This is a genomic window from Aquamicrobium sp. LC103 (assembly GCF_001014615.2).
In the GTDB taxonomy this organism is placed as follows: domain Bacteria; phylum Pseudomonadota; class Alphaproteobacteria; order Rhizobiales; family Rhizobiaceae; genus LBCQ02.
In genome coordinates this window covers 1-113452 of the sequence record NZ_LBCQ02000004.1, presented here as the reverse complement: position 1 = coordinate 113452, position 113452 = coordinate 1, and the positions used below count along the sequence as shown (strand labels likewise).

The window sequence follows — 113452 nt, the reverse complement described above, 5'->3', positions numbered from 1 at the left end:
GGCGGTGTTCTCGCTGCTGACGATGCGCGAGGGCGTCATTCCGCCGACCATCAACTACGACAATCCGGACCCCGCTATCGAGCTGGACGTGGTGCCGAACGTGAAGCGCGAGGCGCGGGTCTCGACCACCCTTTCCAACTCCTTCGGCTTCGGCGGACAGAACACCTGCCTTGTCATGGCGCGGGAACCGGTTTAGTAGCGGCCATCGACCTCTTTCGGCATTTCGTGCGTCCTTCGAGGCTCGCTCCGCTCGCACCTCAGGATGAGGAAGGCGAGCGCCAGGAACTGAAGGAGCGGGCGCTCTCGCTCCATGGGAGGGAAGTGCCCTTCGCTCCTCATCCTGGAGAGGGAAGGTAGCGCCTTTCGTTCCCCTGGGAGGGAAGTAGCGCCTTTCATTCCTCATCCTGGGAGGAGAGTAGCGTTTTTCGTTCCTCATCCTGGGAGGGAGTAGCGCCTTTCGTTCCTCATCCTGAGGTGCGAGCGGAGCGAGCCTCGAAGGACGCACTTGCTCTCTTTTGAACTCGACAGGATCCCCATGCGCGCACTCCAACTCATCGAAGACCGCCGCCTCGAATCCGTCGACCTGCCGCCTCCACCGCCGCCGGCCCATGGCGAGGTCACGGTGCGGATCAAGGCGGTCGCCCTCAACCATATCGACGTCTGGGGCTGGCGCGGCATGGCCTTCGCCAAGCGCAAGATGCCGCTGGTCGTCGGCGCGGAAGCCTCGGGCGTGGTCGAGGAACTCGGCGCGGGCGTCTCCGGCCTCGCCGTCGGCGAGCTGGTCTCCATCTACGGCGCGCGCACCTGCGGCCGCTGCCGCGCCTGCCGGGAGAAGCGCGACAATCTCTGCGAGCACGTCTCCGGCGTTCACGGTTTCCATCTCGACGGTTTCGCGCAGGAGAAGGTCAACCTCCCGGCGCGCCTGCTGGTGCCGGCCCCGCCCGGCGTCGACGATATCGGGGCCGCGGTCGCGCCGGTCACCTTCGGCACGGTCGAGCACATGCTCTTCGACAATGCCAGGCTGGAGCCGGGCGAGACGATCCTCGTCCACGCCGGCGGCTCGGGCATCGGCTCGGCCGCGATCCAGCTCGCCAAGCGCATGGGCTGCACCGTGATCACCACCGTCGGCTCCAACGACAAGATCGACAAGGCGAAGGCGCTCGGCGCCGACCACGTCATCAACTATCGCGAGGACCGCTTCGAGGGCGTGGTGCGCAAGATCACCAGGAAGAAGGGCGTCGACGTCGTGTTCGAGCATGTCGGCGCGGACACCTGGGCCGGCTCCATGCTCTGCATGAAGCGCGGCGCGCGCCTCGTCACCTGCGGCTCCACCTCGGGCGTGTCGACCTCGATGAACCTGATGCAGCTCTTCCAGCAGCAGTTGAAGATCTTCGGCTCCTTCGGCTGCCGCATGGAGAACATGACCGACGCCATGCAGAAGATGGCCGCCGGCATCGTCCATCCCGTCGTCGACACCGAAGTCGGCTTCGACGATATCGGCCGCGCCCTCGAGCGCATGGAAGGCCGCGACGTCTTCGGCAAGATCATCCTTCGGGTCGGCTGATGGCCAGGGGGCGCGAGCCTTTCCTGCGGCCGCTCGTCTACCGCACGGCGCGCTGGCTGAAGAACGCCGAATATTGGCTGATCGCCCAGGCGGCCATGGGCGCGCTGTCGATCCTGCGCCGCCTGCCGCCCGACAAGGCGCTGAACTTCGCCGACAAGGCCGCCCGCAAGGTCGGCCCCCTGGTCGGCCGGCACCGCGTCGCGCTCGACAATCTCCGCCAGGCCTATCCGGAGAAATCGCAAGCCGAGATCGCGGAAATCGCGTCCGACATGTGGGGCAACATGGCGCGGCTCGCCACCGAGTACATCTTCCTCGACCAGCTCTTCGACTTCGACCCCCATGCCGACGCGCCGGGCCGCGTCGAGGTGATCGGCAAGGACATTTTCATCCGCCTGCGCGAGGAGAAGAGGCCGCACATCTTCTTTACCGCGCATCTCGGCAATTTCGAGCTCCTGCCGGTCGCCGCCGCGACCTTCGAATTGCCGGTGACCGCGCTCTTCCGCGCACCCAACAATCCCTATCTCGCCGAGTACATCTTCACCACCCGCGCCGCTTCCATGGGCGAGTTGCTGGCGTCGCGGGCCGGTGCCGCCTTCGGTCTCGCCCGCATCCTGGAGCGCGGCGGCAATATCGGCGCGCTCGTCGACCAGAAGTTCCAGAACGGCGTGCGCACCACCTTCTTCGACCGGCCCTGCAACACCAGCCCGCTGGTCGCCAAGCTGGCGCGGCAATATGATTGCGACGTCTATCCGGCGCGCTCGATCCGGCTGCCGGGAAACCGCTACCGGCTGGAGGTGATGGACAGGATCGAGCTGCCGCGCAACAAGAAGGGTGCGGTCGACGTTCAGGCGACCTGCCAGATGCTCAACGACACCGTCGAGGGCTGGGTGCGCGAGGCGCCGGGCCAGTGGATGTGGTTCCACAAGCGCTGGTCGATCTGAAGGCCGATCCGATCAGCCGCCGTAATAGTTCATGACGGCGTGCCGGGCCTCGGCGAAGAACAGCCAGCGCTCCACCAGGACCCCGAGGAAATGCGCGGCCACGGCCGCCGCCGCGAGCGCGACCGCGAGCCAGCCCGAGGCGGCCGGCATCGCCACCAGCAGCAGCGCCGGCATCATGCCTCCGAGAAGAACCGCGAGGCGCCACAGTTTCTCCGCGTGCTTGCGCGCGACCTTGAAGCCCATCTCGCGGGTCAGGTAGTTCTCGTTGACATGCGGGCGCTCGAAGAGCTTCACCTGGCCGATATGGCCGAGGCCGGTGGCGCTTTCGGGCGTCGAAAGCGGCCGCATCGCGAGCATCTCCCGCCGCCAGCGGAACTTCGCCGCCCATGCGGCGGCAAGCAGCAGCAGCGCCAGCATCTGCATGAGCGCGCCGCCCGCCCCGGCGATCGCGGCGAAGAACACGCCGAGCAGCAGCCCGCCGGCTGCCGAAAAAAGCAGGTAGCAGGCGGGCGTCCACGGCGTGTGCCATGCCTGGACGGATTTCAGCGAGGCATAGATCATCGAGGTGCAGTAGACGGTGACGGCCGCGCAGGCCGCGCCGATCAGGCCGGAAACCACGAGATGGCGGCTCTCGAAGATCGCCGCATAGGCGCCCATGCAGAGCGGCACGAAGGTGACGATCGCCATCACGCCCTCGCGCGACAGCCAGCTCGACCGCCATTGCGAGAACGCCCGCCACGCGCGCTGCGGATTGCCCAGATGCAGCGTCGAGAAAAGCAGCCCGCCCGAGATCAGGGCGAGAGCGGCGAAATGCGCGACCTTCGTCGGCACCGCCGTCGGATCGAGCATGCCGAGGCCGAGCACGGCCGCAAGCCCGTAGCCGAGCCCCGAAATCGTCGTGAAGAGGATGATCGACAGCGCGGGGTGCATGGGCTTATGCCGCCCTCGCGGGCAAAATCTTTGGGCGATCGAACATTCAAATCCTGTCCAGCATGCCGTCGAGCCAGGCGAAGAAGCCCTTCGCTCCGTCCGTCTCCTCGGCGAGCGGTATACCCGGAGCGCTCGCCGCCAACGGCCTGCGGGCGCGCGGCGGCAGATATTTGTTGACCGGTCGCGTTCCCTGCTCCGGCATCAGGTCCATGCCGCCGCGCTCGGCCACCATCCTGGACACATCCGAGCCCGGGTCGGCCAGATCTCCGAAATGGCGCGCATTCGCCGGGCAGGTGCGCACGCAGGACGGCACGCGGTCGACCTCCTCGATCGTCTCGTTGTGGATGCGGTCGATGCAGAGCGTGCATTTCTTCATCACGCCGGCGGCAAGGTCCATCTCGCGCGCGCCGTAGGGGCAGGCCCAGGCGCACAGGCCGCAGCCGATGCACATGGATTCGTCCACCAGCACGATGCCGTCGTCGGCGCGCTTGTACGAGGCCCCGGTCGGGCAGACGGTGACGCAGGGCGCGTCCTCGCAGTGCAGGCAGGATTTCGGGAAATGCACGATGCGCGCCTCGCCCGACTCGCCGACGATCTCGCCGCCGTCAGGAACCACCTCGTAGGAATGCACGCGATTGAGCCATGCGCCGGAAACGTTCGGCCCGTACGGGTCCTGGTCCGAAAGCGCCGCGCCATAACCGCCGGTGTTCCATTCCTTGCACGAGACGACACAGGCATGGCATCCCACGCAGACATCGAGGTCGATGACGAGGCCGAGTTGCTTCGGGGTGGGCGCGGGCGGAAGCGAGGTCACGGGCGTCTCCGCATCATTTGCTCCACTCCTGCCCGTAGCGCAGCTCGGCCGGAACCTCCTCGCCCCGCCGCAACCCGGCCATGTCGGAAAAATGCGGCTCGCTCGTCTCGCCGGGTTCCGCCTTTTCGATGCGCACGCGCAAATCGTACCATGCCGCCTGCCCCGTCACCGGGTCGGAGTTCGACCAGCGCATGCCGTCGCCCTTCGGCGGCAGAAGCTCGTGGATCAGGTGGTTCATCAGAAAACCCTTCTCGGCCTCCGGCGATTTCGGATCGAGCGCCCAGGCGCCGCCGCGCTTGCCGATCGCGTTCCATGTCCACATGGTACGCGAATTGACCGCGTCCGAATGCGCGATCTCCACCTTGATGCGGCCGTGATGCGAGATGACCCAGATCCAGTCGCCATCCTTCAGGCCGTGCGCGTCGCAGATCGCGCCCGGCACGTAGAGCGGGTTCTTGGTGTGGATCTGCCGCAGCCAAGCATTCATCGAGCCCCAGGAATGATACATCGCCATCGGGCGCTGGGTGATCGCGTGATAGGGAAACGCCTCCTCGTCCAGCGCCGCCTCCTCCAGCGGCTGGTACCAGGCCGGCAGCGGCGTGAACGCGGAAAGAATGCGGCTGCGGTGGATTTCGGGCGCGACCGGCTCGCGCAGCCCCTCCGCCGACAGCCGGAATTTCTGCAGTACCTCCGAATAGAGCTGGAAGGTCACCGGCTGCAGCTTGTCGAAGAAGCCCATCCTCACCGCGAAGTCCTGATAGGCGGCGTTGGCATGCTTGAAAAACTGCGCCTCGGCCGGAATATGGGCCGAAAAGAACGAGCCGTTCTCGATATAGCGCCGCAACTGGTCGCGGTTGACCGCCCCTCGCCCGACACGGTCGCCCGCAAGCCCGCGGAAGCCTGCCAGCGGGCCGATGCCCGGCCGGCGCTCGTGGCGCACGATATAGTCCGCATAATCCTCGTAGAGCGGCGTGCCGCGATGGTCGACGAAGCCCGGCAGCTTCAGCCGCCCGCCGAGATCGATCAGCACCGACTGGAAGGCGCGCACGTCGCGGTCGGGCTCCACCACCGGCCAGCGGATCGCGTCGTTGACCGCGTCCGGCTCCGAGATCGGCCGGTCGAGCAGCGATATGCAGTCGTGGCGCTCCAGATAGGTCGTGTCGGGCAGGACAAGGTCGGCATAGGCGACCATCTCCGACGAATAGGCGTCCGAATAGATGATCCTCGGAATGCGGTATTCGCCTGTTTCCTCGTCCTTGTCCTCGAGCATGCGGATGACGCCGCCCGTGTTCATCGACGAGTTCCAGGCCATGTTCGCCATATAGAGGAACAGCAGGTCGATCGGGTACGGATCGCCGGCATGCGCGTTGGCGATCACCATGTGCATCAGCCCGTGCGCCGAGATCGGCGCCTCCCAGGAGAACGCCTTGTCGATGCGGGCCGGCCTGCCCTCCTCGTCGACCAGCAGGTCCTCGGGGCCGAGCGGAAAGCCCAGATGCGGTCCGGACAGCGGCTGGTTCGAGCCGAAATGCTCCGCCTTGCCGTGCGGGCGCGGATGCGCCTCCAGCGGCTTGGGATAGGGCGGCTCGAAGCGGAAGCCGCCGGGACAGTCGACCGCCCCGATCAAGACCTGCAGCATGTGCAGCGCGCGCGCCGTCTGGAAGCCGTTGGAATGGGCCGAGATGCCGCGCATCGCGTGGAAGGAGACCGGCCGCCCGACGAAGGACTGGTGGCGCTCGCCGTTCACGTCCGTCCACGGCTCGTAAATCTCGATCGCCTCGTCGAAGGCGACGCGGCCGATCTCGGCGGCCAGCCCGCGGATCGTCGCCGCGTCCACGCCGGTTTTTGAGGCGACGGCCTCGGGCGCGTATTTCGGGTCGAGATATTCTTCCGCCAGGAGCTGGAAGGACGGCACGGCGCTGCGCCCGTCCGGCAGCGTGAACCGGCCGGAAAGTGCTGCCCGCGCGCCTCTGCTGCCGGTCGGCACGGCTTGCTCGGTGACCGTCTCGAAGACGAGCGGCCTGCCCTCCCCGTCGCGCGCGAACAGTCCGTGATCGGCCGTTCCCGGCGCGTCGATCACCAGCCAGGCGGCGTTGGAATAGCGCGCGAGGTAGTCGACGTCGATGCGCCGCGCCTTCAGGAGCTCGTGCACGAGCGCGAGGATGAGCAGCCCGTCCGTCCCCGGCCGGATGCCGATCCAGTTGTCGGCGACGGCCGAATAGCCGGTCCTGACCGGATTGACCGAGACGAAGCGCGCGCCGCGCTGCTTCAGCTTCGAGATGCCGATCTTGATCGGGTTGGAATCGTGGTCCTCGGCGACGCCGAAGAGAACGAAGAGCTTGGTGCGCTCCCAGTCCGGCGCGCCGAACTCCCAGAACGCGCCGCCGATCGTGGTGATGCCCGCCGCCGCCATGTTCACCGAACAGAAGCCGCCATGGGCGGCATAGTTCGGCGTGCCGTATTGCTGCGCCCAGAAGCCGGTCAGCGACTGCGACTGGTCGCGGCCGGTGAAGAAGGCGAGTTTCTTCGGATCGCGCTCGCGCACCTCGCCCATCCACCGGGTGGCGAGGCCAAGCGCCTCGTCCCAGGAGATTTCCTTGAACTCGCCGGAGCCGCGCGGCCCGGTGCGCAGCATCGGCGCCTTCAGCCGCGCCGGCGCATAATGTTGCATGATACCGGCCGATCCCTTGGCGCAGAGCACGCCGCGATTGACCGGGTGGTCGCGATTGCCCTCGATATAGCGGATCTTGCCGTCCTTCAGATGGACGTCGATCCCGCAGCGGCAGGCGCACATATAGCAGGTCGTCTTCCGCACCTCGTCCGAGACCGGTTTCGACAATTCCACCCGCGCATGCGATTTCACCGGCGACACTCCCATGGCGTCAGGCTTACAGAAGAGCGCGTCGGTTTGAAATGCCCCAATTTTCCACAATCGTGGAACATAATCCCGGCATGCGCCGGCAAGGGAGATATTTCATCCCTCCCCGCCGAACCTTCGCCGGCGATGGACGAATGGAGAGCGCCGGGCTGGACCAAGATCGGAAGCTTGCCAATGAAGCCGCGAGCCTGCTCAATACCGCCATGAACGAAGAACTCTACCGCGCCATCGACGGCCGCAGGGAAGACCTTGTGGCGCTCACCGTCGACCTGATCCGCTTCCCCACGGTCAACCCTCCGGGAGAGGCCTACACGCCCTGCGCGGAATACATCGCCCGGCGGCTGAAGGCGCGCGGCTTCGAGACGCAGCTGATTCGCGGCCAGGACACCCCCGGCGACACCGACCGCTATCCGCGCACCAACGTCGTCGCGCGCCGCGAGGGCCGCTCGCCCGGCGCGACCGTCCATTTCAATTCGCATATCGACGTCGTGGAGGCCGGGGAAGGCTGGACCGTCGATCCCTATGCGGGCGTCGTCAGGGACGGCAAAGTCTATGGCCGCGGCGCCTGCGACATGAAGGGCGGGCTGGCGGCCTCGATCATTGCCGCCGAGGCCTTCGTGGACGTCCATCCCGACTTTCCCGGCGTCATCGAGATTTCCGGCACCGTCGACGAGGAATCCGGCGGCTATGGCGGCGTCGCCTATCTGGCGGCGAAGGGCTTCTTCTCGCGCCCGCGCGTCGATCACGTCATCATCCCCGAGCCGCTCAACAAGGACCGCATCTGCCTCGGCCATCGCGGCGTCTGGTGGGCAGAGATCGAGACGAAGGGCTCGATCGCCCACGGCTCGATGCCGTTCCTCGGCGATTCCGCCGTGCGCCACATGGGCGCGGTTCTGCATGCCTTCGAGGAGGAGCTGTTTCCCGCGCTCGACCGCAAGCAGACGCAGATGCCGGTGGTGCCGGAAGGAGCGCGCCGCTCGACCATGAACATCAATTCGATCCATGGCGGCCAGACCGAGGATTTCCGCCCCGGCCTGCCCTCGCCCAACGTGCCGGATTCCTGCCGGCTGGTGATCGACCGCCGCTTCCTGCTGGAGGAGGAGATCGCCGAGGTGAAGGACGAGGTGACCTCCATTCTCGACCGGCTGAAGCGCGACCGCCCGAAATTCGACTATGCGATCCGCGACCTGATGGAGGTGCAGCCGACCATGACCGACCGCTCCTCGCCGGTCGTGACGGCGGTGGCGGAAGGCATCCGCGAAATCTTCGGCAAGGAGCCGGATTACGTAATTTCGCCCGGCACTTACGACCAGAAGCACATAGCCCGCATCGGCCATCTGCACGATTGCATCGCCTATGGTCCCGGCATCCTCGACCTCGCCCATCGCCCCGACGAATGGGTCGGCATAGACGACATGATCGAATCGGCGAAGGTCATGGCGATCGGCCTCGACGCGCTGCTGCGCGGGGCTCGGCATTAGCTATTTCCTTCTGCCGGACGCGATGACCTTCAAGCCAAGGCGCTGCTTCAGAAAGCAAAAGATTTCCCACGACCGGCGCTGCACCGCAATAAACTCGATTTACTCACGGCTAAATTCGCGCTTCTATCGGCGCAATCAAATTTTCGCCCCGTCCGCGAGGGTGAAGGGAACCCGGGAGAGAACAGCATGAAGATTTTGAGCTCCGTTCTGGTGGCGTCGGCGATCGCGCTCGCATCGGGCACGGCGGCATTCGCCGCCCGCACCGATCTTGTCGTGGGCGTGGTGCTCGAACCGCCGCATCTCGACCCGACCGCCGGCGCGGCCGCCGCGATCGACGAGATCGTCTACGCCAACATCTTCGAGGGGCTCACCCGCATCGGGCCCAGCGGCGAGGTGCTTCCCGCGCTCGCCGAAAGCTGGGAAATCTCCGACGACGGCAAGGTTTACACCTTCAAGCTCAGAACCGGCGTCAAGTTTCACGACGGCAGCGGTTTCGATGCCGAGGACGTGAAATTCTCGCTCGACCGCGCCCGTGCCGAGGACTCCACCAACGCCCAGAAGATCCTCTTCGCCGCGATCGACGATGTCGAGGCGGTCGACCCCGCCACGGTCAAGGTGACGCTCAAGCACCCGCAGGGCTCGTTCCTCTACAATATGGGCTGGGGCGACGCCGTCATCGTCGCGCCCGAAAGCGCCGACGGCAACAAGGAAAAGCCGATCGGCACCGGCCCCTTCACGTTCCAGAACTGGGCCAAGGGCTCGTCGGTGACGATGGTCAAGAACCCCGACTACTGGGGCGAGCCGGTCGCGCTCGAAAAAGCCGAGTTCCGCATCGTTCCGGACGCCGCCGCCGCAATTCCCGCGCTTCTGTCGGGCGACGTGCAGGCCTTCCCCAACGCGCCCGTCGGCGACGCCCTGCCCCAGATCCAGTCCGATCCGCGCTTCAAGGTCGTCGTCGGTTCGACCGAAGGCGAGACCGTGCTTTCGATGAACAACGAGAAGCCGCCCTTCGACAATCTCAAGGTGCGCCAGGCGATCTCCTACGCGCTCGACCGCCAGGCGATCATCGACGGCGCCACCGCCGGCCTCGGCACGCCGATCGGCTCGCATTTCTCGCCGGCCAATGCCGCCTATGTCGACCTGACCGCCACCTATCCGCACGATGTCGAGAAGGCCAAGGCACTGTTGAAGGAGGCGGGCCTCGAAAACGGCTTCTCCGCCACGATCAAGCTGCCGCCGCCGCCCTACGCGCGCCAGGGCGGCGAGATCGTCGCCTCCGAGCTTCGCCAGGTCGGCATCAATCTGGAGATCATCCCGCTCGAATGGGCCGACTGGCTGAAGCAGGTCTTCACCGACAAGGACTACGACATGTCGATCGTCTCGCACACCGAGCCGAACGACATCGATATCTATTCGCGCCCCGACTACTACTTCAACTACCAGAATCCCGAGTTCAACAAGGTCATCGAGGAGCTGAACGTCACCTCCGACGAGGCCAAGCGCAAGGAACTCTACGGCCAGGCGCAGAAGATTCTCGCCGCGGACGCGCCGGTCGGCTTCCTGTTTCAGTTGCCGAAGATCGGCGTGTGGGACGCCAAGCTCGAGGGCATGTGGGAAAACGCGCCGATCCAGGCGACCGACCTGACCAAGGTGAAGTGGGCGGAGTGAGGGCGTCGTAGACTAGCCGGCACGACATGCGCTCTACTTTGCCCCTCTCCGGGCCGCCGCCCATCTCCCCTCTCGCCGAGGGCGGGAAGCGGTCCGCGCGGCGCCCGGAGCGAAAGCGAAGGGCTCGCTCCGGCAGGACCGAGAGGGACGCCGTAGAGCACCGCAACCTCCCGATGCCGGTGCCATGACCGCCTTTCTCGCAAAACGCCTGGGCTTCGGTTTCCTCACCCTCGTCGTCGCCTCGGTCGTCGTCTTCGCCGTGATGGAGATCCTGCCCGGCGATCCGGCGCGCGTCATGCTCGGCATGAACGCCACGCCGGAGGCGCTTGAGACGCTGCGCAACCAGATGGGCCTCAACGAGCCGGTGCTTCTGCGCTATCTCAACTGGGCGGGCGGCCTGCTGACCGGCGATTTCGGTCGTTCCTACACCTATTCCTCGCCGGTCGTCGATCTCATCGGCGAGCGTGTGATCGTCTCGCTGCCGCTGGCGATCATTTCGCTCGTCCTTTCCACCGCGATCGCCATTCCCGTCGGCATCTATGCGGCCGCAAGGCGCGGCAGGGCCGGCGACACGGTCTCGATGGGCGCCGCGCAGCTCGGCGTCGCGGTTCCGAACTTCTGGTTCGCGCTGCTCTTGATCTATGTCTTCGCCGTCTGGCTGCGGCTGGTTCCCGCCGGCGGGTTTCCCGGCTGGAGCGGCGGCATCTGGCCCGGCCTCAAGTCGCTGATCCTGCCGGCGATCGCGCTCGCCCTGCCGCAGGCGGCGATCCTTGCCCGCGTCACCCGTTCGGCCATGCTCGAAGTGCTCGGCGAGGACTATATCCGCACCGCCCGCGCCAAGGGCATGCCGCGGCGCTACGTGCTGTGGCGCCACGCGCTGCGCAACGCCATGATACCGGTCCTCACCATTCTCGGCCTGCAATTCGCCTTCCTGCTCGCCGGCACGATCATCATCGAGAACGTCTTCTACCTGCCGGGCCTCGGCAGGCTCGTCTTCCAGGCGATCACCCAGCGCGACCTGATCGTCGTCGAGGGCGTGGTCATGCTGCTGGTCGCCAGCGTCGTCGTCGTGAACATACTCGTCGACATCTGCTACGCGCTGGTCGATCCGCGCCTGAGGGTGCGGGGATGAGCGGTTTCGTCATGTCGTTCGCGACCTTTCCCCCTCGATGGCAGCAACCGCTGCCCCCTCCGCCTCGCTCCGCTCGGCATCTCCCCCGCTTCGCAGGAGAGGATCCAAGGTCGCGGACGACCGCCGGCGCCGGCTCCTCCCCTGCGAAGCGGGGGAGGTGGCCCGAAGGGCCGGAGGGGGCAAAAGCCGGGGAGGCGGAGCGCAGGGGGCACGACCCGTCGCATTCCCGTCGTCCGCTGAAGCAGAGACGGCACCCTCGTCCGCCGCGGAGCGCGCCATGACCGCCGAGCCGCTCCCGACGCGCCCTTCCGAAACCACGCTCCTCCGCGCCGCCTTCGCCAACCGGTCGTTCCTGATCGGCTTCCTGATCACCGCGGCGATCGCCGCGATGGCCGTCCTTTCCTTCTTCTGGACGCCCTACGACGTCACCAACCTGGTCGTCGCCGACCGGATGAAGGGCCTGTCGGCGCAGCATCCCTTCGGCACCGACCATTTCGGCCGCGACATTCTTTCCATGATCATGGTCGGCTCGCGCAACTCGATCGCCGTCGCCGTGGTCGCGGTCGGCATCGGCATGGGGATCGGCGTGCCGCTCGGCTGCTGGGCGGCGGCGCGCGGCGGCATCGTCGACGAGGCGCTGATGCGGCTCAACGACGTCGTCTTCGCCTTCCCCGCTTTGCTCTCGGCCGTCATGATCACGGCGATCTTCGGCCCCGGCGCGGTCAACGCCATCATCGCCATCGGCATCTTCAACATCCCGGTCTTCGCCCGCGTCGCGCGCGCCGGCGCGCTCGCCATCTGGCCGCGCGAATACATCCTCGCCGCGCGCGCCGCCGGCAAGAGCGGGACGCTGATAACCGTCGAGCACATATTGCCCAACATCGCCTCGATCCTGCTCGTCCAGGGCACCATCCAGTTCGCGCTCGGCATCCTCGCCGAGGCGGGCCTCTCCTATCTCGGGCTCGGCGCGCAGCCGCCCATGCCGTCCTGGGGCCGCATGCTGTTCGAGGCGCAGACGCGCATGATGGTCGCGCCGCATCTCGCGATCTTTCCGGGCCTCGCCATCGTCGTCACCGTGCTCGGCCTCAACCTCCTCGGCGACGGCCTGCGCGACGTCCTCGACCCGAAATTGAGGCGCGAGCGATGAGCCTGCTCGAAATCGAAAAGCTGTCGCTCGACATCGCTGGCGTTCCGATCCTGAACGGCGTCGACCTCGCGATCGGGGAGGGCGAGGTGATGGGGCTCGTCGGCGAATCCGGTTCCGGCAAGTCGATGACGGCGCTCGCCGTGATGAGGCTCCTGCCCAACGCGGCGCGCGCCACGGGCCGCGTCGCCTTCGACGGCATCGACGTCCTGGCGGCACCCGAGGCCGCCATGAACCGGCTGCGCGGCGACGACATCGGCATGGTGTTCCAGGAGCCGATGACCGCGCTCAACCCGGTCAAGACGATCGGCGAGCAGGTCGCCGAAGGCATACGCTGGCACACCGGCGCCAGCCGGGCGGACGCGGAGGCGCGCGCGCGCGCCATGCTCGACCGCGTCGGCCTGCCGGAAAGCAAATTTCCGCTGTCGCGCTATCCGCACGAGCTTTCCGGCGGGCAGCGCCAGCGCGTCGTCATCGCGATCGCCTGCGCGCTGAATCCCAAGCTGCTGATCGCCGACGAACCCACCACCGCGCTCGACGTCGTCCTGCAGGCCCAGATCCTCGATCTCCTGCGCGACCTCGTCTCGGAGCGCGGGATGGGCCTGCTGCTCATTTCGCACGACCTCGCCGTCGTCACCGACATGGCCGACCGCATCACCATCATGCGCCATGGCGAGGTGATGGAGGCGGGCGAGACCGCGCCGACGCTGTCGCGCCAGGAGCATCCCTACACCCGCCAGCTCGCCCGCGCCTCCATGCACGTGCCGGACAGGAAGAAGCACGGGCCTGCGGCGGGGGGCAGCAGCCTTGAGGACCTGCCGCCCCTCCTCTCCGTCGAGAACGTCACCAGGGACTATCCGGGCCGGCGTGTCTCCCTCTTCTCGAAGCCGGAGCCGTTCCGCGCCGTCGACGGCGTGTCGTTCACGCTCCAGGCGGGGCAATCGACCGCCCTCGTCGGCCGCTCGGGCTGCGGCAAGTCCACGCTCGCCCGCATGATCCTCGCGCTCGACCGGCCCACCGCCGGCGCCATCCGGCTCAACGGCCAGGAGGTCAGCGCGATGGATGAGGCGGCGCTCCGACCCGCCCGGCGCGACATGCAGGTGGTTTTCCAGGATCCCTACGGCTCGTTCAACCCGCGCCACGAGGTCGAGCGGCTGGTTGCCGAGCCGCTGCATCTTCTCGAGGAGAAGCCGTCACCGGCGCGGCGGCGCGAGATGGTGGCGACGGCCCTGCACGAGGTCGGCCTGTCGGCATCCGACATGGACAAATATCCGCATGAATTCTCCGGCGGCCAGCGCCAGCGGCTGTCGATCGCCCGCGCCATCATCACCCGGCCGAGGCTCGTCGTTGCCGACGAGCCCGTCTCCGCCCTCGACGTGTCGATCCGCGCGCAGGTGCTCGACCTCTTCGCCGACCTCAACCAGCGGCTCGGCATCGCCTATCTCTTCATCACCCACGACCTGACGGTGGCCCGCGCCATCACCGACGAGGTGATGGTCATGCACGAGGGGCGTATCGTCGAACGCGGCCGGACCGGCGAAGTGCTCGACAACCCGCAATCCGACCCCGCCAGGGCGCTGGTGGCGGCCGCGCCCGACCTTCACCGGGCGCTGAAGCGCCGCATGGGCGAACAGGGCGTCGCTTAGGAACCGCATCAAAAACTCCCCTCCTCCTTGTGGGGGCCCGCAGCGGAGGAGGACCACGAAGTGGTGGAGGGGTGTTTCGGTGAAACCTGACCTGCCCTAAGCCCTCACCACGTCCCTCGGCCGCAAGCCGAGCATCTCGAGCGTGCGCGCCAGAAGCTGGACTTCGTGCCGGCTCAGATCGGCGTCGGCCTTGGCTATGTCGGCGAGGTGACGCGCCAGCGCCACGCGCCGCTCGTGCGGCAGTTCCTCGAATATGGCGAGCGCCTGCGTTGTCGAAGTCTCGTAGCCGAAATCCTGCAGGAAGCGCAGCACGTCCTGAAGCTGCCCGCCCTCGATGCCGAAAGCGTCCTGGCAGATGCGCCTCAACGCCTCCATCTCGCCGTCCTTGACCTCGCCATCGGCCAGGATCATGCGGAAGAGCAGCAGCAGTTCCGCCGTCAGCGCCGGATCGTCGGCGACCTTGCGGACGGCGGGGTCGCCGTCGAAAAGCTCCTTCAGTTTCGAAATCAGCCCGAATGCCATGCGCGCCTCCAGAATCTTTCCCCGATGCTAGAGCATCTAACCGAAAACTGGAATCCGGTTTTCGGTCGGTCCGACGCATGGTGACCTGGCCTGAAATCGCGCTTGCGCAAACCGCCCGGCTGTGGTCGAAGCGCTGCCGTCACCTCACAGAGCCTCTCTCCATGTTCTCCGAACTCGCCTGGGAAATCATCCTGCTGCTCGCCGCGGCAGCCTTCTTCGCGGGCTTCATCGATTCGATCGCCGGCGGCGGTGGCCTCATCACCGTCCCGGTGCTGCTGCTCGCCGGCTTCTCCCCGGTGGAAGCGCTCGGCACCAACAAGCTGCAATCGCTGTTCGGCTCGGCATCGGCGACCATGGCCTACGCCTCCAGGGGGCATGTCGACATCAGGCGGCAACTGCCCTTCGCGGCCGCCTCCTTCCTCGGCGCGGTGGCGGGCGCGATGCTCGCGACGATCCTGCCCGGCGGCCTGCTTCAGGCGGTCCTGCCGCCGATGCTGGTGGCGATCGCGCTGTTCTTCGCCGTCAAGCCCAACATGGACGACGTCGACCGCCACCAGCGCGTCGCGCCCTTCCTGTTCGGCGCAACGATCGTCCCCGTGATCGGCTTCTACGACGGCGTCTTCGGTCCCGGCACCGGCTCGTTCTTCATGTTGGCCTTCGTCACGCTCGTCGGCTACGGCGTGCTGAAGGCGACCGCCCACACCAAGTTTCTCAACTTCGCCTCCAATCTCGGCGGCTTCGCTGCCTTCGCCGCCGTCGGCGTCGTTTCCTGGAAGATCGGCCTGATGATGGGCGCCTGCGCGTTTCTCGGCGCGAGGGTCGGCGCCGGCCTCGCCATGAAGAGCGGCGCCAAGCTGATCAAGCCTCTGCTGGTCACCACCTGCATCGTGCTGGCGATCCGGCTCTATTTCTACTAGCTTTGCCGGCGCCGGCGTTTCGCCATATCATCGCCTGCCATGGACCAGCTCACCGCCGCGTCTCACCCAGCTCGCCCGCCCACGACCGTGATCGAGCGCGACGGTTTCGTCATGCACGAGCGCACGTCTCCGCCCGGCATGGCCGGCCTCGTGTCGAGGATCGTGATCTATCGCGAGCGTTCCGGCCTTCGAACCAGCATGACCGAGACCGCTTCGCTCGACATCCCGCTGATCGTCTCCTTCGGCGCCCCGTATGAGATCGCCCTCGGGCGCGCGCCTTCGAGCGACGAGCGGTTTGGAAGCTTCTCGGCCGGGCTCTATGGCGGACCGGTGCATATCCGCTCGCCGGGCACCACCCATTGCCTGCAGGTCAATTTCACGCCGCCCGGCGCGCGGCGCTTCTTCAGATTCCCGCTGTCGGAACTTGCCGACAGGATGGTCCCCCTCGACGACCTCGCGGATCGGGATCTCCTCCGCCTGAGCGACCGGCTCGGAGAGGAGGCCGATTGGGAGACGCGTTTCGACATCGCGGAGGATTTCCTCGAAACCCGCCTGCGTACGGCTCCCCTCGCCTGCGCGGCCACCGGACGGGCCTATGCCAGGATCGTCGCGTCCGGCGGGCGCGTGACGATGGCGCGCATCGCCGAGGAGGCCGGCTGGAGCCGGAAGCATCTTGCCGGGCGTTTCCGCGAGGAGATCGGCTGCGCGCCGAAGGCGGTCGCGCGCATCGTCCGCTTCAACCGCGCGCAGGCGCTGGCGTCGGGCGGGCGCGAAAGGGGCTGGGCCGATATCGCCGCGGCCGCCGGCTATGCCGACCAGGCGCATCTGGTGCGCGAATTCTCCGAGCTTGCCGGGGCGACGCCCGCGGCATGGCTGTCGGCATTCCGCTGAGGTTACATTTCTTCAATAGCGCGGAACCGAAACCTGCCAGTCTGCGTCTTCCTTCAGCATCAAAGGAGACGACGATGCCAGACTTCAAACCGATCGAACCGCCGCGCATCTACGCGACCTTCCGCTTCCGCGACGCCGCCAGGATGATCGACTGGCTCGGCGAGGCCTTCGGCTTCACCGTGCGCGCCAGCTACAAGGACGACAAGGGCACCGTGCAGCATGCCGAGCTCGCCTTTGGCTCCTCGATCATCATGGTGGGCCAGGCGCGCGAGGACGAATATGGCGACATCGTCGGCGGTCCGGCCGCGACCGGCGGCAAATCGCTCTACATCGCCGTCGACGACGCCGACGCGCTCTATCGGCGCGCAAGCGCCGCCGGCGCGACCATCGAGGAGGAGCTCGTCGATCGCGACTATGGCAGCCGCGAGTTCATCTGCCGCGATCCGGAAGGCAATGTCTGGTGCTTCGGCACCTATTGGCCGAAAGCCGACGAGAAGCCCTGACGGCGACGCCGAATCCACTTTGGGAACAGCCGCTTAGGATAGAAACCGGATTCGACTTCTCATCCTATCGGGCGGCAGCGAAAAGCGCCTCGCAATCGACATGGGTTTCCAGATGCGAGGCTATCGCGTCGAGCGCGCGCTCGATCTCGGCGCGATAGTCGACGCCCGCGCCCCTGACACCGAGGCTCTCCAGGAACTGCCTGCGGAAACCGTCGGCGGCGAAGATCCCGTGCAGATAGGTGCCCCAGACCCGCCCGTCCGGCGAGGCGGCGCCGTCGGCAACGCCGTCGATCGTCACCGGCGGGCGCAGGCAATCCGCGCCCGAGGTGCGGCCGAGATGAATTTCGTAGCCGGAAAGCGGCTCGTCGAAGGCCAGCGAATGCGCCGCCACGTTGCGCACCGTCTTTTCCGGCTCCAGCACGGTCTCGACGTCGAGCAGGCCGAGCCCTTCCGCCTCACGGCTCGCGCCTTCTATTCCCTGCGGATCGGTCACGCTTCGCCCCAGCATCTGGTAGCCGCCGCACAGCCCGACGACGTGGCCGCCGCGTCGGCGGTGCGCTGCAAGGTCGGCGTCCCAGCCGTTCTCGCGCAACATCGCCAGGTCGGCGATGGTCGATTTCGAGCCGGGAATGACCACGAGCCCGGCATCGCGCGGCAGCCTCTCGCCCGGCGGCACGAACACCACCTCCACATTCGCCTCGGCCCGAAGGGGATCGAGATCGTCGAAATTGGCGATCCGCGACAGCATCGGCACCGCGATCCGGAACGCCTTCTCCTCGCCGCGGCTCACCCGTTCGAGGATGACGGAATCCTCCGACGGCAGGAGCGCGGCCTCGCGCAGCCACGGCACGACGCCGAAGGAGCGCCAGCCGGTGAAGCGCGTGATCGCCTCGAGCCCGTCATCGAACAGCGTGACGTCGCCGCGGAACTTGTTGATCAGGTAGCCGGCGATCATCGCGCGATCTTCCTCCGGCAGGATGAGATGCGTGCCGGCGATCGCCGCGATCACCCCGCCCCGGTCGATGTCGCCCACCAGCACGACCGGAACGCCGGCCCGCGTCGCGAACCCCATATTGGCGATGTCGCGCGGCCGCAGGTTGATCTCGGCCGGCGAGCCGGCGCCTTCGACGACGACGAGATCGGCATCCTCGCGGAGCCTTTCCCAGGACTGCATGACGGCATCCATCAGCGTCGCCTTGAGACGCTGGTAGTCGCGCGCCCGCGCCTCGCCATGGACCCTGCCCTGCACCACGATCTGCGAGCCGATGTCGGATTGCGGCTTCAGGAGCACCGGGTTCATGTCGACCGTCGGCTCGACCCCGGAGGCGAGAGCCTGCAGCCATTGCGCGCGGCCGATCTCGCCGCCCATCGCGGAGCCCGGTATATCGGCCACGGCGGCGTTGTTCGACATGTTCTGCGGCTTGAACGGCTTCACGCGCAGGCCGCGGTTGCGCGCCAGCCGGCACAGCCCCGCCACCAGCAGCGTCTTGCCGACATCGGAGCCGGTACCCTGCAGCATGATCGCCCGCGCCATCAAATTCCAGCTCTCGACATCTTGCACCTTCCGTTGTCGCATCTCCGCACAACGTCTTTGCGGAGGCGGCGCATTGCACAGCCTGCCCAATGGTCTAAATTGCCGGTCGAGCACAAGCAATACGAGGCTGCGGCCTTGCGGGAGGTTGCCATGGATGCTGCGGCGGACGCCGGCGCGAGCCAGTTCGAGCTCAACCAGGATCAGCGCGCGATACAGGAGATGACGGCGGCCTTCGCCGCCGACCGGGTCGCGCCATACGCGCTCGACTGGGACAAGGAGAAATATTTCCCGGCAAACGTCGTCCGCGAAACCGGAACGCTCGGCTTCGGCGGCATCTATGTGCGCGAGGATGTCGGCGGCTCGGGGCTCGGCCGGCTCGACGCCGTGCTGATCTTCGAGGCGCTGGCCGCCGCCTGCCCGGGCTTCTCCTCCTTCATCTCCATCCACAACATGGCGTCGTGGATGATCGATATATTCGGCGACGAGGAGCAGCGCCGGCGCTTCCTGCCGCGACTGACCTCGATGGAATGGCTGGCGAGCTACTGCCTCACCGAGCCGGGCGCGGGCTCCGACGCCGCCGCGCTGAAGACGCGCGCCGTGCGCTCGGGCGGCGACTACGTGCTCAACGGCACCAAGCAGTTCATTTCGGGCGCCGGCGAATCCGACGTCTACGTCGCCATGGTCCGCACCGGCGAGGAAGGCCCCAAGGGCATCTCCACCATCGTCGTGCCGAAGGACGCGCCCGGCCTCTCCTTCGGTCCTAGCGAGAGCAAGATGGGCTGGCACATCCAACCCACCCGGCAGGTGATCTTCGAGGATTGCAGGGTGCCCGCGGAGAACCTTCTCTCCGGCGAAGGCAAGGGCTTCGGCATCGCCATGGCCGGGCTCGACGGCGGCCGGCTCAACATCGCCGCCTGCTCGCTCGGCGGCGCCCAGGCCGCGCTCGACAAGGCGCTCGCCTATGCCGGCGAGCGCGAGGCGTTCGGCAAGGCGATCGACCAGTTCCAGGCGCTGCAGTTCAAGCTCGCCGACATGGAGACCGAGCTGCAGGCCTCGCGCGTGATGCTCTACACCGCAGCTTCCAAGCTCGACCGCAAGGCGCACGACGCCTCGAAATGGTCGGCGATGGCCAAGCGCTTCGTCACCGACACCTGTTTCGACATCGCCAACGAGGCGCTGCAGATCCACGGCGGCTACGGCTACCTGCACGAATATGGCGTCGAGAAGCTGGTGCGCGACCTGCGCGTCCACCAGATTCTCGAAGGCACCAACGAAATCATGCGCGTCATCATCGCGCGGAATCTGATCGGGAGGTGAGGGATTAAGGGAGTAAGGGAGTATGTTCGGCAGCCCGCACGTTTCCGACAGTTCCCGTCGCCATCCAGGGACGGCTTCCCGACCTCTGCTCCCCTACTCCCTTAATCCCCTACTCCCCTAATCCCCTAATCCCCGGAGGAACCCATGACCACCATCGCATTCATCGGCCTCGGCAACATGGGCAATCCGATGGCCGCCAATCTCGTGAAGGCCGGTCATGCGGTGCAGGGCTTCGACCTCGTGCCCGAAAACCTGACCGTCGCGCGCGAGCACGGCGTAACGGTCATGGCCGATGCCATTGCCGCGCTCGAGGATGCGGAGGTGGTCGTCACCATGCTGCCGGCCGGCAAGCACGTCCTCGCCGTCTATGGCGAGATAATCGGCCAGGCGGCGAAGGGCACGCTCTTCATCGATTCCTCGACGATCGACGTCGATTCCGCGCGCAAGGCCCACGCGATCGCTTCCGAGGCGGGCATGCTCTCCATCGACGCGCCCGTCTCGGGCGGTGTCGGCGGCGCGGAGGCGGGCACCCTCACCTTCATGGCCGGCGGCTCGAAAGACGCCTTCGACAGGGCCGAGCCGATCCTGCAACCGATGGCCGGCCGCATCGTCCATTGCGGCGACGCCGGCGCCGGCCAGGCGGCCAAGATCTGCAACAACATGATCCTCGGCATCTCGATGATCGGAGTCGGCGAGGCCTTCGTGCTCGCGGAAAAGCTCGGCCTGTCGCATCAGGCGCTGTTCGACGTGGCCTCCACCTCGTCCGGCCAGTGCTGGTCGATCAACACCTATTGCCCGGTGCCGGGACCGGTGCCGACCTCGCCCGCCAACCGCGACTACAAGCCGGGCTTCGCCGCCGCGCTGATGCTGAAGGATCTGAAGCTCGCGCAGGAGGCGGCCCAGGGCGCCGGCGCGGTCACGCCGCTGGGTGCCGAAGCCATGCAGCTCTACGCGCTCTTCAACGCGCTCGGCCATGGCGGGACGGATTTTTCCGGCATCATCAAGTTCCTGCGCGGGGATGTCGGATAACGAGCCCTCCGTTAACCCAGAAAAATTAAAAATTTAGATTTGTTTAAGGTCTCGCTAACCACGCGGTAACGATGTCCCTGTAGAACGGACTGCGAGGCGGACGTCGCAAACCGTCTCGCTGCTCCGGAACAGGTATTGCGTACCGGAGCCGTAACCTTCGCAGCGTATAAGGTAGCGAAGCGCCTGCGTGATTTGGCAAAGCCGCGTTTCTCCCCGCCCGGAGAGCGCGGTTTTTGCTGTTTGGTCCGGAGATCGGCGAATGCATCTTGGGAAGAGAAGCTGGATCTATGCCGGCCTGCTGGCTTTCGTCGGCGGCGGCGCGATCATCGACTCGATCTGGCGGACCCATCTCTATTCCTACACCTGGAACGACCTCGTGCAGATGGTCGGGATCATTCTGCTGACCGCGTGGTGGCAGATCGAGGACGCGCGCCTTCGCGATGTCAAGCGCGGCGTCGCTGCGCGGATACTGACCGTGCTGCTCGTGCCGGTCGGCCTCGCCGTCTACCTCTACCAGAGCGGTCGCCCGCCCATGCGCGCGACCCTGGTGCTGGCGGGCTATATCGCAGGCTTCTTTCTCGCCGCCTCGGCGGGACTCCTCGTCGGCGACGAGATCCTGCGGCTATGGCGGCAGGGCTGACCTCGCTCAGCGCGGCGTGAACTGTTCGTCGACCGGCGGACGCAGGCCATTGGCGAGCCGGTTGGTTTCGTTGGCCATGCCCACCACGGCCATCAGTTCCATCAACTGCTCGTTCGACATGCCCTTGGTCCGCGCCGAGGCCGTGTGAGAGTAGGTGCAATATTCGCAGCCATTCGTCGCCGACACGGCGATATAGATCATCTCCTTGGTCAGCGGATCGAGCGCGCCCGGCGCCATTACCTGCTTGATGTCCTCCCAGGTGCGCTTGAGCAGTGCCGGATCGTGCGCCAGCACCTTCCAGAAATTGTTTATCCAGTCGGTGCCGCGCGTCCGCATGATGTCGTCATAGACGGCGCGCACGGGCTCCGGGGCGTTCTCGTATTCGACCAGCGGGACGATCGGGTTGGTGGCCATGAATGTTCTCCTCGACAATTCGGGTTCGCGGCAAAGGCTTACCTTCTTTGCAAAGCGCCGCAAGAGGCGGCGGTGAGGAGCACCCTGCCGGCCGACGTCGATCGCGGGCGGATACGTAGGCACCGCAACCAAATCCCCTCCCCCCTTTGTGGGGAGGGGTTGGGGGTGGGGGTAAATCCGCGCCGGGCAGCCGCTAGGCGCGCAGTTCCCGCTCCGCCAGCTCCAGCGCCTTGGCGATCCGCTCGGCGGCCATGTCGACCGTCTGCCTCGTCCAGATCAACGGCGGCGACAGGATCATCGTGTCGCCGGTGGCGCGCAGCATCATGCCGTTGGCGATCGCATGGTCGCGAACGGCCGCGGCCGCCGCCCCCTCGCCCGGAAAACGCTCGCGCGTCTCCTTGTCCTTGACGATCTCGATCGCGCCCATCAGGCCGAAGGTCCGCACCTCGCCGACGATGCCGCTTGCCGACAGCCGCTCCGTCAGCGCCTTGCGGAAATACGGGCCGGTGTCGTTCTTCACCCGCTCGATCAGGCCCTCCTTCTCGATGATCTCGAGATTGGCGAGCGCCACCGCGCAGGCGACCGGATGCCCCGAATAGGTGTAGCCGTGGTAGAATTCCCCGCCCTTCTCGACGATCGCGGAGGCGATGCGGTCGCCGACGAAGAGCGCCGAAAGCGGCTGGTAGCCGGAGGTGAGCGCCTTGGCCGTCGTCATCGTGTCCGGCTCGATACCCATCGACTGCGCCGCGAACCACTCGCCCGTGCGCCCGTAACCGGTAATCACCTCGTCGAGCATCAGGAGCACGTCGTATTTGCGGCAGATGCGCTGGACTTCCGGCCAGTAGCTCGCCGGCGGTATCTTGACGCCGCCCGCACCCTGGATCGGTTCGCCGATAAAGGCTGCGACCTTGTCGGCGCCGGCTTCCAGGATCGCCGTTTCGACCGCCCTCGCCGCGCGGATGCCGAAATCATGGTCGCTCTCGCCCGGCAGCGCCAGCTCGAACGCATAGGGCATCATGACGTGGACGATGTTGGGCACCGCCCCGCCGAGCTGGCCGTGCATGCCGGCCATGCCGCCGAGCGAGGCGCCGGCGACCGTCGAACCGTGATAGGCCATGTTGCGCGAGATCACGATGTTCTTCTCGGGCCTGCCCTCCAGCGCCCAATAATGCCGGACGAGACGCAGCGCGGTGTCGTTCGCCTCGGAACCGGACGAGCCGTAGAAGACCTGGCTCATGCCGGCGGGCGCGATCTCCGCCAGCTTCTTGGAAAGCAGCACCGGCGTCGGCGTCGAACAGCGGAAGAAGGAATTGTAGTAGGGCAATTCCTTCATCTGCTTGTAGGCGGCCTCGGCAAGCTCGTCGCGGCCATAGCCGACATTGACGCACCATAGGCCGGCCATGCCGTCGAGGATTTCGTTGCCTTCCGAATCGTAGATGAACGGCCCCTCGGCGCGCGTGATGATGCGCGAGCCGGTGTTGCGCAAATCCTTGTGATCGGTGAAGGGATGGAGATGATGCGCGGCGTCGATCGCCTGCAACTGCGAAAGCGAATAGTTCTGATATGTCATCTGGTTATGACCTCCGTTTGAATCGATCTGGCAAAAGCCGAAGCGAATTCAAACGAGAGCGGGTGGCGAATAGCCGATGCGCGCGCATAGCCGCAGCAATTCCGTGTGCCGCGTGCGCGGCGACGGCGTGACGGCCATCTGGCGGCGTCCGGAAAGCTTGCGGCCCATGTTCATGGTGTGAAGTGTAGCCGAGCAGGGAGGGAATGTTCAAGCGGCGGCGCTTCAGCCGAGCAGCCGCCCGATTCCGAAGCGTGAGATGTCGTGCTGCGTCTCGCCCTCTATCGCCAGATCGGCCAGCACCTCGCCGATCACGCTGGCGAACTTGTATCCGTGGCCCGAGCACGGCGAGGCGACCACGATCCGCCGGTCTTGCGGGTGCAGGTCGATGACGAAATCCTCGTCCGGCGTCTTTGTGTAGATGCATGTCTGCATCGCCGCGAGCGCGCCCGCGCCTGCCGGCAGGTAGCTCTCCAGGAAACGCCGCATCCGCGCTTCGTCCGCCGGCCCCGCGTCCTGCCGGGCCTCGTCGGCATGGCTCCAGACACCGCTGTCGTGGTGCGAGGCGCATTTGAGGCCTGCGCCGATATCGGGAAAGCCATAGGCGATGTCCTCCTCACCGTCGACGATGAAAACCGGCAGCGCCCCTAGCTTCACCGCCTCCGGGTCGTGCGCCCGGAACCAGCACAGCACCTGGCGCGTGGTCGTCAGCTTCGGCGCCAGCGCCGGCACCAGGTCGCCGATCCAGGCGCCGGCGGCGATCACCACCGAGGCGGCCTCGAAATCGCCGTCCCTCGTTCGAATTCGGATCGAGGACGGCCCCGGCTCGATTGCCGTCACCTTCGCCCCGAACGCGCTTCTCGCGCCCGCTTCCTCGGCCAGTCTCAGGTGAAGCTCGTTGCCGAGCTCGGGCCGCACGAAGCCGCCGTCCGGCTGCCAGACCGCCGAATAATCCCGCGGAAGCATGAACTGCGGATAGCGCCGGGCGATTTCCGCCGCGTCGAGGACCTCATGCGGCAGTCCGTGCAGCCGGCTTGCCGCGAGCGAGCCCGCGACGATCACGCTGCCGGGCCTTCCGATCTCCAGCACGCCGGTTTTGCTCAAGACGCTGCGACCGGTCAGCCTCTCCAGCTCGTACCAGCGCTCATAGGCAGCGCGCGCCAGCGGCACATAGGAGGGATGCTCGAAATAGCCGAGGCGGATCGCCCGGCTTTCGCCATGCGAGGAGCCGCGCGCATGGCCGCGCTCGAAGCGCTCCAGCCCGAGCACGCGCTTTCCCCGCCTTGCCAGGTCGCAGAGCGCCGCGGCCCCCATCGCACCCAGCCCAACCACCGCAACGTCGTAAACCATGCTCTCCTTCCGGGCATCCGCCCATGTCGCTTCTTTGGCGCTTCTGGTCGCCGCTTCATTAATGGCTGCCGGCACGTCAGTCCATTATGCGGGGCGAAAATGCAGCGATCCTCGGAGGCCGGAATGACGCAATTGACATCGCCGGACGAGATGACGGGCGGTACGGAGCGCAGCAGGCGCGGCGGCCGGGCGGGAAAGCGCGCCGGCGCCGGCGCGGCCTTCGAGCAGCCGCCCTTCCGGCAATTGCGCATTCCCTTCCCGCCGACGCAGATCGTCTCGGTGGACGAGCTGGAGGCGATCCACCTCGCCTCCCTGCGCGTCCTGAAGGAGATCGGCGTCGACGTTCTCCACGCCGACGCCCGGCGCATTATGAAGGAGCACGGCGCCGACGTCCGCGAAGGGTCCGAACGCGTCCGCTTCGATCCTGGCATGATCCTCGAACTGATCGCGCACGCCCCTTCCGAATTCACCGTGCATGCCCGCAATCCGGCGCATGATGTCCGCTTCGGCGGCGACAACATCATCTTCGCCCAGATGGGCTCGGCCCCCAACTGCTCGGATCTCGACGGCGGCAGGCGCCCCGGCAACCAGGCCGACTACCGCAATTTCGTCAAGCTGGCCCAGATGCACAACATCCTGCACACCACCGGCGGCTATCCGGTCGAGCCGATCGACGTCCATCCCTCGATCCGCCACCTCGAATGTATCCGCGACCTCGCCACGCTCACCGACAAGGTCTTCCACATCTATTCGCTGGGCCGCGAGCGCAATGTCGACGGCATCGAGATCGCCCGCATCGCCCGCGGCGTCTCGCGCGAGCAGCTCGTCGACGAGCCCTCCGTCTACACCATCATCAACACCAACTCGCCGCTGAAACTCGATATCCCGATGCTCGAAGGCATCATCCAGATGTCGTCCTTGGGCCAGGTGGTGATCGTCACGCCGTTCACCCTTTCCGGCGCCATGGCGCCCGTCACCATCGCCGGCGCGCTGGTCCAGCAGAACGCCGAGGCGCTTTCCGGCATCGCGTTCACCCAGATGGTGCGCAAGGGCGCGCCGGTCGGCTATGGCGGTTTCACTTCCAATGTCGACATGAAGTCGGGCGCGCCGGCCTTCGGCACGCCGGAATACATGAAGGCGCAGATGGTCGGCGGCCAGCTCGCGCGCCGCTACCGCATCCCCTACCGCACCTCCAACACCTGCGCGGCCAACACGGTCGACGCGCAGGCCGCCTATGAAAGCGTCTTCTCGCTATGGGGCGCGATCCAGGGCGGCGGCAATTTCATGCTGCACGGCGCCGGCTGGCTGGAAGGCGGCCTGCGCTGCTCCTACGAGAAGACGATCCTCGACATCGACCTCCTGCAGATGGTGGCCGAGTTCCTCACGCCGCTCGATCTTTCCGACGACGCGCTCGCCGTCGATGCGATCCGCGAGGTCGGCCCCGGCGGGCATTTCTTCGGCACGCCCCACACCCAGGCCCGCTACAAGAACGCCTTCTATGCGCCGATCCTCTCCGACTGGCGCAATTACGAGACCTGGGCGCAGGCCGGCTCGCCCACCGCGATCGAGCGCGCCAACCGGGTCTGGAAGGAGCGGCTGGCAAGCTACGAGAAGCCGCCCATGGACCCGGCGATCCGTGAAGAGCTCGACGAATTCGTCGAAAAGCGCATCGCCGAGGGCGGCGCGCCGACGGATTTCTGAGGGATCGATGTTTACGCGCCCCCCACGCCGTTTGAGGCAATGCGGATGACCGGACGCCCCCCACGCCGCCTCGCTACCGATGCCGTCGATCTCCGGTTCTCCCCCGCCCGCCTGCAACGGGCCGACCCGCTGAGTAAGAGTCAGCGGCTCGCGATCTCGCCTGAATCAACCTCTCCAGATCGGAGGCCAACCCCATGAAAACCCACGCAAAAGCTGTTGTGATCGGCGGCGGTGTCGTCGGCTGCTCGGTGCTCTACCACCTCGCCCGCGCCGGCTGGACCGAAATCATGCTGATCGAGCGCTCGGAGCTGACCTCCGGTTCGTCCTGGCATGCGGCCGGCGGCTTCCACACGCTCAACGGCGATCCCAACGTCGCCAAGCTGCAGGCCTACACCGTGCAGCTCTACAAGGAGCTGGAGGAACTTTCGGGCCAGTCCTGCTCGCTGCATCTGACCGGCGGCGTCATGCTCGCCGACAGCCCGGAACGCATGGATTTCCTGCGGCTGGCGCATGCCAAGGGGCGCTATCTCGGCATGGACACCGAGCTGATCACGCCGTCCGAGGCCAAGGCGATGTTCCCGCTGATGGACGAGACGAATTTCGTCGGCGCCATGTGGGACCCGGTCGAGGGCCATCTCGACCCTTCCGGCACCACCCACGCCTATGCCAAGGCAGCCAGGAAGCTCGGCGCCGAGATCGTCCTGCGCAACCGCGTCGTCGAGTTGACGCAGGAAGCCGACGGCACCTGGAACGTCGTCACCGAGCAGGGCACGGTGAAGGCCGAGCACGTCGTCAATTGCGGTGGGCTGTGGGCGCGCGAGGTCGGCCGCATGGTGGGTCTCGAGCTTCCGCTGCTGGCCATGGAGCACATGTACCTGCTGACCGAGCCGATGCCGGAGGTCGAGGCCTTCAACGCCGCCACCGGACGCGAGATGGTCGGCGTGCTCGACTTCAAGGGCGAGATCTACACCCGCCAGGAACGCAACGGCATCCTGCTGGGCACCTATGAGAAGGCGTGCAAGCCGTGGTCGCCGGTCGAAACGCCGTGGGATTTCGGCCATGAACTGCTTCAGCCCGACCTCGACCGCATCGCGCCGTCGCTGGAAATCGGCTTCAGGCATTTTCCGGGCATCGCCAATGCCGGCATCAAGCAGATCATCAACGGCCCCTTCACCTTCGCGCCCGACGGCAACCCGCTCGTCGGCCCGGTTCAGGGGTTGACGAATTTCTGGTGCGCCTGCGCGGTGATGGCGGGCTTTTCCCAGGGCGGCGGCGTCGGGCTCGCGCTGTCGAACTGGATGGTCGACGGCGACCCCGGCTTCGACGTCTGGGGCATGGACGTCGCCCGCTTCGGCGAATGGGCGAGCCTGCGCTACACCAACGCCAAGGTCCGCGAGAACTATTCGCGCCGCTTCTCGATCCGCTTCCCCAACGAGGAGCTGCCTGTCGCAAGACCGGCGCAGACGACGCCGCTCTACGACACGATGCTGGCGCAGAACGCCGTCATGGGCGATTCATGGGGCCTGGAGACGCCGCTCTGGTTCGCGCCCGAGGGCACCGGGCCCAGGGACATCGTCTCCTTCCACCGCTCCAACGATTTCGAGCATGTCGGCGCCGAGGTGCGCGCGGTGCGCGAGCGGGTCGGCGTCACCGAGATCGCCAATTTCGCCAAATACGAGGTGTCGGGACCGGGCGCCGAAGCCTTCCTCAACCGGCTGATGACCAACCGGATGCCGAAGAAAGGCCGCATCGTCCTCACCCCGATGCTGAACGAGTTCGGCAAGCTGATCGGCGACTTCACCATTGCCAACGCTTCAGGGCCGGCCGGCGACGAGCGCTTCATGATCTGGGGCTCCTCGGCCGCGCAGAAATACCACATGCGCTGGTTCGAGAAGCACCTGCCCAAGGACGGCTCCGTCCGCATCCATCGCTTCGACCAGACGCTGGTCGGCCTCGCCATCGCCGGCCCGCGGGCACAGGCGCTGCTGCAAAAGCTCGTCGATGAGGACGTTTCGACGAAATCCTTCAAATTCATGGATTTCCGCGAGATCGCGGTCGGCGGGGCGCCCTGCATGGTCAACCGCATCAGCTACACCGGCGATCTCGGCTACGAAATCTGGATGCAGCCGGCCTGGCAGCGCCTCGTCTATGGCGCGCTCAAGCAGGCGGGCGAGGAATTCGGCATCGTCGATTTCGGCATGCGCGCCCTGCTCGCCATGCGGCTCGAAAAGAACTTCCCGACCTGGTTTCGCGAGCTGCGGCCGATCTACGGGCCGTTCGAGGGAACGATGGATCGCTTCATCAGGCTGGAGAAGAATGATTTCATCGGCCGCGAGGCGGCGGCAAGGGAAAAGGCCGAGGGTCCGAAGCTGCGCCGCGTGTCGCTTGTGGTCGACGCGCTCGACGCCGACGTCATGGGCGACGAGCCGATCTGGGCGAAGGTCGGCGCGACCGATTACGGCACGGTCGAGAAGCCGCACGGCTACGGCGCGCCGCGCTTCGACGTCGCGGGCAAGGAGGCGCGCGGCTCCGCCGCCGCTCAGGGTGCTTCCGCCGTGCGCGGCATCGCCGACGGCGAATGGCGCGTGGTGGGCTGGGTGACGTCGGGCGGCTACGGCCACCACGTCAAAAAATCGCTCGCGCAAGGCTATGTCCCGGCAGCGCTTGCCGACGACGAAAGCGAGGGCCTGTTCGAGATCGAGATCCTCGGCCACCGCCGCCCTGCCCGCATCAATATCGAGCCGCTGTTCGATCCGAAGGGCGAGCGGATGCGCGCCTAGCGCGATGCCGGGCGAGATGGAATCGCTTACGCGGAGGAGCGCCCCCTCCAGCGCCTCCAGTGACAACCTGAAACAGCCCGGCACATGAAAAACGGGCGCGGCCTTGCCCGCCGCGCCCCAATCAATTTTCCGGCGTGCTCCGGATGGTCAGCCCGCCTTGCGGGCCGCCGCCGCCGTACCTTCCTCGTCCTGCATGCGCGAGAAATAATTGGCGATGAGCGCGCCGGAGATATTGTGCCAGACGCTGAACACCGCGCTCGGCACCGCCGCCAGCGGCGAGAAATGCGCGTTGGCGAGCGCCGCGCCCAGGCCGCTGTTCTGCATGCCGACCTCGATGCTGATCGCCTTGCGCTTGGCGAGCGACAGGCCGGCGAAACGCGCGGCGAAATAGCCGAGCGCGAGGCCGAAGCCGTTGTGCAGCACCACCACCGCGAAGATCAGCAGGCCCGACTGGGCGATGGCCGCCTTGTTGACTGCCACCACGGCCGCGACGATCAGCACGATGCCGACCACGCTGACCAGCGGAAGCATCGGCACGGCCGCCTTGACCACGTTCGGCATGATCTTCTGAAGCGCGAAGCCGAGCGCCAGCGGCACCAGGATCACCTTGACGATCGACAGGAACATGCTCATCGCGTCGACCGGCAGGTACTGGCTGGCGAAGAGCCAGACGAGGAAGGGCGTGACGACGGGCGCCATCAGCGTGGTGACGCTGGTGCAGGCCACGCTCAGCGCAACGTCGCCCTTCGAGAGATAGGTCATCACGTTGCTCGCCGTGCCGCCCGGGCAGCAGCCGACCAGGATGACGCCCGCCGCCACTTCCGGCGACATCGGAATGACGCGGGTGAGCAGCACCGCCAGAAGCGGCATGATGAGGAATTGCGAGAGCACGCCGATGCCGACGTCGAAGGGCCGGCGGGCCACTTCGCTGAAATCCTTGGCCGAGATGGTCAGGCCCATGCCGAACATGATGATGCCGAGCAGCACCACGATCCACGGCGCGAAGATGCTGAAGGTCGACGGCAGGACGAAGCCCAGCGCGGCGAACACGATCACCCAGACGGCGAAGGTGCGGCCGACGAATTCTGAGAACGCAACGATGCTTTTCACGGGATCCACTTCCTTGAAAAAATGTTGGGGAAGCCGCCCCTGGACGGGACAGAAAGTTGCGCGTTTTTCACGCCAAATTAACGGATTGGCAAGTCCGAAGCGGCCGGAACGACATTTTTTATAGGTGACTTAAGGTAAGCCGCCAAACAAACGGCCGGGCCATCGCCCTCTCCGGGAAGGGCGTGGAAGATTTTCCGTTGGGATCGCTTCGGCAAGGGCCTGGAGCATGTCTTTCGAAAGCGGCATCCGCTTTCGAAAGACATGCGTGAAAACAAGGGCCTGGGCGCGGTCGGGGACCTGAAGGGTCGCGTCGCGCCTTAATGTGTCGGAGCAATCCGCGGAATGTCGTCGAAGGAGAAGCCGTAGACGGCGACCGCCACGTAGAAGGCGCCGAAGATCAGTCCGGAGACGATGGTCGTGCGGATGATCGCCCTCAGCATGTGCGGGCCCTTCGGCGCGCTTGCCGTCGTGCCCAGCGTCACCTCGCCCTCCTCGTCCTGCGTGCGCAGGCCGAATGGCAGCATGGCGAACAGCACCACCCACCAGAAGATGAAATAGATCGCGAAGATCGATATCCAGCTCATCCTAGACCTGCTCCAGCTCGACGAGCGTGCCCATGAAATCCTTCGGATGCAGGAACAGCACCGGCTTGCCGTGGGCGCCGATCTTCGGCTCGTCGTCGCCGAGCACCCTCGCGCCCGCCGCCTTCAGCTGCTCGCGCGCGGCCACAATGTCCTCCACCTCGTAGCATATATGGTGCATGCCGCCCGAGGGGTTCTTCTCCAGGAAGCCGCGGATCGTCGAATTCTCGCCCAGCGGCTCGAGAAGCTCCACCTTGGTGTTGGGAAGCTCCACGAACACCACCGTCACGCCGTGTTCCGGCAGCGCCTGCGGCGCCGACACCCTGGCTCCCAGCGTATCGCGATAAAGCGCGCTCGCCGCCGCGAGGTCTGGCACCACGAGGGCCACATGGTTGAGACGTCCGAGCATGTCCGCGCTCCCGTTTTCCCAAAACCCTACCGCGTGACGAACACCGTCACGATCGGCTTCTTGCCCCAGGCATCGTTCGCGGCCGAGCGTACCGCGCGGCGCACCGATTCCTGGACGAGATCGAGGTCTTTTCGCCGAACCCGGGGGATGCTTTCAACCGCGCCTATCGCCGCATCCAGCATGATCTCCTCCAGCGGCTCGCCGACAGCGTCCTCCTCCGGCAGGCCGATGGCGACGAGGTCGGGATCGCCGGCGATTTCATAGCGGTCGTCGAGCACGACATTGACGGCGACATGACCGGCGAAGGAGAGCTTGCGGCGGTCGCGCACGCCGATCTCCTGGTCGGTGCCGATCAGCTTGCCGTCCTTGAAGATGCGGCCGAACGGCACCTTGTCGACGATCTGCGCGCCGCCGGGCGCAAGGCGCAGCATGTCGCCGTTGCGCACCTGCGCCACTTCCGGAATGCCGGCGCCGGCGCCGAGCGAGCCATGCGCGACGAGATGCGCCGCCTCGCCATGCACGGGAACGAGGATGCGCGGCCGCACCCATTCATACATCCGCTTCAATTCGTTGCGGCGCGGGTGGCCGGAAACGTGCACCAGCGCGTCGGTATCCTCGATGATCTTGATGCCCTGCTCGATCAGCAGGTTCTTGGTCTCCAGGATCGCCTTCTCGTTGCCGGGAATGACGCGCGAGGAATAGACCACCGTGTCGCCGGGCGACAGCGCCACGTGCTTCATCTCGTCGCGCGCGAGCTTGGCGAGCGCCGCGCGCGGCTCGCCCTGGCTGCCGGTGCACAGGATCACCAGGTTCTCGCGCGGAATGAAGCCGTAATCCTCCTCCGAGATGAATTCCGGCAGGCCGTCGAGATAGCCGAGCTCGGTCGCCACGTCGATGACGCGCTTCAGCGAGCGGCCGAGCACCAGCACCTGGCGGCCGGCATCGCGCGCCGCCTCCGCGATCGAGCGGATGCGGCCGACATTGGACGAGAAGGTGGTGACGGCGACGCGGCCGGATGCGGCCTCGATGACGCCGCGCAGCCCCTCGCCCACCGCCTCCTCGGAAGGCGAATCCCCTTCCCGCATCGCATTGGTCGAATCGCAGACCAGCGCCAGCACGCCCTCCTCGCCGAGCGCGCGGAAACGCGTCTCGTCGGTCATCGGGCCGATGGTCGGGGCCGGGTCGATCTTCCAGTCGCCGGTGTGGACCACCGTGCCGAGCGGCGTGCGGATCGCCAGCGAGACCGGCTCGGGTATGGAATGGGTCACCGCGACCGCCTCGATGTCGAAGGGTCCGACGCGGAAACGCTCGCCGGCACGGTAGATCTCGACCGGCACCTTCGCCGAGCCCGGCTCAGACTGGCGCTTGGCCTCCATGAGGCCGGCGGTGAACGGCGTCATCCACACCTTCGCCTTGAGCTTCGGCCAGAGGTCGAGCAGCGCGCCGTAATGGTCCTCGTGGGCATGCGTTATGACGATGCCGCGCAGGCGGTCGAGGCGCTCCTCGATGAAGCGCGCGTCCGGCAGCACGAGGTCGACGCCCGGCAGCGTCAGGTCTGGGAAGGTCACGCCGCAATCGACGACGATCCACTCGCGCGCTTTGGCCGGGCCGAGGCCGTAAAGGGCGAAATTCATGCCGATCTCGCCGACGCCGCCCAGGGGGCAGAAGACCAGTTCCGCGTCCTCGTTCTTCGCCATGCCCTCTCCTTCTCCGATAGATGCTAGCCGCGCGACGAGGCGACCGCCCCGAAATGGACGTCGCCGGCGGCGATGCTTATCCTGTTGCCGTCCTCCTCGCGAATGACGAACCGGCATTCCTCGTCGATCGTCTCGAATACGCCTCTTACCACACGTCCGTCCACTTGCACGGCGACTTCGGAGCCGAGCCCCGCCGCCCGCTCCAGCCAGCGCCGCCTTATCGCGTCGAGACCCCTGCCCTCGTTCCACAGCCGGCTGTTTTCCACCCAGGCGTCGGAGAGCGCCAGGAACAGCGTCTCGGCGTCGCATGTGGCGCCAAGCGCCTGCAGCGAGATCGTCGGATAGGGCGTGCCCTCCGGATGGGCGACGACGTTGACGCCTATGCCGATCGCGAGCGCGTAGCGCTGCTCGCCGAGCATGGCGGATTCGAGCAATATTCCGGAAAGCTTCGCGCCGTCGGCCAGCACGTCGTTCGGCCATTTGAGCTCGAAGCGCCCGCCGCCGAGCGGCGTGCCGCCGTCGACGCCGACCGATATCCGCTTGCCTGGCACCACCGCGTCGAGCGCGTCGGCGAGCGACAGCCCCGCGACGAAACCCAGCGTGGCGGAGGTCTTCAGCTCGAATTCCGGAACGAGCAGCAGCGTGGCGGCAAGATTGCCTTCCGGCGTTTCCCAGGCCCGGCCGCGCCGTCCGCGGCCGCTTTCCTGCCGCTTCGAGACGAGCCAGAGGCGGCCCGGATCGCCGGCCTGCGCCCGCTCCAGCGCGAGCGCGTTCGTGGATCCGACCTTCGCGAACGCCTCGACCCGGTATCCTTCCGCGACTGCCGTCGGCGCGAGCGCGAATCCCATTCCGGCGTCAGAAGAAGCTTTTGGCCGCGGCTTCCGCCATGCGTCCGACCGGCCCGCCGATCAGCACATAGAAGAGCACGAAGGCGCCCGACAGGCCCAGCACCAGCCGGAGCTCGCCGGCCATGGGCTGGAAGCCGCCCACGGGCTCGTCGAACCACATGATCTTGATGATGCGCAGATAGTAGTAGGCGCCGACCACCGAGGCGAGGACGCCGATCACGGCGAGCGTGTAGAGCTCGGCGTTGATCGCCGCCATGAAGACGTACCACTTGGCGAAGAAGCCCGCGAGCGGCGGAATGCCGGCCAGCGAGAACATCAGGATCGTCAGGATCGTCGCCATCATCGGGTTGGTGTTGGAAAGGCCGGCGAGATCGTCGATCTGCTCGATGTTCCCTTCCTTGCGGCGCATGGCGAGGATGAAGGCGAAGGTGCCGAGCGTCATCACCAGGTAGATCAGCATGTAGATCGCGACGCCGCGCACGCCGGCTTCCGTGTTCGCCGCCAGGCCGACGAGCGCATAGCCCATGTGGCCGATCGACGAATAGGCCATCAGCCGCTTGATGTTGCGCTGGCCGATCGCCGCGAAGGCGCCGAGCAGCATGGAGGCGATCGAGATGAAGACCACGATCTGCTGCCAGTCGAGCGCGATCGGCTCGAAGGCGCCCATCGTCACCCGCACCAGCATCGCCATCGCCGCCATCTTCGGGGCAGCGGCCATGAAGGCCGTCACCGGCGTCGGCGCGCCTTCATAGACGTCCGGCGTCCACATATGGAACGGCACGGCCGAGATCTTGAAGGCGAGGCCGGCCAGCACGAAGACCAGGCCGAACACGAGGCCGAGCTGGCGTTCGGCGCCCGAAAGCGCGCCCGCGATCGTTTCGAAGCTGGTGCTGCCGGTATAGCCGTAGACCAGCGAGATGCCGTAGAGCAGCATGCCCGAGGAGAGCGCGCCGAGGACGAAATATTTCAGGCCGGCCTCGGTGGCGCGCAGGCTGTCGCGGTTGATCGCGGCCAGCACGTAGATCGCCAGCGACTGCAGCTCCAGGCCGAGATAGAGCGTCAGCATGTCGTTTGCCGAGATCATCAGCATCATGCCGAGCGTCGACAGGAGGATGAGCACCGGGAATTCGAACTTGTCGAACTTCTCCGCCTTCGCGAAGCCGACCGACATCACCAGCGTGACGACCGAGCCGAGCAGCGACAGGAGCTTCATGAAGCGCGCGAAGGGATCGCTCACGAAGGCGCCGCCGAAGGCCTCGCCATGGCCGGTGAAGAGCAGCATCCAGCCGCCGACGCCGATCAGGATCGCGACCGCGAGCCCGGTCACCGTGGTGTTGGCGCGCTCGCCGGAGAAGACGCCGACCATCAGCAACGCCATCGCGCCAATCGCGAGGATGAGCTCCGGCGTCACAAGGGTCAGGCTGGTGGAGAGATCTGCCGTCATGGTCTGATCCGGGCTTCTTTACTGCGCCGCCGCGGCCTGTGTGGCCTCGATCGACAGGGTGACATTGTTGATGAGCGCGTTCACCGACGCGGTGGTCACGTCGAACACCGGCGACGGGTAGACGCCGAAGAAGATGACGAGCAGCACCAGCGGGTAGATGATCGCCTTCTCGCGCGTCGAAAGGTCGAGCATGCCCTTCAGGCTTTCCTTGGTCAGCGCGCCGAACACCACCCGGCGGTAGAGCCAGAGCGCATAGGCGGCAGACAGGATGACGCCGGTCGCCGCGAACAGCGCGGCCCAGGTGTTGACCTTGAAGACGCCGAGAAGCGTCAGGAACTCGCCGACGAAGCCGCTCGTGCCCGGCAGGCCGACATTGGCCATGGTGAAGATGAGAAACACCACCGCGTATTTCGGCATGTTGTTGACCAGGCCGCCATAGGCGGCGATTTCGCGGGTGTGCATGCGGTCGTAGACCACGCCCACGCAGAGGAACAGCGCGCCCGAGACGAGGCCGTGCGACAGCATCTGGTAGATGCCGCCCTGGATGCCTTCCGCGTTCATCGCGAAGATGCCCATCGTGACGTAGCCCATGTGGGCGACCGACGAATAGGCGATCAGCTTCTTCATGTCGTCCTGCATCAGCGCCACCAGCGAGGTGTAGACGATGGCGATGACGGAGAGCGTGAAGACCAGCGGCTGGAAATAGAGCGAGGCGTCCGGGAACATCGGCAGCGAGAAGCGCAGGAAACCGTAGCCGCCCATCTTCAGGAGGATGCCCGCCAGGATCACCGAGCCTGCCGTCGGCGCCTCGACGTGGGCGTCGGGCAGCCAGGTATGCACCGGCCACATCGGCATCTTCACCGCGAAGGAGGCGAAGAAGGCGAGCCACAGCCACGTCTGCATCGAGACCGGGAAATCGTGCTGCAGCAGGGTCGGGATGTCGGTGGTTCCGGCCTGCCAGAACATCGCCATCACGGCGAGCAGCATGAGGACCGAGCCGAGCAGCGTGTAGAGGAAGAACTTGAAGCTCGCATAGACGCGCCGCTTGCCGCCCCACACGCCGATGATGATGAACATCGGGATGAGGCCCGCCTCGAAGAACACGTAGAAGAGCACGATGTCCAGCGCGCAGAACACGCCGATCATCAGCGTTTCCAGGATCAGGAACGCGATCATGTATTCCTTGACGCGCTTCTCGATCGCCACCCAGCTCGCCAGGATGCAGAGCGGCATCAGGAAGGTCGTCAGGATGACGAACAGCATCGAGATGCCGTCGACGCCCATGTGGTAGGAGATGCCGGAATCCAGCCACTCCATCTTCTCCACCATCTGGAAGCCGGGCTCGGAATTGTCGAAGCCGATCCAGATGAACAGCGAAAGCAGGAAGGTGAACACCGTCGTCAGAAGCGCGACGTTGCGGATGTTTCGGCCCGCGGCTTCGTTGTCGTTCCTGATCAGCAGGATCAGGAACGCGCCGACCAGCGGCAGGAACGTGACGGTCGAGAGAATAGGCCAGTCGGTCATGGTCTAGAACGAACTCCCGAGCATCATCCAGGTGACGAGCGCGGCCACACCGATGAGCATTGCGAAGGCATAGTGATAGAGATAGCCGGTCTGCAGCTTCACGACCCGCTGGGTGACGTCCACCACGCGCGCCGAAATCCCGTCCGGGCCGAGCCCGTCGATGATCGCGCCGTCGCCCTTCTTCCAGAGGAAGCGGCCGAGGCGCATGGCCGGCCGGACGAACAGGAAGTCGTAGAGCTCGTCGAAATACCACTTGTTCAGGAGGAACCGGTAGAGGCCCTCGTGCTGCGCTGCGAGCTGCTTCGGCGTCTCCGGCGAGCGGATGTAGAACTGGTAGGCGACGAAGAAGCCGATCAGCATCGCCAGGAACGGCGCCAGCTTCACCCACATCGGCACGTCGTGGAACTCGTGCAGGATGTGGTTGTCCGGCAGCGTGAAGAGCGCGCCCTTCCAGAACTCGTCATAGTGGTGGCCGATGAACCAGTCGTGGAAGACCAAGCCGGCGAACAGCGCGCCGACCGCCAGGATGAAGAGCGGCACCAGCATCACCGGCGGCGATTCATGCACGTGGTGCATGACGTCGGCCGAGGCGCGCGGCCTGCCGTGGAAGGTCATGAAGATCAGCCGCCACGAATAGAAGCTGGTGAACACCGCCGCGATCGTCAAAAGGATGAACGCGAAGGTCGCCAACGCGTTGTGGCCGACGAAGGCGCCCTCGATGATCGCGTCCTTGGAGAAGAAGCCGGCCGTGCCGATGATCGTCGCCGGAATGCCGACGCCGGTCAGCGCGATCGTGCCGATCACCATCATCCAGTAGGTGGCCGGGATCAGCTTCCTGAGGCCGCCCATCTTGCGCATGTCCTGCTCGTCGGAGACGGCGTGGATGACCGAACCGGAACCGAGGAAGAGCAGCGCCTTGAAAAAGGCATGCGTGAAGAGGTGGAAGATCGCGGCCGAATAGAAGCCGAGGCCGAGCGCCACGAACATGTAGCCGAGCTGCGAGCAGGTCGAATAGGCGATGACGCGCTTGATGTCGTTCTGGACGAGGCCGACGGTCGCCGCGAAGAAGGCGGTGAAGGCGCCGACGAAGGTCACGACCAGCAGCGCGCTGTGCGACAATTCGAAGATCGGCGACAGCCGCGCCAGCATGAACACGCCCGCGGTCACCATCGTCGCCGCGTGGATCAGCGCCGAAACCGGCGTCGGGCCTTCCATCGCGTCCGGCAGCCAGGTGTGCAGCGGCACCTGGGCCGACTTGCCCATGGCGCCCATGAAGAGCAGCAGGCAGATGACGGTCAGCGCCGTCTGGTTGTTGAGCGCGTAGCCGAGGAAGTTGAACACCGCCTCGCTGGAAGCCTCCGCGCCCTCGGCCGGGATCATCGCCGCCGCATTGGCGAAGATCGTGTCGAAATTGACCGACCCGAACAGAACGAAGACGCCGAACAGGCCGAGCAGGAAGCCGAAATCGCCGACGCGGTTGACCACGAAGGCCTTGATCGCCGCCGCGTTCGCCGACGGCTTCTTGTACCAGAAGCCGATCAGCAGGTAGGAGGCGAGGCCCACGCCCTCCCAGCCGAAGAACATCTGGACGAGGTTGTCGGACGTCACCAGCATCAGCATGGCGAAGGTGAACAGCGACAGATAGGCGAAGAAGCGCGGCCGATGCGGGTCGTGATGCATGTAGCCGATCGAATAGATGTGGACGAGCGCCGAGACCGTGTTCACCACGACCAGCATCACCGCCGTCAGCGTGTCGATCCTCAGCGCCCAGGAGACGTCGAGCCCGCCCGCCTGGATGAAGCGCAGCACCGGCACGGTGAAGGCCTCGGTCTCGCCGAGCGCCACAGTGAAGAAGGCGACCCAGGAGAGGATGGCCGAGATGACCAGAAAGCCGGAGGTGACATATTCCGACGCCTTCGCCCCGATCGCACGGCCGAACAGGCCGGCGATCAGGAAGCCGAGAAGCGGAAGGAAGACGATGGCGTGATACATGATCCGCTCAGCCCTTCATCATATTGACGTCGTCGACCGCGATCGACCCGCGGTTGCGGAAGAAGACGACGAGTATTGCAAGACCGATCGCCGCCTCTGCGGCCGCCACGGTCAGAACGAACAGCGCGAAGACCTGGCCGACCAGATCCCCCAGCGCGGCCGAGAAGGCCACGAAATTGATGTTGACGGCGAGCAGCAGCAGCTCGATCGACATCAGGATGACGATGACGTTCTTCCTGTTCAGGAAGATGCCGAACACGCCGAGCGTGAACAGGATCGCCGACAGGGTGAGATAGTGCGCGATGCCAACTTCCATCGTCAGATGCCCTTGCCCGTTTCGACTTTCTTGACCTCGATCGCCGTCTCGGGCGTCCGCCGCACCTGGGCGGAGATGTCCTGCCGCTTGACGTTCGGCTTGTGGCGCAGCGTCAGCACGATCGCGCCGATCATGGCGACGAGCAGGATCAGGCCGGCGATCTGGAAGAAGAAGACGTAGTCCGTGTAGAGAATGTCGCCGAGAGCGGCGGTGTTGTGCCGTTCGGCGATCGGCGGGATCGGCTGCGCGATGTCGCTGGCGAGCTGCGGCGCGAATGTGTAGCCGCCCAGCACCACGATCAGCTCCGCCGCGAGGATCAGGCCGACCAGCGCGCCGATCGGCGCATATTGCAGCGCGCCGTGCTTCAATTCCGCGAAATCGACGTCGAGCATCATCACGACGAAAAGGAACAGCACCGCCACGGCGCCGACATAAACGACCAGCAGGATCATCGCCAGGAATTCGGCGCCGGTCAGCAGGAAGAGCGCGGCCGCGTTGAAGAAGGTGAGGATCAGAAACAGCACGGAATGCACGGGATTGCGCGCCGAGATGACCATGAAGGCCGATCCGACCGCGATGAAGGCGAACAGATAGAAGAATATCGCCTCGAGTCCTGTCAGCATGGGTTCACCCGATCTCTCCTGGGAAGCGGACGCCCGCCCTGTCCCCAATTCGACGAAGCGACCGCCTCCGGTCGCCGCGCCGTGTGTCTCTTAGACGAGCGTTTCCGGCCCGTCCACTCTTGCCCGGCTCACCGATAAGGCGCGTCCAGGGCGATGTTGCGCGCGATCTCGCGTTCCCAGCGGTCGCCATTGGCGAGAAGCTTTTCCTTGTCGTAGTAGAGCTCCTCGCGGGTCTCCGTCGAGAATTCGAAATTCGGCCCCTCCACGATCGCATCGACCGGACAGGCTTCCTGGCAGAAGCCGCAATAGATGCACTTCACCATGTCGATGTCGTAGCGCACCGTGCGCCGCGTGCCGTCGTTGCGGCGCGGGCCGGCCTCGATGGTGATCGCCTGCGCCGGGCAGATCGCCTCGCACAGCTTGCAGGCGATGCAGCGCTCCTCGCCGTTGGGATAGCGCCGCAGCGCGTGCTCGCCACGGAAGCGCGGCGAAAGCGGCCCCTTCTCGTGCGGGTAGTTCAGCGTGCCCTTGGGCGCGAAGAACTGGCGCATGGAGAGGAGGAACGCGCCGACGAACTCCGAAAGGAGCAGGGATTTTGCGGCTTGCGCGAGAGCTGACATCGTCATTCTCCGGTGAAATACGGGGCTACGAAGTAGCCGATGGCCGGCAGCAGCACGAACTGGCTCAGCCCGGTTATGTGGAGGACCCGCTTGGTCTCGGGCAGATCGACGCGCGAGGCGAGCAGGCGCAGCAGCAGGAAATCCGCCGCCGCGACCACCAGTCCCACGATTGCGCCGATCAGGTTCGCGCTCATGCCTATGCGAGCTCCCACAGCTTCAGGAAGGCCGCGGTGGCGACGACCATGAACAGGGAAATAGGCAGGAAGACCTTCCAGCCAAGGCGCATGAGCTGGTCGTAGCGGTAGCGCGGCACGAACGCCTTCACCATGGCGAACATGAAGAACATCATGCACACCTTCAGCACGAACCAGATCACGCCCGGCACCCAGGTGAACGGCGCGAAGTCGAAGGGCGGCAGCCAGCCGCCGAGGAACAGGATCGTGGCGAGCGCGCACATCAGCACGATCGCGACATATTCGCCGAGGAAGAACAGCAGGAACGGCGTCGACGAGTATTCGATCATGTGACCGGCGACCAGCTCCGACTCGGCTTCCACCAGGTCGAAGGGCGGGCGGTTCGTCTCGGCCAGCGCCGAGATGAAGAAGATGACGAACATCGGGAACAGCGCCAGCCAGTGCCAGTCGAGGAACGAGTTGGGCAGGCCGAGCGTGGTGCCGAGGCCGTCGCGCTGCGCCAGCACGATGTCGATCAGGCTCAGCGAGCCGACGCACAGAAGCACGGTGACGATGACGAAGCCGATCGAGACCTCGTAGGACACCATCTGCGCGGCGGAGCGCAGCGCGCCGAGGAACGGATATTTCGAGTTCGACGCCCAGCCGCCCATGATCACGCCATAGACCTCGAGCGAGGAGATGGCGAAGACGTAGAGGATGCCGACATTGATCGTGGCGATCGCCCATCCCTCGCTGACCGGAATGACGGCCCAGGCCGAGATGGCCAGCACCGCCGAGACCAGCGGCGCGAGCAGGAACACGCCCTTGTTGGCGCCGGACGGGATCACCGGCTCCTTGAAGACGAACTTGAGGAGATCGGCGAAGGCCTGCAGCAGGCCCCAGGGGCCGACCACGTTCGGGCCGCGGCGAAGCTGCACGGCGGCCCAGATCTTGCGGTCGGCATAGAGCAGATAGGCGACCAGGATCAAAAGGACGACGATCAGCAGGACCGACTTCAAGAGGATGATAAGCGCCGGCCAGACGTAAAATGCGAAAAAGGATTCCATCAGCCCCGCCCCTACTCGGCTGCCTGCTTGAAGCCGCCCTTCGCCAGGGCCGAGCATTCGGCCATGACGGCGGAGGCCCGCGCGATCGGGTTCGTCAGATAGAAGTCTTTGACCGGCGATGCAAACGGTGCCTTGTCCAGCTTGCCCGGTTTTTTCACAAGCGCGGCGATATCGCCGGCTTCGCCGGGCTTGATGTGGTCCACGGCCGCGAGATGCGGGTGGTCCGCGTGGAGCTTGGCGCGCAGTTGCGGCAGCGAATCGAACGGCAGCCTGTGGCCGAGCACGTCTGAAAGCGCGCGTAGGATCGCCCAGTCCTCCTTCGCCTCGCCCGGCGCGAAGCCGGCGCGATTCGCCATCTGCACCCGTCCTTCCGTGTTGACGTAGGTGCCCGACTTCTCGGTGTAGGTCGCGCCCGGCAGGATCACGTCGGCGCGGTGCGCGCCGGCGTCGCCATGGCTGCCGATATAGACCGTGAAGGCCTGGCCGATCTTCGACATCTCGAATTCGTCGGCGCCGAGCAGGAAGAGCACGTCGAGCGCACCCATCATGCCGGCCGCGTCCTTGCCGCCCTCGCCCGGCACGAAGCCGACGTCGAGGCCGCCGACGCGCGCCGCCGCCGTGTGCAGCACGGCGAAACCGTTCCAGTCGGCCGAGACAGCGCCGACGCCGTCGGCGATCTTGGCGGCCAGCGCCAGCACCGCCTTGCCGTCCCTGCGGGCGAGCGCGCCCTGGCCGACGATGATCATCGGCCGCTTCGCTTTCTTCAGCGCGGAGAAGAACCTGCCTTCGCCGTCGGCGAGCTGCTGCAGCGTGTCGGTGCCCGCACCCAGCATCTCATGGTCGTAGCGCAGGTCGCCCATGTCGCCGATCACGCCGATCGGGAAATTGCCCGCCCGCCAGCGCTTGCGGATGCGTGCGTTGAGCACCGAGGCCTCGAAGCGCGGATTGGCGCCGACGATCAGCAGCGCGTCGGCGTCCTCGATGCCGTCGATCGTCGGATTGAAGATGTAGCTCGCGCGGCCCGCCGCCGGATCGAGCGCCGCGCCATCCTGGCGGCAGTCGATATTGGCCGAGCCGAGCGACTGCATGAGGGCCTTCAGCGCGTACATTTCCTCGACGGTCGCGAGATCGCCGGCGATCGCGCCGACGCGATCGCCCGTCGTGCCGGAGACGGCGCTCTTGATCGCGGCGAAGGCTTCCTGCCAGCTCGCCGGCGCCAGACGCCCGTCCTTGCGGATATAGGGCCGGTCAAGGCGCTGCGAGCGCAGGCCGTCCCAGATGAAGCGGGTCTTGTCGGAGATCCACTCCTCGTTCACCTCGTCATTGACGCGCGGCATGATGCGCATGACCTCGCGGCCGCGCGAATCGACGCGGATCGCCGAGCCGACCGCGTCCATCACGTCGATCGATTCCGTCTTCGTCAGCTCCCAGGGGCGCGCCTGGAAGGCATAGGGCTTGGAGGTGAGAGCGCCGACCGGGCACAGGTCGATCACGTTGCCCTGCAGCTCCGACGTCATCGCCTGCTCGAGATAGGTGGTGATCTCGGCATCCTCGCCGCGGCCGATCAGCCCGAGCTCGGAAATGCCAGCCACCTCGGTGGTGAAGCGGACGCAACGCGTGCAGTGGATGCAGCGCGTCATGATCGTCTTGACCAGCGGACCGATATACTTGTCTTCCACCGCGCGCTTGTTCTCGTGATAGCGCGAGGCGTCGACGCCGAACGCCATCGCCTGATCCTGCAGGTCGCATTCGCCGCCCTGATCGCAGATCGGGCAGTCGAGCGGATGGTTGATCAGCAGGAACTCCATCACGCCCTCGCGGGCCTTCTTGACCATCGGCGTGTTGGTGAACACCTCCGGCGGCTCGCCGTTCGGGCCGGGGCGCAGGTCGCGCACGCCCATGGCGCAGGACGCGGCCGGCTTGGGCGGTCCGCCCTTCACCTCGACCAGGCACATGCGGCAATTGCCGGCGATCGACAGCCGCTCGTGGAAGCAGAAGCGCGGCACTTCCGCGCCCGCCTCCTCCGCCGCCTGCAGCAGCGTGTAGTGATCGGGAACCTCGATCTCTTTGCCGTCTACCTTCAGTATAGCCATCATTCGCCCCCGGCGGGCTTGGCCGCCTCATATGCAGCAAACAGGTCGTTCACGCCGACGCCGTTGATTGTCATTCCGGCGATCTGCGCATTCACTATCTTCACATTGCTCATGTTCACGTCCGAAAACAGCGCGCCCGAGAGATTGACGTCCACCAGGCGCGCATTGCTCAGCAGAACCTTCTCGAACGCACTCGCCGAAAGATTCACGTTGCGGAAATGCGTGTTCGACAGGTTGACGTCGTCGAAGCGCGAATTGGCCACGGTGGCGTCGCGCACGTCGAGCACATCGCGTGTCTCGTGGATTTCCATCACCGTCACTTCCCTTCCGCCCGGCCGCGTGCCAGCATCGCCGCCTGCCCGGTCCAGTCGTCGCGCTCGATGCGGCCCGAAAAACCGAGATGCTCGTCCAGCCACGCCTTCTCGCCCGCCGAAAGGCCGGCGATCTGCGCATGGCTCCAGATGCCGAGGCCGTTCAGCACCTTTTCGAGCTTCGGGCCGATGCCGGAAATCGCCTTCAGGTCGTCGGGCGCGGCCGGCTTGTCGATCGCCTTGGGCCTGGCTGGCCCGCTCTGCCTGGAAGCCTGCGCCTTGCGCGCGGGCTTCGGGGCCGGCTTCTCGACGGCCTTCACCGCCCGGGAACCCGCGGCCTTCCTCGCCGCGGCGCCGGACCGCACGGGGCTGGCCTTCTCCGGCATCTCGCGCGAAGAAACGAGCTTCAGTCGCGGCATGGCCTTCCCGCCGCGCTCCGCCTCGCCGTGGGAGAGATCGGAAAGCATCCTGCGGGACGTTTCGGCGGCTCCCGCCATCGTTCCCAGCCAGAGACCGAAGGCGTGGCTCGCAATGCCGAGGCCGAGCGCGCCGAACGCGGCCGCGCCCGCGAGCGGATGCGCGAGCAGGTTCGCCGCGGAGGCGACCTCCTGCGGCATCAGGCCCCGATAGGCTTTGGCGATCTCTTCGTACTCTTTCATCTCTGGCATCTTTCCGTCGGGGCCGAAGCCCCTGCGTCAGGCCGTTTCCTTCAGGCGCATGCGCCTTCTCGTGCTTCTATTCCGCCGCCACCAGCGCCGGCTCGGCGCGGTGCGCGTTGCGGCTGAATTCGTCGATGCGGCGCTCGATCTCCGGGCGGAAGTTGCGGATGAGGCCCTGGATCGGCCAGGCCGCCGCGTCGCCCAGCGCGCAGATCGTGTGGCCCTCGACCTGCTTGGTGACGTCGAGCAGCATGTCGATCTCGCGCTTCTGCGCCTCGCCGCGCACCAGCCTTTCCATCACGCGCCACATCCAGCCCGTGCCCTCGCGGCACGGCGTGCACTGGCCGCAGCTCTCGTGCTTGAAGAAGTAGGACAGCCGCGCGATCGCTTTCACGATGTCGGTCGACTTGTCCATGATGATCACCGCGGCCGTGCCGAAGGAGGACTTCACCTCGCGCAGCCCGTCGAAATCCATCGGGCAGTCGATGATGTCCTCGGCCTTCACCACCGGGCACGACGCGCCGCCGGGAATGACCGCCAGCAGATTGTCCCAGCCGCCGCGCACGCCGCCGCCATGCTTCTCCACCAGCTCGCGGAAGGTGATGCCCATCTCCTCCTCGACCGTGCACGGCGTGTTGACGTGGCCGACCAGCATGAACAGCTTGGTGCCGACATTGTTCGGACGTCCGAAGGACGAGAACCAGGCGGCCCCGCGGCGCAGGATGGTCGGTGCCACCGCGATCGACTCGACGTTGTTGACCGTCGTCGGGCAGCCATAGAGGCCGACATTGGCCGGGAACGGCGGCTTCAGGCGCGGCTGGCCCTTCTTGCCCTCGAGGCTTTCCAGAAGCGCGGTTTCCTCGCCGCAGATATAGGCGCCGGCGCCATGGTGAACGAAAACGTCGAAATCCCAGCCGTTCTTGTTGTTCTTGCCCAGCAATCCGGCGTCATAGGCCTCGTCGATGGCGCGCTGCAGCGCCTCGCGCTCGCGGACGAACTCGCCGCGGACATAGATATAGGCCGTATGCGCGCCCATGGCGAAGCCGGCGAGCAGGCAGCCCTCGACCAGCGTATGCGGATCATGGCGCAGGATCTCGCGGTCCTTGCAGGTGCCGGGTTCCGATTCGTCAGCATTGACGACGAGGTAGTGCGGACGCCCGTCGCTCTCCTTCGGCATGAACGACCATTTCAGGCCGGTCGGGAAGCCGGCGCCGCCGCGCCCGCGCAGGCCCGACGCCTTCATCTCGTTGATGATCCAGTCGCGGCCCTTGGCGATGATGCCGGCCGTGCCGTCCCACGAGCCGCGCGCCATCGCGCCTTTCAGCGACTTGTCGAAGCGGCCGTAGATATTGGTGAAGATGCGGTCTTTGTCCTGAAGCATTCAAAGACTCCTCAACGCGGCGTCTTGCCGAAGACGCGGATGTATTCGGCCTCGCCGCCCTTGGCGAGCGCCTTGGCCTGCTTGATCCAGTCCTCACGCTCGATGCGGCCGTGGAAACGCAGATACCCGTCGACCCACTCGCGCTCGGCCTTCTTCCAGGAAGCGACCTGCGCGTAGGTGTAGATGCCGAGCGAATGCAGGATGCCCTCGATCTTCGGGCCGACGCCCGAGATCAGCTTGAGGTCGTCGACCGCGGCCGGCTTCTCGATGCCCGAAGGCCGGTTCTTGTCGGAAAGCAGCGGCTGCGCCTTGTCGCCGCCCGCCTTCGCCTTGCCGGAGAGCCGCTTGCGGTCGGCGCCGATCGGCTCGCCATGCAGCGTCTCCGGCGCATGGAAAGCCGACTTCGCTTCCTTGGGCTTGCCCGAATGCTTGCGCTGCCTGTCGGCCTTTTCGACCGTCGGCTCTGCCTTGTCTGCCGCGACGCCGTTTTCCCTGGGCGCCTTCACGCTCGCGGCCGCTTCCTTCGCCGGACTGACCTTCGCCCTGGAAGGCGACTTGATCGCCGGGTTCGTCTCCGGCGCGTCCGTCTTCGGCTTGGCCGATTTCGACGGCGCGACCGGACCTTCCTTCGCCTTGGCCGAGGCCTTGGCGTCGTTGCGACCCGATTTCAGCACCGACTTCTCGTCGACGAGCGCCGTGAACCCGGTCATCGGCGCGGAAAAGAAGCGATCGACCTGCGGCCCCGGCTCGACGGCGTCGACGCCGCCGGCCTCGAACGCGTCGATCATCTCCTCGAAGCGCTCCGGCGTCAGGTCCTCATAGGTATCCTTGAACACCATGATCATCGGCGCGTTCACGCAGGCGCCGAGGCACTCGACCTCTTCCCAGGAAAGCGTGCCGGCTTCGTTGACGTGGAACTGCTCGGGATGGATCTTGCGCTTGCAGACATCCATCAGCGCCTCGGAGCCGCGCAGCATGCAGGGCGTGGTTCCGCAGACCTGGATGTGCGCCCGGGTGCCGACCGGCTTCAACTGGAACTGCGTGTAGAAGGTCGCGACTTCCAGCACGCGGATATAGGGCATTTCGAGCATGTCGGCGACATGCTCGATCGCGGCCTTGGTCACCCAGCCGTCCTGCTCCTGCGCGCGCATGAGCAGCGGGATCACGGCCGATTGCTCGCGCCCCTTCGGATATTTCTTGATGGTCTGCTTGGCCCAGGCCTCATTCGCCCTGTTGAAGGCGAAGCTGGCTGGCTGGACGCTGGCTTCTGCGAGACGGCGGACTGACATTTAGCGGTCGACCTCACCAAACACGATATCGAGGGAGCCGAGAACGGCCGTGACGTCGGCCAGCATGTGGCCGCGGCAAAGGAAGTCCATCGCCTGCAGATGCGCGAAGCCGGGCGCGCGCAGCTTGCAGCGATAGGGCTTGTTGGTGCCGTCCGACACCAGGTAGACGCCGAACTCGCCCTTGGGCGCTTCCACCGCGGCATAGACCTCGCCGGCCGGCACGCGATAGCCTTCGGTGTAGAGCTTGAAGTGATGGATCAGCGCTTCCATCGAGCGCTTCATCGCGGCGCGCTTCGGCGGCACGACCTTGCCGTCGACGGTCGAGACGGGGCCCGCCTTCTCCTTGCCGAGCAGGAGGTCGACGCATTGCCGCATGATCCGCGCGGACTGGCGCATCTCCTCCATGCGGATCAGGTAGCGGTCGTAGCAATCGCCGTTCTTGCCGATCGGAATGTCGAATTCCAGCTCCGAATAGCACTCGTAGGGCTGCGACTTGCGCAGGTCCCAGGCAGCGCCCGAGCCGCGCACCATCACGCCCGAGAAGCCCCACGCCCAGGCGTCCTCGAGGCTGACGACGCCGATGTCGGCGTTGCGCTGCTTGAAGATGCGGTTGGGGGTGAGCAGGTCGTCGAGATCGTCGAGCGCCTTCAGGAACGGGTCGATCCACCTGCCGATGTCCTCGATCAGCTTCTCCGGCAGGTCCTGGTGGACGCCGCCGGGGCGGAAATAGGCCGCGTGCATGCGCGAACCGGACGCACGCTCGTAGAACACCATCAGCTTCTCGCGCTCGTCGAAGCCCCACAGCGGCGGGGTGAGCGCGCCGACGTCCATGGCCTGCGTCGTCACGTTGAGGATGTGGCTCATGATGCGGCCGATCTCGGAATAGAGCACCCGGATCAGCTGGCCGCGCTTCGGCACCTCGATGTCGAGCAGCCGCTCGACCGCAAGCGCGAAGGCATGCTCCTGGTTCATCGGCGCGCAATAGTCGAGCCGGTCGAGATAGGGCACGGCCTGCAGGTAGGTCTTGTTCTCCATCAGCTTCTCGGTGCCGCGGTGCAGCAGGCCGATATGTGGGTCGACGCGGTCGACCACCTCGCCGTCCAGCTCCAGCACGAGGCGCAAAACGCCATGCGCGGCCGGGTGTTGCGGGCCGAAGTTGATGTTGAAGTTGCGGACGGAGGTTTCAGCCATGGGAAATGCCTTCGGCATCGTGCGAGTAGCGAATAGCCAGTAGCGAATAGGGACGATTTAGGATCGGTGCCATCATGTCTTCTGTTGCAAGCTTCGAACCAGGGATCGGAGCATCTTCCCGATCTCTTCGGTTTGGCCCAAAAGCTGCGACACTTTTGCGTCATTCAGCAGACCAACCCGTCCAGCCAGGATCAAATGCGTCTCCAACTCCTTCAATGATCCCTGCGCCACCCGAAGAAACTGAATGAAGGCACCCGTACTCTCTCTGCCGTGTCCCTCCGCGATATTCGCAGGGATCGAAGCGGCAGACCGTCGTATCTGTGCGGTCATTCCGAAGACTTCGGTGTTTGGAAAGAGTTTTGTAACGTCGTAGCACGCGACTGCGATTTCCATTGCAGCCTTCCAAACGATCAGGTCTCGGTATGAACTGATTGGCGTCTTGCTAACTCCTCTTCTCTATTCGCTATTCGCTACTTCCTATTCACTGCTTCGCTTTTTCATCCCCCGGCAGCACGTAGTCCGTGCCTTCCCAGGGCGAAAGGAAATCGAAATTGCGGAACTCCTGCTTCAGTTCCACGGGTTCGTAGATGACGCGCTTCACCTCGTCGTCGTAGCGCACCTCGAAGAAACCGGTGAGCGGGAAGTCCTTGCGCAGCGGATGCCCCTCGAAACCGTAGTCGGTGAGGATGCGGCGCAGGTCCGGATGCCCGGTGAAGAGGACGCCGTAGAGGTCGTAGGTCTCGCGCTCGAACCAGTCCGCGCCAGGATAGACCGGCGTCGCGGACGGTATCAGCGTCTCCTCGTCGGCCTGGACCTTGATCCGGATGCGCAGGTTCTGGCGCGGCGACAGAAGGTGGTAGACCACGTCGAAGCGCTTCTCTCGCATCGGATAGTCGGCGCCGCAGATGTCGATGATCGAGACGAACTGACACTGCACGTCGTTCTTCAGGAAGGTGAGCACGTCGACGATGTCGCCGGGCTCGACCTGGAGCGTCAGCTCGCCGAACGCGATCGCCGCGTCCTGCACCTTCGCTCCGAGCCGTTCCCTGACGTAGCTCGAAAGATCCCTGAGGGCTTCGCTCATTATGGTTCCCCTGCCCTAGCGCTCGATGGTGCCTGTCCGGCGGATCTTCTTCTGCAGCAGAAGAATTCCGTAGAGCAGCGCTTCGGCCGAGGGCGGACAGCCCGGCACGTAGATGTCGACCGGCACGATGCGGTCGCAGCCGCGCACCACCGAATAGGAATAGTGGTAGTAGCCGCCGCCATTGGCGCACGAGCCCATCGAGATCACGTAGCGCGGCTCCGGCATCTGGTCGTAGACCTTGCGCAGCGCCGGCGCCATCTTGTTGGTGAGCGTGCCCGCGACGATCATCACGTCCGACTGGCGCGGAGAGGCGCGCGGCGCGATGCCGAAGCGCTCGCTGTCGTAGCGCGGCATGGCCGAGTGGATCATCTCGACCGCGCAGCAGGCGAGGCCGAAGGTCATGTACATGAGCGAGCCGGTGCGCGCCCAGGTGATCAGCGCCTCCGACGAGGTGACGAGAAAGCCCTTGTCGGAAAGCTCGCTGTTGATATCGCTGAAGAAGGGATCGTTGGCGCCCACGGGTTTGCCCGTGTTCGGATCGATGATCCCCTTCGGCTTCGGAGCGATAAGGGTGGAGGAGCCGTCGTTCAATCCCATTCCAGCGCTCCCTTCTTCCATTCATAGATGAAACCGATGGTCAGCACGCCGAGGAAGATCATCATCGACCAGAAGCCGAACCAGCCGATATCGCCGAAGGACACCGCCCACGGGAACAGGAAGGCCACCTCGAGGTCGAAGATGATGAAGAGGATGGAGACCAGGTAGAAGCGGATGTCGAACTTCATTCGAGCATCGTCGAACGCGTTGAAGCCGCACTCATAGGCTGAAAGCTTCTCGGGGTCGGGGTTGCGGTAGGCCACCAGGAACGGGGCGACCAGCAAGGCCAGTCCGACCACCAGCGCGACGCCGATGAAGATTACGATAGGCAAATAGGAGCTGAGAAGTTCGCTCATGTTCCACTTTCCGTTGGCTGCCGCTCAACCCTGGTTATAGCACCGAACCGTGAAGAGAAACCGCGACAGTTTATCCGGCGGAGGCGCCGTGCGCCAAAGGTCATGTTGCAACGCGGCGAGGGTTAGCGCAGGCAATCCGCAGACGCAAGTCAAACCTTGGCTGGTCCAACCCGTTTGCTACCGCATTCCCGGCAAGCGCACCGCTTTCACCGAAGAAGGCTAACGAAATTCAACTTCGATACTGGCCCAACATGAGCCGGAACGGCGTGCCCTCGAACGCGTCCGCCCCCCGGCCGATCGCCTCGACGGCTGAAATCATGCGCCCCTCGCGCCGCAGATGCCCGTCGGCGAGTCGGACCAGCAGGCTGTTCGGCGTCGCCGACGGCGAAAGCCGGCGCAGTTCGCGCGCAAGCTCCGCCTCGTCCCGCTCCGGCTCCAGCGCGGCGGCGACGATCAGCGCCGCGGCCGTCGACCGGCTGATGCCCGCGAAGCAATGGATGATAAGGGGACGGCGGCGATCCCAGGCCCGCGCGAAATCGACCAGCGCCTCGACATGGGCAAGCGACGGCGTGACCATCTCCGGCTGCTCGTTCACGATATCGTGCATGGCAAGGCTCAGGTGATTCCCGGCCTCGATCGCGGCCGGCCGCTCGAACGGCGTGCCCTCGGTCAGGAGCGTGACGAGATGGCCGGCATTGGTCGATTCGACCGTCGCCGCCACCTGTGAGAGTGGACACACATGGATCATCGCACGCACATCTCCGTTCCGGTCATTCTTTTTCGCGCCATTGCGTCAGCGCATCCTCGAGCCGGGCCCGCTCCGCTTCGCCGGCGGGCAGGCCGAATCTCAGCCGGTCGGCGAGATTCGCGAAGCGGCGCACCAATATGCCCCGCCTTCCCAGCCGCTCAAACAGGCTTTGTGCATCGGCGCTCCGCGCCAGCCGGAAAAGGCTCGTGCCGCCGGCGATCTCCAGCCCATGGGCGGACAGAAGCACGTCGAGCGCCGACGCTTCGCGCGCGAGCCTTTCCCTCATATCCGCCTGCCACGCCGGATCGGCGAGCGCGCCAAGCCCGATCTCCAATGCCGGACCGGACACCACCCAGGGACCGAGTTCGGCGCGCAACCGCCGCACGACGACTTCGTTGGCGAGCGCGAAGCCGAGACGCACTCCGGCAAGGCCGAAGAACTTTCCGAACGAACGCAGCACGACCAGGCCGCCCTCCCCGACATGTCCGGCGAGACTGTCGTCCGCCGGGCCGACATCCATGAACGCCTCGTCGACCACCAGGATCCCGCCCCTGCGGCGCATCGTGCCCGCCAGTTCGAGCAGGTCCTTTCGGCGCGCCACGCGGCCGTCCGGATTGTTCGGATTGACGAGGATCGCGAGATCGGCGCCTTCGAGGTCGCCGAGGCTTGCCGCCTCCTCGACCGCGTGGCCGGCAAGCGCCGCGCAGCGCGCGTGCTCGGCATAGGTCGGCGCCAGCACGCGCGCCCTGCCCGGTGCCACGAGCCGCGCGACCAGCGGCATCAATATCTGCGTTCCGGGCGCGGCGACGACGTGTCTTCCCGACGGCGCGCCATAGGCGGCGGCGGCCGCCGCCTGCAACTCCAACGCCCGTGACGGCTCCGGCAACCGCGCAAAGACGCTGGCGGGCATGTCTGAAACCGGATAGGAGTGCGGATTGATGCCGGTGGAGAGATCGACCCAGGGCTTCGGGGCATCGGGAAAGAGCGTCAAAGCGGCGCCCAAATTCCCGCCATGATCCGTCACCTCCTCGATTCCGTTTACTGCTTGCGCCATGTCAGTTCTTCTCGCCTTCCTGTCGCTGCTGATCGAAAGAGCCGTCGGCTATCCCGACGTCGTCTTTCGCGCCATCGGCCATCCGGTGGTCTGGATCGGCAGGCTCGTCTCCGCGCTCGACACGCGCTGGAACCGCGACGACGCCGAGCCCGAAGCGAGAAGACAGGCCGGCATTCGCGCGCTCGTCGTCCTCCTCGCCGTTTCGGGCATCGCCGGCCTCGTCCTCCAGTTGGCGCTGGGCGCGAGCGCGATCGGCCTCGTCCTCGTCGCCCTCCTCGCCAGCAGCCTGATCGCGCAGAGAAGCCTCGCCTCGCACGTCCGCGCGGTTGCCGACGCGCTCGACGCGGGCGGCCTGCCCGCCGGCCGCAGCGCCGTCTCGATGATCGTCGGCCGCGACCCCGACAGGCTCGACGAGGCCGGCGTCTCGCGCGCGGCGATCGAGAGCCTGGCGGAAAACTTTTCCGATGGCGTCGTCGCTCCGGCGTTCTGGCTGGCGGTCGGCGGGCTGCCCGGCATCGCCGTCTACAAGGCGGCGAACACCGCCGACAGCATGATCGGTCACCGCACGCCGCGCCACGAGGCCTTCGGCCGCGCCGCCGCGCGCTTCGACGACATCATAAACCTGCCCGCCTCGCGGCTCACCGCACTGCTTCTGGTGGCCGCAGCCTTCTTCGTCCGCGGCGCCTCGCCGCAAAACGCCTGGCGCGCGGTTCGCCACGATGCCGGAAAGCACCGCTCGCCGAACGCCGGCTGGCCGGAGGCGGCGATGGCCGGCGCGCTCGGTCTCGCCCTTGCCGGCCCGCGTCACTACGGCGGCGAACTGGTCGACGACGCGACGATGGGCGAAGGCGGCAGGCGCGAAGCGGGTGCGAGCGACATTCGCCGCGCGCTGCGCCTCTTTTACATGGCCGACAATCTGCTGATCGCGCTCGCCGGTCTCGTTGCGTCGCTCGTCATGGCGCTCTAGCCGGTCCGCTGCCCGCCGACCGGGTCTCACGGCTGCCTCGCGCCGCTCATATGATCAGCCCCGCCAGCGTCTCGTTCTCGGTTATGTCCTGATGCGCCCAGCCGCCTTCGGCGAAGCGCTTGCGCAGGGTCTCGAAATTCCGCGCATCCTTCGTCTCGATGCCGATCAGCACCGAGCCGAAATTGCGCGCCGACTTCTTCAGATACTCGAAGCGCACGATGTCGTCATCGGGGCCGAGCAGCGTCAGGAAATCGCGCAGCGCGCCCGGCCGCTGCGGAAAACGGAAGACGAAATACTTCTTCAGCCCCTCGAAGCGCAGCGCCCTCTCCTTCACGTCCGGCAGCCGCTCGAAGTCGAAATTGCCGCCCGAGACGACGAGCACCACCGTCTTTCCCTTCAGCTCCTTGCGCGGAAAATCCTTGAGCGCGTCGATCGCCAGCGCGCCGGCCGGCTCCAGCACCACCCCTTCCACGTTGAGCATTTCGACCATCGTCGCGCACAGCCGGTTTTCCGGCACCAGCCGGACGCTGTCCTCGCCGAACTCCTTCAGCAGCCGGAAATTCTCGCGGCCGATCTCGCCGACCGCCGCGCCGTCGACGAAATTGTCGAGGCTGGCGAGCCGCACGCGCTTGCCCTGCGCCAGGCTCTGCTTCAGGCTTGGCGCCCCGGCCGGCTCGGCGAAGACGAAGCGCGGCGCCTCGCCCTGCTCGCCCAGATAGCGCGTCACACCGGCCGCGAGCCCGCCGCCGCCGACCGGCAGCACCACGATATCGGCATCCTCGCCCGCGAGCTGCGCTGAAATCTCATGCGCGACGGTCGCCTGGCCCTCGATGATGTCCCGATGGTCGAAAGGCGGCACCATCAGCCCGCCGCTCTCCTCGGCGAAGGCGAGCGCGGCCGCATAGCAGTCGTCGAAGAAGTCGCCGACGAGCCTGATCTCGACATGGCTGGCGCCGAACATGCGCGTCTTGTCGATCTTCTGCTGCGGCGTCGTCACCGGCATGAAGACCACGCCCTTCTTGCCGAAATGCCGGCACACGAAGGCGAAGCCCTGGGCGTGGTTGCCGGCCGAGGCGCAGACGAAGGTCTCCAGTCCCGCATCCGCCGCCAGCGCCTTGCGGAAGAAGTTGAAGGCGCCCCGTATCTTGTAGGAGCGGACGGGCGTAAGGTCCTCGCGCTTCAGGAAAATCCGCGCGCCGGTCTTGGCCGAGAGATAATCGTTCCTCTGCAGCGGCGTTTCCGGAAACAGGCCGCGCATGGCTTCCGCCGCCCTGACCACGCCTTCGGGAAAGCCGCTCATTATCTTGCTCCGTATTCACTGCGCGGCGGCCCGCGATTTCTGTTGGCCGCATTTCGGCCCTATTGCATATTCGGGTCGCGGAAGCCACTCTCCGGCCCGGCGTACGGCACCACCCCCGTCCGCCGGTCGAAAATCGGGGTCAGGTTTCCTTGCAGTCTCTCGCCATCAGGGCCGCCATCCACGTCGCCGCGGTTTTCGCCATCTATCTGTCGGCGGCCATGCTGCTGCCGGCCCTGGTCGACCTCTATTACGGCCATGAGGACTGGACCGTCTTCGCCTTCTCCGGCCTGTTCACCGGCGGCCTGGCGCTCGCGGTCGCCATGGCTACGCACGGCAGGCCGGCGCCGCCCAACACGCGCTTCGGCTTCCTGCTCGTCAACCTGCTGTGGCTGACCACGGCGCTCGCCGGCGCCGTGCCCTTCATGGCCTCGTCGCTGGAGCTGAGCTTCACCGACGCCTTCTTCGAATCCGTCTCCGGCATCACCACCACCGGCTCCACCGTCATCTCCGGCCTCGACGAGGCGCCGCCCGGCCTGCTCTTGTGGCGCTCGCTGCTCAACTATATGGGCGGGCTCGGCGTCATCGCCTTCGGCCTGTTCCTGCTGCCGCTGCTCAACATCGGCGGCTTCAGCTATTTCAAGATCGAATCCTCCGACATCGAGGACCGCCCCTTCGAGCGCTTCGCCACCTTCACGATCAGCCTCGTCGCCATCTACACGGCCTTCGTCGCGCTGTGCGCGATCTGCTACGCGATGGCCGGCATGACCGGCTTCAACGCGATCAACCACGCCATGTCGACGATCGCCACCGGCGGCTTCTCCACGCATGACGCGTCATACGCGGAGTATTCGGACCGGCCCGCCATCCTCTGGATAGGCTCCGTCTTCATGTTCATCGGCGCGCTGCCCTTCTCCATCGTCATGCTGTTCGCCGTGCGCGGCCGGCTCGACGCGCTGCGCGATCCGCAGATCCGCGTCTTCGCGGGCTACACGCTCGTCTTCTCGCTCGCGGTCGCGATCTATCTGCGCGCCAGCCAGGACATGCCCTTCCTCGACGCGCTCACCCATTCGGTGTTCAACTTCGTCTCGATCATCACCACGACCGGTTTCGCCAGCGACGACTACACGCTGTGGGGGCCCTTCGCGGTCGCCTGCATATTCGTCGCGACCTTCCTCGGCGGCTGCTCGGGCTCCACCAGCGGCGGCATCAAGGCCTACCGCTTCCTCATCCTGTTCGAGCTGATGGCGAACGGCCTGAAGCGCCTGGTCTATCCCAACACCGTCCTGACCGTGCGCTATGGCGACCGCATCGTCGACGAGAGCATGCAGCGGGCCGTGGTGCTCTTCATCTCGTCCTTCCTCGTCATCTGGCTGATCGCCACGATCCTGCTCGCGGCCACCGGCGTCGACTTCGTCAGCGCCATGAGCGGCTCGCTCACCGCGCTCACCAATGTCGGCCCCGGCCTCGGCGAGACGATCGGACCCGTCGGCAATTTCTCGTCGCTTCCCGACACCGCGAAATGGGTGCTCTCGCTCGCCATGCTGCTCGGGCGTCTCGAAATCCTCGCCGTCCTCGTCGTCTTCAGCCCGGTCTTCTGGAACCGATAGTAAGGAAGCTATGGACCGCGCGCGTTTCAGACAGTATTGCGGAATGGCACTATCTTGCGGCGAGTTTGGAGCGGTGCGTGATTGAGGCGGTTGCATGGCTGTTGTGGAGGTTTCGCGCGCTGACGCTGGTCGTCGTGCTCGCCGGCTGCGGGGGCAACCAGGCGCATGACCTGATCTCGCCGGGCGTGGTCGAGCCCGGCACCATTGCCGGAAAGCACAGCATCTTCGCGGTGACGACCCGCGAGCGCGCCGAGGATCCGCGGCAGGTCTTCGACGGCAGGCGCGCCGAGAACCTCAGCTTCGCCCGCGTCGACATCACCATTCCGCGCGACCACCAGACCGGCCGCATCGAGTCCCCCCGCCGCGGACCGCGCGACCCGGCCAAGCATTTCTTCGCCTCCGAAGTGGCGATCATGCGCTCCGAAGCCGATTTCGCGCAAAAGCTCCGCGGCGAGATCGCGGCACGCAACGGACGCGCGCTCGTCTTCATCCACGGCTACCGCACGCTCTTCGACGGCGCGGTCTACCGCATGGCGCAGATCGTCCACGATTCAGGCTATACCGGCGTGCCCGTGCTCTTCTCCTGGGCGTCGGCGGGGCGCACCGTCGACTATATCTACGACAACAATTCCGCCACCATCGGCCGCGACGGGCTGGAGGAGACGCTGCGCCTGCTCGCCGCCAACGGCGCGACCCGCATCGACATCGTCGCCCATTCCATGGGCAACTGGGCCACGATGGAGGCGCTGCGCCAGATCGCCATCTCCGACGACCGGGAGGTCACCCGCCGGCTGGGCGACATCATGCTCGCTTCGCCCGACATCGACGTCGACGTCTTCAAGAGCCAGTTGAAGCGCATCGGCAAGCTCGACAGGCCGATCGCGGTCATGCTGTCGGACGACGACCGCGCCCTGCAGCTTTCCTCGCTTCTCGCCGGCAACCGGCCGCGCGTCGGCGACTATGCCAAGGCGGAGGACCTTGCCAGCCTCGGCGTCGTCGTCGTCAACGTCTCGAACCTGCAGGCTGGAGACAGGCTGAACCATGCGAAATTCGCCGACAATCCGCTGCTCGTGCGGCTCTTGGGCGAGCATCTGCAGGCCGACAGCCAGTTGGGCACCGGCGACCGCCAGGAGATCAGCTCGCGCATCGGCAGGCTGGCGCAAGGCCTCGGCCAGACCATCGGCACGGCGGCCGAGATCGTCATCACCACGCCGCTCGAGGTCATCAACGTCGCCGTCGGCGGCGCGGGAGGGTGAGCCAGCCCCTCGCCGCCGCATCTTCCTCTCCCCACGGGGAGAGACTGGCGCGGGCAAAGCCCGCGACGGATGAGGAGGAAATTGCAACCGGCCCCGTTCAGACGAAAAGATCGACCTTCTCGAACTTCGTCACGTCGATGATGCCGACGTCCGAGATCCTCAGCTCCGGAATCACCACGAGCGCCAGCAGCGAGTGCTGCATATAGGCGTTGTTGAGCGTGCAGCCGGCGGCCCGCATCGCTTCCGTCAGCTTCGCCGCCTTCGCCGCCACCACCTCGGCGCGCTCGTCCGACATCAGCCCGGCGATCGGCATCTCCACCAGCGCGATCTCCTTGCCCTGCGAATAGAGCACCACCCCGCCGCCGACCTCGCCGAGCCGGTTCGCCGCCTTCGCCATGTCCTGCTTGCTGGTGCCCACGACGATCATGTGGTGCGAATCATGCGCCACCGTCGAGGCCAGCGCGCAATCGGCCATGTAGCCGAAGCCGGAGACGAAGCCGTTGGTGACGCCGCCCGTCCCGCGGTGCCGCTCCACCAGTGCGATCTGGCAGACGTCGTTGCGCCGGTCCATCCGCACGATGCCCTGCTCGACCGGCAGATCGGCCTCCAGCGCCCGCGTCGGCGCCTGGTTCTCGATCACGCCGATCACCCGCGCCCGCACCTCGTTGGCCCCTTCCGGGGCCTCGACGTCGAAATCGGCCGCCTTCAGCTTGCGGCCGAGCTTCACCGTCTTCTTGGCGCTCGCCAGATAGTCGTAGGGGGGAATGTCGGCCTCGAGCCTGCCGCCCTTGGCGAGCCTCACGCCGCGCGCATAAACCTCGTCGATCTTCAATTCCGCCAGATCCGAGACGATCAGGAAATCGGCCAGTCTCCCCGGCGCGATCGAGCCGATCTCGCGCTCCAGCCGGAAATGCTGCGCGGTGTTGATCGTCGCCATCTGGATCGCGGTCACCGGCGCCAGCCCTTGCGCGATCGCGTGGCGCACCACGCGGTCCATATGGCCGTCATCGACCAGCGTTCCCGAATGGCTGTCGTCGGTGCACAGGATGAAGCTGCGCGGATCGAGACCCTGCTCGGTCACCGCCTTGATCTGCGAGGCAACGTCGTACCAGGCCGAGCCCAGCCGCAGCATCGCCTTCATGCCCTGGCGCACGCGCGCGACCGCGTCCTCCACGCAGGTCCCCTCATGGTCGTCCTCCGGTCCGCCGGCGACATAGCCGTGGAAGGCGAGCCCCAGGTCGCGCGAGGCATAGTGCCCGCCGACCGTCTTGCCGGCCTTCACGGTCGCGGCGATCTCCGCCACCATCGTCTCGTCGTTCGCGGCCACGCCGGGAAAATTCATCACCTCGCCGAGCCCGATGATGTTGGGCCATTTCATCGCCTCGGCGACGTCCGCCGCCGTCAGCTGCGCGCCGGCATTCTCGAGCCCCGGCGCCGAAGGCACGCAGGACGGCATCTGCACATGCACGTTGATCGGCATGGCCAGCGCCTCGTCATGCATCAGCCGCACGCCGTCGAGGCCGAGCACGTTGGCGATCTCGTGCGGATCGATGAACATCGAGGTGGTGCCGTGCGGGATCACGGCGCGGCAGAATTCGGTGACCGTGACCATGCCGCTCTCGACATGCATGTGCGCGTCGCAGAGTCCCGGCACGAGATAGCGCCCGCCCGCGTCCACCACCTTGGTGCCCTTGCCGATGGCATGGCCGGCATTCGGCCCGCAATAGGCGAAGCGCCCGGCGACGATCGCGATGTCGGTCGCCGCGATCACCTCGCCCGAATGCACGTTCACCCATCTTCCGTTGCGGATGACGAGATCGGCCGCCGCCCGCCCGGTCGCCACGTCGACGAGCTGGGGCGCCGCGTCCGTCCAGGATTTCGGCCGCTGAAAGGCATTCTTCGACTTTGCGGGCATGAAGGGGTTTCTCCGTTTTCCCGAGTTTGCCAAGCCTTCCCTGAATTTGCCAGTGCCGCGTCGACCCGGTTCCGCACCTGCCGCATCGCCTTTGGACCACGACCAAAGAAGGCTTGACACCGCCGTTCCCCTTGCCGTCACATGCGTTGCGTCGAAACGTCGCGCCGGCAATTCCGCAGCAGGGGGCTGCCCGCCGGGCCGCGTCATCAAGAACAACGATCGGGAGGATCGACATGCGTTCACTTTTGGCCTCGCTCGCGGCAGCCGCGGCGATGTTGGTCGCGCCGGGACTTGCCGGGGCGCAATCCTATCCGGAGCGGGACATCACCATCGTGGTTCCCTTCTCCGCCGGCGGGCCCACCGACACGGTGACGCGACTCGTCGCCGAGGCGATGTCGAAGGATCTCGGCAGGCAGATCATCGTCGAGAATGTCGGCGGCGCCGGCGGCACGCTGGGCGCGGGCCGCGTCGCGGATGCCGAGCCCGACGGCTACACGCTGCTTCTCCACCATATCGGCATGGCCACCAGCGCCACGCTCTACCGCTCGCTGCCCTACGACACGCTCGACGCCTTCGAATATGTCGGCCTCGTCACCGAGGTGCCGATGACGATCGTCGCGCGCAAGGACCTCGAGCCCGCCGACCTCGCCGGCCTCATCGAATACGCCAAGGCGAACGCCGACACCGTCACCGTCGCCAATGCCGGCATCGGCGCTGCCTCGCATCTGTGCGGCATGCTGTTCATGAGCGCGATCGAGACGCCGCTGGTCACCGTTCCCTATCAGGGCACCGGGCCGGCCATGCAGGACCTGCTCGGCGGCCAGGTCGACATCATGTGCGACCAGACCACCAACACCACCAAGCAGATCCAGGGCGGGACCATCAAGGCCTATGCGGTGACCTCGGCCGAGCGCCTCGACGTGCTGCCCGACATTCCGACCGCGATCGAGGGCGGGCTCGCCGACTTCCAGGTCGGCATCTGGCACGGCCTCTACGCGCCCAAGGGCACGCCGGCCGAGATCGTCGAGCGTCTTTCGCAGTCGCTGCAGGTCGCGCTCGCCAACGAGAACGTCGCCGCCCGTTTCGCCGAACTCGGCACCACGCCCTCGCCCAAGGAGGACGCGACGCCGGCCGCCCTGAAGGCGAAACTCGAGGGCGAGATCGCCCGCTGGAAGCCGGTCATCGACGCCGCGGGGCAGTACGCGGACTGATGTCGGCGATCGCGGGGCGCGCGGAAACATGACGGCGTGCCCCGCAATGTCCGGGAAATTCCGCGCGCTGCGACGCGGATCCCGCTGCAAACCGCCACGCGAGGCAGGAAAAGCATGAAATCGCTAAGCTTCGACCGCACGAACCTGGCGTGCGGTCTCATCTTCATCGGCTTCGGCCTGTTCTTCGCCATCCAGTCGCTCGGCATGCAGATCGGCACCGCCTTCCGCATGGGGCCGGGCTATTTCCCGCTGGTGCTGGCCTGCATCCTCGTCATTCTCGGCGCGGTCATCGTGGTCGGCTCCGCGACCGCCGAGGGCGAGCCGCTCGGGCCGATCGCCTGGCGCGGCATGCTCCTCATCCTGCCCGCGCCGGTCTTCTTCGGATTGACCGTGCGCGGCCTCGGCTTCGTGCCGGCGCTGTTCTGCACGGCGCTGATCGCCTCCTTCGCGTCGCGGCGCATGTCGCTGGCGAAGGCGCTGGTGCTGTCGGCCCTGCTCACGGCCTTCTCGGTCGCCGTCTTCTCCTACGGGCTCGGCCTGCCGTTCCAGCGCTTCGGCCCCTGGACCCGCTGGTGAGGCGCCGCTGATGGAACTCATCGACCACCTCGCCCTCGGCTTCGCCACGGCCATGTCGCCGTGGAACCTCGTCTTCTGCCTGGTCGGCGTGCTGCTCGGCACGCTGATCGGCGTGCTGCCCGGCATCGGCGCGACCGCCACCATCGCCATGCTCCTGCCGATCACCTTCCAGCTCGAGCCGGTCTCGGCGCTGATCATGCTCGCCGGCATCTACTACGGCGCCCAATATGGCGGCTCCACCACGGCCATCCTCATCAACATGCCCGGCGAATCCTCCTCCGCCGTCACCGCGATCGACGGCTACCAGATGGCGCGCAAGGGTCGCGCCGGCGTCGCGCTCGCCGTCGCCGCGCTCGGCTCCTTCTTCGCCGGCACGGTCTCCACCCTGCTCGTCGCGCTCTTTGCCCCGCCGCTCACCGTGATCGCGCTGAAATTCGGCTCGGCGGAATATTTCTCGCTGATGGTGGTCGGCCTCATCTCCTCCATCGCGCTCGCCCACGGCTCGGTCGTCAAGGCGCTCGCCATGGTGGTGCTCGGTCTGCTCCTCGGCCTCGTCGGCCAGGACATCTATTCCGGCACGGCCCGTTTCACCCTCGGCATCCGCGAATATGCCGACGGCTTGAACTTCGTCGCGGTCGCGGTCGGCATGTTCGGCATCGCGGAGATCCTGCGCAATCTGGAGAATGAAAACACCCGCTCCGCCCTGATGAGCAGGGTCACAGGGCTGATCCCCACCCGCGAGGATTTCCGCCGCATGGCCGCGCCCATCCTGCGCGGCACGGCGCTCGGCTCGGCGCTCGGCATCCTGCCGGGCGGCGGCGCCATCCTCGCTGCCTTTGCCTCCTACACGGTCGAAAAGCGCGTTTCCAAGACGCCCGAGGAATTCGGCCACGGCGCGATCGAGGGCGTCGCCGGCCCCGAATCGGCCAACAATGCCGGCGCGCAGACCTCCTTCATCCCGCTTCTCACCCTCGGCATCCCCGCCAATCCGGTGATGGCGCTGATGATCGGCGCGATGATCATCCAGGGCATCGTCCCCGGCCCCAACGTGGCCGCCGAGCAGCCGGCGCTGTTCTGGGGCATCATCGCCTCGATGTGGATCGGCAATCTGATGCTCGTCATCCTCAATTTGCCGCTCATCGGGCTGTGGGTGAAGCTTCTGACGATCCCCTACTACGTGCTCTTCCCGATCATCATGGCGTTCTGCTCGATCGGCGTCTACAGCGTCGCCTCCAACGCCTTCGACCTCTATTCCGTCGCCTTCTTCGGCTTCCTCGGCTACGTGCTGACCAAGCTGCGCTGCGAGCCGGCGCCGCTGCTTCTTGGCTTCGTGCTCGGCCCGCTGCTCGAGGAGCATCTGCGCCGCGCCATGATCATCTCGCGCGGCGACCCCTCGGTCTTCCTCACGCGCCCGATCAGCGCGACGCTGCTCGCGCTCGCCGCCGTGGTGCTCGTCATCGTCTTCCTGCCGTCGATCCGCAGGAAGCGCGAGGAGGTGTTCGTCGAGGAGGATTGACAGGCGAGATGGTGCGGACGACGGGAATCGAACCCGTACGGTCGAGGACCGAGGGATTTTAAGTCCCTTGCGTCTACCAGTTCCGCCACGTCCGCGCGGGCTCCCTTTTCAGGGGTTTCGCGCGGAACGTCAACTGCCCTGAAGCCTTGTCAGCGTCGAACGAAGACCGGCCGGTAGACGACCATCGGCTCATATGCCCAGGGGTCCATGCTCGCCCGGTAGCGGCGGGCGGCGCGCCGGTCGAGATCCAGCCGCTGCAGGCATTCGGCGAAAGCGTCGTTCTTGCGGGTGAAGCCGTAGGAGCGGCATTCCGCCTCGTCGCGGGCGCGCTGCTCCTCCGGCGTGATCGTGGTGCAGCCGGCCAGCAGCGCCGCGAGGCCGATCGCAAACAAGGATGCTTTTCGCATGATGGTCACCTGACGTGAGGCGTCGAGCCTCGGGCGGGATTGAGACTTTTTGCAGGCAGCCGCGCCATCCCGCGAGGACGCCGCGCAGGCCCGGTCAGATCACGGCCACGCCGGCGTCGCGCGCGGCGGCGATGAAGGCGGCGCGTGCCATCGCGGCCGATTTGATGCCGTCGAGCGCGTCCTGGCAGGCGCGGATCGCCTTGCGTGCCGACGGGCACGATTTCACCGGCCACGCGCCGGTCAGGCACTCCATCGCCTCGAACGCGTCCGCCACGACACGCTCGCGGCCCTCGACGAAGATCACGACGGGATGAAATGAGCGCGCGCTCATGATTGCTCGCCCTCTTGCTGTTGCGGATATGCGTTTGTCATGGCTCAGAAAACTGGGCTCAGGGGAACAGGCGCGATTCCTGTGCCGCGCGGATGAAGGTGTGCCGCGCCGCATGCGCCGGCGCGCGGCCTTCCATCGCCGCCGAACAGGCGCGGCTTGCGGCGTAGTACCATTTTCCCCGTGTTTCCGGCCAGGCACCGCGCAGGGCGGCGCTGGCTTCGACTGCGCTGCGAACTTCGGTCACCCCGAACTCCGCCCGCAAACGGACCGGCTCGTGAAAGTCGGTATTGTTGCTCATGACCCTTCCTCGCGAAATCTTACCGCTCAACGCACGGCGTGATCGGTAGTTCCCCACGTGAGGGAACTTTTTCATTTAAAGAGAGTCGGCGCAAGTTGAACTATTGTCGTCCCGCGAAAGCCTTCTCCGCCATACGGCGGATGAAGGTGACCACCTTCGCCGTCACCGCATATTGGGGCATGTGGCCGACGCCCTCGACGATCTCGAGATCGAGGTCGGCGACCTTGCCCTTCATCGCGAGCCCGTGCCGGCGATGGTCGAGCACGCGGTCGCTGTCGCCGAAGAGAATGCCGACCGGGACCTTCAGCTCGCCATAGCGTTTTTCCAGGCGCGGAAGCTCGTGCTCCAGCGCGACGAGGTCGGTCGAGGTGGCGTAGAAATGGCCGGGCCTGAGGCCGGCGAGCGCACCGCCCTCCACCGCGTAGTCCGCCGGCGGCTGCTGCGGGCCGAACACGAAATCGATCGTCTTCCGCGAATTCTTGACCGACATCGGCACCGCAAGCGTGTGCGCGATCAGTCGCCGCCTCAACGGCGAGCGGATCGCGAGCGCCTCGAATTCGGGCTTCACCTCCTCCTCGAAATGCGTCAGCGGCGAGATCAGCGCCAGCCCCGACACCGCGCCGGGACGGTCGAGCGCCGCCGCCAATGCCACCGCGCCGCCCAGCGAATGGCCGACGAGCAGCGGTCTTTCCAGGCCGAGTTCCTCGATGAAGCGGTGGACGAAATGCGCCTGCTCGGACAGCCGGCCCTCCCAGCCGGCGCCGCGCGTCGAATAGCCGGAGCCCGGCCTGTCCATCGCGATCAGCCGGTAGCCGTCGCCGAATTCCTCCATCAGCGGACGGCGCAGATGGTGGAGCGTGCCGCCGAGCCCGTGGATCAGCAGGATCGGCGGCCCCTCGCCGCGCTCGACATAATGCACCTCGCGGCCGTCGATGGTGATGAACTTGCCGAGCGCGGGCACCTGCCGCTCGGCCTCGCGCGCGATCCGTCGCGTGACATGGGCGAAATAGCCCCCGACCAGCAGGACCAGCACGGCGGCCGCCGAAAGCACGCTGAAAACTGCGGATAACGCCGTCATTGCCTGCCCCGCCTCGTAAAGCCTCAGCTTAGCCGAGATCGGCTTACGGGCAAGCGCCTCAGAACCTGTCGACGACGGTGACGCCCGAGGCCTCGAACCGGTCCATCGCCATCAGCGCGTCGACCGATTCCTCGAGGCTGATCCGGCTGCCCACCAGCAGTTCCGGCTTCAGCCTGCCGCTCTCGATCATGTCGAGCATGGCGCCGTAGCGGAAGGCCTGCATGCCGTGGCTGCCGAGGATTTCGAGCTCGTTGGCGATCACCCTGGCCATCGGCACTTTCGGCGTCGCATGGTCGGCGAGCATCAGCCCCACCTGCACGTGCCGGCCCCGCTTGCGCAGGTTGGCGATCGAGTTGAAGCAGGTCTCGGGATGGCCGAGCGCGTCGAGCGAGAGATGCGCGCCGCCCTTCGTGATCTCGCTTACCGCTTCCACCACGTCGGTCGCCTTGCGCGCGTTCACGGTCGCCGCCGCACCGAGGCGGCGGGCCAAGTCGAGCTTCTCGTCGGAAATGTCGATCGCCACCACGTTCGCGCCGGCCGCACCCGCGATCATCACCGCCGAGAGGCCGACGCCGCCGCAGCCGTGCACGGCCACCCATTCGCCGGCCGACACCCTGCCCTGGTCGACGACGGCGCGGAACGAGGTCACGAAGCGGCAGCCGAGGCTCGCCGCCGTCACGTAGTCCATCGCATCCGGCAGGCGCACGAGATTGATGTCGGCATGGTCGATGCGCACCAGCTCGGCGAAAGAACCCCAATGGGTAAAGCCCGGCTGGAACTGGTGGTCGCAGACCTGGTGATTGCCCGAATGGCATTCGTGGCAGGCGCCGCAGCCGCCGACGAAGGGAACCGTCACCCGGTCGCCGACCTTCCAGTTGGCGACGTCGCGGCCCACCTCGGCGATCTCTCCCGCCAGCTCGTGGCCGGGCACGTGCGGCAGCACGATGTCGGGGTCGTGGCCCATCCAGCCGTGCCAGTCGCTGCGGCAGACGCCGGTCGCGCGGACCTTGATGACCACGCCGTGGCGCTCGGGCGCGGGATCGGGAACCGACCTGATCTCCGGCCGCTCGCCGAATGCCTCGAAAAGAACCGCCTTCATGCCCGACCTCGTTTCGCGTCGCTCGTTTCTCGCGCGCGTCGTTATCACGAGGGCGGGCTGCCCCGGAAGCCTGCCGCGACGAAAAAGGGCGGGCGGCCCCCCGGTCGCCCGCCCCGCTGCCCGCGGGCCCTTGCCTCAGCCGTGCAGCTTGTTCGCGATCTCGGCGACGCGCTTGCCCTGGAACCTGGCGCCTTCCAGCTCCTGCTCGGAAGGCTGGCGCGAACCGTCGCTGTCCGAGGTGGTCGTCATGCCGTAGGGCGAGCCGCCGCGCACCGTATCGTTGCCGGACTGGCCCTGATAGGCGTAGGAGAGCGGCACGATGATCATGCCGTGATGCTGCAGGGAAACCTGCGCGCTGATGATCGAGAATTCCGCGCCGCCATGCTGCGTGGCGGTGGACGAGATGACCGAGGCGATCTTGTTGACCAGCGCGCCCTTGGCCCAGAGCGGCCCGGTCTGGTCGAGGAAATTCTTCATCTGCGCCGCCATCGCGCCGTAGCGCGTGGAGATGCCCAGGATGATCGCGTCGTAATTCTCCAGTTCCAGCGGCTCGGCGATCGGCGCCTCCTGGTCGAGCTTGTAATGTGCCGCCTTGGCGACCTCGAGCGGCACCAGTTCCGGCACGCGCTTGATCGTCACGTCGGCGCCGGCGTCGCGCGCGCCTTCGGCCGCCGATTTCGCCATGGCCTCCATGTGACCCCAGCTCGAATAGTACAGCACCAGCACCTTGGCCATTCTCGTCTCCTTCTGGCTTTCCGTTCCGCGATGGCGCGGCCGAAAAGCCGCGTCCGGTGAAAGCTAGCGTGCTGGCCGTTCATCGCAACCGTGCTGATTGCCGACAGATCGTTCACCGAACGGCACCCATTGCCGGTTGCCGAACGCGGCGTTATGTGCAGTAAGCCGCAGCAACCGGACTCTGACCATGACCGATATCATTACCGCCGCGATGATCGTCATCGGCGACGAAATTCTCTCCGGACGCACCAAGGACAGGAACATCGGCCACCTCGCCGACGTCATGACCGCGATCGGCATCGACCTGAAGGAAGTCAGGATCGTGCCCGACGAGGAGGACGAGATCGTCGCCGCGGTGAACGCGCTGCGTGCCCGCCATGCCTACGTCTTCACCACCGGCGGCATCGGCCCCACCCATGATGACATCACCGCCGATTCGGTGGCCAAGGCCTTCGGCGTGCCCTGCGAGTACGACGCGCGCGCCTATGCGATGATGGAGGCGCATTACGCGGCGCGCGACATGGAGTTCACAGAGGCGCGCAAGCGCATGGCGCGCATGCCGGTCGGCGCCGAGCACATCGACAATCCGGTCTCGCTGGCGCCCGGCTTCCGCATCGGCAACGTCCATGTCATGGCCGGCGTACCGGCGATCTTCCAGGCGATGCTCGACAATGTCGTCCCGACCTTACGCACCGGCGTGAAGCTCCTGTCGCGGACCGTGCACTGCCCTTTCGGCGAGGGCGTTATCGGCGGGCCGCTGGCCGATATCCAGAAGGCTTTCCCCGACACCATCATCGGCTCCTATCCGAAATATCAGGACGGCACCTTCTGGACCGAGCTCGTGGTGCGCTCGCGATCGCCCGAATCGCTCGCCGCGGCGACCGCCGCGGTTCAGGCGATGGTCGATGGTCTCGGCCCAAGGAGCTGAAAGGATTCGTTTTATTTTCCGGCCTCAACTCTCTCTTTCGGGGCGGCGTCAATCGGCATATGATCGGCAAGGCGCAGGGGTGAAAGAACGGTTTCCTGCAACTCCCGGTGCGTTTCCTAGGGAAACCAATCCGCTTCCGCCCCGTTGTGGCGTTGGGAAATCATGGAGGCCGTTATGAGCTACAAGACCCTACTTGCCGTGCTTCAGAGCAAGGAAGACGCGACGCGCGTGCTCGACTGCGCCGTGCCGCTCGCCAGCCATCTGTCGGCGCATCTCATCGGCATCCATGCCGAGCCGATGCCAATTCCCTATGCGACGCCGATGGGCTTTCCCGACACCGATTTCATCGCCGCCGGCACCGAGCTCAACCAGCAGCGCAGCGACGAGATCAAGGCCCTCTTCCAGTCGCGCGTCTCGCGCGAGGGCCTGTCGTCCGAATGGCAGGCGATGGAAAGCTTCTCCGGCGACAGCGCCCTGAGCGCGGTCGGCGTCGCGCGCTCCTGCGACCTCGTGGTCGTCCAGCAATCCGATCCCGAGCAGAGCTCCGCCTCGATCGCCAATGTCGAGGCACTTCTGTTCGAGAGCGGTCGGCCGGTGCTGTTCGTGCCTTACGCCGCCCCCGTCAACATTCCCTTCAAGAAGGTGCTCGTCGCCTGGAACGGCACCCATGAGGCGGCCCGCGCGACCTTCGACGCCCTCCCCTTCATCGTCGCCGCCAGGGAGGTGGAGATCCTCAGCCTGGACGCCTCCGACACCGCCAACCAGGACAGCGCCGTCGCCGGCGCCGACATCTCGTCCGCCCTCGCGCGCCACGGCGCGAAGATCACCTTTTCCAGCGAGGTCACCGCGGGCCTTTCCGCCGGCGAGGCGATCGAGAACCAGATCGCCGAGACCGGCGCCGACCTGCTCGTGATGGGCGCCTACAGCCAGTCCTGGCTGAAGGAGTTCTTCTTCGGCGGCGCGACGCGCACGCTGCTGCGCTCCATGCCGACGGCCACGCTGATGTCGCGCTGAGCACGCCGATGTTCGGTTGTCCCTCGTTCCGCCTCGGGGCGCTCGCTAGGCATGAGAGGAAGCGGGGATGAAGGAAGGTATCGTCGTGTTTTCTCCGGAGGAAGAGGATGTCTATGACTGGAGCGGTCGGCAGATCTTACCGGAAATACGAAGGCATATCCGGGCCGGAAATTGCGTCAGGATTCAGGTCCAAGACGAAGCCAACGATTATGTCGAAGCTGTTTACGTCGATATCACTGAGGTAGATGAGCAGGATATTCTTCACGGCATCGTTCAGGACATACATAGATCTGAAATGCCTGATGGAATTGAGACGTTCCGTGTCGAGAACGGGGAAACCATAAGCTTCGCGAGGCGAAGCGTGATCGAAATTCCGCATGATTGGGAAGAGAATGAGAACCTTCGCGATCTGGTGGAACAGGCTCTAACAGGCCCCGCCCGATCCATGACGGGGATCTTGGATAATTCCGGCAAGGGCTGACCCTGGACCGTACGGGCCTGCGACCGCACTTGCCAGACGGCCCGCTTTCCGGTTAATTCCGCGCGCATTCCATCTGGCCGCGCGCACCGGAGTGCCCTCATGTCGCTACCTGAAAAAGCTTTCCCCGTTTCCTGGGATCAATTCCACCGTGACGCCCGCGCGCTCGCCTGGCGGCTGGCCGGCGTGAACGGCAAATGGAAGGCGATCGTCTGCATCACGCGCGGCGGGCTGGTGCCGGCCGCGGTCATCTCGCGCGAGTTGGAGATCAGGCTCATCGAGACGGTCTGCGTCGCCTCCTATCACGACTACACCGAGCAGGGCGAGCTCAAGGTCCTCAAGGAGATCAACCCTGCTTTGCTCGAAAACGACGGCGAAGGCGTGCTGATCGTCGACGACCTCACCGACACCGGCAAGACCGCGGCCATCGTCCGCGCCATGATGCCGAAGGCGCATTTCGCCACGGTCTATGCCAAGCCGAAGGGCCGCCCCCTCGTCGATACCTTCGTCACGGAAGTCTCCCAGGACACCTGGATCTACTTCCCCTGGGACATGGGCTTCACCTATCAGAAGCCGATCGCCGACAACCGTATCGACTGATCCCGCGCCGACTGGTTCCCGCAGCGAAGCTTGCGCGGGGCCTTCCGCACTTGAAAAATGCCGCCACCGACCCGAAATGGGTAGGGTGTTTACGTATTTTTTGCTTTCGTAACACAGAATTAACCCTGATAATTGTGAGACGGCAAACGAATCGTCTGAAAGGCAATCGTCCACCCATGTTCATGAGCCACGGTACCCGCAACCATCTCACGGATCGCATCCGCCGCCTGTTCGGCGGCATGCCGTGCCGTGTGCAGGTCGCGGCATTGCCCTGGCGCAGGGCCAAGGACGGCGTCGAGGTGTTGCTGGTCACGAGCCGGGGAACCGGCCGCTGGGTGCTGCCCAAGGGCTGGCCGGAGAACGACGAGCTGCCGCACGAGGCCGCCGCGCGCGAGGCACTCGAGGAGGCCGGCGTCGACGGCGCCATCTCGCATCAGGAGATCGGCCGCTTCTTCTACGGGAAGATGCTGCCGTCAGGGATGGAATGGCGTTGCGAGGTCATGGTCTTCCCGATGGAGGTCGACCACATCGCCGACAAATGGCCGGAGCGCAAGAAGCGCCGCCGCCGCTGGTTCGCGCCCAGGGACGCCGCTAGGCTGGTGGACGAAAAGGATTTGAGCGAACTCATCGCCGAATTCGGCGTTAATCCACGGAAATTCGCCGCCTGAGCCTGGCCCGAACCTCTCAAGCCTTGAGATATGCGGCCATCTTGCCTAAGCGGATGAGCGATAGCCGGGTGTGATCCGCGCGGCGACCGACATCCGACTGTTACAGGAAAGCCGATGGCCGACACTGCCGCTGAAGCGCGGAAGGACACCCTCGACAAGGATCTCGACAAGATCGTCTATGTCGAGGAAGCGACGAGCTTCGTGGCGCGCGGGCTCGTCGCGCCCGGTCTGGGGCTCCTGTTTCTCGCGCTTTCCGCCGTCGCCGCATCCCTCTTCGTCTTCGGCGAGCCGCGCGCCGTCATCATCATCGCCGCCGCCGCGATCGGCGCCTACATGGCCCTCAACATCGGCGCCAACGACGTCGCCAACAATGTCGGCCCGGCCGTCGGCGCCAAGGCGCTCACCATGGGCGGCGCGCTCGCCATCGCCGCCATATTCGAGACCGCTGGCGCGCTGATCGCCGGCGACGACGTCGTCTCCACGATTTCGAGCGGCATCGTCGATCCGGCGACGATCGCCGACCCCAACGTCTTCATCCGGCTGATGATGGCCGCCCTCATCTCCTCCGCGCTCTGGGTCAACCTCGCCACCTGGATCGGCGCGCCGGTTTCCACCACCCATGCGGTCGTCGGCGGCGTCGTCGGCTCGGGCGTGGCCGCCGCGGGCTTTGCGGCCGTCGATTGGCACGTGATGGGCGGCATCGCCGCGAGCTGGGTGATCTCGCCGGTCCTCGGCGGCATCGTCGCCGCCGCGTTCCTCGCCTTCGTCAAGTCCGCGATCATCTATCAGGACGACAAGATCACCGCCGCGCGCCGCTGGGTGCCGCTCCTGATCGCCATCATGGCCGGATCGTTCGCCGCCTATCTCGCCACCAAGGGCCTCAAGAACCTCGTCGACCTCTCCGGCTTCCACATCGCCCTTTTCGGGTTGGCAAGCTTTGTGATCGTCTGGGTGCTCGCGCATTTCGGCGTGCGCCGCCAGTCAGAAGGCATGGAGAACCGCAACCAGTCGCTGCGCAAGCTCTTCAACATTCCGCTGATCTTCTCCGCCGCCCTGCTCTCCTTCGCCCATGGCGCCAACGACGTCGCCAACGCCGTCGGCCCGCTCGCCGCGATCGTCCACACCGCCAGCGACAGCGACGTCGCCTCCTCCGTCCAGATTCCGCTCTGGGTCATGCTGATCGGCGCCGCCGGCATCTCGATCGGCCTCATCCTCTTCGGGCCCAAGCTCATCCGCATGGTCGGCGAGCAGATCACCAAGCTCAATCCGATGCGCGCCTTCTGTGTCGCGCTGTCGGCGGCGATCACCGTCATCGTCGCCTCCTGGTTCGGCCTTCCCGTCAGCTCGACGCACATCGCCGTCGGCGCGGTCTTCGGCGTCGGCTTCTTCCGCGAATGGTACACGGCGAAGTCCCCTCGCCGCCGCCGCTATCTGGAACGCAAGATGGAGCGCCTGCGCGTCGAACGCAGCGCGAACGGCATTGAGCCGGCCGAAATCGCGGCGGAAACGGAGGACGAATCCGACGGCGCCGACGCGCCGCCGATCTCCCGCGAGGAGATCAATCGCCGCCGCCTCGTGCGCCGCGCCCACGTGACGACGATCGTCGCCGCCTGGGTGACCACGGTTCCCGCCTCGGCGATCCTTTCCGGCCTCGTCTTCCTGGTCCTCAACGCGCTTGCCTGAGAGGCCGCCCCGCGCCTCGCGGGGCCGCGCAAGCCGCCACCTTTTCGTGACAGGCCCATGACGGACCGTTGCGCGAGGATGGATTCGACGGTGCCCGGCGCACGCCCAAGGCGTGGAAATTATTTGCGCTTCTCCCCACTATCCACATTTTCGACGCACAAGATGTTGGGGTCACAAAACTTCCGAAAACGAACTCTTGACGGCGGCATGCGAGTCGACTTTTATGGGTGACGCGCTTCCGTTGCGGGCGTGACCGGCGAGTTTCGTACACGGTCCTTTTTTCCAGATTTAGCGTGCGATTGCGAAATGGGGCTGCCCGACATCCATGGCGGGCGGCATGGAGGTTTCTCGTGCGTTTTTTAGACGAAGTACGGGGTCGATAGGGTGGCGTAAATCAGTTGTTAACACTATATTTAGTGTTTGCGCGCATCCTGAACGCAAGATAATGTGGGAATTCTCCGATGGAGAAAAACTCACAACGAGGCAATCAAGCGGACCTGCCAAGGCCGATCGCAGCCCGGATTTCCGCCCTTCGCGGCGGTTTTCGGGCAAGCTTTCGGCTTCGGTCGAGAGAGATGGCTGCGGCCGTTCGGTCGCGGAGATGGCGGACAGGTGTCAGTAGGCTTTCGGGAACACGCGTGCTTCCCGCCGAAAGACACTATATATAGACTAAAGGGACGAAGAAGATGCGGATCGAGCGGCGTTTCACGAAGGAAGGTCAGTCAGCCTATGCGGAGATCGAGTTCCGCAAGGCCACCAGCGAGATCAAGAATCCGGACGGCTCGATCGTCTTCCGGCTTGCCGACATCGACGTGCCGGCGCAGTTCAGCCAGGTCGCGGCCGACATCCTGGCCCAGAAATATTTCCGCAAGGCCGGCGTGCCGGCGCGCCTCAAGAAGATCGAGGAGAACGACGTCCCCTCCTTCCTGTGGCGCTCCGTCGCCGACGAGGCCGAGCTCGCCAAGCTGCCCGAAGATGAGCGCTACACCTCCGAGACCGACGCCCGCCAGGTCTTCGACCGGCTCGCCGGCACCTGGACCTACTGGGGCTGGAAGGGCAGGTATTTCGCCAGCGAGGATGACGCCCGCGCGTTCAAGGACGAGCTTTCCTACATGCTCGCCACGCAGCGCGTCGCGCCCAACTCGCCGCAATGGTTCAACACCGGCCTGCACTGGGCCTACGGCATCGACGGCCCGGGCCAGGGCCATTTCTACGTCGATCCCTTCACCGGCAAGCTGACCAGGTCCAAGTCGGCCTACGAGCATCCCCAGCCGCATGCCTGCTTCATCCAGTCCGTGCAGGACGACCTCGTCAACGAGGGCGGCATCATGGATCTGTGGGTGCGCGAGGCGCGCCTCTTCAAATACGGCTCCGGCACCGGCTCCAACTTCTCCTTCCTGCGCGGCGAGGGCGAGAAGCTCTCGGGCGGCGGCAAGTCGTCGGGCCTGATGAGCTTCCTGAAGATCGGCGACCGCGCCGCCGGCGCCATCAAGTCGGGCGGCACGACGCGCCGCGCCGCCAAGATGGTCGTGGTCGACATCGACCATCCCGACATCGAGGAATATATCGACTGGAAGGTGAAGGAGGAGCAGAAGGTCGCGTCGCTCGTCACCGGCTCCAAGATCGTCAGGCAGCACATGACGGCGATCATGAAGGCCTGCGTAAACTGCGAGGCCGACAATGGCGACTGCTTCGACCCGGCCAAGAATCCGGCGCTGAAGCGCGAGATCCGCGCCGCCAAGAAGAACGCGGTTCCGGAGAACTACATCAAGCGCGTCATCCAGTTCGCGCAGCAGGGCTACACCTCGCTCGAGTTCAAGACCTACGACACCGACTGGGATTCGGAGGCCTACCTCACCGTCTCCGGCCAGAACTCCAACAATTCGGTCTCGCTCAAGGATAACTTCCTGCGCGCCGTCGAGGCCGACGGCGACTGGAACCTCACCGCCCGCAAGGACGGCAGGGTGATGAAGACGCTGAAGGCGCGCGACCTGTGGGAGAAGATCGGCTACGCCGCCTGGGCCTCCGCCGATCCGGGCCTGCACTTCAACACCACGATGAACGACTGGCACACCTGTGCCTCGGCCGGCGCCATCCGCGCCTCGAACCCGTGCTCGGAATACATGTTCCTCGACGACACGGCCTGCAACCTCGCCTCGATCAACCTCCTGCCCTACCGCAATCAGGACGGCACGATCGACATCGCCGCCTACGAGCATACGGTGCGGCTGTGGACCGTCGTCCTCGAAATCTCGGTGATGATGGCGCAGTTCCCGTCGAAGGAGATCGCCCGCCTCTCCTACGAATACCGCACGCTCGGCCTCGGCTACGCCAATATCGGCGGTCTCCTGATGACCTCCGGCATCCCCTACGATTCGGATGAGGGCCGCGCGCTCGGCGGCGCCCTGACGGCGATCATGACCGGCATCGCCTACGCCACCTCCGCCGAGATGGCCGGCGAGCTCGGCGCCTTCGCCGACTACGACCGCAACGCGGAGAACATGCTGCGCGTCATGCGCAACCACCGCCGCGCCGCCTATGGCGACAAGGACGGCTACGAGAAGCTCGCCGTCAACCCGGTGCCGCTCAACGCCGACCATGTCTGGCAGAAGGAGCTCGTCGACCACGCCCGCGCCGCCTGGGACCGCGCCATCGAGCTCGGCGAGGAGCACGGCTACCGCAACGCCCAGGCGACCGTCATCGCGCCGACCGGCACGATCGGCCTCGTCATGGACTGCGACACCACCGGCATCGAGCCCGACTTCGCGCTGGTGAAGTTCAAGAAGCTCGCCGGCGGCGGCTATTTCAAGATCATCAACCGCGCCGTGCCGGAGGCGCTGCGCACGCTCGGCTATTCCGAGGCGCAGATCGCCGAGATCGAGGCCTATGCCGTCGGCCACGGCAATCTGAACCAGGCGCCGGGCGTCAATCCGGGCTCGCTCAAGGCCAAGGGCTTCACCGACGAGAAGATCGCCGCCCTCAACGCCGCGCTCGGCCAGGCCTTCGACATCAAGTTCGTCTTCAACAAATGGACGCTCGGCGAGGATTTCTGCCGCGACGCGCTCGGCTTCACCGACGAGCAGCTGAACGACTTCTCCTTCGAGATGCTGCCCGCGCTCGGCTTCTCCAGGAAGGACATCGAGGCCGCCAACATCCATGTCTGCGGCGCGATGACGCTCGAGGGCGCGCCCTTCCTGCAGGACAAGCACCTGCCCGTCTTCGACTGCGCCAATCCGTGCGGCAAGATCGGCAAGCGCTTCCTGTCGGTCGAAAGCCACATCCGCATGATGGCGGCCGCCCAGCCCTTCATCTCGGGCGCCATCTCCAAGACGATCAACATGCCCAACGAGGCGACCGTCGAGGACTGCAAGGAAGCGTACATGCTGTCCTGGAAGCTGGCGCTGAAGGCCAACGCGCTCTACCGCGACGGCTCGAAGCTCTCGCAGCCGCTCAACGCCTCGCTTCTGTCCGACGATGAGGAGGAGACCGAGGACCTCATCGAGGAACTCGTCGCCGCCCCCACCGCGCAGAAAGCGGCGATCGTCACCGAGAAGATCGTCGAGCGCATCGTGGAAAAGGTCGTGCGCGACCGCGAGAAGCTGCCGAACCGCCGCAAGGGCTACACCCAGAAGGCGGTCGTCGGCGGGCACAAGGTGTATCTCCGCACCGGCGAGTTCGACGACGGACGCCTCGGCGAGATCTTCATCGACATGCACAAGGAAGGCGCCGCCTTCCGCGCCATGATGAACAATTTCGCCATCGCGATCTCGCTCGGCCTGCAATATGGCGTGCCGCTCGACGAATATGTCGAGGCCTTCACCTTCACCAAGTTCGAGCCGGCCGGCATGGTCCAGGGCAACGACGCGATCAAGAACGCGACGTCGATCCTCGACTACGTCTTCCGCGAACTGGCGATCTCCTATCTCGGCCGCCACGACCTCGCCCATGTCGACACGTCGGACTTCTCCAACACCTCGCTCGGCAAGGGCATCTCGGAAGGCAAGGCGCAGGCGGTCTCCAAGGGCCTGACCCGCGGCGCGCCGCTCAAGGTCGTCGCCGGTCCGGGCCTCGGCGGTTCGGAGCCGAAGGGTTTCAGCGGCGGCGGCACCAACGCCACCGCGACGCCCGCCAAGGCGGCGCCGACCGCGTTCGCCGGCTCCAATGTCCGCGCGATCTCGACGGCCGCGACGGTGACGGCGCTCAAGCCGACGGTCTCCGAGCTGCGCGAGGAGGCCACCGCCTTCAAGCGCGACTATGAGGAGCGTGCCCGCGAGTTCACCGAGGAAAGCGCCGAGGAAGACGCCGCCGAGACCTCGTCGGCTTCGGCGATGTTCTCCGACGCCGCCGCCCGGGAGGCTTCCGACGCCAAGGCGCTCGCCGCCGACCGGCGCATGAAGTCGATGATGCAGGGCTACACCGGCAATTCCTGCTCGGAATGCCAGAACTTCACCATGGTGCGCAACGGCACCTGCGAGAAGTGCGACACCTGCGGCGCGACGAGCGGGTGCTCGTGATCGCTAATTGAAATTACGGGACTAAGTTTTCGGCCCGGTCTTGCGACCGGGCCGAAATTGTAAAAGCAGCAATGTGGAAGCGGGCGAAAACCACTCTCCCCCGGCAAGGGAACTAGCTGCGCGAGCCGCGAGCGATCACGGTATTCCTACCAACCACCGATCCTGCGCCACCTGCCCTTCACCGAAAGGCCTTCGCACCGAAGCTGATCGGCACCCCGCAGTGTCGCTTGAAATCACCGAAGCGCATGTTTCGGTGCCGCGGGCAATTGCCGTTGGCCTTGTGGGGCTTGCACAAAAGACAACCCGCACGGGCGCTCTTGGCGCGTCTTCTCCTGAAATGCATCGTAACCTCCGAAGTCCGGTACGCCCCCACGGCGCACGCGCATCTTTCGAAGGAGTAATGCTTTCATCTTCATCCTCGAAGAATAAGATACGCGAAGATCGCCGTCCACATTGCAAGCTCGCCCCATGCCGCCCGTCCATGTCGATCCCGCCAAGGTCCGTGAATTCCCCGACGCCGACGGCTTCTATCGCTGGCTCGGCGACAATCACGACCGTGCCGACGAGCTGTGGATCAGGATCCACAAGGTTTCGTCCGGCCTGCCGTCGATCACGCCCAGGGAGGCGATCGACGTCTGCCTTTGCTGGGGCTGGATCGACGGCATCCGCAAGAGCCTCGACGAAAGGAGCTTTCTCCAGCGCTACACGCCGCGCGGACGAAGGAGCACCTGGAGCCGCATCAATGTCGACAACGTCGCGCGCCTGATCGCCGAGGGCCGCATGACCATGCATGGTCTCGCCCAGGTCGATGCGGCGAAGGCCGACGGGCGCTGGGACCGCGCCTATGCGGGCGTCAAGGACATGGAACTGCCGGCCGACCTCCTCGCCGCGATCGAGGCCGAGCCCCGTGCGAAAGCCATGCTTGCGACGCTCACCTCGCAGAACCGCTTCGCGCTCGCCTTCCGCGTGCACAACATGAGGACCGACGCCGGCCGCTCGAGGAAGATCGCGCAATTCGTCGGCATGCTGAAGCGCGGCGAAACGATCTACCCGCAACGGAAGAAATGAGCCGCCCCGCCCGCCGTTCCGGCATGGCTCCTCGGGTCGAGGCCGAGGATGGCGAAACGGAAAGGCCGCCGCCCTGTCTGGCCACGGCAGGCATTCCGCCGCCGAAGCGGACAGCCGCCCGCCGCCTCCGGCGCCGCAAGCAGGATGACGAAGCGGGCAGCCGCCGCCCCTTCAGTGCTTCCGCGCCTGCACCAGATACGCGTCGATGGTCGTTTCGCCCAGCCATTTGACCGCTTCGAGCCGGTGCAGCCCCTCGACCAGCACGTAGCGCTTGCCGTCGAAGCGCACCTGGATCGGCGTCTTTAGCCCGTTCTCGAGGATGTCCTCGGCGAGAAGCCGTGCCGTCTCCGGGTGCAGCGTCTTTCGCCGCGCCGCCGGAACGTAGATGTCGTCGATCGCGATCGTCTGGGTTCTCAGCATGAATTCTCCCGGCGCGTCCCCTCCTCCAACCGATAGGCCTTTTGGCGGGCAAGGCCAAGGCCTGATCGGAGTGAGCCGCCCCCGTGCACAAATCCGCGCATCCGTCCCGCCCAACCCCTTCTTTTCGCTCGCATTCGCCTCCCGCCGTCCGCTTTTTCATCCACGCCCCGCGCGACCGGCCTACACTTTCCCCGCCCTTTCCCCTCGGGACGCGTGGTCGCGACGGCGCCAGGCGGGAATGGGACGGCGCGGCGGCCCGCCTCGAACGTGGAGGCGGGAGGCCGACCGGGAGCCCTTGCGAAGGGGATCGATAGCCTCAGCGCCTGGCGCTGGGATGCTCGGTAACGCGGCATTCCGGCAAAAGCGGCCGGAGACGGCACGGTCGGTCCCATGTCCGCTCCTCTTCGCCGAAAGGCGGAAAGGCGCGGACCAGGCAGCAGCCGGCAAGCCCGGTAGGACGCCGGACGGGCGGCCGCGAGGTCGCAGTCACTTCACTCAAGATGCGCGACCCCGCGGCCGCCCGTCTCCCGCCCCTTCGGCTCATCCAGAGCCCTGAGCCCTGAGCCCTGAGCTTGTCGAAGGGTCGAAGGGTCGAAGGATCAATGGCCAGACCGGAAACGGGGCGTGGCGAGGACGGGGCGCGGACCTTGCCGAACCGCCATCGCATGTTGAGCGCGGCCTTCATCCGGCCGGTCAGGGCCGTGTATCGCACCCATATGCGATAGCCCGCCCTTGTGGGGATGGGTCAGGGGTGGGGGTAAAACGACGGATCGGGACGGACCTGACCGGCGGATGAGCTGAAAATGAATTCCGGCCACACCCGCCCTGCCCGCTACGTGCTGATGCGACCGTGCGGCACGCCGTACATCAGCCGCGCGAACCCGTCGCCCGGAACGTGGACCAGCGTGCGATGATCGCCGCCCTCGAACCAGACGTCGTCATGCATCTCCAGCCCTTCGTCCACCACGCAGGCGATGCGGTAAGGCACGCCGAACACCGGCACGGCGCCCTCGTCGCAATCGGGAAACAGCGCGCTCGCCTCCTCCTCGGAGGCGAGTTCCACCCGCTCGCCGATGATGTTTTCGATCTTGCCGAGATCGACATGGCGCGACGCCGGCACCACGGCCAGGAGGTAGCCGTCGTCCCATTTCAGCACCACGCCCTTGGCGAGCGCGCCGCCCGGAACGTGGCTGGCCTTCGCCGTCATCATCGAGCAGCCGGTTCTGGCGTGCTTGCTCGCCTCGTAGGGGATGCGGTTGTCCTCGAGATATTCCTGCATCGTCAGCGCGATACCCATGGCCGGATCCTTTCGCCGTCAGTCAGCCTCGAAGGGGCCAGCCTTCCGGTGAAGCGGGCGAAGGGGCGCCTGAACCGCGCGAAACGGACGTCGCCGCGCGCTGGCCGGCACCTCTACCGGCTGGCCGCCGCGCCGCGCTCGAAAGCCGGCGCGGATATGCGGCAGGATACACCCGCTGCGGGACGACGGCAACGAATCCGCCCATCGGCCGCGCCGCATGAACGGCGCGCGCCGGTTTCGCCGCGGCACGAAAAAGCCCGCGCGGCCGGCGCGCGGGCTGCGTCGATCGTCGCGGTTTCGCGGCTATTCGGCCGCCTCGACCGTGTCGGCCCAGTCCTTCGTGGCGGTTTCGCCGCCGAGGAAGGGCAGCACCGTCCGGGTCAGCTCCGGCGCGAGGAATATGTCGTAATGCGTCGCCCCCGGCAGGATCGCGAGGCGGTTCCTCGACATGTTCTCGCGCATCCAGCCGGCGTCCTTCAGACCGCCGCCGAGAAGCTGGTAGAACTCGACGACGTGCTCGGGCCGGTACATGTCGCTGTCGCCATAGACGAGCATCACCGGCATGGCGAGCTTCTTGACGTCGCCCGCCCAGTCGTAGGGCTCGCGCATCAGCGCGCCCATCGCATCGAGCAGGCGCGGAAAATCCTCCGGCTTCGGCGCGACCTCCGCATAGGACTTGTACATCGGCGTGTCCTTCATCATCTCGGCCATGCCGGCGCCCACCTGCGCCTGCATCGGCAGCATCTCGGGATAGAAGCCGTCCCGCGCGAAGCCGGTGGAGACCAGCGCCAGCCGGCGCACCCTGTCGGGATGCTGCACGGCGAGCCGGAAGCCGGCGCCGCCGCCCATCGAATAGCCGAGCACGTCGACCTGATCGTAGCCGAGCTCGTCGAGGATCGCGGCGAGATCGTCGCCCATCGCTTCCAGGCTGATCGGGCGATCGCCCAGCTCCGTGCGGCCGTGACCGTGCAGGTCGACGCCGATCACCTGCCGGCCCTCGGTCAGCGCCGGCAGGATCGGCCTGAACATGTCGGTGGAGCCGAGCCCGCCATGCAGCAGCAGCAGCGGCTCGCCCTCGCCGTGGATCTCGTAGTAGTAATTGACGCCGTCGACCTCGACGTGACCGCTCCTCGGTCCGGTTTTCTCCTCGGCGCGAAGGATCGACGGCGCGGCGAAGAAGGCGGCGGCGGCAAGCATCGTCAGCAGAGTGGCTTTCAGCATTTCAGTCTCCCATGGTCCCCGGCGACTGAAACCGTCGTCCGGCTGTTTCGATGCATGGAAGACGAATGGCCGGAGGTGATTTCGACAGGCCGCGCGAAAAAATTTCGGGTGAGGAAGATCGCCGGCGGGCACCGCCGTTCACAGCACCGTCGCGACCACCAGCCAGACCAGCGCGGAAAGCTTTGCAGCATGGCCGTACCGGCTCGCGGAACGGTCGGCCGTGCGCCAGACGCAGGCGACCAGGAAGACGTTCAGCGGCAGCGGCGCGGCAAAGACGGCGATGACCAGCCAGAGCGGATAACCGAGCTCCAGGAGCACCAGCGACGCCGTCATCATGGCAAGGTTGAACAGCGTGGCGAAGAGGATCATGTCGCGCCAGAAAAGCGTGGCGAGCGGCACCTCGCCGCGCCATCGCGCCGCCAGGAAGCCCGGCGCGCGTGCGCCAATTTCGGCACGGTCCAGCGCCGCGCCATGATCGTTCACTTCGGCTTTCACGCCGCAACCGCCTTTCGCTCACGTCTTCCGGCTTGCGACTCTACCCGAGTCCGGGATCGGCGAAAGCCTGTATTTGAAAGTCCGCGTCCGGATTCAGTAGCCACGAGGCGGCACGAAGAGGCAGATCGTCTTGCCGTCGTTCTTGCCGGCGACCGAGCACCAGTGGAAGACGCCGTCAGGCGACGGGCGCACCTTGCGCGACGTCATCGGGATCACCTCGCCCGTTACCCTGATGACGTAGCCCTCCGGACCTTCGATGATGTCGGTCTCGGACACCTCCCGGCAATCATAACCGGAGCAGCAGGACACGGGATAGCTCCAGCCGGAGGGCGCGTCGTGCGCGGCGGCGGGAAGGAGTCCTAGTGCGAGGATGGAGGCAAAGGTTGACATGCCGGCTTTGCCGAGCGTCCGTGGAAGTCCTGAAGCGAACATGGCCTGTTCCCTTTGGGTTGTCCTCCCCCGCCGAAAAATGCTGCGCTTCCATGGTTAACCAAACGTTAACAGTGCCATGTTGTTCCGGCGGAACAATATGCTGCGGCGCGCGCTTATACCTCGTCGTCAACCCGCCCGGAGCTCACGGTGCTCGACCATCGCAAGCCGAAACCGGAAGCGCTGCTCGACCCGAAGCTCGCCGCGAGACACGCCTCGCTCACCTATGTCAACGACGAGAAGCCCGGCATCCGCCGCAGGCGCGCGGGGCGCGGCTTCCTCTATCTCGGCCCTCGCGGGAACAAGCTGGGCGAAGGCGAGACGCTGGACCGTATCCGCTCGCTCGCCATACCGCCGGCATGGACGGACGTCTGGATTTCTCCCGATCCAGACGGCCACATCCAGGCCACCGGTCGCGATGCCAGGGGCAGGAAGCAATACCGCTATCACGAGCGCTGGGCCGCCTGCCGCGACGACGTGAAATATTCGAGCCTGGCGGCCTTCGCGGAGAGGTTGCCGATGCTGCGTGCGCAAATCGATGCGGATCTGCGCCGCCACGGGCTGCCGCGCGAGCGGGTGATCGCGTCCGTCGTCTGGCTGCTCGACAACACGATGATCCGCGTCGGCAATCCGGCCTATGCCAGGGAAAACAAGAGCTTCGGCCTGACCACGCTCAAGAGCCGCCATGTCGAGATCGCGGGCGCCAGCCTGCGCTTCGCCTTTCAGGGCAAATCCGGCAAGGAATGGAAGCTCAAGCTGGTCGATCGCCGCATCGCCCGCATCGTGCGCAGCGCGCAGGAACTGCCGGGCCAGCACCTCTTCCAGTATCTGGACGAGGAGGACACCCGCCATGCGGTGCGCTCGGACGACGTCAACGACTATATCCGCGAGACGATGGGCGACGATTTCTCGTCGAAGCATTTCCGCACCTGGGGCGGAACGGTGCACGCCGCGATCCTGCTCGCCACCACGCCGCCGGCCGGGACGAAGACCGGCCGCAAGCGGCAATTGAACGAGATGATCGACACCGTCGCCCACCGGCTCGGAAACACCCGCGCCGTCTGCCGCGACTGCTACATCCACCCGCGCGTCGTGGAAAGCTGGGAAAACGCCGCGCTCGCCGGGGAGATGCTGGCGGCGCGTCGCTCCTTCCGCAAGGTGCCGGACGGGCTCGACGAGGAGGAGATGCTGGTGCTGCGCTGGCTGGGGCAGGCCTGAAACGGCCCCTGCCCCTACGGACAGGGATTGCCGAGCTTCTGGTGCAGCGCGTCCACCGCCTCCTGCATCTCGGCCGTCCATTTCACGTCCGCCGAAGCGAGCGCGGTCTCGAGCTGCGCGGTGGAGGTCGCGCCGATGATGTTGGACGTGACGAAGGGCCGGTGGGTCACGAAGGCATTGGCGAACAGCGCCGGCTCCATGCCGTATTCGCGGGCGAGATCGTTGTAGGCCTTGTGCGCCTCGGCCGCGCCCGGCGTCTCGTAGCGCTGGAGGCGGTCGAAAAGCTGCTTGCGCGACCCCGCCGGCAGCGCGCCGTCGTCATATTTGCCGGTGAGATAGCCCTGCGCCAGCGGAGAATAGGCAAGCAGGCTCACATCCTCGCGGTCGCACACCTCGGCGAGATTGACCTCGAAGGTCCGGTTGACGAGGTTGTAGGCGTTCTGCAGCGAGACGACGCGCGGCCCGACGCCCTTGTCGGCCTCGTGGATGAACTTCATAACGCCCCACGAGCTCTCGTTCGAAAGCCCGAGATGGCGGATTTTGCCGGCCTTCACCAACTCGTCGAAGACGGCCAGCGTCTCGGCGATCGGGGTTTCGTCGGCGACGCGTTCGGCCGGCCATTTGCCGATGCGGGTGGGGTTGGAGCCCCAGGGCACCAGCCGGTCCGGGAAATGGATCTGGTAGAGGTCGAGATGGTCGATGCCGAGCTTGGCGAGCGACTTGTCGATGGCATCGAGAATGTCCGCCCGCACCAGCTTGGACGGCCGGCCTCCCCGGAACCATTCATTGGCCGTACGGCCGACCACCTTCGAGGCGATGATCGCCCGGTCGCGGTTGCGGCGCGCCTTCAGCCAGCTCCCGATGATCGCTTCCGTGCGCCCTTGCGTCTCGGCTTTCGGCGGGATCGGATAGAGCTCGGCCATGTCGAAGAAATTGACGCCCCGCTCCGCCGCCATGTCGAGCTGCGCATGGCCTTCCGCCTCCGTGTTCTGCTCGCCGAAGGTCATCGTGCCCAGGCAGATTTTCGAGACGAGGAGGTCGGTGCGGCCGAGCCGTCGTTTTTCCATGAATGTTTCTCCGAGCGGGATGATGCGGCGCGAATGCGTCCTGCCCCGCAGCATAGACAATATTTCCCGGCGCACCAACAACCTTGCTCCGCGGCGCGGCGCAAAGTCTTCATTCACATGGGCAAAGGAAATCTTGACGAACTTCCATGCGATCGGATTGACAATGCGGCCGCTATCGGTTCCGCTCACCGCCATTGCGGAGCCCGAAATGAACGCACGCTCGACTTCCCTTGCGCCTTGTGCCGGCCTGCCCGGCAGCGAGACCGCAGCGAACCAGGCCGGGGCAGGAATTCGGCATCGCCCTGCAGTCCGCTAGCAGCAAAGACATACGCCATGCCCAAGACAGACATCGCCCGCCGGGTCTACAACCACACCTGGAAGCTCGACCCGATCATCCGCAGCCTCCTCGACACCGACTTCTACAAATTGCTGATGCTGCAGATGATCTGGGGCGTCTATCCCACTGTCGACGCGACCTTTTCGCTGATCAACCGCACCAAGAGCGTGAAGATCGCCGAGGAGATCGACGAGGGGGAGCTGCGCGCCCAGCTCGACCATGCGCGCACGCTGCGCTTCACCAAGAAGGAGATGATCTGGCTGGCCGGCAACACATTCTACGGACGCAAGCAGATCTTCGAGCCGGACTTCCTCAACTGGCTGACGCATTTCCGCCTGCCCGAATACGAGCTTTCCAAGCGCGACGGTCAGTACGAGCTGCATTTCCACGGTCGCTGGCACGACACGACGATGTGGGAGATCCCTGCCCTCGCCATCATCAACGAGCTGCGCTCGCGCGCGGCGCTGAAATCCATGGGCCCCTTCGCGCTCGACGTCACCTATGCCCGCGCCAAGGCCAAGGTCTGGGAAAAGGTCGAGCGGCTGCGCAAGATCCCCGACATCCGCATCTCGGACTTCGGCACCAGGCGGCGCCATTCCTTCCTGTGGCAGCGCTGGTGCGTGGAGGCGCTGAAGGAAGGCATCGGCGCCTCCTTCACCGGCACCTCGAACGTCCTGCTCGCCATGGATACCGATCTCGAAGCGCTCGGCACCAACGCGCACGAATTGCCGATGGTGCTGGCCGCATTGAGCCAGAGCGACGCGGAGCTGCGCGCTTCGCCCTATCGCGTGCTTCAGGACTGGCAGCGCTATTACGGCGGCAATCTCTTGATCGTGCTGCCGGACGCGTTCGGCACCGCCTCCTTCCTGCGCGACGCGCCGGACTGGGTCGCCGACTGGACCGGCTTCCGCCCCGACAGCGCCCCCCCTATCGAGGGCGGCGAGCGCATCATGGATTGGTGGCGGGACCATGGCCGCGATCCGAAGGAGAAGCTGCTCATCTTTTCCGACGGCCTCGACGTCGAGACGATCGAAAAGACGTTCCGTCACTTCAACGGCAAGGTCCGCATGTCCTTCGGCTGGGGCACCAACCTGACCAACGATTTCGAGGGCTGCGCGCCCGCCCACAACGATGCGCTTCGCGCCATCTCGCTCGTCTGCAAGGTCACCATGGCGAACGGCCGGCCGGCGGTGAAGCTCTCCGACAATCCGGAGAAGGCCACCGGCGATCCGAAGGAGATCGCGCGCTATCTGAAGGTGTTCGGAGAGGAAGCGCGCGTGCGGCAGCCGGTCAACGTCTGACCGGGAACGCCAGCCCGGTCGGCCGCGTTCTCGCTTCTGTAAGCCCGCGTTTCGAGCAAAGGAGGCATAGCGATGGCCGAGACGGTCACCCTTACCGATCATGACGAGGTCCGCGACTGGGCGGCCGCCCGCGCCGGCTCTCCGGTCGTCATCGACACCTCCCCCGAGGGCGGCACGCAGCCGATGCTGAACATAGTCTTCGACCAGGCTTCCTACGAGGATCAGGACACAGCCGAGCGGCCGGAAAATGCCGGCGGCTTCGAACTGGTCGAATGGGACGAATGGTTCAAGCTGTTCGACGCCCACGGATTGGCCCTGGTGGTGAACCGGGACGAGCCCGGGCGACGCGACAATTCGTTCCGGCTCGTCAAGCTCTGAACCGGCGGGTTTCGAACGGCTCCGCCACCTGCGGCGCGCCACGTAAGGCGGCGCGTGATCGTTGCGTTTGCCCACAGGCAAAATTGCGGGCTTTTTGGACAATCCCCGATCGCGCCGATTGCTTGTGCAAATTGCGGGTTGAAAACTCGAAATCCTGATGATCAGATACACCCAAAAGAAGTAAGGGGACGCGCCGTGGCATCGGCGCAACGATGGTCGCGCCGGCAGTGTCGTCGCTTCGGGAATGGTAGGGGTGGGCCGATAACCCAGATACTCGAAGTCCAGGACCTCAAGACTGTCTTCCACACCCATGACGGCGTCATTCACGCGGTCAACGGCATAAGCTTCAATCTCGCCGAAGGCGAATTGCTCGCCGTCGTCGGCGAAAGCGGCTCCGGCAAGAGCGTGGCGATGATGTCGCTGATGCAATTGCTGCCGAGCCCGCCGGCCGAGATCGCCAGCGGCCGGGTGCTGTTCCAGGACCGCGATCTGGTGAAGCTCTCGGCTTCGCAGATCCGGCAGGTGCGCGGCGCGCGCATCGGCTTCGTCTTCCAAGACCCGATGACCTCGCTCAACCCGGTCTTCACGGTCGGTTACCAGATCATGGAGCCCCTGCGCGAGCATATGGGCCTGAACAGGAAGCAGGCCCGCAGGCGCGCCGCCGAGCTGCTCGAGCTCGTCGGCATCCCGGCCCCGGAAAAGCGCCTCGACGACTATCCGCACCAGTTTTCCGGCGGCATGCGTCAGCGCGTGGTGATCGCGATCGCGCTTGCCTGCGACCCGAAGGTGCTGATCGCCGACGAGCCGACCACGGCGCTCGACGTGACGGTGCAGGCGCAGATACTGGAGCTCGTCCGCGACCTGCGCCAGAAGCTCGGCATGGCGATCATCTGGATCACGCACGATCTCGGCGTCGCCGCCGGCATCGCCGACCGGGTGATCGTGATGTATGGCGGACAGGTGGTCGAGCGGGCGAATGTGCGCGACCTCTTCGACAATCCGCAGCATCCCTATACCCGCGCGCTTCTCGACTCCCTGCCCGGTCGTCACGAGGCGGGCGAAAGGCTGCGTTCGATCGCCGGCCAGCCGCCACTGCTCCTGCGGGAACCTTCCTCCTGCCCGTTTGCGCCGCGGTGTTCCCACGCCTTCGACCGCTGCCTTCAGAAAAACCCGCGCCTGATCGAGGCGGAGGACGAGCATTACGTCGCCTGCTGGTGGAACCCTCTGACGGAAGGGGCGCGGAATGTCGCTTGAGGCCGCGGAAGTTCCGGCAAAACCGGCCGCCGGCACCCCACCCCTCCTGAGGGTGGAAAATCTCCAGATGCACTTTCCCGTCTACAAGGGGATACTCAGGCGGCGGACCGGCGCGGTGAGAGCCGTCGACGGGCTGACTTTCGAGATCCGCAAGGGCGAGACGCTCGGGTTGGTCGGCGAAAGCGGCTGCGGGAAATCGACGACCGGCCGCGCCCTTCTCAGGCTCTACAAGGCCACCGGCGGACGCATCGTGTTCGACGGCTCCGACATCGCCTCGCTCGAGGGCGAGGCGCTGCGCCGCATGCGGCCGCGCATGCAGATGATCTTCCAGGACCCGCAGGCCTCGCTCAATCCGCGCATGACGATCGGCGCGATTATTGCCGAACCGCTCGTCGAGCACAGCCTCTACAAGGGCGAGGCCCGCAAGCGGCGGGTGCGCGAGCTGCTCGACGCGGTCGGGCTCAACCCCGACTACATAAACCGCTACCCGCACGAATTCTCCGGCGGCCAGAGGCAGCGCATCGGGATCGCGCGGGCGCTGGCGCTCGATCCCGACTTCATCGTCTGCGACGAGCCGATCGCCGCGCTCGACGTCTCGATCCAGGCGCAGGTCGTCAATCTCCTCGAAGACCTGCAGAGGAAGCTCGGCCTGACCTACCTCTTCATCAGCCACGACCTGTCGATGATCCGCCACATCGCCGACCGCGTGGCGGTGATGTATCTCGGCAAGATGGTGGAGCTGGCCGATGTGGCGACGCTGTTTTCCGCGCCGAAGCATCCCTACACCCGTGCCCTGCTTTCGGCGGTGCCGGTACCCGACCCCGCGATAGAGGCCGAACGCCGGCGCATCATCCTCAAGGGTGACATCCCCGATCCGGCCAACCCGCCGGCGGGCTGCCGCTTCTGCACGCGCTGTCCGGAGGCGATCGAACGCTGCTTTACAGAGGAGCCCGCCTGGCGGGAACTCGACACCGGCCACAAGGTGGCTTGCCACAGAGCATAGCGAAGGAGGTTGCTGAAGCCGCCGCGGCGACGCGGCATTCCTGCATGAGTTGAGAAAAATCCCTGCCCCGCCTTGCCCTGGGAACGGCGGACGGCGGCAGCGGAAGCCGAAGAGCAACGAAACCTGGGGAAATGATCATGAAGAAAATGGCAATGGCGTTGGCGGCGGGCGTGGCCGCCCTGTCGCTCGGCGCGGGCGCGGCGAAAGCCGAGCGCGGCAGCGACGGAAACCTCAACATTCTCTACTGGCAGGCTGTCTCGATCCTCAATCCGTTCCTTTCGGGCGGCATCAAGGACGTCGAGGCCTCCTCGATCGTCATCGAGCCGCTGGCGAAATACGACGAAACCGGCCAGATGGTGCCGGCGCTGGTGGACGAAATCCCGACCCTGGCGAATGGCGGCATTTCGGAGGATCTCAAGTCGATCACCTGGAAGATCAAGGAGGGGGTGGTCTGGTCGGACGGCACACCCTTGACCGCGCATGACGTCGCTTTCACGGCGCAATATTGCATGGCGCCCGACGGCGGCTGCCAGCAACTCGCGAAATTCACCGATGTCGAGAAGGTGGAAGCGGTCGACGACCAGACGGTGAAGGTCACGTTCTCCGTGGCCAAGCCCTTCCCCTACGGCCCGTTCGTCGGCAAGGAATCGCCGATCATCCAGAAGGCGCAGTTCGAGAACTGCGTCGGCCCGAAGGCGCCCGAATGCACCGCGCAGAATTTCGGGCCGATCGGGACCGGACCGTTCCGCGTGGTCGATTTCAAGGCCAACGACGTCGTCACCTTCGAAGCCAACCCGAACTACCGCGATCCGGCCAAGCCGGCCTTCGCGACGGTGATGATCAAGGGCGGCGGCGACCCGACATCGGCGGCGCGCGCGGTGCTCGAGACCGGCGAATTCGACTACGCCTGGAACCTGCAGGTGGAGCCGGAAATCCTCGCGCAGATGGAAGCGGTCGGCAAGGGCGTGATCGTGACCTCCTTCGGCACGTCGGTGGAACGCATCGAGGTGAACCTGACCGATCCGTCGCCGGACAAGGGCGCCGACCGCTCCACCCGCGCGGGCGGCGAGCATCCCTTCCTGAAGGACCCGGCGGTGAGAAAGGCGCTCTCGCTCGCCATCGACCGCGAACTGCTGGTCGAGGCGGGATACGGCGCGGCCGGCAAGCCCACATGCAACATCCTGCCTGCGCCCGAGAACTATGCCTCGACCGGCGTGGACTGGTGCCTCAAGCAGGACGTCGAGGCGGCCAACAAGCTGCTCGACGATGCCGGCTGGGTGCCCGGCGCGGACGGAATTCGCGCCAAGGACGGGGTTCGCCTTTCGGTGCTCTACCAGACATCGACCAATTCGGTGCGCCAGGCAACGCAGGCGCTGGTCAAGGACATGTGGGCCCAAATTGGGGTCGAGACCGAGCTGCGCAACATCGACGCCGCCGTGTTCTTCGGCGCCGACCCCTCGAGCCCGGACACGCTGCAGAAATTCTATGCCGACCTGGAGATGTACACCAACAACTTCCCCGGCACCGATCCGGAGGGCTACATGGCCGGCTGGCTCTGCAGCAACATCCCCAACCCGGACAACAACTGGCTGGGGACCAATCAGCCGCGCTTCTGCAACGAGGAGTATGACGCCCTCGTCCACGAAATGGCGAAGACGGCCGATCTCGCCGAGCGCGGCGAACTGGCGAAGAAGATGAACGACATCCTCTCCAACGAGGGCGCGCTCATCCCGCTCATTCACCGCGGCGAGGTGGCGGCGCATTCGGTGACCGTCGAGGGCATGCGGATGAATTCCTGGGATTCGCAGGTCTGGAACATCGCCGACTGGACCCGCAAGAAATAGCGGCGAGGCAACCGGCCCGCGCGCCACGCGCGCGGGTCGTCCAATCGAAATTCCGTGATCGAGTGAGGGCGCAGACGCCATGGCCGGATCACGCCCGAGGCCTTGTCCATGCTGAACTACACGCTTCGACGACTGATGTTCGCCGTCCCGACGCTGCTGATCATCAGCTTCATCATCTTCGCGCTGCTCGACCTCGCGCCGAACGATCCCACCGGCAACTTGCCGCTGACGATTCCGCCGGAGGTGCGCGCGCAAATCCGCGAATCGCTCGGACTCGGGCAGCCTTTTCACATCCGCTATCTCAAATGGCTCGAGCAGTTCTTCGTCAACGAACCGCTGAACGTGCTTGAAAAGATGACCGGAATCGAGATCGGCAATTCCGCCGAGCGCCTGCGCATCCGCTCCTGGGCGACACGCAGCCCGGTCGTCGACCTGATCGTCGAGCGCATGCCGCAGACCCTGCTGGTGGTGGGCATGTCCTATCTGGTGGGCGTGCTGATCGCCGTGCCGATCGGCGTGATTTCCGCCTACAGGCAATATTCGCTGTTCGACCAGATCGGCACCTTCGTCTCCATGGTCGGCTTTTCGGTGCCCACCTTCTTCACCGGCGTGGTTCTGATCGTCATCTTCAGCGCCAACCTCGGCTGGTTCCCCTCGATCTACGACACGACGCTGCGGGTCACCGACTGGTCGAGCTTCTGGGCGCAGGTGCGCCAGATGGTGCTGCCCGTCACCGTGCTCGCACTCTACAACGCAGCCCAGCTCAGTCGCTTCGTGCGCGCCTCGATGCTCGACAATCTCAACCAGGACTATGTGCGCACCGCCCGCGCCAAGGGCATGCGCGAGCGCGTGGTGCTGCTGGTCCACGTGCTGCGCAACAGCCTCATACCGGTCGTCACCGTCATCGCGCTCGGCGTGCCGACCATCTTTTCCGGCGCAATCATCACCGAGCAGATCTTCCGCGTGAACGGGCTCGGGCAATTGCTGATCACCGCGATCCAGGGCGCCGACATACCGCTGGTCCAGACGCTGACCTTCATCTTCGCCGTGCTCATCGTCACCTTCAACCTGATCGCCGACATTCTCTACGGCATCCTCGACCCGAGGATACGCTATGACTGACACCGTGTTGAAACCGCGCGAAGGTTCCGCCGCGCCGCTGCAGACCAGGCAGCGGACGCTCGCTTCGGATGTCTGGCGGCAGTTCCGCCAGCATCGCGGCGGCGTGATCGGCGCCTGCATCTTCATCGCCATCGTGCTTATGGTGATCTTCGGCCCCTACCTGCACGACATCGATCCCAAGGCGCTCGACGTGCGCGCCAAGAACCAGGGGCCGTCCTTCGCGCATCCGATGGGCACCGACAATCTCGGGCGGGACATGTTCGCGCAGGTGCTCGCGGGCGGACGCACCTCGCTTTCCGTCGGCGTGACCGCGATGATACTGTCGCTGTGCCTCGGCACGACGGTCGGGGTGATCGCCGGCTACGTGAGGAAGCTGGACGGCTGGCTGATGCGGCTGACCGACCTTTTCCTGGCTCTGCCGCTGCTGCCGCTGCTGCTCGTCATCATCATGCTTTTCCGCGACACGCTGAGGAAGGCGTTCGGGCCGGAGACCGGCATATTCTTCCTCATCGTCTTCGTGATCGGCATCACAAGCTGGATGCAGACCGCCCGCATCGTGCGAGGCGCGGTGCTTTCGGTGAAGGAGCAGGAATTCGTGCTGGCCGCCAAGAGCATCGGCACGCCGGGGCGACGGATCATCCTGCGACACATACTGCCCAACGTGCTGTCGCCGATCATGGTGTCGGCGACGCTGGGCATCGCCACCGCGATCATCACCGAATCGGCGCTGAGCTTCCTCGGGCTCGGCTTCCCGTCGGATTTCCCGACCTGGGGACGGCTCCTCTATGACGGCGTCAACTTCCTCACCATCAACCCGTCGCGGGTGATCTGGCCGGGGCTGGCGATCTCGCTGACCGTGCTCAGCATCAACTATATGGGCGACGGGCTGCGCGACGCGCTCGACCCGCGCATAAGGGGGCGATAAACCGGCACCGCCCCGCAGGCGCCCGGGCTCAGGCCGCGTCCCAGACCGGCGAGAAGTCGAAGTCGCAGATGCGGCCGCCGGGGCGGGCGAGTGCCGAGATCGCGGCCATTTCCTGCGCCGTCAGGGCGAAATCGAAGATCGACGCGTTCTCGACGAGACGTTCCTTGCGCGTGGTGCGCGGGATGGCGACGACGCCTTCCTGCTGCACGTGCCAGCGCAGCACGACCTGCCCCGGCGTCTTGTCATGCGCCTTCGCCGCCGCCTGCACGGCCGGTTCCGCGAACAGGTCGCCACCGCGCGAAAGCGGGCAATAGGAGACCATCGCCATGCCGGCGGCACGGCAGGCCGCGTAAACCTTGCCCTGGTCGAGATAGGGGTGATGCTCGACCTGGTTGACGACCAGCGGCGCCTCGGAAAGCGAAATCGCCTCGGCGAGAAGCGCGGTCGGGAAATTCGACACGCCGATATGCCGCGTCAGCCCGTCGGCCCTGGCCTTGTTGAGCGCCTCGACGGTCTCGCGCAGCGGCACCTTCGGGTTCGGCCAGTGGATGAGCAGCAGATCGACCTGGTCGAGCTTGAGCCTGGCGAGGCTCTCTTCGGCGGAGCTGCGGAAGTCGGCGGCGGCGAGATCCGTCCACCACACCTTGGTGGTGATGAAGATATCGTCACGGTCGAGGCCCGAGGCGCGGATGCCCTCGCCCACGGCTTCCTCGTTGCCGTAGCCGGCGGCCGTATCGACATGGCGGTAGCCGACCGAAATCGCATGGCGGACGAGCTCGGAGCAATCATCGCCCTTCAGCGTCCAGGTGCCTAGACCGAGAGCCGGGATGCGGGCGCCATTTGCTTCGACTACGTGCATTGGAATTCCTTTCGGCTTGGCAGGATCGCGATGTTCCGTGCTATCGATTGCGCGGGGAGCGCAGACCAACACGGGCCCGCAGGTAGACTTAGTGCAGCACACGATAAACCACAAACGCCGCATCACGGCCATCGATTTTGGCCGCGGCGCCGCGCTCGTCGCGATGGCGATCTACCACTTCACCTGGGACCTGGAATTCTTCGGATATGCCGATCCGGGCCTGACGACCCAGGGCGGCTGGAAGCTTTTCGCGCGCGCCATCGCCTCGTCCTTCCTGTTCCTCGTCGGCGTCAGCCTGTTCCTTGCGCATGCGAATTCCATCCGCTGGCGACCCTTCCTCAAGCGGCTCGCGATGGTGGCCGGCGCCGCCCTGGCGATCTCGATCGTCACCTATGTCGCGGTGCCGGGCGGCTTCATCTTCTTCGGCATCCTGCACCAGATCGCGCTGGCGAGCCTGCTGGGCCTCGCCTTCCTGCGCCTGCCGGCCGTCGTCGTCGTGCTTGCCGCGATTGCCGTCATCGCGCTGCCGCAATATTTCCGCTCGTCCGCATTCGACCACCCCACGCTCTGGTGGGTGGGGCTCTCCTCCGCCCATCCGCGCTCCAACGACTATGTGCCGCTCTTCCCATGGTTCGGCGCCGTGCTTCTCGGCATCGCGGCGGCGAAGCTGGCCGACGGTGCGGGCCTCTTCGAACGGATGCGCTCCTGGTCGCTCGGGCGCTGGAGCGAGCCGGTGCAGCTCGCGGGCCGCCACAGCCTCGCCTTCTACCTCGCCCATCAGCCGATCCTCATCGCCTGCATCTGGCTGTTCTCGCAGATCGTGCCGCCGAGCGAGGCAAGCCGCGAGGCGCGCTTCACCGGCGCCTGCCGGGCGCAGTGCGAAGCGACCGAATCGGCCGAGTTCTGCTCGCTCTACTGCGTCTGCGTGCTCGACCGGCTCGAATCGGAAGGCCGTTTCGCCGAGGTCTATGAAGGCCGCCCGAGCGCGGAAACCGCCTCCCGGTTGCAGGAAATCGTGAGCGCGTGCACATTCGACAGCGAGGTGTCGGTCGAGGAGGAGCAGTGATGGCCGAATTCCAGGAAAGACCCAACACGCTACCCTGGCCGCCATTGATCTATCTGGCGGCGATCGCGGTCAGCGTCATCGCCGGCTGGCTCGTTCCCCTCCCCTGGTTCGGTTCGCCGCTGTCGGAGTTCCTGTTCGCCGTCGGCCTGCTGGTCGTGCTCGGCGCGATAGCGATCGACGTCTCCGCCATGCAGACGATGCGTCGCGCCAAAACGACCGTCCTGCCCCATCGCGCCTCGGAGCATCTGGTGACGAGCGGCGCCTTCTCCTTCACCCGCAACCCGATCTATCTCGGCAACACCATGATCATGTTCGGGATCGGACTGATCTCCGGCATCGCCTGGTTCCTGGTATTCGGACTGGTCGCAGCGTTCGTCACCCAGAAGCTCGCGATCGAGCGCGAGGAGAAGCATCTCGAGGCCCGTTTCGGCAAGAAGTACCGCGACTACGCCAAACGCGTCAGGCGGTGGATCTAGGTCGTTAACGCAGGGTCGTCGCTCCCGCCGCGGCCGGTCCGCGCCCAGATGTCGAGCTGATCGAGGATCGCGACGAGCCGTCGCCCCTTCGGGGTCAGCAGATAGGTGACGCCGCGCGGAAACGTGGCTTCCGAGATCCGCGTCACCAGGTCCGTTTCGCAAAGCGCGTCGAGCCGCTCCGTCAGCACTTTCGGCGAAATGCCCGGCAGCGCCTTCATCAGCTCGCCATTGCGCTTCGCTCCGGCTTTCAGATGCCAGAGGACGAGCGCGTTCCAGCGATGTCCGAGAAGGGCGAGCCAGAACTCGACCACGCACTCATCCGGTCGTCTCGCGGACGGCTCTTCGGCGAGGCCCGGCAGCTTCGTTTCGGCGTGCATTGGCCATTCCTTCCCGTTTGGATAGTTCCGTGGCGGCGTGCTTGAACCCGATTCCGGTGAATCGAAAGGACAAGCCCATGGTCAAAGTCATGCATCCGCGCGAGCTCAATGCAACATTTGCGAGCTTGTACAACGCGCGAGACCTCGAAGGCATGCTCTCGCTCTACGAGAGCGGGGCAGCACACCAGAACGCCCAGACACAGGCGACGGATGTCGGCCTGCCGGCCATCGAAGCCTCGCTGCGCGCCTTGCTGGATCTTTCCGGAAGGATGATCTCGCGAAACAATTTCTGCATCGTCTCGGGCGATCTGGCGCTGCTGCGCGCCGACTGGTCGATCAGCGATACCCAAGGCAGGCCGATCGCCGAGGGAAGCTCGGCGGAGATCGCCAGACGCCAACCGGACGGCTCGTGGCGTTCCGTCGTCGATCACGCGGTCGGAGCCAGCCAGCCGCGCGTTGCGGACTGACGATCAGGTGCTGACGCCGAGCTCGACCAGCCGCTCGACGCAGGATTCCTCCGCGTGGTCGAGCTCGGAAAGCGTCTCTTCGAGGTCGCGCCGCTTCTGGCGCAGTTCCTCGCGCTTTTCCTCGATGCGCTTGATCATCAGCTTGAGCTGCCCGACCTCGCCCGGCGGCTCCTTGTAGATCTGGATGATCTCGCGGATCTCGTTGATCGAGAAGCCGAGCCGGCGCCCGCGGATGACCTGACGGATGAGATGGCGGTCGGACGGACGGAAGAGCCGGGTCCTCCCGCGGCGCACCGGCTGGACGAGGCCTTCGTCCTCGTAGAACCGGATCGTCCGCGTCGAGATGCCGAATTCGCGGGTCAGTTCGGTAATCGAATAAAATTCCCGCATCGCCGATCCAATCCTGCCGTTGGCGGGACCGCCAGGTGCCACAATCGATGCGCAAAGGCGATCCTTGTTGGAGCACCGGGCGACCCGGAGGCGAACCTGTCACCTCGGGACCGATGCTCAGTCGGCGAATTTCGCATGGCACTTACGTAAAAGTCAATTCCGGAGGGAAAAGACCAGCTTCTCCGGCGTCGATCACAACAGGCCGAACCACCATGTTGCGAGACCGAGGAAGGCGAAGAAGCCGACCACGTCCGTGGTCGTCGTCACGAAAACGGCCGACGCCACCGCCGGGTCGGCGCCGAACCGGTCGAGCAGCAGCGGGATCATGATGCCCGCGAAGGCGGCGACGAACATGTTGATCACCATCGCTGTGGCGATGATGACGCCGAGGTCGGCATCCTGGAACCAGAAACCGGCGACGATGCCGATGAGCGTCGCGAAAATGATTCCATTGAGAAAGCCGACGCCGATCTCGCGGCGGATGATGCGGCCGGCATTGTAGATGTCGAGATCCTTCGTGGCGAGCGCGCGCACCGTGACGGTCATGGTCTGCGAGCCCGCATTTCCGCCCATGCCCGCAACGATCGGCATGAGGATCGCAAGCGCCACGATCTGCTGGATGGTGGCGTCGAACAGGCTGATGACGGACGCGGCGAGGAAGGCCATCACCAGGTTCACCATCAGCCACGGCACGCGCGAGCGCGAGGCGGCGAGCACGCTGTCGGAAAGCTCCTCGTCGCCGACGCCGCCGAGGCGCAGGAGATCCTCCTCCGCCTCCTCCTGGATCACGTCGACCACGTCGTCGATGGTCAGCACGCCGACGAGCCGGTCGTTCTCGTCGACGACGGCGGCGGAGAGCAGATCGTACTGCTCGAAGACCTGCGCGGCCTCTTCCTGGTCCATCGTCGCCGGAATCGCGTGGCGCGTCTCGTGCATGACGTCCTCGATGCGCACCGAGCGCTGCGTGCGCAGGATGCGGTCGAGGTCGACCGCGCCGACGAGGCGGAAGGTCGGGTCGATGACGAATATCTGGCTGAAGCTGTCGGGAAGATTGTTGTCCTCGCGCATGTAGTCGATCGTCTGACCGACGGTCCAGAACGGCGGCACGGCGACGAATTCGGTCTGCATGCGCCGGCCGGCGGTCTCTTCCGGATAGTCCAGCGAACGGCGCAGACGGATGCGCTCCGTGAACGGAAGCTGCGCCAGGATCTCGTCCTGGTCCTCCTGGTCGAGGTCCTCGAGGATGTAGACCGCGTCGTCGGAATCGAGCTCCTGGACGGCCTGGGCGATCTGCTCGTTGGGCAGGTTCTCGACGATGTCGAGGCGAATCGCCTCGTCGACCTCGGTGAGCGCGGTGAAGTCGAAATCCGTGCCCATCAGCCGCACGAGCTCGCGCCGCTGCTCCGGCATCAGCGCCTCGAGCAGGTCGCCCACTTCCGACTGGTGCAGCGAGCCTACGTCTTCCCTGAGGGTGCCGGTGTCGCCGTCCGCGATCGCCGCGTTGACGTGGTCGAGGAAGGAATGGCGGATGACGCCGTCCTCGTCATAGATGTCGGCGCGCGCGCCGTCCGCGGTGCCGGCGCCTGGAGCGGTTTCGTTCATGTTTTCCAACGGCGCCTCCTACCAACGACAATCTCAGGAGATTGCTACCCCTGTAACGCGGTGCGACCGCAAACACAAAGCCGAACCGCCGCCGACACGGCCAAGAAAGCCAATGCCGCACAAGATTGTCATCTGGATGAAGGTGGAGCCGTCGCGATCGGCCTCCAGGACGGCGGCAAGCGGCGGCGGCGACATTCGGCGGAACAGGGGCCGACGAGGTTCGCCGCCTATGCCGGCTCGGCCAAGGGCTGAGCCACGGGGACGAAGTCGCAGACCGGCTCGCCCTAATGTCGCGGTTCAGGGCGGTGGGGTAAAACTTTCAAGGTCTCGCGCTTCTTCGGCAGGAAGATCGAAAGATGGCAGCCAAAGCAAAGATAACCACCGGGACCAACGACCGCCCGCTGGACGAGACGATCGTTCAAGCAGACGAAGGCCTCCCGACGATAGCTCGCGACCCGTCGAGGTCATCAAACAAGCCAGGAAGTCGCTTGAGAAAACGCCCCGTTCGAAGACGGGCAAGAAGGCGAGGTGGACCGACTGAGCAGTGGCGCCCCGTGCATTTGGCAGTGTGTCAGCGGGCGGATGAGGATCGGTATCGAGATCGCGCAAAACTGGATCCTGCAAAGCAGATCTGCCGTTGCCTCACGATCTGTCTACAACTCGATCATGCTTTATTGGGGATATGCGGTTTACGCTCGCCACCTGTTCTATTGCCGCCACGCGCCATCTTTGGTTTCCTGATATGGATTTTAGATTATTTTCCTAAAGGTGGGGGCGTGGAAATTATCGATGACCTGCAGAAGGTATGGCCGTTAATCGAACTAGCCCCATGGTCGTTTACTGCAATCGGTGTTGCCCTTCTGGCGATCGGGTGGGCATCAGGTCGCTTCATGTTCAGTGAACGTGTTCAAACACTCAAGGAGCGGGTGGACGCCTATAGAGAAAAACTCGATGGCGCCTCGCCAGATGAAGCGCGCCGACGCCTCTATGTATTAGAAACACAAGTGAGGGAGCTATCCCCTCGGCGTCTAACCACGGAACAAATCGACGCCATTGCACGGGCTGTCTCTGTTTACCCTGGTGAGGTTCATATCGCTCAGGACATGGCAGCAGCCGATGCTCGCACGTTGGCCGCTGGCTTCGCCGCAGCTTTCGGGAGAGCCGGTTGGCAGGTTAAAATGCCCTCTGTAATGGGCATCGGCAATCCACCGCCATCAGGTATCGCTTTGAAAGTCGTAGATGCTGGCAATTTGGACGATCGAGAGAAATATATTCGCGATGTGTTGAACAAAGCAGGGATATCCTTTGATATCCAGCCAGGCCGAAAGGGTAGGAGCCCTCAGTTAGATCGAAGCATCTATTCATTTTCCAATGACGCAGAACTTCTCGTCACGACCAAAGGTCTGTAACGCAAAGCCACCTCCCTCCTGTGGCCACCTGGTTGCGGCCGATCAAACGGTGTGCTTTGATCTTTTTCTGCACCTAGCCAGGAGATGTCCCATGCCGCCGGTCATCGCAGCCGTGGGCGCCTCGCCCGCCTCCAGGCAGGGCGGTTGGCCGGTTTGAACGGGTCGCGCTGCTCGATTCTGCCGGAAAGCCACCATGCAGGCGGCCTCACCCGTCCTCCCCGCCGTTTGAGTTCGGCGGCCTCCGCCCATCCCAGATGTTTAGGTGTTGCACATGAAATCCGCGAACGGACATTGCATCTTCTGCAAGATCGCCTCTGGCGAGGTATCCTCGAACATGGTTTTCGAGACCGCCAGCATAGTCGCGTTTCTCGATATCAATCCGATCCGGCCGGGGCACACCCAGATCGTCCCGAGAGAGCACCATACCTGTTTTGACGAACTGCCAGGCGACCTTCTCTCGGAAATAGCTGTCGTCGGCCAGAAGATCGCTCGGGCGCACAAGCGAATCTACGGCGTCGAGCGCGTCGGGTTCGCGTTCACCGGAACCGACGTTCCTCACGTGCATGCGCATGTGGTGCCGATGGTGGCCAGCGACGATCTGACTTCCAGGCGCTATATCGCCGAGGAGACGGTCACCTACCGCATTCCGCCTCGTCCGACGAACGACGAGTTCGCGACCACTGCGGATCGCATTCGCGAATGCCTGAATGGCGGGTGAGTGTCCGCGCCAAACGCGGCCGGTTGCCAGGCAATTTTGCCCCCGCTACCGTATGTTGATGTCGCCAGTCGCTTTCATCATTCTCGGCGCCGTGATTTTCGGAGCGACCTTTGCAGCGTGGTGGTGGCTGAACGCCTTCGCATGCGGCATGAACCCGACGGGATGCGGAGAGGTCGAACTCCGTTGGGACGATTGGGAAGCGCTGCGGTTCTTCGTTCCAACCTTCGCCATCGGCGCCATGTTGATGGCTATTGGCTTCGTCAGGAAACGCGCTCGCTAGCGTTGCATCGGGATCGGCAACGTCAGCGACGATGAATGCGGAACCAAGCGTCCCCCTCCTCTTGGCGGATGATCTTCACCTGGTCACCGGCGACGCCGGCCCGAGACTCGAATCCCGCGGAGCGAGGGTGTCATGAAGGAGCCCGTTTCATGCTGAAGCCCCTGTGGTTCTGGATTCTCTTCGTGATCGGGTCCTCTATCCATCAGGCAACCAAGCTTCTCAACGGCTCCCAGGCTGACTGGGGAAGTATGCTCACGGCTTGCTTCTGGGTAGGCGTGGCAATGGTTGCCGTTCATAAGGGGATCGTGAAGCCGTGACGAGCACACATACGAGCGACAAGGCAGGTCGAAGAGAAAGACATGCCCCGCCCATGAACCGGTGCGGGTAAAAATGCCGGCAAAGCATTGAAAAGCAACAGCTCTCAGAGGAGAATGGTGCGGTCGAGAAGACTCGGCAATCAGCCGCAACAGGCGCATTTCCGCGACTTTTGTGTCCCACGGCGTCAATCAGCCGAGCATTAAAGATCAATATGTTACGAAGCCGGTGTCCCACGGCCGAACCCTGACTTTCTCCACTGAAATCGTCCGCTGTGGAAATCGTGGTGCCGCGTGTCGAGGAGGGCGGGAATCCATGCTGACGGAAAGTCGCCAAAGAGGCGCATGAGATAGGCCGGTAGGTAGTAGCGCACACCACAGCACTGAACCTGGACCAGATGCCCCTGATCGGCATTCTCACTGATCAACTTATAGAGCGCAAATCTCGGCGGTCGGTAGGTTTCTGGCATGTGAACGAAATAGGAACAAATGCCTTGCGCCGTCAATTAGGTGATGGCATGCTAATATGCACAGACACACGAAAAACGGTGATGACCATGGCATCGGCGCCCTCCCCGGCTCCCGACGGCGAAGCTTTGTCCGAAGCGGAAGCCCTGATTAGAAATTTCGACGGCGATCTCCGCTCCGCGATCGACGCTTTGATCTCTCGACAGCATGAGCTCAATTATGAACTCGCGATGGCGCTCGCTGCTGTCTCGCACGGCTTTTCCCGAGGATGGCACCTGCGACAGGCAAACGATGTCGAAACGCAAGGGTGAGCTTTCGACGGCGCGAATCGATCGTGAATGGCCGCATCAGGTAGCTATCCTCGACGACCTTTGCTGTCGCGAGAACTATTGGATCCTCGACGCCTTCTGCAGGGCACGTTCTGCATCACCGCGGGCGCGCTCAGTCATCGCAATCTGGCCCGATGGTAAGCTCGCCACCTTCCGCATTTATTGCTTCCAGGAGCGAGTGCATGCCCAGGAATTCATCAAAGCCTTCGGCGGAGAACCCTTCGATCCGTCCGATCGTGCTAAAGGCAGGAAAGATACATGGTTCCGCACTGATGAATGGCGACCGATCCTCGAAAGCGGGCCGCTTCGGGTGCCGGACTCGCTGCGAGGTTAATCCCGGCCCAGCCTTGTTCGAATAAGCGAGGAATCTTCAAAACAGGATATGCGTCCTTCGCTCGCACCTGTTGGCACCTTCGAACATTGGTGCGAGCATGACGGCTGCAAGAAGTGGGGGAGCTTCGGATATGCAGCAGAAAAGGAAGCGCCGCGGTGGTTCTGTTTCGAGCATCGACCGGCGGAGAACTAATCTCCAAGCCATCGCGGATATCCTCGAGGAGGCGCGAAAGCTTGCTGCTGATGCGGACGAGCTAATGCTGGAATACCTGATCGACATGGCCATCAGCGAAGCCAAGGAAGCCGCTATACGCAGCAAATGAAGAGGCTCGCGGCGCGGTCATAGCAATGACTCGCAAACATCGCCCGTTCAGCGCATAGTGCGGCATGCGCGACAAACGCCTCGACCAGAAGCTGGATTGCAAGACCTGCGGGACGATCTATCTCGACATCCCGGAGGGCGCTAAGGATGGCACTCCGATCCACTGCAGCACATGCGGCGGCTACCTTGGAACGTGGGGGGAGTTGCAAGACGATTTCGCGGAGCAATCGGATAGCGGCGTCTTCGACCTGAAGCGCGGTCAGATCATCGAAAAATAAAATCCAACCAAGATTGGCCCGCCCAAATTAACGCCAGCCTTCCAGAACCTCACGCATCGACGCCAGTTCAACCTGCTGGCTGAAGCGGGTGCGATAAAGTTCCATTAGCGCATCGTGAGTGTTATCAGCTGAACTGCAAATCGCATCCGTTACCAGCACCACTCTGTAACCACGATCAATGGCGCCGAGCACGGTAGCAAGGACACACACGTCGGTCTCGCCTCCGGTGATCACCAGCGTGGTTATGGTCGATCCCCGCAGCATTGCGTCCAACCTCCCCTCTGTCCAAGGCGAATAGACCCTTTTATCGAGAAGCTGTGCCGGGGGGACAAAGCGCATGAGCTGCGGCATTAGCTCAATCAGTCCATTGTCGACCTTGGAGAGCGTCACTTCCTCCCAGCGACGATAGTAAAGCCCCCACATGCCTGGCCCGTCGCCAGGGCGATCGGCGGGGATGAACCGTGTGAAGAGTGACTGGCTGGGATGGCTGGCTGCAAGTTCCTCGATTGCCGGCAACACCTTTTCCATCCACGGCACACCCCAAGGGCCGCCAGGCCAAAACAGGCGCTGCATGTCGACGCACACATGCAGGCACTCGGCACCTAGCGGCCCTTGGATCAACCCGTCTGCGGCCATGCAGGCTTCACGCTGCCATCGCCTTCTGATTAGCCGCCGTTTCCGCCAGCTTGGTAAGGTCGGTGTCGGTTTGCGATTCTTCCTGAAGTGTCTGGTCGAGCAATTTGGCCGCGTCATCCATGCCAAGCTCTTTTGCCCAGCGCCGTAGCGTGCCGTAGCGCGTGATCTCATAGTGTTCGACCGCTTGCGCTGCTGAAATCAGCCCGGCATCTAAAGCAGGCGTGCCCTTGAACTCCTCCATAATTTCCTCGCCTTCCTCGATGATGCCGTCGATAGCCGGGCAGGTTTTTCCCCTGGCCCTCTTGCCCATCATCTCGAACACGTTCTCCAACCGCTCGACGTGCGCCTCCGTTTGGTCCCTATGCTTTTCGAATGCGCCCTTGAGATCGTCTGATTGCGCGCCCTTCACCATCTTGGGTAGCGCTTTCAGAATTTTCTTCTCGGCGTAGAAAATATCCTTGAGGGTTTCGTGGAACAGGTCTTCCAGGTTCTTTTCTTTGGCCATCTCGTCTTTCCTTCTACGCCCCCTGAGCTCCCACAATATTCAGGAGTGCATTCGGTTCCGGACGGACGTAGGCGGGATAAAAATGTGATCACGGACGTGTAAAGACCAACCCGGCTGCCTCCTAGAACCTGATCGCCAGATTTGCCCTGAACCCATGGTCGTGGGCACCCGAGGCCAACTGGCCCTGGTAGGACAGCCCGAAAGTAGCGTCCGGGGTGAGGTCGAGATCAAGACCGGCCTCAATGACGGCGCTGTTCCTGGCGATCGGCCCGCCATCGATGGTGAAGGCGTCGCCGGCTGAGAAGGCATGGGTGCTTTCTGGTGTGGTGTCGCCAAGGGCGTGTCGCCAGCCCACCATGCCAGAGAGCGCGACCTCCATCTTGCCGAGGGTCACGGCGTGTTCGCCACGAACGCCGAGGGTGGTGAACGTCACATCGGTATTTCTGCCGCTACCAGTCAGCAAGGCTGCGCCGCCGGCCTCGGTGAAGCTGTTCGTATGAACATGCACATGAGCAAGATTGACAAAAGGTTCGAGACGCGTATCGCCCAGATCGATGCCGTAGCCCAGCTCGCCGAAGGCCTGCACCGTGCCGACACCGTAGCTGCCGGTCAGGCTGTCGGAGAGGCCGGGGATGGCGACCGAGCGATTGGTCTCGATGTCGTGCCAAGTGTAGGCCGCACCGGTGCGCAACGCGATATCGCCCCATTGAGTGCCGCCATAAAGGCCGAGATGGTAATTGTCGCTTGAGCCGGATGAGACCCGGTCATTGGCCTTGAAGGTCGAACGGCTGTAGCCGGCCAGAAGGCCGACGCGCCAATCGCCGACAAGACCATCCGCGCCGATCAGCAGACCGCCGATCGAGCGATCGAGGGATGCGGCGTTGTTATCGCTGTTGGTCGACCCCCAGGAGCCAAAACCGTGGCTCCAGAAGACCGGACCGGCATGATCGGCACCCACGGCCATCGGCGTCACGCCAGGGCCATAGGCCAGAACGGGTGCGTAGGAGGCACCCGCTACCGCAAACGCCGCGCGGATGCGGTCATTGGCGGCGTTGCGGATGAAGCGGCTGTCCTCGACTAATGCGGTCTGTACCGAGGCGTGGATCTCGCCCGAGAGCGCATCGAAGCTGGCACGGATCAGTTGGTCGTCATCAGCAAGCTGGGCGATGGCGTCATAGACGGCATGGCCAGCATTCAAACCTATGCCCTCGATGCCGTTTGCCGTGGCGATCTGGTTGCGGGTCGCTGCAGCGGAAACAAAATCACGATCGTTGCGCGTCAGTTCGAGATCGACGGTGCCCGCGCCATAATCATAGATCAGGTCCGGCGTCAGGAAGGCAAAATCCGAGGTCACTTCCCCGAACTCGCCATCCAGGGTTCCCGCCGACAGGATCGTGTAGGTCGAGCGCAGATCATATTCACCGGTGGCACCGATATGGGCGACCGTCCCGCCTTCGAGCGTGGCGGTCCCCGTCACAGCGACGCTGTCGCTGTCGCTGCCGCCCGGGGCTACTTCCACCTCGTAACGTGAACCGTCTTCGATCAGCAGATCGCCATCGACCTTGAGCCTGCCGATGGAGTTGCCCGGCGCCAGAATGCCGCCCGAGGCGATGGTCACCATCGAGCCTGCACCGGAGCCCACGGTGCCGGCGCCGCCGAGAACGCCACCGTCAAGGACGGCGAGGCTGCCGCCGAACGCCTCGTTGACGATCAGTGTACTCCCCTCGACCGTGCCCAGCCCGGTAAAGCCGGAACTGTCACCGGTCAGTTGCACCGCGCCGCCGCCGGTAAAGATGAGATCGCCCGCGCCCGAGATCGCGCCTGCATAGGCGCCGCCGTAGTTCTGATCGAAGGCGAAGGAAGCGCCCGTCCCGAGCGCCAGATCGCCCGAAAAGCGCTCCGACGCCGAAACAAGGCCCCCCGCCTCGACCGTCCAGTCGAGCGACGAAGCGCCATCAAGCGCGAGAACGCCGCCGCCGCGCTTGATCATTTGGCCGTCCGTGCCGCCGAGGCCGGCAATGTCGCCGGCAAAGGCTGCATCGGCGCCCTGGTCGAAGATCACCGTCGAAGCGTTGCGGATACTGCCTCGAACGGACGCGGCATTGCCAACCAGCGTGCCTGCTTCCACCAGCGCATCGCCCTGATAGCTGTTCACGCCCGAGAGCGTCAGCGTGCCGGAGCCCGTCTTTACGAGGTCGCCCGAACCCGAGACGGTCCCAGTCAGGCCGAGCGTCGTTTCGGCGGCGACATCGAAGCGCCCCGCCGCATCGAGCGTCACCGCGCGCGCCGTGTCGAAATTCGCCGAGGTGTTCAGAATGCCGCCGGAAAAGATCAGGTCGCCCGAGGCCGCGCCGAGATGCGCGTCCGAGAAAACCGAAAGCGTACCGGCGCGTAGTTCCGTACCGCCGGCGTAGCTGTTCGCACTTTCCAGAATCAGCGTGCCGAGATCGGTCTTGACCAGGCGAGACGACCCGGTCAGCGACGAGGCGATGGTCGCTGTCGTGGCAGCGCCTCCAGCCGTACCGTCGCCGACGCGGATGATGCTTTTGCCGCCCATGCCTTCGAGCGAGATGGAATCGCCTTCGATGCGATAGCCGTCGGTGACGAACTGCATGCCGGTCGCGCCGATCGCGCCGGCGCTGGCATCGACCGTGACGGTTCCCGTCCGTCCCTGGAAGATGGCGAATGTCGGATTTGGCCGGTAGGGACCGTTGAGCGCTCCGTCGATCGTCGTCCAGTTACGCCCATCTGCCCGCCATCTCCCGGAGCCGCCGTCGATGGCGTCATTGTCCCGCAATGCCGCGTCGCCACCGTCCCAGAAGCCGAGCTCTGCCCCGGCGCTGGAAACCAGATTGACCTGATTGGCGGCCGAGGTCTGTATGAAGAGAGCATCCGGTTCGATACCGGCCGGCGTCGAGCCGATGGCGAGGCCCTTGTCGGTCAGACTCCCTGCGTAATCGAAAAGGCGATAGACGCCGATCCCGAGCCCGCCCCGGTCGATCACGTTCAACGAGCCAGCCAGCGTCAGATCGCCGGCGACATCGAACAGCGCCTCTGCGGGCGCGCCGCCGAGGGTAACGTTCACGTCCGATCCCGCATCCAGGGCAAGATCGCCGCCGATCGTCAGCGTCGAACCTTGCGTGCCCGAAAGGACGCCGCGATTGGTGAGCCGCACATCGCCGGTTATCGTGCCCGTTCCTGAGACCGCACCTTCACCCGTGGCGTTGACGTTTCCACCAAATATTCCGTCGGCCTGAAACCGTCCGCCGGTCACCGATGCCGCCCCGTTCAGCCGATCGGCGACGATCAGAGAGCCTCCGGAAACAGTCGTCATACCCGCGAAGGCGGAACTATCCCCGGTGAGGCGCGTGATTCCCGCATATTGGTTGATGCTATGGTGACCTATACGCGTGCTCGCCAGCGACGGCTCGAAATCGTATGCGCTTTCGGTATGATTGAAGTTCAGCGCACCGGCACCTATGCCGAACTCGACCCGCCCGGCATGCAGTGCTCCCGCCCCGATCGCATCGCCCGGATCCGCCGAGGCAGCACCGATATTGATGGTCCCGATCCCAAAACCATCTCGCGCCAGCGCAATGCTACCCGAGCCGTTTGCGACGGAGACGCTGCCGCCATCCGAAACGCCCAACGAGCCGATGCCCGCAGCGCCGACGGAGACAGTGCCGGAGTTGGACCAGACCGAACCACTGCCCGAAACCGCCACGGTGCCGGACACCCCCGACGCAAAGCCCACATAGCTCGAGCTGTTCTCGACCCTGCCACCACTCTCGATGGCCAGTTCGCCATTACCGGAACCGCCGATCTGAAGGATGCCGGAATTGGTCCAGAGCGAGCCTTCGCCCGAAACGGCCACCGTGCCCGACGATCCCGACGACAAGCCCACATAGCCGTTGATGTTCTCGACTTTCCCTCCGGCCTCGATGTTCATCGTGCCGCTGCCAAGCTCGCCGACCACCAGGAGGGAGTTGGACCAGACCGAGTCGTCGCCTGAAACCATTACCGTTCCGGTCGAGCCGGTCCCGTTGCCCACATAACTCCAAATGCTCTCGACCTTGCCGCCATCTTCGATGGCCAGCGTACCGGTGCCGCGCAAACCGACATTGAGGGCCCCGTGGGTAGTCCAAATCGAACCGTCGCCCGTAACAGTCACCGCACCGGTCGAGCCCACGTTTCGGGCGACCGAAAGTTCGGTGGCGCTGACGGTGCTACCGCCACCGATGTCCAGCGAACCTTCGCCGCCGAAACCGACCACCAGCTCACCGGTGTTTGTCCAGGTCCCTCCACCGGAGAGCACGGCAGAGCCGGTTGAGCCGGCCCCGGAACCAATATGCGCACGGGCATTCTCCACGAGACCGTCATCCGCGATCTCGAGCGCTCCTGTGCCATTGCCTCCGATCGTGAGATTGTTGCTGTTGCTCCAGCGCGAACCGCTTCCCGTCACGGTGGCTGAACCATTCGAGCCGATGAATTGTCCGATGGTGCTAGACTCGCTCGTAACGATGCCCCCGCCGGTAACCGTCAGGGTGCCTTGCCCCTCTCCGCCAACGGCAAGTGTTCGCGCATTTTGCCAACTGGAGGTCGGACCGCCGACGTTGACGGTGCCTATACCGCTGGACAGATTACCGATGTGCCCATAGGTCGACGTGACGGTGCCGGCGGCGGCGATGTTCAGGGTTCCGTTCGCTCCATATCCGACATGCAGGTTTCCCAGACTCCCGTTGTCGAGAATGTCCCATGACGAGCCGCCGCCGGTCACCTTCACCGTACCGGAACCCCTCCCGGCACTGCCTATAATGCCCTGGGCCGACGTGACGCGGCCGGCGTTCTCTATGTTGAGTTCACCGACTGCCTCCATGCCGACGTTCATCGTTCCAGACGTTGTCCAGTGCGAACCCGCTCCCGTCACCGTCGCGATACCGGTGCCGTTCGCATATCCGCCGAGGACGCCGTTGGCCGTCGTCACCTGACCTTCGTCGGCGATCCTGAGCGTGCCCGAACCGTTATAGCCAAGGGTGACCGTAGTCGCTTCGAGGGACGACCCGCTGCCGGTCACAAGAACCGAACCGTCACTGACAAACCCGATGTCGACGAACCGGGCGCTGGCGGCTCCTCCGGCTGAAATATCGAGCGTGCCCCCTCCGCCGGCTCCGATATAAAGGCGATCGGCATTCTCGAACATCGATCCCGAACCGGTCACACTAACCGTGCCGTTCTTGCCGTAGGCCTGTCCGACGATCGCCTGGCTGCCGGTCAGCACCCGTCCGCCATTCTCGATCGCGAGCGTGCCGTCGCCCGCAAGCCCGACCGTCAGATCGGAAGTGGACCAGAGCGAGCCGGGGCCAGTTACGGAGACCGTTCCGGCCGCGGTTTCGGACGTTCCTATGATGGCGTTGCTGCTGTTGAGAGTCGCCTGGCTCTCGACCGTCAGAAATCCGGCGCCGGCAGCACCGATATTGAGGAAGCCGGCGTCCCAGACCGCGTCCGCGCCGCGCACGAACGCCGTGCCTTGCGAGCCTGAGAGGAGGCCTATGTAGGTTCGATTCGAGGATGCCTCGCCGTTCGCCACGGTGAAATGGCCGGTTCCCTGCCGCCCGATCACCAGATCCTCGCTTCGCCAGCTTGTTCCCGAGCCGACGAGCGCTGCCGATCCGACCGAACCGGCACCAAAGCCAAGGTAGAGGCGTGTGGCACTGGCATCGCCGCCGTCTCGAATGATGAGGGATGCCGTATGATGATTGCCGACGATGAGATCGCCGGAGATATCCCATGGGCTGGAATAGTCTTGGGGGACGTAATGTATATTCCCGTCGTCGATGACTTGCTGCGCGGTCGCGGGAGACGGATTGGAAAGACTGACGACGCCGATGATAGCGCTCGAAGTGAGGAGTGCAATCCGAAGGCGCTGCTGTGAACCCGGTCGGGGTTTTTTATCGATAGGGTCGCGGAGACCTGTGTTCGCGCTGAAAAGAGTAGCTTTCTGCATATCCGCCCCTGCGTTCGCGAGGGCATCTAAGCAAAAACGCGCAAGCCCTGTGTTTGAGGGCATTGCATATCAGTGTTCGGGAACACGATTTTGATCGCTATTGCGGCAGGTCACTCGAAGGCGACAAAGATGGTGGCGTCTATGGCGCCTTCCTCGTTCCAGGGCGGACGACGATGGAACTCGTAGGCGGGGCACGCCGTCAATCGGCGCCGATGCGTCGTCATCCAGAGGCTGCAAATTCCGAAAACCGCGTCAGCCACGACGGAATGGAGGCCCGAAACGTCAAGGCTGGCGTATTCGCCGCTGCGCACGACGTCGGCACGAAACGGTCCGGGAACGCCGGACAGACGTCTCTCATGATCGAGAATGCAGCAATCATAGCGAATGAGGTGCTGGGGCGTTACCCCGGGGTCCTCGTAGAAAATGCCCACTGCCTGCCGGTCCGCAACATCCAGACCTGCGCGTTGCAAGACCGTTGCGAAGGTTCGCCAGTAGGCCGGGACATGGGAGTAGCCCCCTTGAAACCTCATGGCGAGAACGGGAAGATCGCGGTGCCTGTGCGGCTTCGTTGCCTCCGCGAAAGCCCGATGGCGGAGACCGGGGTGGGGAGTTCTTGTCGTGGCAAGCAACCTTGCCTTGCGGGGCGGCACGCCGAACTGCCGGACGAAAGCGTGGTTGAAGGCCGCCTGGCTCCCGTATCCCGTTTGCAAGGCGATATCGAGGATGCTTTGGTCGCTGCGGGCAAGAAGCGCCGCAGCCAGGTTCAGACGTAGACTGCGCTGGTAATTTCCCAGCGTATCGCCGACGGCGCGTTTTAGCCGACGGTTGAGCTGGAACGGGCTCAGACCCACTGAGCTCGCCAGGTCGGCAAGGCTCAGGCCGGGAGAATCGATCGCCTCCACGCGGGCCAGAATATCGATGATTTCATTGTCATCCAAAGCTTGCGGTGTGCGAAGGCCGAATTCCGTCCCGGAGTTCGGGAGCAACAAGTGTTCCATCCAACGAATTGCCTGCTGATTGCAATGTCGGCATCGTAAGCTTCGTTGCGCCATATTCATATCTCTCGGCGCGCGAATATCTTCACCGGGGTCTGCAGTCAGGTGCCTTTCATTGCAGGGATCGTGGATTTGGGGCGATGTCGCCACAAGGCCTGCCAGTTGGCCTCCGCTTCTTTGGCGAACTCACTCATGGGGTTGTCTTCCATATGCCAGCCGCCACGTGTTAGTTTCCCGGCGAGATGTAAGTCCTGGGAGACGGGAATGTCTGGCGGCGGCAAGGCAATTCTGACGATCCTCGTGTTCAGCGCTCTGATCTGCCTAGGAGTGGCGATCGCGCTGGACTGACGCTGAGATTCTGGCGTGCCAAATCAGCTTGCCTTTCTGATCCTCGTAAGCGCGGCTATCAGCGCATCCTTATCCCGCACGCCCGACGCGAAGAGTTCGATGAGCAGCTTCGCCCTGTCATAGCGGTCTTGCTTCGTTTCGCCGGGGAACGCACCTTGATTGAACAGAGCCTCGATAACTGCGGCGTCCATCGAATCGATATTGTATTCTTGGAGAAGGTGTCGGAGTGGCATGAATGCTTCCTTGCCTTTGGGGCGAAAGCACGATGACCGCTCACCCCCGGAAGCGTCCTGAATTTTGGCTACCGATACCGGAGAAGATAGCGGAGAGCACATCGAAGTCGAGAGGCCGGAGAATTGTTTCTGTCGCCCGTATGCTAAATCGGCACCAGGCTCGTCCGCCTAAACTCTCCTTATCCAGGCGGGGGCCACCTTCGCCTACTGACGACCTCTATCAGTTCTTTTTCACCGGTGATGCCGATGATGTAGTTGGCAACAATTCGCGCAGCCCGAACATCGCGCTCGCGGTCGCTCTCGCCATACTCGGCGGTAATATCCAGCACCCTCTCCAGCAGCATCATTTCAGCCGGGTCAAGCACGCGGGCGTCGAGAGCGTCGTGTCTATAGGGCATGATGAAGAAGTAGAACCTGGCACCACACCGTCAATGTCTCAAAACGACAAAAAGACCCCCGGCCGTACGCAGACAAAGGAATCTTCCAGGCGTGTGGATCCTCTGCAAGGAGGCTCGCCTAATATCCGCAATTGCTTAAATTGAGATGCCGTGCCACAAATTAAAGGCTTTGCTGTCTGTAGAAGCAGGCACGGTTCGGCTTAGGCGACCGGAATTCATCAACTCCGGAGAATGCCAATGAGCCTTTCCGATTATCCTGCGATTGCCCTTCCGACATCCGAACAATTGCTGCAATCAATACCTGCGGCGGTCTATCTGACTGACGCGCATGGGAGGATCACCTTTTACAATAACGCTGCAGCAAAGCTGTGGGGCGTCCACCCCGAGATTGGCAAAAGCGAGTTCTGCGGATCATGGAAACTCTATTGGCCAGACGGCACCGAACTGCCGCATGACCAGTGTCCAATGGCGCAGGCGCTGAAGGAGCGGCGGCCGATAGTCGGAAAAGAGGCGGTTGCTGAACGACCGGACGGCACGAGAGTGCCCTTCCTACCATTCCCGACGCCGCTCTTCGATAGCGCTGGACAACTGACTGGCGCCATCAACATGCTCGTCGACCTCAGTGAACTCAAGGACGCCGAGACCAGCTCTCTCCGGCTGGCAGCTATTGTTGAATCCTCAGACGATGCCATTCTGGCGAAGGATCTGAATGGCATCATCACCGATTGGAACCGCGGCGCCGAGAAGATATTCGGCTACACAAGGGAGGAAGCTGTCGGGCAGTCGGTGACAATGCTGATCCCCGAGGACAGGCAAGATGAAGAGCCGGACATCTTATCGCGAATTCGGCGGGGAGAACGTGTCGACCATTACGAGACCGTACGTCGGCGCAAGGACGGTACGCTCATCGATATCTCGCTGGCTGTCTCTCCCATTATCAACCGACACGGACGTGTCATCGGTGCATCGAAGATCGCGCGAGACGTTACCGAAAGACGCAGGGCGGAAAATCAGAAGAACCTTATTCTGAGAGAGATGAATCATCGGGTGAAGAATCTGTTCACCCTCGCCGGCAGCCTCGTGGCGCTAAGCGCTCGAACGGCAAATTCGGCAGAGCAACTAGCGACATCCGTGCGCGAGCGCTTCACGGCATTGGCCCAAGCGCATTCGCTGACGCTTCCCGTCGTTGGAGATAGTGGCGGCGGAATGCCCGTCGCGACAAGCTTGCATGCACTCATCGATGCGATTTCCCGCCCATATACCCAAAGCTCCGATGCGTCGCTGCCCCGTGTTGTGGTAACGGGTGAAGATATCGTGGTGTCAGGCCCTGCAGTAACCCACTTGGCGCTTCTTCTGCATGAATTCGCGACGAATGCAGCCAAGTATGGCGCTCTTGCAAATTCGGATGCCTGTGTGGCTGTTAGCTGCGCGCAAGCGGATGAAGACGTACATATCATTTGGAAGGAAGACGGCGCCTTCCCGTCAAATTATACTCCCGACAACGAAGGCTTCGGCACACTGCTAACCAAGGCTGCGATCTCCGGTGCTCTGGGTGGTGAGTTCAGGCGCGAATTCACATCCGAGGGGCTGACGATCACAATCCGAATACCCAAAGACCGCTTGATCGAGTGATGAGGAACCAACGTGCTCCAGATGGGTTCTCGCCAAAACCCCCGGGAGCGTGTTTACATGCCGCGGTACTTCTTCCACACCCACGACGCTGACGATGAGGTTGGCATCGAATTGCCCGATGCGCATAAAGCTTGGGAACAGGCGGTAATGGCCTGCAGCGACATGCTCAGCGAAGCAGATGGCGAGCTTATCCCAAATTCCACGCTCACGATGAACGTCACCGACGAGGCGGGCGAGCCAATCGCTCAGATGCGATTTTCCGCTCGTGCATTTGTAAAGCTCTAGCATTTCTTTGTGGAATGGGATCGCACTCGATGTAGCCCGTCGCCTGATCAAGTTTGGCAACGACCGCGATCGGCTCAAGCGTGAAGCAAAGCATCTGTGGACGTAACGCGGAAGCCAACATAGTCGGGAACAATCAGCCAGCGCGGTAGTTCGGATCGCGCGACGGGTCTTTCCAACGCTCTCATACGGCCTTTCGCGACAAGGGAGTCGGGGAAGGTCGTCCCTATGGTCTTCCCCGACATTCAGGAGCATAGTCGTTTTGCCGGCACCGGCCTGTTCCGGCATGAGGCCCGCCGTCCCAGCCCCCCGCTTTTTCCCACGGCGGGCCTCTTTCTATGGCTAACGTGACAATGCCGCGGTTCAGGCGCATCATCACACCGCCGATACAAGCCGCATCGGCATGAGGCCCGTCATCTGCCTTTACCCGAGACGTCTGGCGGGCCTCTCTTCTCTCGGTGACATTTCTGATAGCTTCTGGCAGGCTGACCAGGTCGGTACTGGCCTGTTCCGACACGAGGCCCGTCACCAAACCTCTCTAGTCAACACCCTGGCGGGCCTCGCTCTCTGGGTAACGGGGCCAGAGATGTTCAGCGCCCCGCCACCTGTGTTAGCTTCCTCATGGTCATGCCAGTTCATGA

107 protein-coding genes and 1 tRNA gene (1 of these 108 cut by a window edge) are annotated in these 113452 nt (G+C 65.0%); 50 read left to right on the top strand and 58 right to left on the bottom strand.

Annotated features, from left to right (window positions below; translation table 11 throughout):
- From XW59_RS09280 to XW59_RS09270, 3 genes are all read left to right on the top strand, one after another.
- Positions 1-196 carry the 3' portion of a beta-ketoacyl-ACP synthase gene (locus XW59_RS09280; RefSeq protein WP_047144676.1) on the top strand. The gene continues 1076 nt to the left of window position 1, outside the view, so 196 of the gene's 1272 nt are visible here — the last part of the coding sequence; the start codon falls outside the window, past its left edge; its stop codon occupies positions 194-196.
- Between the two features lie 339 nt (positions 197-535).
- Positions 536-1564: a zinc-binding dehydrogenase gene (locus tag XW59_RS09275; RefSeq protein WP_047144675.1), complete on the top strand. Its 1029-nt coding sequence runs from the start codon at positions 536-538 to the stop codon at positions 1562-1564.
- A complete protein-coding gene (locus tag XW59_RS09270; protein ID WP_047144674.1) occupies positions 1564-2505 on the top strand; it encodes a lipid A biosynthesis lauroyl acyltransferase in 942 nt (313 codons plus the stop codon). The genes XW59_RS09275 and XW59_RS09270 overlap by 1 nt, the downstream gene beginning before the upstream one ends.
- Positions 2506-2517: 12 nt before the next feature.
- Here the strand turns inward: XW59_RS09270 and XW59_RS09265 are convergent, their stop codons facing one another.
- From XW59_RS09265 to XW59_RS09255, 3 genes are read right to left on the bottom strand one after another with little or no spacing between them, the layout of a single operon-like run.
- Complete coding sequence (locus XW59_RS09265) at positions 2518-3435, bottom strand: DmsC/YnfH family molybdoenzyme membrane anchor subunit (RefSeq protein ID WP_047144673.1); 918 nt, start codon at positions 3433-3435, stop codon at positions 2518-2520.
- Between the two features lie 46 nt (positions 3436-3481).
- Positions 3482-4249, bottom strand: coding sequence for a 4Fe-4S dicluster domain-containing protein (locus XW59_RS09260; RefSeq protein WP_047144672.1), 768 nt, complete (start codon positions 4247-4249; stop codon positions 3482-3484).
- Between the two features lie 13 nt (positions 4250-4262).
- A complete protein-coding gene (locus XW59_RS09255) occupies positions 4263-7112 on the bottom strand; it encodes a molybdopterin oxidoreductase family protein (protein ID WP_052958084.1) in 2850 nt (949 codons plus the stop codon).
- Between the two features lie 218 nt (positions 7113-7330).
- On the opposite strand from XW59_RS09255, the gene XW59_RS09250 reads away from it, so the two are divergent.
- From XW59_RS09250 to XW59_RS09230, 5 genes are all read left to right on the top strand, one after another.
- Positions 7331-8608, top strand: coding sequence for an acetylornithine deacetylase/succinyl-diaminopimelate desuccinylase family protein (locus XW59_RS09250; RefSeq protein WP_047144952.1), 1278 nt, complete (start codon positions 7331-7333; stop codon positions 8606-8608).
- 186 nt (positions 8609-8794) lie between these two features.
- Entirely contained in the window at positions 8795-10276 is a 1482-nt protein-coding gene (locus XW59_RS09245; protein WP_047144670.1) for an ABC transporter substrate-binding protein, read from the top strand.
- 184 nt (positions 10277-10460) lie between these two features.
- Positions 10461-11408 (top strand): ABC transporter permease, encoded by a 948-nt coding sequence (locus XW59_RS09240; RefSeq protein ID WP_047144669.1) that lies wholly within the window; start codon positions 10461-10463, stop codon positions 11406-11408.
- A gap of 277 nt (positions 11409-11685) precedes the next feature.
- On the top strand, positions 11686-12555 hold the full coding sequence (locus XW59_RS09235) for an ABC transporter permease (protein ID WP_047144668.1): 870 nt from the start codon (positions 11686-11688) through the stop codon (positions 12553-12555).
- On the top strand, positions 12552-14198 hold the full coding sequence (locus XW59_RS09230; RefSeq protein ID WP_047144667.1) for a dipeptide ABC transporter ATP-binding protein: 1647 nt from the start codon (positions 12552-12554) through the stop codon (positions 14196-14198). Before XW59_RS09235 ends, XW59_RS09230 begins: the two co-directional genes overlap by 4 nt.
- A gap of 96 nt (positions 14199-14294) precedes the next feature.
- On the opposite strand, the gene XW59_RS09225 is transcribed toward XW59_RS09230, so the two are convergent.
- Positions 14295-14720 carry a TerB family tellurite resistance protein gene (locus XW59_RS09225; RefSeq protein WP_047144666.1) on the bottom strand — a complete coding sequence of 142 codons (426 nt, stop codon included), beginning with the start codon at positions 14718-14720 and terminating at the stop codon, positions 14295-14297.
- A 161-nt stretch (positions 14721-14881) separates the two neighbouring features.
- Between XW59_RS09225 and XW59_RS09220 the strand changes: the two genes are divergently transcribed.
- The 3 genes from XW59_RS09220 (at position 14882) to XW59_RS09210 (ending at position 17031) form a co-directional block, all read left to right on the top strand.
- The gene (locus XW59_RS09220) at positions 14882-15637 is read left to right on the top strand and encodes a TSUP family transporter (RefSeq protein ID WP_047144951.1); all 756 of its coding nucleotides are present in this window, start codon (positions 14882-14884) and stop codon (positions 15635-15637) included.
- Positions 15638-15676: 39 nt separating this feature from the next.
- Positions 15677-16528 carry a helix-turn-helix domain-containing protein gene (locus tag XW59_RS09215; RefSeq protein ID WP_246666046.1) on the top strand — a complete coding sequence of 284 codons (852 nt, stop codon included), beginning with the start codon at positions 15677-15679 and terminating at the stop codon, positions 16526-16528.
- Positions 16529-16602: 74 nt separating this feature from the next.
- Positions 16603-17031, top strand: coding sequence for a VOC family protein (locus tag XW59_RS09210; RefSeq protein WP_047144665.1), 429 nt, complete (start codon positions 16603-16605; stop codon positions 17029-17031).
- Between the two features lie 64 nt (positions 17032-17095).
- Here XW59_RS09210 and XW59_RS09205 read toward each other — a convergent pair whose 3' ends face one another.
- Complete coding sequence (locus XW59_RS09205; RefSeq protein WP_137327004.1) at positions 17096-18565, bottom strand: cobyric acid synthase; 1470 nt, start codon at positions 18563-18565, stop codon at positions 17096-17098.
- Positions 18566-18715: 150 nt separating this feature from the next.
- Here XW59_RS09205 and XW59_RS09200 point away from each other — a divergent pair, with 150 nt between their 5' ends.
- The 3 genes from XW59_RS09200 to XW59_RS09190 all read left to right on the top strand — a co-directional run bounded on the left by XW59_RS09200 (position 18716) and on the right by XW59_RS09190 (position 21551).
- On the top strand, positions 18716-19882 hold the full coding sequence (locus XW59_RS09200; RefSeq protein ID WP_047144949.1) for an isobutyryl-CoA dehydrogenase: 1167 nt from the start codon (positions 18716-18718) through the stop codon (positions 19880-19882).
- Between the two features lie 144 nt (positions 19883-20026).
- Positions 20027-20911, top strand: a complete 885-nt coding sequence (gene mmsB / locus XW59_RS09195; protein WP_047144663.1) for a 3-hydroxyisobutyrate dehydrogenase — start codon at positions 20027-20029, stop codon at positions 20909-20911.
- A gap of 259 nt (positions 20912-21170) precedes the next feature.
- Positions 21171-21551, top strand: coding sequence for a hypothetical protein (locus XW59_RS09190; RefSeq protein WP_047144662.1), 381 nt, complete (start codon positions 21171-21173; stop codon positions 21549-21551).
- A 6-nt stretch (positions 21552-21557) separates the two neighbouring features.
- Here the strand turns inward: XW59_RS09190 and XW59_RS09185 are convergent, their stop codons facing one another.
- The 3 genes from XW59_RS09185 to solA form a co-directional block, all read right to left on the bottom strand.
- Positions 21558-21965 carry a carboxymuconolactone decarboxylase family protein gene (locus tag XW59_RS09185; protein WP_047144661.1) on the bottom strand — a complete coding sequence of 136 codons (408 nt, stop codon included), beginning with the start codon at positions 21963-21965 and terminating at the stop codon, positions 21558-21560.
- A 193-nt stretch (positions 21966-22158) separates the two neighbouring features.
- Positions 22159-23535, bottom strand: coding sequence for an aspartate aminotransferase family protein (locus XW59_RS09180; RefSeq protein WP_047144660.1), 1377 nt, complete (start codon positions 23533-23535; stop codon positions 22159-22161).
- A gap of 222 nt (positions 23536-23757) precedes the next feature.
- Positions 23758-24882 carry an N-methyl-L-tryptophan oxidase gene (gene solA, locus XW59_RS09175; RefSeq protein ID WP_047144659.1) on the bottom strand — a complete coding sequence of 375 codons (1125 nt, stop codon included), beginning with the start codon at positions 24880-24882 and terminating at the stop codon, positions 23758-23760.
- 123 nt (positions 24883-25005) lie between these two features.
- On the opposite strand from solA, the gene XW59_RS09170 reads away from it, so the two are divergent.
- Both XW59_RS09170 and XW59_RS09165 read left to right on the top strand, forming a co-directional pair.
- Entirely contained in the window at positions 25006-26583 is a 1578-nt protein-coding gene (locus XW59_RS09170; RefSeq protein ID WP_047144658.1) for a trimethylamine methyltransferase family protein, read from the top strand.
- A 194-nt stretch (positions 26584-26777) separates the two neighbouring features.
- The gene (locus tag XW59_RS09165; RefSeq protein ID WP_047144657.1) at positions 26778-29363 is read left to right on the top strand and encodes an FAD-dependent oxidoreductase; all 2586 of its coding nucleotides are present in this window, start codon (positions 26778-26780) and stop codon (positions 29361-29363) included.
- A gap of 147 nt (positions 29364-29510) precedes the next feature.
- Here XW59_RS09165 and XW59_RS09160 read toward each other — a convergent pair whose 3' ends face one another.
- From XW59_RS09160 to cobD, 25 genes are all read right to left on the bottom strand, one after another.
- The gene (locus XW59_RS09160) at positions 29511-30473 is read right to left on the bottom strand and encodes a bile acid:sodium symporter family protein (protein WP_047144948.1); all 963 of its coding nucleotides are present in this window, start codon (positions 30471-30473) and stop codon (positions 29511-29513) included.
- Between the two features lie 317 nt (positions 30474-30790).
- Complete coding sequence (locus XW59_RS09155) at positions 30791-31057, bottom strand: DUF1467 family protein (RefSeq protein ID WP_047144656.1); 267 nt, start codon at positions 31055-31057, stop codon at positions 30791-30793.
- A 1-nt stretch (position 31058) separates the two neighbouring features.
- Complete coding sequence (mce, locus tag XW59_RS09150) at positions 31059-31463, bottom strand: methylmalonyl-CoA epimerase (RefSeq protein ID WP_047144655.1); 405 nt, start codon at positions 31461-31463, stop codon at positions 31059-31061.
- A 26-nt stretch (positions 31464-31489) separates the two neighbouring features.
- Positions 31490-33160: a ribonuclease J gene (locus tag XW59_RS09145; RefSeq protein WP_047144654.1), complete on the bottom strand. Its 1671-nt coding sequence runs from the start codon at positions 33158-33160 to the stop codon at positions 31490-31492.
- Positions 33161-33183: 23 nt separating this feature from the next.
- Positions 33184-34008, bottom strand: coding sequence for a biotin--[acetyl-CoA-carboxylase] ligase (locus tag XW59_RS09140; RefSeq protein WP_047144653.1), 825 nt, complete (start codon positions 34006-34008; stop codon positions 33184-33186).
- Positions 34009-34015: 7 nt separating this feature from the next.
- Positions 34016-35452 carry an NADH-quinone oxidoreductase subunit NuoN gene (gene nuoN / locus XW59_RS09135; protein WP_047144652.1) on the bottom strand — a complete coding sequence of 479 codons (1437 nt, stop codon included), beginning with the start codon at positions 35450-35452 and terminating at the stop codon, positions 34016-34018.
- Between the two features lie 18 nt (positions 35453-35470).
- The gene (locus XW59_RS09130) at positions 35471-36976 is read right to left on the bottom strand and encodes an NADH-quinone oxidoreductase subunit M (RefSeq protein WP_047144651.1); all 1506 of its coding nucleotides are present in this window, start codon (positions 36974-36976) and stop codon (positions 35471-35473) included.
- A 3-nt stretch (positions 36977-36979) separates the two neighbouring features.
- A complete protein-coding gene (gene nuoL / locus XW59_RS09125; RefSeq protein WP_047144650.1) occupies positions 36980-38968 on the bottom strand; it encodes an NADH-quinone oxidoreductase subunit L in 1989 nt (662 codons plus the stop codon).
- A gap of 7 nt (positions 38969-38975) precedes the next feature.
- The gene (nuoK, locus tag XW59_RS09120) at positions 38976-39284 is read right to left on the bottom strand and encodes an NADH-quinone oxidoreductase subunit NuoK (protein ID WP_047144649.1); all 309 of its coding nucleotides are present in this window, start codon (positions 39282-39284) and stop codon (positions 38976-38978) included.
- Positions 39285-39286: 2 nt separating this feature from the next.
- A complete protein-coding gene (locus XW59_RS09115) occupies positions 39287-39907 on the bottom strand; it encodes an NADH-quinone oxidoreductase subunit J (RefSeq protein ID WP_047144648.1) in 621 nt (206 codons plus the stop codon).
- Between the two features lie 128 nt (positions 39908-40035).
- Positions 40036-40527, bottom strand: a complete 492-nt coding sequence (nuoI, locus tag XW59_RS09110; RefSeq protein ID WP_047144647.1) for an NADH-quinone oxidoreductase subunit NuoI — start codon at positions 40525-40527, stop codon at positions 40036-40038.
- 2 nt (positions 40528-40529) lie between these two features.
- On the bottom strand, positions 40530-40721 hold the full coding sequence (locus XW59_RS09105; RefSeq protein WP_047144646.1) for a hypothetical protein: 192 nt from the start codon (positions 40719-40721) through the stop codon (positions 40530-40532).
- Positions 40722-40723: 2 nt separating this feature from the next.
- Positions 40724-41767 (bottom strand): NADH-quinone oxidoreductase subunit NuoH, encoded by a 1044-nt coding sequence (gene nuoH, locus XW59_RS09100; RefSeq protein WP_047144645.1) that lies wholly within the window; start codon positions 41765-41767, stop codon positions 40724-40726.
- Between the two features lie 11 nt (positions 41768-41778).
- Positions 41779-43860, bottom strand: a complete 2082-nt coding sequence (gene nuoG / locus XW59_RS09095; protein ID WP_047144947.1) for an NADH-quinone oxidoreductase subunit NuoG — start codon at positions 43858-43860, stop codon at positions 41779-41781.
- A complete protein-coding gene (locus XW59_RS09090) occupies positions 43860-44147 on the bottom strand; it encodes a pentapeptide repeat-containing protein (protein ID WP_246666045.1) in 288 nt (95 codons plus the stop codon). The genes nuoG and XW59_RS09090 overlap by 1 nt, the downstream gene beginning before the upstream one ends.
- 29 nt (positions 44148-44176) lie before the next feature.
- The gene (locus XW59_RS09085) at positions 44177-44830 is read right to left on the bottom strand and encodes a hypothetical protein (protein ID WP_047144644.1); all 654 of its coding nucleotides are present in this window, start codon (positions 44828-44830) and stop codon (positions 44177-44179) included.
- 76 nt (positions 44831-44906) lie between these two features.
- The gene (gene nuoF / locus XW59_RS09080; protein ID WP_047144643.1) at positions 44907-46211 is read right to left on the bottom strand and encodes an NADH-quinone oxidoreductase subunit NuoF; all 1305 of its coding nucleotides are present in this window, start codon (positions 46209-46211) and stop codon (positions 44907-44909) included.
- Positions 46212-46222: 11 nt separating this feature from the next.
- A complete protein-coding gene (locus XW59_RS09075; RefSeq protein ID WP_047144642.1) occupies positions 46223-47500 on the bottom strand; it encodes an NADH-quinone oxidoreductase subunit E in 1278 nt (425 codons plus the stop codon).
- Positions 47501-48691: an NADH-quinone oxidoreductase subunit D gene (locus XW59_RS09070; protein WP_047144641.1), complete on the bottom strand. Its 1191-nt coding sequence runs from the start codon at positions 48689-48691 to the stop codon at positions 47501-47503.
- A gap of 72 nt (positions 48692-48763) precedes the next feature.
- Positions 48764-49123: a four helix bundle protein gene (locus tag XW59_RS09065; protein ID WP_281406225.1), complete on the bottom strand. Its 360-nt coding sequence runs from the start codon at positions 49121-49123 to the stop codon at positions 48764-48766.
- Positions 49124-49172: 49 nt separating this feature from the next.
- A complete protein-coding gene (locus XW59_RS09060; protein WP_047144639.1) occupies positions 49173-49775 on the bottom strand; it encodes an NADH-quinone oxidoreductase subunit C in 603 nt (200 codons plus the stop codon).
- A 15-nt stretch (positions 49776-49790) separates the two neighbouring features.
- Positions 49791-50372 (bottom strand): NADH-quinone oxidoreductase subunit B, encoded by a 582-nt coding sequence (locus XW59_RS09055; RefSeq protein ID WP_047144638.1) that lies wholly within the window; start codon positions 50370-50372, stop codon positions 49791-49793.
- On the bottom strand, positions 50363-50728 hold the full coding sequence (locus XW59_RS09050; protein WP_047144637.1) for an NADH-quinone oxidoreductase subunit A: 366 nt from the start codon (positions 50726-50728) through the stop codon (positions 50363-50365). The genes XW59_RS09055 and XW59_RS09050 overlap by 10 nt, the downstream gene beginning before the upstream one ends.
- A 229-nt stretch (positions 50729-50957) precedes the next feature.
- On the bottom strand, positions 50958-51476 hold the full coding sequence (locus XW59_RS09045; protein WP_047144636.1) for a protein-tyrosine-phosphatase: 519 nt from the start codon (positions 51474-51476) through the stop codon (positions 50958-50960).
- A 22-nt stretch (positions 51477-51498) separates the two neighbouring features.
- Positions 51499-52530, bottom strand: coding sequence for a threonine-phosphate decarboxylase CobD (gene cobD, locus XW59_RS09040; protein WP_047144635.1), 1032 nt, complete (start codon positions 52528-52530; stop codon positions 51499-51501).
- Here cobD and cbiB point away from each other — a divergent pair.
- The gene (gene cbiB / locus XW59_RS09035) at positions 52529-53497 is read left to right on the top strand and encodes an adenosylcobinamide-phosphate synthase CbiB (RefSeq protein ID WP_047144634.1); all 969 of its coding nucleotides are present in this window, start codon (positions 52529-52531) and stop codon (positions 53495-53497) included. The genes cobD and cbiB overlap by 2 nt on opposite strands.
- 46 nt (positions 53498-53543) lie before the next feature.
- Here the strand turns inward: cbiB and ilvA are convergent, their stop codons facing one another.
- The gene (gene ilvA, locus XW59_RS09030; protein WP_047144633.1) at positions 53544-54797 is read right to left on the bottom strand and encodes a threonine ammonia-lyase IlvA; all 1254 of its coding nucleotides are present in this window, start codon (positions 54795-54797) and stop codon (positions 53544-53546) included.
- A gap of 149 nt (positions 54798-54946) precedes the next feature.
- On the opposite strand from ilvA, the gene XW59_RS09025 reads away from it, so the two are divergent.
- Positions 54947-56404 (top strand): TrkH family potassium uptake protein, encoded by a 1458-nt coding sequence (locus tag XW59_RS09025; RefSeq protein WP_047144632.1) that lies wholly within the window; start codon positions 54947-54949, stop codon positions 56402-56404.
- A gap of 77 nt (positions 56405-56481) precedes the next feature.
- On the top strand, positions 56482-57660 hold the full coding sequence (locus XW59_RS09020) for an alpha/beta hydrolase (protein ID WP_246666044.1): 1179 nt from the start codon (positions 56482-56484) through the stop codon (positions 57658-57660).
- Positions 57661-57757: 97 nt separating this feature from the next.
- On the opposite strand, the gene ade is transcribed toward XW59_RS09020, so the two are convergent.
- A complete protein-coding gene (ade, locus tag XW59_RS09015) occupies positions 57758-59575 on the bottom strand; it encodes an adenine deaminase (protein ID WP_047144631.1) in 1818 nt (605 codons plus the stop codon).
- A 233-nt stretch (positions 59576-59808) separates the two neighbouring features.
- Between ade and XW59_RS09010 the strand changes: the two genes are divergently transcribed.
- The 3 genes from XW59_RS09010 to XW59_RS09000 all read left to right on the top strand — a co-directional run bounded on the left by XW59_RS09010 (position 59809) and on the right by XW59_RS09000 (position 62878).
- On the top strand, positions 59809-60786 hold the full coding sequence (locus XW59_RS09010) for a tripartite tricarboxylate transporter substrate-binding protein (protein ID WP_047144630.1): 978 nt from the start codon (positions 59809-59811) through the stop codon (positions 60784-60786).
- A gap of 114 nt (positions 60787-60900) precedes the next feature.
- Positions 60901-61362, top strand: coding sequence for a tripartite tricarboxylate transporter TctB family protein (locus tag XW59_RS09005; RefSeq protein WP_047144629.1), 462 nt, complete (start codon positions 60901-60903; stop codon positions 61360-61362).
- 10 nt (positions 61363-61372) lie between these two features.
- Entirely contained in the window at positions 61373-62878 is a 1506-nt protein-coding gene (locus tag XW59_RS09000) for a tripartite tricarboxylate transporter permease (protein WP_047144628.1), read from the top strand.
- Positions 62879-62887: 9 nt separating this feature from the next.
- Here XW59_RS09000 and XW59_RS08995 read toward each other — a convergent pair.
- The 7 genes from XW59_RS08995 to wrbA all read right to left on the bottom strand — a co-directional run bounded on the left by XW59_RS08995 (position 62888) and on the right by wrbA (position 66826).
- Positions 62888-62973 (bottom strand) — tRNA-Leu (locus XW59_RS08995).
- A 54-nt stretch (positions 62974-63027) separates the two neighbouring features.
- Complete coding sequence (locus XW59_RS08990; RefSeq protein WP_047144944.1) at positions 63028-63285, bottom strand: hypothetical protein; 258 nt, start codon at positions 63283-63285, stop codon at positions 63028-63030.
- 94 nt (positions 63286-63379) lie between these two features.
- Complete coding sequence (locus XW59_RS08985; protein ID WP_047144627.1) at positions 63380-63616, bottom strand: DUF982 domain-containing protein; 237 nt, start codon at positions 63614-63616, stop codon at positions 63380-63382.
- Between the two features lie 58 nt (positions 63617-63674).
- Entirely contained in the window at positions 63675-63914 is a 240-nt protein-coding gene (locus tag XW59_RS08980) for a DUF982 domain-containing protein (RefSeq protein WP_047144626.1), read from the bottom strand.
- A 100-nt stretch (positions 63915-64014) separates the two neighbouring features.
- Positions 64015-64992, bottom strand: a complete 978-nt coding sequence (locus XW59_RS08975; RefSeq protein ID WP_047144625.1) for an alpha/beta fold hydrolase — start codon at positions 64990-64992, stop codon at positions 64015-64017.
- Between the two features lie 58 nt (positions 64993-65050).
- Positions 65051-66091 carry a zinc-dependent alcohol dehydrogenase family protein gene (locus XW59_RS08970; protein ID WP_047144943.1) on the bottom strand — a complete coding sequence of 347 codons (1041 nt, stop codon included), beginning with the start codon at positions 66089-66091 and terminating at the stop codon, positions 65051-65053.
- A gap of 135 nt (positions 66092-66226) precedes the next feature.
- A complete protein-coding gene (gene wrbA / locus XW59_RS08965; RefSeq protein WP_047144624.1) occupies positions 66227-66826 on the bottom strand; it encodes an NAD(P)H:quinone oxidoreductase in 600 nt (199 codons plus the stop codon).
- 187 nt (positions 66827-67013) lie between these two features.
- Here wrbA and XW59_RS08960 point away from each other — a divergent pair, with 187 nt between their 5' ends.
- From XW59_RS08960 to XW59_RS08925, 8 genes are all read left to right on the top strand, one after another.
- Positions 67014-67754, top strand: a complete 741-nt coding sequence (locus XW59_RS08960) for a competence/damage-inducible protein A (RefSeq protein WP_047144623.1) — start codon at positions 67014-67016, stop codon at positions 67752-67754.
- Between the two features lie 174 nt (positions 67755-67928).
- Entirely contained in the window at positions 67929-68768 is an 840-nt protein-coding gene (locus tag XW59_RS08955; protein WP_047144942.1) for a universal stress protein, read from the top strand.
- Positions 68769-68835: 67 nt separating this feature from the next.
- Complete coding sequence (locus tag XW59_RS08950) at positions 68836-69249, top strand: hypothetical protein (protein WP_047144622.1); 414 nt, start codon at positions 68836-68838, stop codon at positions 69247-69249.
- A gap of 99 nt (positions 69250-69348) precedes the next feature.
- Positions 69349-69846: a xanthine phosphoribosyltransferase gene (gene gpt / locus XW59_RS08945; protein WP_047144621.1), complete on the top strand. Its 498-nt coding sequence runs from the start codon at positions 69349-69351 to the stop codon at positions 69844-69846.
- A gap of 176 nt (positions 69847-70022) precedes the next feature.
- The gene (locus XW59_RS08940; RefSeq protein ID WP_047144620.1) at positions 70023-70514 is read left to right on the top strand and encodes an NUDIX hydrolase; all 492 of its coding nucleotides are present in this window, start codon (positions 70023-70025) and stop codon (positions 70512-70514) included.
- A 114-nt stretch (positions 70515-70628) separates the two neighbouring features.
- The gene (locus XW59_RS08935; RefSeq protein WP_047144619.1) at positions 70629-72197 is read left to right on the top strand and encodes an inorganic phosphate transporter; all 1569 of its coding nucleotides are present in this window, start codon (positions 70629-70631) and stop codon (positions 72195-72197) included.
- Between the two features lie 686 nt (positions 72198-72883).
- Positions 72884-76711: a vitamin B12-dependent ribonucleotide reductase gene (locus tag XW59_RS08930; protein ID WP_047144618.1), complete on the top strand. Its 3828-nt coding sequence runs from the start codon at positions 72884-72886 to the stop codon at positions 76709-76711.
- 468 nt (positions 76712-77179) lie between these two features.
- Positions 77180-77779, top strand: a complete 600-nt coding sequence (locus XW59_RS08925; RefSeq protein ID WP_047144617.1) for a YdeI/OmpD-associated family protein — start codon at positions 77180-77182, stop codon at positions 77777-77779.
- A gap of 171 nt (positions 77780-77950) precedes the next feature.
- Here XW59_RS08925 and XW59_RS08920 read toward each other — a convergent pair whose 3' ends face one another.
- The 5 genes from XW59_RS08920 to XW59_RS08900 form a co-directional block, all read right to left on the bottom strand.
- On the bottom strand, positions 77951-78199 hold the full coding sequence (locus XW59_RS08920) for a ParB N-terminal domain-containing protein (RefSeq protein ID WP_047144616.1): 249 nt from the start codon (positions 78197-78199) through the stop codon (positions 77951-77953).
- Positions 78200-79031: 832 nt separating this feature from the next.
- Positions 79032-79496: a YbaK/EbsC family protein gene (locus XW59_RS08915; RefSeq protein ID WP_047144615.1), complete on the bottom strand. Its 465-nt coding sequence runs from the start codon at positions 79494-79496 to the stop codon at positions 79032-79034.
- A gap of 303 nt (positions 79497-79799) precedes the next feature.
- The gene (locus XW59_RS08910; protein ID WP_047144614.1) at positions 79800-80717 is read right to left on the bottom strand and encodes an alpha/beta hydrolase; all 918 of its coding nucleotides are present in this window, start codon (positions 80715-80717) and stop codon (positions 79800-79802) included.
- A gap of 138 nt (positions 80718-80855) precedes the next feature.
- Positions 80856-81212 carry a hypothetical protein gene (locus XW59_RS08905; RefSeq protein ID WP_052958073.1) on the bottom strand — a complete coding sequence of 119 codons (357 nt, stop codon included), beginning with the start codon at positions 81210-81212 and terminating at the stop codon, positions 80856-80858.
- Between the two features lie 93 nt (positions 81213-81305).
- Entirely contained in the window at positions 81306-81602 is a 297-nt protein-coding gene (locus tag XW59_RS08900; protein ID WP_047144940.1) for a hypothetical protein, read from the bottom strand.
- Positions 81603-81791: 189 nt separating this feature from the next.
- Here XW59_RS08900 and XW59_RS08895 point away from each other — a divergent pair, with 189 nt between their 5' ends.
- Positions 81792-82859, top strand: a complete 1068-nt coding sequence (locus tag XW59_RS08895) for a DNA topoisomerase IB (protein ID WP_047144613.1) — start codon at positions 81792-81794, stop codon at positions 82857-82859.
- A gap of 14 nt (positions 82860-82873) precedes the next feature.
- On the opposite strand, the gene XW59_RS08890 is transcribed toward XW59_RS08895, so the two are convergent.
- Positions 82874-83926, bottom strand: a complete 1053-nt coding sequence (locus XW59_RS08890) for an aldo/keto reductase (RefSeq protein WP_047144939.1) — start codon at positions 83924-83926, stop codon at positions 82874-82876.
- Between the two features lie 333 nt (positions 83927-84259).
- Between XW59_RS08890 and pncB the strand changes: the two genes are divergently transcribed.
- From pncB to XW59_RS08855, 7 genes are all read left to right on the top strand, one after another.
- Positions 84260-85564: a nicotinate phosphoribosyltransferase gene (gene pncB, locus XW59_RS08885; protein WP_047144612.1), complete on the top strand. Its 1305-nt coding sequence runs from the start codon at positions 84260-84262 to the stop codon at positions 85562-85564.
- A 72-nt stretch (positions 85565-85636) separates the two neighbouring features.
- Positions 85637-85942: a hypothetical protein gene (locus XW59_RS08880; protein ID WP_047144611.1), complete on the top strand. Its 306-nt coding sequence runs from the start codon at positions 85637-85639 to the stop codon at positions 85940-85942.
- A gap of 195 nt (positions 85943-86137) precedes the next feature.
- Entirely contained in the window at positions 86138-87196 is a 1059-nt protein-coding gene (locus tag XW59_RS08875; RefSeq protein ID WP_246666043.1) for an ABC transporter ATP-binding protein, read from the top strand.
- Entirely contained in the window at positions 87186-88199 is a 1014-nt protein-coding gene (locus tag XW59_RS08870) for an ABC transporter ATP-binding protein (protein ID WP_047144610.1), read from the top strand. Before XW59_RS08875 ends, XW59_RS08870 begins: the two co-directional genes overlap by 11 nt.
- A 137-nt stretch (positions 88200-88336) precedes the next feature.
- The gene (locus XW59_RS08865; RefSeq protein WP_047144609.1) at positions 88337-90043 is read left to right on the top strand and encodes a peptide ABC transporter substrate-binding protein; all 1707 of its coding nucleotides are present in this window, start codon (positions 88337-88339) and stop codon (positions 90041-90043) included.
- A gap of 108 nt (positions 90044-90151) precedes the next feature.
- Entirely contained in the window at positions 90152-91165 is a 1014-nt protein-coding gene (locus XW59_RS08860; RefSeq protein ID WP_047144608.1) for an ABC transporter permease, read from the top strand.
- Entirely contained in the window at positions 91158-92090 is a 933-nt protein-coding gene (locus XW59_RS08855) for an ABC transporter permease (protein ID WP_047144607.1), read from the top strand. Before XW59_RS08860 ends, XW59_RS08855 begins: the two co-directional genes overlap by 8 nt.
- Before the next feature lie 28 nt (positions 92091-92118).
- Here XW59_RS08855 and XW59_RS08850 read toward each other — a convergent pair whose 3' ends face one another.
- The gene (locus XW59_RS08850) at positions 92119-92949 is read right to left on the bottom strand and encodes an aldo/keto reductase (RefSeq protein ID WP_047144606.1); all 831 of its coding nucleotides are present in this window, start codon (positions 92947-92949) and stop codon (positions 92119-92121) included.
- 91 nt (positions 92950-93040) lie between these two features.
- Between XW59_RS08850 and XW59_RS08845 the strand changes: the two genes are divergently transcribed.
- Together XW59_RS08845 and XW59_RS08840 are read left to right on the top strand one after the other, a co-directional pair.
- Complete coding sequence (locus tag XW59_RS08845; RefSeq protein ID WP_047144937.1) at positions 93041-94015, top strand: DUF1624 domain-containing protein; 975 nt, start codon at positions 93041-93043, stop codon at positions 94013-94015.
- On the top strand, positions 94015-94491 hold the full coding sequence (locus XW59_RS08840) for an isoprenylcysteine carboxylmethyltransferase family protein (RefSeq protein ID WP_047144605.1): 477 nt from the start codon (positions 94015-94017) through the stop codon (positions 94489-94491). Before XW59_RS08845 ends, XW59_RS08840 begins: the two co-directional genes overlap by 1 nt.
- On the opposite strand, the gene XW59_RS08835 is transcribed toward XW59_RS08840, so the two are convergent.
- Entirely contained in the window at positions 94488-94868 is a 381-nt protein-coding gene (locus tag XW59_RS08835) for a helix-turn-helix domain-containing protein (protein WP_047144604.1), read from the bottom strand. The genes XW59_RS08840 and XW59_RS08835 overlap by 4 nt on opposite strands.
- Before the next feature lie 77 nt (positions 94869-94945).
- Here XW59_RS08835 and XW59_RS08830 point away from each other — a divergent pair, with 77 nt between their 5' ends.
- Positions 94946-95335, top strand: a complete 390-nt coding sequence (locus XW59_RS08830; protein ID WP_047144936.1) for a hypothetical protein — start codon at positions 94946-94948, stop codon at positions 95333-95335.
- 3 nt (positions 95336-95338) lie between these two features.
- Here the strand turns inward: XW59_RS08830 and XW59_RS08825 are convergent, their stop codons facing one another.
- Both XW59_RS08825 and mgtE read right to left on the bottom strand, forming a co-directional pair.
- Positions 95339-95725, bottom strand: a complete 387-nt coding sequence (locus tag XW59_RS08825; RefSeq protein ID WP_047144603.1) for a MerR family DNA-binding transcriptional regulator — start codon at positions 95723-95725, stop codon at positions 95339-95341.
- A 192-nt stretch (positions 95726-95917) separates the two neighbouring features.
- Positions 95918-97327 (bottom strand): magnesium transporter, encoded by a 1410-nt coding sequence (mgtE, locus tag XW59_RS08820; protein WP_136068103.1) that lies wholly within the window; start codon positions 97325-97327, stop codon positions 95918-95920.
- Between the two features lie 356 nt (positions 97328-97683).
- Between mgtE and XW59_RS08815 the strand changes: the two genes are divergently transcribed.
- The 7 genes from XW59_RS08815 (at position 97684) to XW59_RS08790 (ending at position 101778) form a co-directional block, all read left to right on the top strand.
- On the top strand, positions 97684-98736 hold the full coding sequence (locus tag XW59_RS08815; protein WP_136068084.1) for a hypothetical protein: 1053 nt from the start codon (positions 97684-97686) through the stop codon (positions 98734-98736).
- Positions 98737-99007: 271 nt separating this feature from the next.
- The gene (locus XW59_RS08810) at positions 99008-99454 is read left to right on the top strand and encodes an HIT family protein (RefSeq protein WP_047144600.1); all 447 of its coding nucleotides are present in this window, start codon (positions 99008-99010) and stop codon (positions 99452-99454) included.
- A 429-nt stretch (positions 99455-99883) separates the two neighbouring features.
- Entirely contained in the window at positions 99884-100051 is a 168-nt protein-coding gene (locus XW59_RS29320; RefSeq protein ID WP_170990117.1) for a hypothetical protein, read from the top strand.
- Positions 100052-100599: 548 nt separating this feature from the next.
- Positions 100600-100827 carry a hypothetical protein gene (locus XW59_RS08800; protein WP_136068101.1) on the top strand — a complete coding sequence of 76 codons (228 nt, stop codon included), beginning with the start codon at positions 100600-100602 and terminating at the stop codon, positions 100825-100827.
- Positions 100808-101179, top strand: coding sequence for a hypothetical protein (locus tag XW59_RS08795; protein WP_136068080.1), 372 nt, complete (start codon positions 100808-100810; stop codon positions 101177-101179). Before XW59_RS08800 ends, XW59_RS08795 begins: the two co-directional genes overlap by 20 nt.
- Before the next feature lie 130 nt (positions 101180-101309).
- Positions 101310-101501, top strand: coding sequence for a hypothetical protein (locus tag XW59_RS29315; protein ID WP_047144598.1), 192 nt, complete (start codon positions 101310-101312; stop codon positions 101499-101501).
- 64 nt (positions 101502-101565) lie between these two features.
- On the top strand, positions 101566-101778 hold the full coding sequence (locus tag XW59_RS08790; RefSeq protein WP_047144597.1) for a hypothetical protein: 213 nt from the start codon (positions 101566-101568) through the stop codon (positions 101776-101778).
- 27 nt (positions 101779-101805) lie between these two features.
- Here XW59_RS08790 and XW59_RS08785 read toward each other — a convergent pair whose 3' ends face one another.
- The 6 genes from XW59_RS08785 to XW59_RS08760 all read right to left on the bottom strand — a co-directional run bounded on the left by XW59_RS08785 (position 101806) and on the right by XW59_RS08760 (position 110897).
- On the bottom strand, positions 101806-102414 hold the full coding sequence (locus XW59_RS08785; RefSeq protein ID WP_082137496.1) for an isochorismatase family cysteine hydrolase: 609 nt from the start codon (positions 102412-102414) through the stop codon (positions 101806-101808).
- A gap of 7 nt (positions 102415-102421) precedes the next feature.
- Complete coding sequence (locus tag XW59_RS08780; protein WP_047144596.1) at positions 102422-102919, bottom strand: ferritin-like domain-containing protein; 498 nt, start codon at positions 102917-102919, stop codon at positions 102422-102424.
- Between the two features lie 121 nt (positions 102920-103040).
- Complete coding sequence (locus tag XW59_RS08775) at positions 103041-108923, bottom strand: autotransporter domain-containing protein (protein WP_170990116.1); 5883 nt, start codon at positions 108921-108923, stop codon at positions 103041-103043.
- A 110-nt stretch (positions 108924-109033) separates the two neighbouring features.
- A complete protein-coding gene (locus tag XW59_RS08770; protein WP_052958070.1) occupies positions 109034-109921 on the bottom strand; it encodes a helix-turn-helix domain-containing protein in 888 nt (295 codons plus the stop codon).
- Positions 109922-110289: 368 nt separating this feature from the next.
- Positions 110290-110499, bottom strand: coding sequence for a hypothetical protein (locus tag XW59_RS08765; RefSeq protein WP_047144595.1), 210 nt, complete (start codon positions 110497-110499; stop codon positions 110290-110292).
- Positions 110500-110678: 179 nt separating this feature from the next.
- The gene (locus tag XW59_RS08760) at positions 110679-110897 is read right to left on the bottom strand and encodes a hypothetical protein (RefSeq protein ID WP_047144594.1); all 219 of its coding nucleotides are present in this window, start codon (positions 110895-110897) and stop codon (positions 110679-110681) included.
- A gap of 237 nt (positions 110898-111134) precedes the next feature.
- Here XW59_RS08760 and XW59_RS08755 point away from each other — a divergent pair, with 237 nt between their 5' ends.
- Together XW59_RS08755 and XW59_RS08750 are read left to right on the top strand one after the other, a co-directional pair.
- Positions 111135-112529, top strand: coding sequence for a PAS domain S-box protein (locus tag XW59_RS08755; protein WP_052958069.1), 1395 nt, complete (start codon positions 111135-111137; stop codon positions 112527-112529).
- A gap of 57 nt (positions 112530-112586) precedes the next feature.
- Positions 112587-112814 (top strand): hypothetical protein, encoded by a 228-nt coding sequence (locus tag XW59_RS08750; RefSeq protein WP_047144592.1) that lies wholly within the window; start codon positions 112587-112589, stop codon positions 112812-112814.
- The last annotated feature ends 638 nt before the right edge of the window (positions 112815-113452 follow it).

Bases quoted from the DNA above. Each gene is read 5' to 3' on its own strand.
- XW59_RS09275 (WP_047144675.1), top strand. From the start codon at position 536: ATGCGCGCACTCCAACTCATCGAAGACCGCCGCCTCGAATCCGTCGAC.
- XW59_RS09270 (WP_047144674.1), top strand. From the start codon at position 1,564: ATGGCCAGGGGGCGCGAGCCTTTCCTGCGGCCGCTCGTCTACCGCACG.
- XW59_RS09265 (WP_047144673.1), bottom strand. From the start codon at position 3,435: ATGCACCCCGCGCTGTCGATCATCCTCTTCACGACGATTTCGGGGCTC.
- XW59_RS09250 (WP_047144952.1), top strand. From the start codon at position 7,331: ATGAACGAAGAACTCTACCGCGCCATCGACGGCCGCAGGGAAGACCTT.
- XW59_RS09245 (WP_047144670.1), top strand. From the start codon at position 8,795: ATGAAGATTTTGAGCTCCGTTCTGGTGGCGTCGGCGATCGCGCTCGCA.
- XW59_RS09240 (WP_047144669.1), top strand. From the start codon at position 10,461: ATGACCGCCTTTCTCGCAAAACGCCTGGGCTTCGGTTTCCTCACCCTC.
- XW59_RS09235 (WP_047144668.1), top strand. From the start codon at position 11,686: ATGACCGCCGAGCCGCTCCCGACGCGCCCTTCCGAAACCACGCTCCTC.
- XW59_RS09230 (WP_047144667.1), top strand. From the start codon at position 12,552: ATGAGCCTGCTCGAAATCGAAAAGCTGTCGCTCGACATCGCTGGCGTT.
- XW59_RS09225 (WP_047144666.1), bottom strand. From the start codon at position 14,720: ATGGCATTCGGGCTGATTTCGAAACTGAAGGAGCTTTTCGACGGCGAC.
- XW59_RS09220 (WP_047144951.1), top strand. From the start codon at position 14,882: ATGTTCTCCGAACTCGCCTGGGAAATCATCCTGCTGCTCGCCGCGGCA.
- XW59_RS09215 (WP_246666046.1), top strand. From the start codon at position 15,677: ATGGACCAGCTCACCGCCGCGTCTCACCCAGCTCGCCCGCCCACGACC.
- XW59_RS09210 (WP_047144665.1), top strand. From the start codon at position 16,603: ATGCCAGACTTCAAACCGATCGAACCGCCGCGCATCTACGCGACCTTC.
- XW59_RS09205 (WP_137327004.1), bottom strand. From the start codon at position 18,565: ATGGCGCGGGCGATCATGCTGCAGGGTACCGGCTCCGATGTCGGCAAG.
- XW59_RS09200 (WP_047144949.1), top strand. From the start codon at position 18,716: ATGGATGCTGCGGCGGACGCCGGCGCGAGCCAGTTCGAGCTCAACCAG.
- mmsB (WP_047144663.1), top strand. From the start codon at position 20,027: ATGACCACCATCGCATTCATCGGCCTCGGCAACATGGGCAATCCGATG.
- XW59_RS09190 (WP_047144662.1), top strand. From the start codon at position 21,171: ATGCATCTTGGGAAGAGAAGCTGGATCTATGCCGGCCTGCTGGCTTTC.
- XW59_RS09185 (WP_047144661.1), bottom strand. From the start codon at position 21,965: ATGGCCACCAACCCGATCGTCCCGCTGGTCGAATACGAGAACGCCCCG.
- XW59_RS09180 (WP_047144660.1), bottom strand. From the start codon at position 23,535: ATGACATATCAGAACTATTCGCTTTCGCAGTTGCAGGCGATCGACGCC.
- solA (WP_047144659.1), bottom strand. From the start codon at position 24,882: ATGGTTTACGACGTTGCGGTGGTTGGGCTGGGTGCGATGGGGGCCGCG.
- XW59_RS09170 (WP_047144658.1), top strand. From the start codon at position 25,006: ATGACGCAATTGACATCGCCGGACGAGATGACGGGCGGTACGGAGCGC.
- XW59_RS09165 (WP_047144657.1), top strand. From the start codon at position 26,778: ATGAAAACCCACGCAAAAGCTGTTGTGATCGGCGGCGGTGTCGTCGGC.
- XW59_RS09155 (WP_047144656.1), bottom strand. From the start codon at position 31,057: ATGAGCTGGATATCGATCTTCGCGATCTATTTCATCTTCTGGTGGGTG.
- mce (WP_047144655.1), bottom strand. From the start codon at position 31,463: ATGCTCGGACGTCTCAACCATGTGGCCCTCGTGGTGCCAGACCTCGCG.
- XW59_RS09145 (WP_047144654.1), bottom strand. From the start codon at position 33,160: ATGGCGAAGAACGAGGACGCGGAACTGGTCTTCTGCCCCCTGGGCGGC.
- XW59_RS09140 (WP_047144653.1), bottom strand. From the start codon at position 34,008: ATGGGATTCGCGCTCGCGCCGACGGCAGTCGCGGAAGGATACCGGGTC.
- nuoN (WP_047144652.1), bottom strand. From the start codon at position 35,452: ATGACGGCAGATCTCTCCACCAGCCTGACCCTTGTGACGCCGGAGCTC.
- XW59_RS09130 (WP_047144651.1), bottom strand. From the start codon at position 36,976: ATGACCGACTGGCCTATTCTCTCGACCGTCACGTTCCTGCCGCTGGTC.
- nuoL (WP_047144650.1), bottom strand. From the start codon at position 38,968: ATGTATCACGCCATCGTCTTCCTTCCGCTTCTCGGCTTCCTGATCGCC.
- nuoK (WP_047144649.1), bottom strand. From the start codon at position 39,284: ATGGAAGTTGGCATCGCGCACTATCTCACCCTGTCGGCGATCCTGTTC.
- XW59_RS09115 (WP_047144648.1), bottom strand. From the start codon at position 39,907: ATGCTGACAGGACTCGAGGCGATATTCTTCTATCTGTTCGCCTTCATC.
- nuoI (WP_047144647.1), bottom strand. From the start codon at position 40,527: ATGTCAGCTCTCGCGCAAGCCGCAAAATCCCTGCTCCTTTCGGAGTTC.
- XW59_RS09105 (WP_047144646.1), bottom strand. From the start codon at position 40,721: ATGAGCGCGAACCTGATCGGCGCAATCGTGGGACTGGTGGTCGCGGCG.
- nuoH (WP_047144645.1), bottom strand. From the start codon at position 41,767: ATGGAATCCTTTTTCGCATTTTACGTCTGGCCGGCGCTTATCATCCTC.
- nuoG (WP_047144947.1), bottom strand. From the start codon at position 43,860: ATGGCTATACTGAAGGTAGACGGCAAAGAGATCGAGGTTCCCGATCAC.
- XW59_RS09085 (WP_047144644.1), bottom strand. From the start codon at position 44,830: ATGAAAGAGTACGAAGAGATCGCCAAAGCCTATCGGGGCCTGATGCCG.
- nuoF (WP_047144643.1), bottom strand. From the start codon at position 46,211: ATGCTTCAGGACAAAGACCGCATCTTCACCAATATCTACGGCCGCTTC.
- XW59_RS09075 (WP_047144642.1), bottom strand. From the start codon at position 47,500: ATGTCAGTCCGCCGTCTCGCAGAAGCCAGCGTCCAGCCAGCCAGCTTC.
- XW59_RS09070 (WP_047144641.1), bottom strand. From the start codon at position 48,691: ATGGCTGAAACCTCCGTCCGCAACTTCAACATCAACTTCGGCCCGCAA.
- XW59_RS09060 (WP_047144639.1), bottom strand. From the start codon at position 49,775: ATGAGCGAAGCCCTCAGGGATCTTTCGAGCTACGTCAGGGAACGGCTC.
- XW59_RS09055 (WP_047144638.1), bottom strand. From the start codon at position 50,372: ATGGGATTGAACGACGGCTCCTCCACCCTTATCGCTCCGAAGCCGAAG.
- XW59_RS09050 (WP_047144637.1), bottom strand. From the start codon at position 50,728: ATGAGCGAACTTCTCAGCTCCTATTTGCCTATCGTAATCTTCATCGGC.
- XW59_RS09045 (WP_047144636.1), bottom strand. From the start codon at position 51,476: ATGATCCATGTGTGTCCACTCTCACAGGTGGCGGCGACGGTCGAATCG.
- cbiB (WP_047144634.1), top strand. From the start codon at position 52,529: ATGTCAGTTCTTCTCGCCTTCCTGTCGCTGCTGATCGAAAGAGCCGTC.
- cobD (WP_047144635.1), bottom strand. From the start codon at position 52,530: ATGGCGCAAGCAGTAAACGGAATCGAGGAGGTGACGGATCATGGCGGG.
- ilvA (WP_047144633.1), bottom strand. From the start codon at position 54,797: ATGAGCGGCTTTCCCGAAGGCGTGGTCAGGGCGGCGGAAGCCATGCGC.
- ade (WP_047144631.1), bottom strand. From the start codon at position 59,575: ATGCCCGCAAAGTCGAAGAATGCCTTTCAGCGGCCGAAATCCTGGACG.
- XW59_RS09010 (WP_047144630.1), top strand. From the start codon at position 59,809: ATGCGTTCACTTTTGGCCTCGCTCGCGGCAGCCGCGGCGATGTTGGTC.
- XW59_RS09005 (WP_047144629.1), top strand. From the start codon at position 60,901: ATGAAATCGCTAAGCTTCGACCGCACGAACCTGGCGTGCGGTCTCATC.
- XW59_RS09000 (WP_047144628.1), top strand. From the start codon at position 61,373: ATGGAACTCATCGACCACCTCGCCCTCGGCTTCGCCACGGCCATGTCG.
- XW59_RS08990 (WP_047144944.1), bottom strand. From the start codon at position 63,285: ATGCGAAAAGCATCCTTGTTTGCGATCGGCCTCGCGGCGCTGCTGGCC.
- XW59_RS08985 (WP_047144627.1), bottom strand. From the start codon at position 63,616: ATGAGCGCGCGCTCATTTCATCCCGTCGTGATCTTCGTCGAGGGCCGC.
- XW59_RS08980 (WP_047144626.1), bottom strand. From the start codon at position 63,914: ATGAGCAACAATACCGACTTTCACGAGCCGGTCCGTTTGCGGGCGGAG.
- XW59_RS08975 (WP_047144625.1), bottom strand. From the start codon at position 64,992: ATGACGGCGTTATCCGCAGTTTTCAGCGTGCTTTCGGCGGCCGCCGTG.
- XW59_RS08970 (WP_047144943.1), bottom strand. From the start codon at position 66,091: ATGAAGGCGGTTCTTTTCGAGGCATTCGGCGAGCGGCCGGAGATCAGG.
- wrbA (WP_047144624.1), bottom strand. From the start codon at position 66,826: ATGGCCAAGGTGCTGGTGCTGTACTATTCGAGCTGGGGTCACATGGAG.
- XW59_RS08960 (WP_047144623.1), top strand. From the start codon at position 67,014: ATGACCGATATCATTACCGCCGCGATGATCGTCATCGGCGACGAAATT.
- XW59_RS08955 (WP_047144942.1), top strand. From the start codon at position 67,929: ATGAGCTACAAGACCCTACTTGCCGTGCTTCAGAGCAAGGAAGACGCG.
- XW59_RS08950 (WP_047144622.1), top strand. From the start codon at position 68,836: ATGAAGGAAGGTATCGTCGTGTTTTCTCCGGAGGAAGAGGATGTCTAT.
- gpt (WP_047144621.1), top strand. From the start codon at position 69,349: ATGTCGCTACCTGAAAAAGCTTTCCCCGTTTCCTGGGATCAATTCCAC.
- XW59_RS08940 (WP_047144620.1), top strand. From the start codon at position 70,023: ATGTTCATGAGCCACGGTACCCGCAACCATCTCACGGATCGCATCCGC.
- XW59_RS08935 (WP_047144619.1), top strand. From the start codon at position 70,629: ATGGCCGACACTGCCGCTGAAGCGCGGAAGGACACCCTCGACAAGGAT.
- XW59_RS08930 (WP_047144618.1), top strand. From the start codon at position 72,884: ATGCGGATCGAGCGGCGTTTCACGAAGGAAGGTCAGTCAGCCTATGCG.
- XW59_RS08925 (WP_047144617.1), top strand. From the start codon at position 77,180: ATGCCGCCCGTCCATGTCGATCCCGCCAAGGTCCGTGAATTCCCCGAC.
- XW59_RS08920 (WP_047144616.1), bottom strand. From the start codon at position 78,199: ATGCTGAGAACCCAGACGATCGCGATCGACGACATCTACGTTCCGGCG.
- XW59_RS08915 (WP_047144615.1), bottom strand. From the start codon at position 79,496: ATGGGTATCGCGCTGACGATGCAGGAATATCTCGAGGACAACCGCATC.
- XW59_RS08910 (WP_047144614.1), bottom strand. From the start codon at position 80,717: ATGCTGAAAGCCACTCTGCTGACGATGCTTGCCGCCGCCGCCTTCTTC.
- XW59_RS08900 (WP_047144940.1), bottom strand. From the start codon at position 81,602: ATGTCAACCTTTGCCTCCATCCTCGCACTAGGACTCCTTCCCGCCGCC.
- XW59_RS08890 (WP_047144939.1), bottom strand. From the start codon at position 83,926: ATGGAAAAACGACGGCTCGGCCGCACCGACCTCCTCGTCTCGAAAATC.
- pncB (WP_047144612.1), top strand. From the start codon at position 84,260: ATGCCCAAGACAGACATCGCCCGCCGGGTCTACAACCACACCTGGAAG.
- XW59_RS08880 (WP_047144611.1), top strand. From the start codon at position 85,637: ATGGCCGAGACGGTCACCCTTACCGATCATGACGAGGTCCGCGACTGG.
- XW59_RS08870 (WP_047144610.1), top strand. From the start codon at position 87,186: ATGTCGCTTGAGGCCGCGGAAGTTCCGGCAAAACCGGCCGCCGGCACC.
- XW59_RS08865 (WP_047144609.1), top strand. From the start codon at position 88,337: ATGAAGAAAATGGCAATGGCGTTGGCGGCGGGCGTGGCCGCCCTGTCG.
- XW59_RS08860 (WP_047144608.1), top strand. From the start codon at position 90,152: ATGCTGAACTACACGCTTCGACGACTGATGTTCGCCGTCCCGACGCTG.
- XW59_RS08855 (WP_047144607.1), top strand. From the start codon at position 91,158: ATGACTGACACCGTGTTGAAACCGCGCGAAGGTTCCGCCGCGCCGCTG.
- XW59_RS08850 (WP_047144606.1), bottom strand. From the start codon at position 92,949: ATGCACGTAGTCGAAGCAAATGGCGCCCGCATCCCGGCTCTCGGTCTA.
- XW59_RS08840 (WP_047144605.1), top strand. From the start codon at position 94,015: ATGGCCGAATTCCAGGAAAGACCCAACACGCTACCCTGGCCGCCATTG.
- XW59_RS08835 (WP_047144604.1), bottom strand. From the start codon at position 94,868: ATGCACGCCGAAACGAAGCTGCCGGGCCTCGCCGAAGAGCCGTCCGCG.
- XW59_RS08830 (WP_047144936.1), top strand. From the start codon at position 94,946: ATGGTCAAAGTCATGCATCCGCGCGAGCTCAATGCAACATTTGCGAGC.
- XW59_RS08825 (WP_047144603.1), bottom strand. From the start codon at position 95,725: ATGCGGGAATTTTATTCGATTACCGAACTGACCCGCGAATTCGGCATC.
- mgtE (WP_136068103.1), bottom strand. From the start codon at position 97,327: ATGAACGAAACCGCTCCAGGCGCCGGCACCGCGGACGGCGCGCGCGCC.
- XW59_RS08815 (WP_136068084.1), top strand. From the start codon at position 97,684: ATGGCAGCCAAAGCAAAGATAACCACCGGGACCAACGACCGCCCGCTG.
- XW59_RS08810 (WP_047144600.1), top strand. From the start codon at position 99,008: ATGAAATCCGCGAACGGACATTGCATCTTCTGCAAGATCGCCTCTGGC.
- XW59_RS29320 (WP_170990117.1), top strand. From the start codon at position 99,884: ATGCTGAAGCCCCTGTGGTTCTGGATTCTCTTCGTGATCGGGTCCTCT.
- XW59_RS08800 (WP_136068101.1), top strand. From the start codon at position 100,600: ATGACCATGGCATCGGCGCCCTCCCCGGCTCCCGACGGCGAAGCTTTG.
- XW59_RS08795 (WP_136068080.1), top strand. From the start codon at position 100,808: ATGTCGAAACGCAAGGGTGAGCTTTCGACGGCGCGAATCGATCGTGAA.
- XW59_RS29315 (WP_047144598.1), top strand. From the start codon at position 101,310: ATGCAGCAGAAAAGGAAGCGCCGCGGTGGTTCTGTTTCGAGCATCGAC.
- XW59_RS08790 (WP_047144597.1), top strand. From the start codon at position 101,566: ATGCGCGACAAACGCCTCGACCAGAAGCTGGATTGCAAGACCTGCGGG.
- XW59_RS08785 (WP_082137496.1), bottom strand. From the start codon at position 102,414: ATGGCCGCAGACGGGTTGATCCAAGGGCCGCTAGGTGCCGAGTGCCTG.
- XW59_RS08780 (WP_047144596.1), bottom strand. From the start codon at position 102,919: ATGGCCAAAGAAAAGAACCTGGAAGACCTGTTCCACGAAACCCTCAAG.
- XW59_RS08775 (WP_170990116.1), bottom strand. From the start codon at position 108,923: ATGCAGAAAGCTACTCTTTTCAGCGCGAACACAGGTCTCCGCGACCCT.
- XW59_RS08770 (WP_052958070.1), bottom strand. From the start codon at position 109,921: ATGGAACACTTGTTGCTCCCGAACTCCGGGACGGAATTCGGCCTTCGC.
- XW59_RS08765 (WP_047144595.1), bottom strand. From the start codon at position 110,499: ATGCCACTCCGACACCTTCTCCAAGAATACAATATCGATTCGATGGAC.
- XW59_RS08760 (WP_047144594.1), bottom strand. From the start codon at position 110,897: ATGCCCTATAGACACGACGCTCTCGACGCCCGCGTGCTTGACCCGGCT.
- XW59_RS08755 (WP_052958069.1), top strand. From the start codon at position 111,135: ATGAGCCTTTCCGATTATCCTGCGATTGCCCTTCCGACATCCGAACAA.
- XW59_RS08750 (WP_047144592.1), top strand. From the start codon at position 112,587: ATGCCGCGGTACTTCTTCCACACCCACGACGCTGACGATGAGGTTGGC.